We start from the raw sequence: 115,343 nt of genomic DNA on the forward strand, positions 1-115,343 counted from the left end.
TTTTTATACTCATTTGCATTTCGAAGCACTGCCTGCACAACAGCAATGCTCTCACCACGTAAAACTATGTCATCACCGCAAGAACATTGTTGCACACGAATAGAATGGTTTTGTAATGTTGAGGCGGCTTCGGCATTAATTGCACATTCAGTCGCACCTAAAAATATATCGTCAACAATATCTTTTGAACCGTATACAAAAACATCATCTAAATCAAGTAAGCTAACAGACGGAGCAAGCACATGTCCAAGTGAACGACCTGCTTCCTGTAGCATTGTCGTCCTGTCTAAAGGATTCTCATTAATTCTTCTTCGTAAGTTTGCTGCAGATATAAAAGTCTCTAAACAACCACGCTTACCACACGTGCATTGTGGACCATCTGGATCAACAACTACGTGACCGATTTCGCCTGCAGCATGATGACTCCCCAAAACGAGCGAATCATCGATTAACAATGCTGCGCCTACGCCAACAGCGATTTGAACAAAAATGCCAGTTGCTCTGCCAGCTCCACAAAAACGTTCACCGATCAAAGCACTATTCGCATCATTATCTACCGTACAGAACTTACCAAAATGTTGTTGAAACATCTTGCGCAAAGGCACATTCTTCCACCCAAAATTCGCAGTTTCAACTACTACACCATCTTCATCAACAATACCTGGGACAGCAACACCAAAACCAAGTATATGTGAGGCACCATCAAGTAGTGACTCAGCCAAAGCAATTACAGTTTCAGGCGTAATAGCAGTAATTTTATCAAAGGATTTTTCAACTCTAGTTACAATTTCACCGCGTAAATTCATTACAGCAGCTTGCAACAAAAATGGCATTGATAAGTCCAGAACAACCACATTCCAATATTGATCATCTACACTTACTAAAGTTCCTTTTTTACCAGGTCGCGTTGGTTGTTCATATCCATTTTCCATCAGAAAGTGTTTATCTAACATGTCAGACACGACTTCGCACGCAGCAACTCGCGATAATCCAGTTTTCCTACCAATTTGTGCTCTAGACATAGGACATGATGAAAAAATTTGTCCAAAAACCATCATGCGATTATTGATTCGTACATCAGCGGGTTCATGTTTTTTAGTAACTGTCATAGAAGGTGATAGAAAGCAAGACAAGGCATTATCATCAGTTGTTCCAAACATGACACTCCTCAAGTATAGGGCTGTTGCAGCATACTGAAAGTAAGTACTACATCGTACCATCCCACCAATAGGCCAAATCATCAGGAAAAATGTTGTCAGCACATGTACTCACAACAAAATTTCACAATAAACTATATTGTACACTCTCAACCATTGTAGCCAGCTGTAACACATACGCGCTAGGCATAATTACCATAATTATTAACAATAATTTCATCCCAATATACACACAAGTGTTTGTATATTTCTTGGACTTTACAACAAATAAATAATTTGTTAAGATAGTTAACATTGAATGTTCCTACGACATAGATGCCGCCGGCAATCAATACACAACTCGTCAAAGTCGACAAGTAAAGCTTCAAAGAAAGGAAGCGCCATGCATAGTGGAAAGAAAATTATTGGCATCATTGCAGCAGCGAGCGCCGCTCTACTATCGCTTGCTGGATGCGGTAACACCAATAACTCGAGTTCATCAGCGCAAGTTGATACTAAAACACCTGTTAACCTCACTGTGTGGACTGGTAATACAACACCAACAAAAGCAGCAGCAGCAATATTTGAAAAGAAATATCCAAACGTAAAAATTAAAGTAGAAACTGTAACAGACGCTTATCAGGCTCTGGATACAGCCATTCAAGCTGGATCGGGAATTCCAGACGTTATGGAATTTGAGTACTTGACAGTTCCTTATTTCGCAATTCAAAACAAACTTGTAGATTTAAGCACTCTTGGCGCAAATAATGATAAAGGCACATTTGTGAAAGGCGCATGGCAGGACATCAGCTTCAACAATAAGCCATACGCAATTCCAATGGATTACGGTCCAAGCGTTATGTTCTACAATAAGGCAATATTAGAAAAAGCAGGAGTAAGCAAAGTACCAGAAACTTGGGAAGAATATTACCAAGCAGCTAAGAAAGTAAAAGCGCTCGGAGACAAGTACTACATAACAAATGACGCAAGCGATATCTTCACATTGCTATCTCTTGTATGGCAAGCTGGAGGGCATCCATTTAAGGTGAACGGAACCACTGCTCATATTAACGTAAAAGATCCAAAGATGCAGGAAGCTGTATCTTACTATCAGAAGATGATTCAAGAAGGATTGATTGCAACTAATATCAAAACTTGGTCCGATGATTGGAACAGAGCTTTAAACGATGGAACTATTGCCACACAAATCATAGGAGGATGGTTCACCTCTAGCATTAAAGATCGCGCTCCAAAACAAGCTGGAAACTTCCGTGTTGCCCCTATGCCTCAATGGAAAGCGGGCGAACAGTTGAGCGCAGAAAACGGCGGCTCTGGCTTTGCTATTCCAGCGAAAGCAAAGAATCATCAATGGGCTTGGAAATTCTTGCACTTCCTTGCCTACGATAAGGAAGGCGTAAAAGCACGCGTTGATGCTGGAGTATTCCCTCCAAATGTTTCCGTACTTAAGAATAACGAATTCCTCTCTTCTACTGACCCTTACTTCGGAGACCAGAAGTACCGTGAGCCTATTGCCGATTCAGCTCAAAAAGTAGGAGAAGGATGGCAGTACCTTCCGTTCATGGAAAAAGTGCGTGATCTATATGGTGACAATATGGATTATGCAAAAGTAGCCAAAGGCGAATCACTGCAAACTCAGCTAGAAAACTGGGCTAAGCTGTGCATCGACTATGGAAACAAACAGGGCTTCACAGTAAGCAAATAATGTTTACTAATAATAGCAAATAAACTCATTACCATTTAAGGTGCTGTTGGTGCTACAACACCAACAGCACCTAATTTAACTGAAAAGTTTTTACATTGGGGGAAAGCAATGATATTGAACACTTCTAAAAATAAACGAGCGAATTTAACACGGCAACGCAATGGAATTAAACGCGAAGGAGCTGCTGGTTGGATGTTCGTGCTTCCATTTTTGCTTCTCTTTACCTTCGTGTTTATTATTCCACTTGTATACTCGATGTACATTAGTTTCTTTGGACACCAATTAATTGGCGGAACCGTGTTTGTCGGCGCAAAAAACTATCTCGAACTTTTGAGAGATCCACTATTGTGGCAGGGTATTGCACGCGTCCTCATATTTACAGCAATCCAAGTCCCTCTAATGTTAATAATTTCCATTTGTCTAGCGCTTGCTATCGATTCGAAACGTCTATATGGTACAAACTGGTGCAGAATCTCAATATTCATTCCATACGCTGTTCCTGGTGTTATCTCCACATTAATGTGGGGGTTCATCCTTGGAACTAGGTATGGTCTGTTCAAGAATTTTAATGAGATATCTCATACTGATATAAATCCATTTTCTCCTTCATTTATCATGATTTCTATCGGAGTAATGATTAGCTGGGCTGCTATTGGATATAACATGCTCATCTTCTATTCTTCATTAAAGGCTATTTCACCAGATCTTTACGAAGCTGCTGTAATTGACGGCGCAAGCTATCGCCAAATAGATCGTTATATCAAGCTTCCAGAGATTAGAGGCTCACTGGCTATAACTACTATCTTCTCAATAATAGGTAGTGTACAGCTTTTCAACGAGCCGCAAATTTTGTCAAAAATGGTTGGAGGCACTGGCATTACAACCAGTTGGACACCAAACTTATACATTTACAATCTAGCTTTTGGTGACTCTTCACAGGGATATGCTGCTGCAGCAGCATTGATTATGGCAATTATTGTCATTGTCGTTACATTTACGATTCAAATTCGCAATATGCGCAAAAATGTCACCGCTGATTAACCATAGACGAAATATGCAACGAAGCATCCAAAAGGAAGAACAAATGATTAATACAACAAAATCATCAAATAATCAGGCAGCGATGCCTCCACTCACGAGGTTCTACACTGTTGAACATCCAAAGAAGAGTCCAATGATGACATTCTGGGTGTATCTATATCTATTATACGCTCTCGTTCCATTTGTTTGGCTATTCATAAATGCTACAAAAACTAAGGCTGATTTTGCTTCTACATTCGGTCTATCATTTGGATCCTCATTCGCTCTATGGGACAACATAGTAGAGGTATTTACATATAACAATGGCATTTTCGCACGATGGATTCTAAATACGGTCCTATACACAATAATTGGCACTATCATTTCTGTATTGTTTGCAACTATGGGAGGATATGCTCTAGCAAAACTCAATTTTAAAGGCAAACACTTTATTTTGCTAACCATCTTAGGATCTATGGCAATTCCAGGAGTACTCCTTGTAGTTCCACAGTTCTTGATTTTCTCGCAGCTTGGTTTAACAAACACTCCTTGGGCTGTAATAATTCCATCTCTACTAAACCCATTTGGTCTATATTTAATGTGGACATTTTCAGGGCAAAGTGTTCCAACTTCTCTTATAGAAGCAGCACGTATCGATGGTGCTGGAGAAGGACGCATTTTCTTCCAAGTTGCATTACCACTTATGAAACCATCATTGGTAACAGTGTCATTGTTCGCATTTGTTTCTATTTGGTACAATTACTTCCTTCCATTGATAATGCTGAAAGACTCTAAATGGTATCCATTGGCATTAGGTCTTGCACAGTGGAATGCTCAAGGCAATGAAGGTGGCAATATGCCTATTATTCCAAACCTAGTCATTACCGCATCTTTGCTAGTCGTATTCCCACTGATTCTGCTCTTCTTGGCATTGCAACGCTACTGGCAATCAGGCTTAGCAATTGGAGCGACAAAAGGGTAACCAGCTAAATCTGCTTTTATTGCTTCTGACAGTTTTATGCTGTCAGAAGCATAATTAATCTATACGTATTCTTAACTTTTACTAACACGATTTGGAGCATGTAATGGCTAGGCCATCTATTTATAATGACAATACTTGTTGGGATGAGCCAACATATACTTGCATATCTTCCAACTATGCAAAAACTGATTGGATAACAAATCCTCAGGTTTTTGCCGTTAACACTATTTCAGCGCATTCACATCATCATTACACAATAAATGACACCACACCAATACAGTCACTTAATGGAACGTGGGAAGTAAAGCTACTTTCTTCCCGCGTATTCAACCCTGAAAACTTAGATGAGGATATTAAAAATTACGAAGATTCTTCATATCAAACAATCTCAGTTCCATCTCACTTACAGATGAACGGTCTATTAAAACCGCAATACGTTAACGTTCAATACCCTTGGGATGGTCATGAGGACGTTAAAGCACCAAATGTTCCTTCCTTAAATCATGTGGCAATTTATAAGAAACATTTTGTTTTACAAAATAATCTTAAACAGATTTTGAACGAAGAATGTAAAGCTACTATTACCTTCCATGGAGCACAAACAGCTATTTATGTATGGATTAACGGAAAGTTTGTTGGATATAGTGAAGACTCTTTTACGTCGAGTGAATTTGATATTACTCAATTTTTAAAAGATTCTGAAAATAGTATTGTTGTAGCGTGCTACGAATTTTCTAGCGCATCATGGCTAGAGGATCAAGATTATTGGAGACTACACGGAATTTTCCGTTCCGTTGAACTGTGTGCACATCCTTCCACCCATGTATCAAATCTTCATGTTGATGCAGATTATAGCAATGATACAAATACTGGGAAACTCGCATTCAGAGCAAACATAGAAGGAGACAATTTAAAAGATATTACACTGCATACTTACATTACAAATCATAAATACAGCAACGATAAATTCACAAATAATAATGAGATTTTGTGGGACTGCACGCTACCTGCACAAACGATTACTGAACTAAAACAGACTACTATTACTAAAGCACTACCTTGGAGTGCTGAATACCCTGCGCTATATGACTTACATATTGATGTTGTAAGCAAAGAATCAAATATTATTGAACATGTAGTGCAGCCGATTGGTTTTAGACATTTTGATATTGAAAACGGCATAATGAGATTAAACGGAAAACGCATTATTTTCAAAGGCGTAAACCGTCATGAATTTAATTGCGACAGAGGCCGAGCAATAACATATGATGACATGGTTTCCGATGTGATTTTTTGTAAGCAACACAATATAAACGCTGTACGAACTTCTCACTATCCTAATCAAGATGCTTGGTACGATTTATGCGACGAATATGGGCTATATATTATTGACGAGACTAATTTAGAGACACATGGAACGTGGTCAGATGGGCACGGAAACATAACTCCAGAATGCGCTATTCCTGGAAGTAGAGACGAATGGCGTGCCGCGTGCGTAAATCGCGTCGATAACATGATTCAACGCGATTACAATCACCCTTGTGTGCTGATTTGGTCTCTCGGAAACGAATCCTTTGGTGGAGACGTATTTCGTTCTATGTATCATCATGCTCATGCTCTAGATGCACATCGCCCAGTGCATTACGAAGGTCAGACTATGGATAAGTCTTGGCGCGATACTAGCGACATTGAAACACGCATGTATGCTCACGCAGATGAAATAGAAAAATACGTGTCAAACAACCCAGATAAACCTTATATATCTTGCGAATACATGCATGCTATGGGGAATTCATTGGGAAACATGAACGAGTATGTTGCTCTTGAAAAGTATCCGCATTACCAAGGTGGTTTTATTTGGGATTTCATCGATCAGGCAATAAAACAAACCCTACCAGACGGAACCACGCATTTGGCATATGGTGGCGACTTTGATGATCGACCTACCGATTATGAATTCTGTGGCAACGGTCTATTATTCGCAGATAGAAAACCAAGTCCTAAGGCCATTGAGGCTAAACAACAATATGCAAATATAAGACTATATCCAAACGAAAATGGTGTTCGAATAGAAAATCATCAGCTTTTCATGAATACTGAAAATTACGTATTCTTGGCAAAATTACGCGTTGACGGCAAAATTATGTGGTCTCAACCATATACGTGTAATGTGGAACCTGAAAATGATTTTGAAATGCCCATAGAGTGGCCATTAGAACAGTATCAAAGCAGTGGGGAAGAAATTACTTTTGAAGTTTCGTGCACGCTTGCAAAATCTACACGTTGGGCACAAAAAGGATACGAATTATCGTTCGGACAATACACAATATTAACTAAAAATTCAGAATCACAAGCTAAGCAAATATCAAATGCACGATTACATAAAGATGGCACTGTTACTATTGGACGCTGGAACGCAGGAACACGTAACTCTTCGATCGAAACGCTTTTTTCATATTCACAATGCGGGCTTATTTCATACCGTCTTGGCGAACGAGAATTTGTGATTAAACGTCCTTTGATCACTACATTCCGAGCACTAACAGACAATGACCGCGGTTGCAAGCATGGTTTTGAGCGTGCTCAATGGGCTGTAGCAGGTAAATATGCTAAATGCGTAGATCAAACAGCTGAGAAGCTCGACGACAATACGCTACAAATTGTATACAAATATGAACTTGCTAACGCAGACCATACAACAGTGAATTTAACATATGTGTCTAAAACATCAGGAGATTTACACATTGAACTAAATTATGTTCCTTCTGGAAAAGATTTACCTTCCATTCCAGCATTTGGATTGGAATGGATGCTACCAATAGAATACAGCAACCTTGAATTCTACGGTATTGGTCCTGTTGAAACATATGCAGACCGCACCAGTGCGGGACGTTTAGGGATTTGGAAAACAAATGCTTTTGACGATTTTATGCCATATCTTGTTCCACAAGAAACTGGCAATCATGAAAAAGTAAGATGGGCAAACGTAACAGACGATTCTGGGCATGGCATGCGTATTCAGCGGCATAATAGTACTAGCAACTTCTGCGTAAGTTTACTTCCATACAGCAGCACTATGATAGAGGAAGCACAACATATAAGTGATTTAGGTGACTCAAAACATATGTTCTTGCGAATTCTTGCAGCACAAATGGGAGTCGGCGGCGATGATTCGTGGGGCTCGCCTGTGCATCCCGAATATCATTTGCCTGCCAATAAACCATATTCTCTAAATGTGGATTTGCAATTATTCTAACCCTCCCTCCTATAGCCAATACCGCTGATATAGTTACAAAAAAGTTTCTATGTCAGCGGTATTTTATTGCTATTGAAATAAATTTATATCAGAGTTTTCTTTTCTACTACTCGTCTTGTGCAACTAGTGGATAGCATGATTGAAGAGCTACATATTGACGAATACTAGTTATTCTCACAGTTAACGATACTGCACGAATCGCGTCAAAACGTAGAATTTTGCGATATCCTATGGCATGAACATCTGAAACATGATGATTTACTCCACATTCATCAACAACGTGAATTTCAGCTGTTTCAACGTGTTGTCCTTTACTAATATCTTCTTCAATAACTAAGCCATCAATATAAGTAGGTTCAGTAAATACCATACGAAAATCAATCGGCTTAGAAGATGACAATGCTGTACCCTGTTTTCTGTCAACCAAGTACTTTGGATTTCCTTCATATGTATTAGGACTTAAAACTTGTATTGATAATGCTTCATGATCTCGTAATTCGCGCCCATGGAATTTACGAATCTTATCGCCCAATTCTTTTAAAATTTTAACATCAGAATCTGCTAACAAACCATGACGTGTCGGTGGCACATTCAACAAAAGTGTTGAGTTACCCCCTACAGATTTACACCATATATCAAATAATTCATCAGAACTGCGAACATTATTATCCTCATTATCGTGATGGAACCAACCTTTGCGAATAGAGGTATCAACTTCTGCTGGATACCAAGCAAAATCGCCTTCGTAGTGTGCAAGCGCCTTACGAGACCCTAAATCTTCATCAGTAGACGCAAATTTGCGAGAGAACTTACCATCATCTGATTGTTGTGATTTTGAAGAGGTTAATTCAGCACTACGTAATTCTGTAGGTAATACGCTCCACTCATTAGAGCGCGTATGACCAGCTTCATTGCCGCACCAACGCACATCTGGACCGCAAACACTGATAACAGCATCTGGCTGCAGCGCCCGGACTGTATTATAGATTCGTTGCCAGTCATAAGTTTGCGTTTTACCATTCTCACCCTCGCCGCAAGCACCATCAAGCCATACGGAAAAAATAGGACCATAGTGCGTTAGCAATTCAACAAGTTGATTAATATAAAAATCGTTGTAAACTTTGCCAGTGCCATATGATGATTCTGTACGATCCCATGGTGAAAGGTATACGCCAAATTTCATATTATGTCGATAAGCTGATTCACTAACTTCGCGCACAATATCTCCTTTTCCATTTTTATATGGAGAGGACGCAATGGTATGCTTGGTGTACTTTGAAGGCCACAAGCAAAAACCATCATGATGCTTGCAAGTTAGAATCACGCCGGTCATACCTGCCGATTGTAGAGCATCAAGCCACTGGTCAACATCTAAATTATCTGGATTGAATATCTTCGGATCTTCGTGACCAAGCCCCCATTCACGATCTGTCATAGTATTCATTCCAAAATGAATAAAACCATACATTTCCATGCGCTGCCAAGAAATTTGACGTGCTGTAGGCCTTACATTTGCTAAATAATCCTCATTCATGCTGCCACCCTGCTTTAGCGATCAATGCAACTTCACATCGAACAATCAATTGTTTACTATATTAACAAAAAACAAGGATGTGCGCCAGTTAAATCATTATCCGCATATTCAAAAAGCAGTATTCTAAAGTCTTTCAGACATAAAAAATCCCCATGCACAAATAGGCATAAACACTAAATACACATGGGGATACACTAACAGAATAGACTAATTATATACACCTATAATGGCTATTTTTGTCGCACTTTCCTACTATGTCTAACAAGTAAATGAAAAGCAAAAAATGTTAACGAAAGCACCGAGACGCCAGTCACACTACTACCTCCAGCAACCAACATGCCACGAGAGCACTTCTCACGTTTTTGACACAAGCCATTCTTACGAATAGTAGGCTGCTTATTTTCGCTCATTCTCAGTCCACTGACATTCGAATCACTTGAACCATAAGAATTATCCGACTGTCTTGAATCAGTAGAAACACCACCTGAATCATGAACAGACGGACCAGACATAGACTTATTCCGCTTAGCCTTTGACATACCATCATGATTATCACCAGACTCCAACGTCACACTTGGACCATAAGAATTATCCAACTGTCTTGAATCAGTAGAAACACCACCTGAATCAAGAACAGACGAACCATGCTTAGATTTTGGAGTCTTCTTTTGCTCAGTCTTAGAAATCACTTTAATTTCACTAATAGTTGGACTACCCGGATGCCCATTATACATATCAACATTCGGATATACCTCATCTATCTGCACACGCAATTCGCTAGCATATTGAGAATTCTCGAAATTGATATCACTGAGATCTTCCTTTGCAGCATTATCTTTTCCATATATTCTTTTCCATGAGCTCTCACTATACGCTGAACGATCACACTGATTTTTTGTCCATAAGGAGAATTTTTTAATGCGATGGTTCACGTTACCCTCAACAAATTCTTCAATTTGCACAGCATCGAACTTAGCATTGCACCCTAATGTGATATCAAGCGTCACTGGATAATTTGGATTATCTGGAGCTGCCCAACGCGTAGATATGTCACCGTCAGTTAAGGATTTAGCAGCATACTCCGGCTCAGTACGTGATTGACTTGCTATAACATTCTTATCTTTCGCAATGTTCTTTGGTTCTATATCCTCAATTTTTTTACGTTCATAAGCTGCGTTATTTTCCAACCAATACAGCAATCGAGCACGACCTCCGCCAACACGTTCTAGTTTTACATCCTGCTCATCATCACCATCTTTAAGCGGAACTGTCTTAGCTATGTATGTACGCGGATCAACCTGCATGAGTATTGCATTTCTAGAAGGTCTTTTTACAGTAAGCGTGATATCCTGTGCCGTTTCAGCATAAGAACCATTATCATTACGTGTTGATAAATAATATGATGGATAGCGAGTATCACCAGTTAAAGCATTAACTACCAACAATGCCTTTGGTGCATATTTACTTTCACCAAAAATCTTTTTACGAATTTCCTCATTAAGATCTTTTAGTGTTGAGAAATGACCGACAAGCACATCTCCAGGTTTTCCGTTATTAACAGTTCCGACATTCTTTACGGTAATCTTTTGCAACCCAAATTCTGCATTCGCTAGCTTTCCCTCCGTGCTGTCAAAAGCTCCCATACGGAATCCCTGAATATTCGGAGCAGATGCACGATCTGCATATACGCCAGATTTCAATCCTGCATACTCATTATTCATTGCAACCAAGTATTTCCCAAGGCCCTGCACATCTTTGAAAATGCTAGAAAACTCGTAGAAGCTTCGCGTTGGAGCTCCATCTTGGTCAATAATCGAACTGCGATCATAAGCATTATATTCCATACGGAATAGCCCAAACCATTTTTGGCCAGTAGCTAATCCTATCATAGGAACAATCGACTTTTGAGAAGCAGAAACATTAGCATCCCAGTTGTAATCTAAATATTGTCCAAATAGAACTGGCTGACTGCAATCACCTGTCAAACCCTCTAGGGCTGCTTGTCTCTGAGAAGTCCATAGCTTATTCTGCAACATGTTTGCCACAATTTTACTTGGCTTTGGACCTTGACCTGCACCATAATAATATGTATCCCACGAAACAAGATCAGGCTTTGCTGTTTTGACAAAATGACTCATATTGGAATGCGTTTCCCAACCAAGACCAAGAGCTTGATTAGAATGCACTATTGCCCCAGGATACCTATTCTTAGACCAACTGAACCATCGATTAAATTTCTGTACTTCACTTTCGCTATAACCTCCCTCATCACCATATTGAATATCAACAAGACTATTAGCATATGGCTTCATTTCTTCAGTCAAAAAATCTTTAGGTACACTATTTTCACCCATACTATTGCCACCCTTTGGAGCTTTAGCAAGTGACCAAGGCACACCTTTCCCTAATTGCCGCATCAATGGAGCATTAAATAAAGGCTTATCATAGAACATAGGGAACGATCCGCCAGTTAAACGGCGTTCTGCATCGTTATAAACTCCACGCCCATAGCCTTCAGAAGGTACCCAAGTTGGCAATAATACACCGTATTGCAATGCCAATGCTTGTGCACGATTCACACCATATTTATTTTCATTTGCATTAAAACTGGTATATTTAGGTTTTTCATCAGGTACTTTAATTTCTTTTGGATTCTGACCCTCAGGCAACCCCCACACTTCTACTTCTTCCAATCTCATCCCAGTGGCACCTATTCCGTTTTGCTGTGGATCGTGAATTTTGGGCTTGTTAAGCCACACACGTATATCTTGTGTTTTATGATAACCGTTCAAATCCCAATACCATAAGCCATCACTATCACGCGTAAGGCTTGCATTGGTGACAACCGTATTCCAATTGTCACCAGCTTTGACATCAATAGCAACAGAATGCCCTCCTTGCCACCCAGGGGAGCCAGCTGGCATGGTCGGCCAACCATAAGCTTGTATACGTCCTACATAACGAGGGCTATTTAAATGAATTGTAAAACCAGTTGATTTGTTAGACCATTCAGCGCTATCTTTCAAACTCGTAGTATTCCAAGAAGTGGCACGCATACCATCCGTAACAATTAGATTGTCATTATCATTTGCACCATTTATCTTCACAGTTGCATTAATTTTTTCATTGCCACGGAAATCTGTGTCAACCTTTGTCACATTTACAACATATGTACTTGCAGCATTACCAACAACAACTTTTGCAACTATAGCATTAACACCTTTTGTTAACGGAATGCCCGATACTCTTCCATCAGAATCCACCTTGCGGCCATTGATAGTAGCCGTAGCCCCAGTGGGCAACTTAACTCTGGCAGACACAGAGGTTGTATGATAGTATGCAGTAGATTCATAAGTATATTGCGATGGACTGAAAGTAACTGGCTTACCAGGAGCACCAAATGGCAATTGATCAATGAAGAAATCAATAGGCGCAGCTGTTGCATCACCCCGTCCTTGTTTCTTCATATGTTCAACTGGTAAACATGGAACAAGTTTGATGTCTGAAGCCGACATATCTTTTTTGCTACTATCAACTGCTTTAAAACCAACCAACGTCAATATTGGCTTATTGGTAGATTTAAACGAGATAATTTGCGGCTCATTGATACCTTTTAAACCACCAGTTGCAATCAATTCGCCATTATTAAATTTCGTTTGATGAACTTTAGAACGCCAATTAATATCTTTCTTATCAGATGGATTTCCTGGATCTTTATCGAATGCAAAAACACTATAAACACCTGGCGCATTCGAATTACCTTGCACTGATTCATACGATGGCCGCGCAGTATACTGAATTCCACAAACCTCTCTATTAGTATTATTTTTTATAGCGAGAATGTGTGGGAAATTATCGTATCCACCTTGCCATTTTGTTGTCCAAAACGTTTTAGCACTATCCACGCTCCCATCGCTATCAGTAAGCGCAGAAATGGTACCATTTGGCTTTTTCTCACCATTTTTTTCTTCAGAACTTGCCCACAGTATTGAGGGATGGAATGGATCAATTGAATCTTCCTGTGGCACTGAAGCTTGTGCAATCATCGGACTAGCCATACTGATCGACAAAGCAAATATTGCGCCGCCTTGCAACAATCGTCGAAACTTCATGGGATTCCTTTCTTCATTAAGCCAGCCATCCACATCTCTTCATCGAAATGTAAATATGTGTACCTCAAACAAAGATAAAATCGATAAAAACGCACACACATTTGTGCGGTTAATGCACAAATGACTGAATTACATACGGGCTGCCATCGCTGCCAGCCACAGTTATAAATAATCAAGAGCAACAATATGCATCGCATATACGTATTGTTTACACTCATTATAATAACCAGAATTAATTGTATACTAAGTTAACAAAAAACACCATACACTCAAAACCACAAGTTTTATCAATACACAACTAAAAACACTGCAGCGCAAAATAAGAAATTACAAAAATCTTATTTACAACAATGCAGTGTTAAAAAATACTCTAATCAGAATCTCTGGTGGGGTTTATTGGTATAAGGGTTATTTATTCTCCAGCGAAAACCACACCTTTTCGAAGCATAATATTCGCATATTGAGCACGTTCACCAGTAGCAACCACACAATACGCATTCTTCGCTTCATCATAAAATGCAAAACGCTCCAAGGTTCCTATGGTATTAGCGCCGCGCTTATCAAAACCAGAAATAATATCTTCATAGTCTTTCCAAATTGGAGTTTCACAAGAATCCCCTGGAACAACTTCCATAAGAGTAACTGGCTTAGATGTGTACTGGTCAAGAGGCATAAGCTTCAATATCGCTTTTAGCAATTCTGAAGTACCATGACCATCACAACGAACAACAATTGCATCTTTTCCTACCGATTCGGTTGGAAAATTTCCATCTGCCAAAACCAAAACGTCTCCATGTCCCATTTCGCAAAGTACTTTCAATAATTCTGGCGATATAATGGGATCAATGCCCTTTAACATAGAAATCTCCTTTGATTTACACAATAACTATTTCCGTTAGTTGACAATCATTGGCAACTAATAGGTTGAATAATATCACACGATATTAATAAAAAATTCCATAATTATAGCAAAATATTCTTTGCTGATTAAAGAAAAATATGAACTAACGAGTGAATTCAACTAGCCCAAACACTAGCGTCTTGGTCATCTTCATCAATATCGCGAGTCATAGGAGACGAAGTGGAATACGTGTATTCATCATCTACCACACCAGAATCAGCATCCGCATTAATCGCTGCCAAAACACGCTTGTCCATCTTATATTGCGGTAAAACGTTCTTAATATAGCTTGTTACAGCGTCTTGCATAGAAACATCATGCCCAACGCGTTCCGCCATAAACCAACGATGATCTAATACTTCATGGAAGAACTGTGCAGGTTGGATTTGCGATCTAAACTCAGCAGGAATCATGCGTACCGTAGGCTCAAACACCTCACGCATCCAATCAGTAGCAACAATCTCCAACTCTTCGCCCTGGCGCCACGTAGACGTACGATAAGCATCTAAATCATTAAGAAGCCTACGAGCCTGATTCTCCTGAACATCAAGACCAGTCAAACGAAGTAGCTTACGTGAAGCATAACCAGCATCCACAACTCGTGGACGAACCAACACTCTTCGCCCATCCACAGAAGTCTTCATTTCCAACTCGTCAACATAAAAACCAAGCTCATTAAGCCTATTGACTCGTCTTTCAATACGCCACATTTCGTCTGGGCTAAATTTGTCCACATCTGTAAGCGTGCTCCAAAGAGAATGATAACGGTCAACTAGCCTATCTCCAATGCTAATCTCATCAACCTCACCAGGCAAAAGTTGACCAGAACTTAAATCCATTAGTTCGCCAATTATGTTTGTGCGAGCTAAATCAATATCGTATTCACGCTGACCTTCTGTAAGGCTTCCATGCAAATCACCTGTTTCAGCATCAACTAGAAATGCTGTAAAAGCGTCCGCGTCTCTTAAAAATAGAACGTTAGAAAGAGAAACATCTCCCCAATAGAATCCCGAAAGATGCAGACGAACCATAAGCACAGCAAGCGCATCAATCAAACGCTCTGCAGTATCAGGTCTTAAGGTACGAGCAAACAGAGCGCGATATGGAAGAGAGAATTTAAGATGACGAGTTACCAGCATTGCCTCAAGCGGTTCACCGTTCTTATCTTTTCTACCAGCTACAACCGCTATAGGAGTAACGGTTGGAAGCTCCAATTTGCGCAAACGCCTTAAAAGCTCATATTCTCGTTCAGCAACTTGACGAGTAATTTCCTTCATTGCATACACTTCGTCACCTACGTGCACAAAGCGCACAACGTGCCTAGAGATACCGCGCGGCAAGTTTACAAAAAGATTCGTAGGCCATTGAGATAATGGAAGCTCCCACGGAAGCATAAACATTTGAGGATTAGAGCTTGCGGCAGTAATCTTCAAAGCTTGAGGCTCTGCAGAAGATACAGTTTCATCCTGCGCAGATACTGATGTTGCTTGCATAGCACGTGGATCCAATAAAGGAGTATCGTTCCATTCCATAAACTTTAATCTACCCGTTAAGTTCGAACGCCAATAATTGAATAATAAATCGCAATCAAATTATAACTAATCGCATTATAACTAATCGTAAATAATTCAAACGATGCGAAAACGGGGCTCGCGTAGCGAACCCCGCCATACCCTTATACAGAAATCTTGGGCACTTTAGACAAAGCACCCAAGAAAACAGCAATTAGTTCAAACGCAGCTCTGTAGAAGGTGCAAACAGGTGCATCTTGGATGGATCAATCTTGATCTTTACAGTGTCACCGACCTTTGGAAGCGCACGTGGATTCACGCGAATCGTTGTGAGCTTGTTCTGGTCGCTCATCATTGTAGACGCTTCTTCTGGAGAACCATCAGTGATGATGTTTCCGTAAATATAACCGTCAGAGCCAAGATCTTCCACGTTCACAACCTTCAAGGAGAAGGCATTTGGATCATCAGAAGTTGCCAAGCTTGCATCTTCTGGACGGAAGCCGACAATAATCTGACCCTTATCTTCTTCAGTAAGCTTATCAACAGCTTCTGCTGGAAGAGTGATGGAATCTTCGCCAATTTGAGCCTTGCCATCAACAACTGGATGCTGGTTGATGTTCATAGATGGGGAGCCAATGAAGCCTGCAACGAAGACGTTCGCTGGACGATCATAAAGCTCGGTAGGAGCACCAACCTGCTGCAAAACACCAAGCTTGATTACAGCAATACGATCACCCATTGTCAAAGCTTCAGTCTGATCGTGGGTCACGTAAAGGGTAGTGACGCCAAGCTGACGCTGCAATGCTGCAATCTGTGTACGAGTCTGTACACGAAGCTTTGCATCAAGGTTGGAAAGAGGCTCATCCATGAGGAAGACTTTTGGTTCACGAACAATTGCACGACCCATTGCCACGCGCTGACGCTGACCACCAGAAAGTGCCTTAGGCTTACGATCCAAGTACTCAGTCAAATCCAAAACCTCAGCAGCCTTTTCAACACGCTTGCGGATTTCTTCCTTACTTACGCCTGCAATCTTAAGAGCAAATCCCATATTGTCTGCAACAGTCATATGTGGATACAATGCGTAGTTCTGGAACACCATTGCAATATCGCGATCCTTTGGCTGCATTGTAGTAACATCTTGACCACCAATAAGAATGCGACCTTTGTTAACCTCTTCCAAACCAGCTAACATTCTCAATGTAGTTGACTTACCGCAACCAGATGGACCAACGAGTACAAGGAACTCGCCATCCTTAATAGTCATGTTCAAATCATCAACCGATGGCTTGTCATTGCCAGGGTAAATACGGGTGACATGATCAAATACAACTTCTGCCATGATATTTTCCTTTCATCGGCAGGTACGTGCCGAACGATCCGTTGTGAAGGGTGTGCACTCAAGACCCCAAGTCCTACGTCGGCGGCGTCAATCGTCCACATTTACTTACATGGTTCATTGAAGGTTCTCTTCGTTGAGCCATGCTCTAATATATCATGTTTATTTAGTAAAAACAGCAAAATTACAGTATTTTCTAGCATTTCGGCGTGTCGAACAGATAAATCACATATAAACAATGTTTAACAAACACGCATTAATATGCATTAAATATATAAACATTTGTTTATAAAATTTTGTATAAATTTTCCACCAAAACGCATAATTGGCATACTCTCCCATTACCATAATGCATTATGGAAGATGTGAGCATATTTGATTTGCGTTCTGGTCAAAACATTGGCGGATACACGCTAATTGAACGCTTAGGCGGAGGCGCTATGGGGTCTGTCTGGCGCGTTCACGATGATGGTGGCCAACTTTACGCAATGAAAATTCTGCGCGCATCTATGTTAGAAGATCAAAGTGAAGATTTAGATTCATTAGAAAACACTAATCCTCAAGAACAAGCAAGACTTAGACTTAAACGAGAAGCTCTAGCTTTACAAAAAATTCATCACGAAGGCGTGTGCTCAATAGTAGATATGGAGCTTGATGCTTCCATAGCCTTTATAGTTACAGAGCTAATTGATGGGCACAATCTTAAAGAAGATGTCGCTATTAATGGTCCATATGTCGCAGACGATTTAGAACGACTCGCTCATAAGCTAATCGATGCAGTAAAAGCTGTTCATAACGCTGGAATAATACACAGAGACATTAAGCCTACAAACGTTATGATTTCTACAACAGGACCAGTTTTAGTTGATTTTGGTATATCTATGGGTCAGGGCGAATCACATGTAACACGCACTGGTTTAGTTATGGGCACCCCTGGTTTTATTGCTCCAGAAATCATTGAAGGATCAGACTCTGACGAGATTACGGATTGGTGGAGTGTTGCTGCAGTTCTTGCTTTTGCTGCAACAGGAAAGCCTGTTTTTGGAACAAAACCAATAATGGCGGTTTTGGAAAGGGCAGCTTCAGGAAACGCTAATCTTAATGGACTCCCTATAAATACTATGCATGCATTTAGATCTGCATTGAGTCCTAAAAGAAGCGAACGCTGTACTCCCGAACAACTTGAGCAAGCTATTTACCAAGATGCGTTAAATCCCCTGTCTTTACAGGAATCTAACTACCCTTTTGACTATACGGCTGATGGGTTAACCGTACCTAATCAGCTAACACAAACTCGGATTATGTCAGAAAATCCTAGAAAAATGTGGGTTTCTGAAGATACTAAAAGAAGTGATTTTACAACAACTGTTAATACAACACGTTTTAATACAGATTCTGATGACTCTACAAAAATTGTTGATAGACAAAATTTCAATCAACAAGATGTTGATGAGCAGAATAATGTTTATCAAGATGAACAGGAATACGAGAATAAGCAAGAATACGCAAAAAATTCTGAACAGGGTAACATACATCCTAAAATAAGCAAATACATGTTTCGCGGAACATTTTTTTTAATAATATTTGCAATACTTTCCTCATCTATTTCAGTATTCTCTATTATTGACGCACTGTCTGCAAACATTATTCTTATGCTTGTTACAGCCACAATAGGATACAATGTTTGCGCGCAATTACGCAGACAATCCGCAAATGATTCGACCGGTGGAAAAGATTGGCTAATAAGAATCGGGAGTATACCTTGGCATTTTGTACGAGCGTCTATTTACACGATACCTAGATTAGTCACAATGATAATTACAGGTGTTATTGGCGCATACATCTACCCACTTATGATTCATGCAACTCCACAATTAATTAAATTCAAAATATGGTTTATTACCATACATTTTCCAACTTACTCTCCAGAGGTTTTCTCTCAAACATCAATTGGATATCTTATTGGTTTTATAGCAGGATGGATTATTGCTTTTATTTTAGGGAAAACTAAGATCTTCAGAATCGGGGCAGGAGCAATTCTCGGAGCGGGAAAAATCTCAAACGAGCAAGAAATATAGACAGTTGATACCGTCAACTAGACTATTCTGCAGATATTTTTATTCCACGAGAACATCACCAAATTTGCTTGTACAGAAACCTGTGAAGAAAGGAACAACATGCCAAACATTAATCAAAACAGCATGCAGAATCACAATGGTAAGGATCTTAAAGACAAAAAGGCTAAAGAGTTACGCCAGCAAACTATTGTTGGAATCGTTGTTGTGGTTATTTTACTTGGCATGATTGCTGCGATTGGCATTACGGCTCTTAATGCAAACAATATGGAAAATCAAAAGAAAATTGAGCAGGCTCAACAAGCAAGACGCGCTGTTAAAAAACTTACGACTAACCAAAAGCCTAAGTACGCTAACAACGAGGGCGGAATTTTAATCAGCAAAAACGGCTATGGAACAACAGTTGAGAATGCTCCAACCATTGCAGTTTATGCTGATCCACTATGCCCTGGGTGCGGTAATTTTAATCGCGATTCCGATCAAATGCTTATTGCCATGATGAAGGCTGGTCAGATTAACCTTGAGATTCACCCAATGTCATTCTTAGATCGAATTTCTAGCGACCACTATTCAACACGTGTAACTGGCGCAATCGCATACATTTCGTCTAACGACGACAATCCTTTGCATTTGCTTCAATTTATTAACAACATTTTTGCTGAAGATTTCCAGCCAGAAGAAGGCGATGATTATAAACCTGTAAGCAATGAAAAGCTTATTGAACAGGCAGTTAAGGCTGGAGTTAGCAAAGAGGTAGCAAGTAAAGCGTTTGATAGGAATTATCTCGCTTGGCAAGACGCTATTAATTCCGATACTCCAAATCGTAAAGCTTTGTGGAATGTTAGCGGACAAAATAAGGGAGCTATGACAACTCCTACAACTACTATCAACGGGAAACTTCTTGATATGGTTGAAGTTAGCAAGAAGAAGCTTAGTACACCAGATGCAATTCTTAAGTCTATTGGGTTAGACAAATCTAAGGTTGGAGTTGAAGGTGTTATGCCAAAAATAACTGACAAAGATCAGCCAAATCCTATTGACTAGTTCTTGTTGATTAGTGTTTCAGCGCAAACAAGTTGCATTTTGGCATTGGGTGCTGGTACACTAATCAATGTTTTGCGCGCAAGCTAGTTATTGCACGCAGAGACGTGCCTCCTTAGCTCAGATGGCCAGAGCGGCCGCCTTGTAAGCGGCAGGTCGCCGGTTCGATCCCGGCAGGAGGCTCTGTTTTATTCTTCTACTTGTTAAAATACGATCGTTAATAGTGTTAAGTTGAAGGCTTTTGGCAATTTTAGTAAAATTTGCATTAAAGGGTTAGAATTAAAGCAAATACGTTTATAGATTTGTCGTATGATAATTTATAAAAAGTAAGACTTATTCATCATAAAACATAAAATAAAAACTTACAAAAGATTTGCATTGTAGACTTTGCTTGAGTAAGTTCTCGGAAATCTTCCCCCAACTCAGGATTTCCGAGTAAGAGGGTGGAGCGTCCCCCAACCAGCTCCTCCTCTACGGGGGCGGGAACAATCCCCTTCTCTCCCGCCCCCATTTTTATGATAGATTTCATCAACATTTAGAAGCTTTTAGCTCAGTTGCGAGCATTATATATAATTAAAGTTCAGTTTTACTTTGGAAGTGAGGTTGAATGGCACGCAGATGGACGCCTCAGAGGTTTGTTGTAATGAGAAGAATACGCATCCTTGTATGCGTTTTGGCTCTTATTATCTCAAGCACTGGGATTTTTACTCTTTCTGCGCGCAAATCTGTAGCTCTAATTGTCAATGGTAAAACAAGAATTGTCACAACCTATGCGTCTACTGCACAAAGACTTCTGCAGGAACAAAAAATACCCGTTAAAACGCATGATCAAGTTATTAGTACTTCGGGAGAAATTCTTGCAGATCACACAACTGTAACTGTTAGGAGCGCTTACCAAACTTCTGTAACAGTAGATGGCATAACAATACCATTTTGGACTGTTGCAACCAGCGTAGATCAACTAATTGGATTCTTCCAAGCAAATGCAGATCATGCTGCAAAAATCACAGTAAATTTGCAGAATATTTACGACAAACTCACTGGAGGATTGTCTATTAACAAAAAAGGACCTGTAGAGGTTATTTGCGATGGCAAATCTAGGATAGCGCCAGATGGAACACTTCCAGCAAGTTCTATTCTCGATTCTCTAGGAATCGTTTTGGGAAAAGAAGATAGAGTTACCGTAAGCGAAAATGGATCACAAACCGTATTACGCATTCTTCGCGTAACTCATGGAAAAGAATCTAGAAATGTCATCGTTCCTTTTAACACTAGAACGATAAATGATCCAAATTTGCCATCTGGAGTGAGAGTTGTTAGACAATCTGGAATAAATGGCGAGCGAACAGATTTATACAATGTGACTTATGTTGATGGTAAAGCAGAAAGCTCTGTATTAATAAAACAAAACGTGATTACTCCTACAACAGATCAGATTGTTGCTGTAGGTAGCAAACCTAATTATCAAGCCCCTAAGCAGAATAAGCAAAGTAGTAACAACACTAACGGAAAGACTTCACAAAAACCTTCTAGCAATACTAATTTGAATAAAACTAACACTAAACAAGAAATAAAACCACAAGAATCTAAAAAACCTTCTCAAAATAGTCAATCCCAACAAAGTGTGCAAAATTCTCAAAACCATAACAATAGTAATTCACAAAATCAGCATCAATCTAATGCGAATAATCAGCAAAATCCTTCTTCCTCTTCTCAAACACAAGCACCTGCAGCATCACAGCCAGCATCACAAACGCCAGCTCCCGCTCCTGCAGCCCCACCAGCACCTGCTCCACCAGCCAACAATCCCAATGGCATGGTTCACGCCACTCCTGAGCAAGCAAAGCTATATGCTCAAGCTGCATGTGCTCAAATTGGTTGGACTGGTGCAATGTGGGAAGATCTTGTTAATTTGTGGACAAGAGAATCTCACTGGCGTTGGAACGCAGAAAATAAAAGCTCTGGCGCATACGGAATACCACAATCTCTTCCAGCAAACAAAATGGCGAGCGCAGGAGCAAATTGGCACGAAGATGCATCAATACAAATAACGTGGGGAATTAATTACATTAAAAGCAAATACGGGGATCCTAGCGAAGCATGGAAGCATTCAGAAAAGTTTGGATGGTATTAAAGTTTGGATGGTATTAAATTGACACAAAATAATATTAGTGAGCAAGAAGGCTCTCTTCTTGGAGCCGCTGACATTCGTAGGATTGCAGCAGAAGAGGGTATTACTCCTACTAAAAAATTCGGTCAAAATTTCGTTATTGACCCTGGTACGGTTAAGAAAATCGTTACTGCGTCAAAAATTAATTCAAACGATTTTGTTATGGAAGTAGGCCCTGGTCTTGGCTCTCTTACACTTGCGATTCTTCAAGCTGGCGCAAATCTTACGGCTGTAGAAATAGATCCTCCGCTTGCTAAACGTTTGCCGAGTACCGTTAAAGAATTTATGCCTAACGCCTTAGAACGATTTAATGTGATTCTTAAAGACGCGCTCGAATTAAACGCTCAAGACGTTCCCAATTTAGCAAATGCAAAACACTTTACTCTTGTTGCTAATCTTCCTTATAACGTTGCAACCCCTATTATTCTTACACTTCTTGAAAAGTTTAATAATCTTACAAGTTTCCTTGTAATGGTTCAAAAAGAGGTGGCAGATCGCCTCTGCGCTCAACCAGGCACAAAAACATATGGAACTCCAAGTGTAAAGTTGGCTTGGTATGGCGAATCTCAAAAAGCTGGTTTAATTGGTAGAAATGTATTCTGGCCTGCTCCAAATGTTGATTCTGCTCTCGTTTATTTTGAAAGAAATAACGAGATAAGAGAAGATGAACAAGAGCGAGAAAAAGTGTTTAAAATTATTGATGCAGCGTTCCAACAGAGAAGAAAAACACTGCATTCTGCTCTTAAAGGCATTATTTCTAATGAATCGTACGATATTGCCGGAATAGACCCAACTAGGCGTGGAGAGACCCTTACATGCGCAGAATTCTTGGCTCTTTATAAAGCTTCGCAGATATGAATTATTTTTAAAAACACAGTCATACATAGTAAGTAAAATTGCTAGTATTGTTTTGTGTATAAAACATTATGATTTATGCATAATTGCAAGTCTCGTACAATAAGATACGCAACAGAAACATAGTACAGATCGGAAGTTAGCATGACGCAATTTTACGACGAGCGGCTGGCGCGCAGAGAGTTCATGTATCAAAAGAAACGATTTGTACTTACTACTGTTGGAATTTGTGTTGGAGCAGCGTTTCTTCTTGCTGTTCTAGTGCAATGCCATGTATTTGGTATTGCTGCCCCTAAAACTCCAGAAATCGACCCAAATTATGGAGTTCAAGCGCCTTGCCCTACAAAAAATAAAGATGAGAATAAGGCTACTTATATCGATAATCGTGCTGTTCCTATTCGAGTACTAAACGGAACAAAATTCCGTGGATTCGCAAGAGCGGTAGGAGAAGGACTACGAAACCGCGGTTTTAACCTGATTGAAGTTGGAAATAGCGAAAAAAGTGTAAAACGCACAACAATCTACTTTGGTAAGAAATCAATTAATGAAGCTTATACTTTAGCTGCTAACTTTAAAGACGCTATTTTGCGAATGGACGATAGACAAGATAAGCTAATTGACGTGGTTTTAGGCGTAACATTCAACAATCTTAAACCTAAGACTGATGTTCCTGCAGCAGGTGCAACAATAGTTGAAATAAAAGGATGCGCTGATTTTAACTCTATGAAAAATCTTCCAAAATCCGCAAATCATAATCCAGTTCAATAAGTTTTATTCAACAACATGATGTTAAATAAAGCAAAATAAAGTTAGAATAATAAAACTTTACTTATTTAAGCTACTTATTTAAGCTGGAATACCATTTCTTTAATTCCTCAACAGCAATATCGTGATCTACTGGACCGTTATCAAGGCGATAATCCAACATATGCTTATATGCTTTACCAACAATAGGACCAGGTTTCAAATCAAGCAATTGCATAATCTCATTGCCATCTAGGTCTGGACGAATCGCGTTAAAATCTTCCTGCTTTTTAAGCTCTTTAACTCGCTCTTCCATCTCATCCATAGCCTGCTCAAACATCAGCGATTTACGCTTGTTCTGTGTAGTTGCATCCGCGCGGGTTAGACGATTTAATCTCTCATACAAGTGTCCTGAATCCTTAACATATCTGCGTACAGCAGAATCAGTCCAAGGCTCGTCAACATATCCATGGAATCGCAAATGCAGATTCACAAGCTCGCTTACATCATCAATAATATGATGATCAAAATGAAGAGCTTTCATGCGTTTGCGAGTCATTTTAGCTCCAACAACATCATGATGGTGGAAACTTACTTTTCCGCCTTCTTCAAATTTTCTAGTACGAGGTTTGCCAATATCATGCAAAAGAGCAGCAAGTCTCAAAGTCAAATCGGGTCTAGGAACCGCGCCTTCGTTATCTGTTTCTAATGCTATTGCTCGTTCAAGAACCATCATTGTATGCTCAAAAACATCCTTATGCCTGTGATGTTCGTCAATTTCTAAGCGCAATGCAGGAATTTCTGGCAAAACCCTATCTGCAATACCAGACTCGACCATAGCTTCAATACCAGCACGAGGATTAGCAGAAAGCAGCATTTTTGTTATTTCATCGCGGACGCGCTCTGCAGAAACAATATCCAACCTAGAAACCATATCTAAAATAGCTTCTGCAGTATTTGCTTCAATAGTGAAACCAAGTTGAGCAACAAAACGAACAGCACGCATCATTCTTAAAGGATCATCGTCAAAAGATTGACGAGGATCTACTGGAGTACGCAGAATACCTTTTGCTAAATCATTCGCTCCACCGAATGGATCTACAAATTCCAAATCTGGAACACGCAAAGCCATTGCGTTCACAGTAAAATCACGCCTAGAAAGATCACCTTCCAAAGTATCGCCATATTTTACTTCTGGTTTCCTAGAATCTGGCTCATAGTCATCACATCGGTATGTTGTTATCTCGACTTTTACTTCTGTTCCGTCTTTTCTGCGACGCACAGCTCCAAGCGTGCCAAATTTTCGACCCATATCCCAAAAGCCATCGTGCCCCCAACTCCTAAGAATATGCTCAAATTCTTCTGGTTTGGCAGAAGTGCAAAAATCAAGATCGTGCGACGTTCTATGCAACAACATGTCTCGTACAGGACCGCCTACAAGAGCCAGCTCATAATTATGTTTAGCGAATAATCTACCCAACTCCATGGCTTCAGGCCAAACTTCAAAGTTCACAGACACGCTTGGAAACACCCTTTCAACAAAAATCAAACTATATTCCAGCATACCGTTACCCCAATGCACAGCGGATTGAGTAAGGTGGAGTGTATGGTTACCCCAGCAGACTTAAGACGCATGCTCGCCAGAGCCTCGGATAATCATGCCCAAAATACGCCAGATATTCGAGTTACACCACTTGATATCGCTAGAATGAAAAGCAAAATACAGCCTCAACAGGCAGAAGAAGACGAGTCAATTTTCGTTGATATTTCAAGCTTTTCGAGCGATTATCACGTTGAAAATATTCATGTTGATATAACGGAATCTCGCCAACAAATAACATCATTAGAGGCACCTTCTCCAGCTTTAATGCCTCAGAGAAGAGTTAACGACGGTCCTAAAACTTTTGCCTCTTTAGATGCTCAAGACTTACCTATTGTGAGAGAATATTCCGCTGGAGGACTAGTTTTTGACACCCTTGGGCGTGTCGCGATTATAGCTCGTCATTCAAGAAGTGGGCATATGGAATGGTGCTTGCCGAAGGGTCATATAGAAAAAGGCGAAACTCCTCAGCAAACAGCTGTTAGGGAAATTCATGAGGAAACTGGAATTCTTGGAGAAGTAGTGGATTCTATTGCTACTATTGACTACTGGTTTACTGGAACAAGTCAACGTGTGCATAAGCTAGTTCATCATTTTGCTTTGAAATATGTTAGTGGAGAACTATCTGTTCTTGGAGATCCAGACCATGAGGCAGAAGATGCAATTTGGGTGGATTTCAAAGAGCTTAATGATGTTTTAAGCTATCCTAATGAACGCAAGATAGCGTGGATGTACGCTAAAAAGGCAAATAGGCGGTCTAATCGTGATTAATGTGATTGATTTTGCAAACAACCAATTACGGGAGTTACAAAAAGTCACTAATAAAATCGCCCGTAAAATGTTTTATTTTAAAAATCCTATTCAATTTTGTTTTAAATTTAGTATTACTTTAATTCTTGTAGTACTTTTGCTTGCTATTACACCGCTTTATTGTGTTTCAAATACAGCTTTTGCTTACGAATCATCGCAGAATACAAGCCATTTATCTAACGTTAATCAAGCTTCTGTAAAATATTACGAATCTTATAATTCCAAGGATAAGGGTATTTCTTTACAAATAGTTAAATCAACTTCAATTCTTACAGACAAAAGCGGATACCATATAACCATTTTGGTTAAAAATACTGGTTCTCAAGATTTTCCAGATGGAAAAATTCAGGTTGCATTTAACCCTTGGTACACGTTTATGTCTAGGACTGATTTGCAAAAATGGAGTCAAGCCGAGTCCAGAATCCCTACTCCTCAGCTAATTGGCGAAGTTAGCGTTCCAGCTCTTGCTCGTGGCAAATCTTATAACGCGCAAATTGATGTTGACTCAAACAGCCCTAATCTTTCTAACATCCTTTATTGGGGACCAAAGCCTCTTTCTGTAACGTATTCTTCATCGGATTTTAAGCATTATTCTTCTGTAAAATCGTTTGTAACACGAGCAAATATTGGCGTTAAAAACATACAAACACCTCCGATTAATGTCACATTGCTTATTCCTATAGTCGCTAAAGCATCTGACTGGCGTTATGAAATTAACAAGCAGAATATTTCTCCTTCGATGAATATTCCACCTAGCGAATCTAATATTGTTTCTAAAGAGGAATCTAAAGCAGATACTAAAAAAGAAAATTCGGACAAAACTAACACAAAAACGGTTGCTGGCGACTCTTCCCAAGTAAACAAAGATTTAAACCAATTTAAAGACAATAGAAAAATAAGGTTAAGCAAAAAGAGCATAAAGCATATTGCTTCTTTGATATCTCTTGCACAAAAGCATCCTCGATTACAAACGATAGCAGATTTAAATACTCTTAAATCTTCTGGAATTAGCTTCACTCCTTCTGCATTTATGCAAAATAACGGTTTTGACATAAGTAAATATGCTGAAACAAGTAATTCTTCTTACTACCAATCATCTGGGATTGACGCTGAGTCTTGGAGTGAAGAATCGTCAATTCCAAAAGATCATACAGGTAAAGCGCCAAAATTCGAGTCATACGCTTTTCAAACAGGCGGAAAATGGACCTTAAAGGCACTAGAACAGGCTAAAAGCAATGGTTATAAGACCGTTGTGGCAACAAACGGATTTGATGCTTTAGCGCACCGTTTTGCAGTTAAGAATGGCGTGTATGACGTTCAGACTTCTTTTGGAAACGTAAAAGTGCTTTCCTCGCAAGAAACTCTTAGTGATTTGGCAAACGAAAAACCAACAAGTAGTAGGTCAACTGGCGAAAACACTAATGCTGGAAAACTAAACAGGATTATTGCTCAAAGCGCGTTTTATCAGATGGAACAACCGTATTCTTCAAGACACTTGCTTATAACATTCCACCAAGATACGCCATCTTCTTATATCGATTCTGTTATAAGCAATTTGGAAAAATCTCCGTGGATTTCCCTGCTAGATTTAAGATCTTTATCTAACGCAAAATCTTTTTCTAAAGAATATCTTGGGTACAATCCAGTTCCTAAAGATAGTGCGATATCAAACGAATCTATAATCAATAGAAAGTCAATTCTAAATCAACTATCTTCAGATAGAGAAAACATTAAACAGTTCATAAGTGATATTCTTGACCACGGTGAATTAAATAATCATCACGTTAATGAGTCAGATGTTCAATCTCTTGCAAAACAAAACGCAAAACTGAAAATTAACCAGAACAGCAATATTTGGAGTAAGAATCTTCTTAAACTTTTTGATGCTATGGCTCAACGAGAAGTAAATGATAGTAGACCAAATAATGTTGATTCTAAAGGCACTCATAATCTATCCAAAATTTTAATTTCTGGAATACATATTATTCCTCCAAAAGATGTAACGCTTGTAAGCGAAACAGCAACAATGCCGATTACGATCAGCAATACTAATCCATACCCTGTTAGCGTATATCTTACTTCTTACACTAATTCAATGGAGATAGTAACTCCTAGAAAAACTCCAGTTAAGATTGCTGCAAATAGTGAAACACAAATTATTCTGCCACTTAGATCTACAACTTCTAGTAAAGCTAGAGCAATTTTCGGACTAGAAGATAGAAGCCATCGCGCTTTCTACAATCATAAAGAAACAATGATTACAAGCACGCTGCAAATCAGCGATAAAAGCGGTACGATTATTATAATATTTGCCTTCGCGCTTGGAATTTTAGGGCTTTGGAGGCAGTTCCACCGTAAAAAGGATCCAGACGAATGAATTCAGTAGGCCGCAACTCAATCATAATGGCAAGCGGCACGGCAGCTTCAAGAATAACTGGTCAGGTTAGAACTATATTACTTGCTGCAGCCCTTGGTACTACAGGTCTAGCAGCTAATGCATATCAGGCTGGGTCCATGATCCCTCAGCTTATTTACACTCTTGTGTCTGGTGGCATTTTCAATGCTGTTTTAGTCCCACAAATCGTTAAAACTCTGGAAAAACAAGATGCAAAAGATAGGTTAAATAAGCTTATAACCTTTGCGATTATTCTGCTTTTAGGCGTAACCGCTTTAATGGCAATTGCCACACCTGTTTTAACATGGCTCTATGTTGGATCAAACCAATCCATGATTGCTCTTACTAACGCTTTTACGTTATGGTGTATGCCTCAAATATTTTTCTATGGACTTTACACCGTGCTCGGTCAAGTTTTAGCCGCAAAAGGCAAGTTTGCAATGTATGCGTGGAGTTCCGTTGCAGCAAATATCGTCAGTTGCGTGGGCTTCGGCGTTTTTATTGCAATTTTTGGCAGAGCAAGCAGGCAGCCAGTGGGTTTTTGGAACAACACTACTATGCTTCTTACTGCAGGATTTTGGACTTTGGGTGTTGCAGCTCAGGCGCTTGTTTTATTTATTCCTCTTAGAAAAATCGGATTAAAATACAAACCAAGTTTCGGCATTAGCGGCATTGGTTTGCGTTCAATGGGCCCTGTTGCAGCATGGAGTTTTGCAATAGTGGCTGTTAGTCAGCTTTCTACAATGGCAACTACTCACATAACTACAAGCGCTCCTTCTGTAGCAGAAAAAACGTTGGGGTTAAGTCAATTTGATGTTGCTGGAAATGCTACTTTTCAAAACGCATACACAATGTTTATTCTTCCTTATTCGCTTATCGCTGTGTCGGTTGCTACCGCTGTTTTCCCTAAAATTTCTAGATCAATAACAAACCATGATTTATCAACAGTTCGTGCAGATTTAAGCTCTTGTCTTAGAAATGTAAGCATTTTAATGTGCTTCTTTAGTGTTGCTTTTATTGTGATTCCAATGCCTATATCTTTGGCTCTTTTACCTTCAATCAGCATAAAAGAAGCGTATCTTATGGCAAATCCGCTTATGATGCTTTCGCTTGGATTGCCTTTATCTAGCGCGTATTTGATTATTCAACGCACATTCTACGCTTTTGAAGATGGCAAACATCCGTTTATGTTTTGTGCAGCACAATTATTTGTGGAACTTATTATTGTATTTTCTTGCATACAATTCCTTCCGCCAAACTATTGGGTTACCGCTTTAGCTGCAGCCGCATCTTTTAGTTATATTCTCACTTTTCCTTCGCTTGTTAAAATGATTAGATCTCGTTTTAACAACGATTTAGACGATAAGCAGCTTGTTATTACGCATCTAAAGGTGCTTGCAGCTTCTATAGTATCTATTCTTGTTGGAATTTTGTTTAGAGAATTTATTTACAAATGGATTTCTTTAGATTCACCAAACCTCCATGGTGTTAGTCGTTGGTTGCTTGCGATTTTTGTTTGTGCAATTATCACCATTATTTTGGCGATTATTTACATATCTATCTTGTTACTTTTAAGAACGAGTGAACTGGCAGGTCTTATTAATCCAATTCTTAGAAGAATCGGTGTAAAACTGCCATTTTTGTTGAATCTTGAAAACATCAATAAAAGCAAGTTAAATAATAAACAGACTAATCATAGTGAAAATAATAAGAATGCACATACTAGGATTATTAGATCGAAAATAAATCAACACAGTGAGCGATAATTAAATCAAGATAATTAAATGCAGTAACTCAGGGCGTTTCACTAGATTCTACAGTTACAATAATTTGTGGGATTTATTATGTAACGCATTATTATTCATTACTCATGTAGGAAGACGGGGAGTAGATGAAACCTCAGTTGGGAGATATTATACTTGATCGCTACGCTTTAGTATCACCTTTGCGCGAAGAAGCGGGTCTTCAAGCATGGCATGCTAGCGATCGTATACTTGCTCGCGATTGTCAGCTTTTTATAGTACGTGATTCTCGTTTTCTTCCAGAAGTCAACACTATATCTTCTACTCTTGCTCTGTCCAGAATACGCAAATTTACGCCAGTTTTGAAGCTTCATCATATAGATGATGTCGCTATTATTATAACCGAGCTGGATTCTGGAGTAACTTTAAGCGATTATATGAAGCTACATAGTTCAACACTTAGCTATGAAGCAATACGTTCCATAGTTGCAGAAACAGCTAATGCGCTTAGTAAACTGTTAGCAGATGGAATAACACACTATGCTATTTCTACGAATACCGTAAGGCTTACTGATTCTGGAGTAGAACTGGCAGATGCTCCGATAAGCCCTCTTTTAAAAGATGTGACTATTGAAGATGAAAAGCCAAAAAAGTCAGCAGAAGATGGGGAGTCTGCTGTAGAGTCTGCCGACGAAGGTTCAGGTAACGATTTTAACCATCCTAAAGCTCAAAATAAGAGCATAGAAAATATTGCTACGCATCAACTTTCAGCATTGCTATATGCTCTACTAACTAGAACAAATTACACTCAGAATAATTCTGTATTTAATCTTTCTAGGCTTACAGATGGAGTGCCTAGTGAATTTTCTATGATTTGTAGAAGAGGACTTTCTTCTACAGAAGATTCCAATATTATACCTATGGCATCAATAGGAGAGCTATTAGCATTACTTGGATCTTATACTCCTGTTAGAAAACTTTCTGATAAAGATATTATTTTTGATAAAACTACAAGTAAAGCCTCCGTTCAAAATGCGTTATTGCTTCCAGAAGACGATAAAAATCTTCTTGATTTTCCAGAAGGATTAGCCCAAAATGAGGACTTGCTCGAAAATAAATTATCAGAACAGGAGTCCAATAACAGTCTTGACTCTGTTGAGAAACTAGATGATAGTAAACAGGGTAAATCCAATAAAAATGCTGGTTTTACAGGCGGATTGTCTGCAGCAGGAGCTGGTTTAAAAAATGCTGGAAGAACTATAGGAGCATTAAGCGCTCTTCTTAAAAGAAACAATAAGAACGATTTAGATAATAATTCAGATTCTTCTACAGAAACTGACTCTACTGGAACAGATTATGACTTCCATGATATTGCTGCCGCAGAAATGGCTAATATTTTAGCACCTACGGAACTTGATGCAGATGATTCTATATTCCACAACCTATCTTCCACATACACAAGTTTTCCTAGTTATTCAGAAAGCAAGTCTTCTGATGCGTTAAATAATGAAGAAGCAGAAAAATATAACAATATAGAAAACGAATCAGATTCTAAAAACGATTATTCACAAAAAGATAATTTAGCTTCCCCATTAATGCCTAGAAGATTTGATTTTGAAGACCTTCTCACAGATAACACTAAACACACTGAGCTGATGTCTAGACCACAAAGTTTACCTTTGGAAGCAGAATCAACAGGTAGGGTTCCAGTTGTAGATAGTAATGGGCGTTTTATTGCTCCTGGAGAAGAATCTGCACGCGCTTTGCGTGAAGAAGAGTTGGAAAATGGTGACTATGAAGATTATGATGGCGGTTCTTTAAAGTCATCTTATTCTTCAATGCCTCCTAGTTTCCAGCCTCATGAGCGTCAGGAATCTCTGGAGTCCAAAAAGAATTCTGGGCAGAATGGCGTGGATATAGCAGACGCAAAAATTTTTGGCGGTATTTCAACAAAGGTTCTTGCAATCAGTGTTGTTGCAATATTGGTTGTAGTGGTATTCGCATTATCTTTGCATAGTCTTTTTAATTCTCATGATGCTCCTTCTAGTTTTACAAAATCTAACTCGTGGGATTCTCAAAGCGTAGAAAATGTTCCTTTTGGAAGTCAAGGTGTTCTTCCAGAAGATAAAAGTGATTCGTCTAAGAATAAAGCAAAATCTGATTCCAATGCTGTTTCTAAGGCTGATGCAAACGCAAAGAAAGACAAATTAAATAAAGAAAACAAATCAAATAAAAGTAAGCATAAAAAACTTAATAAGAGTAAGAAGGTAAAGCAGGTTCCAAAACCTAAAATGCCTACTAACACTACGCCTTATCCTATAGATGTACAACAATTCTTGGATTACACGGCTAACCAGAGAGGTTATGGCTATTACATGCATTTGGCTCAACCTCAAGAAGCATATCGTTTTGTTGTTTCAATTCGTTCTTCTGGAGGACATGGTTATTTGATTGCGAATTCTAAAAATGATCCTAGTGCTGGAGATAAAGTTGCTGATTTTACCTTTGATGCCAGTGGTGTAACAGATGTAAAGTTCAAAAAACCTATTACGGCACAAGACTTTATTTTGTGGGTTCCAGAGGACTCTATGCCTCAAAACAGCCTATACATTAATTACGTAAAAATTTACTAAATTTTATTAAGATTATTGAGAATATTAGGAATATTTTATGGAAAAACTAAACAAAAAAGTAATAATTATTGGCTCTGGCCCTGCGGGTTATACTGCGGCATTGTATTTAGCACGCGCAGGCTACACTCCTTTGGTCATTGCTGGAGCATTAACTCCTGGTGGACAACTCATGAACACTACAGAGGTTGAAAATTATCCAGGATTTGTAGATGGAATACTTGGACCAGATTTAATGGAAGCTATGCAAAAGCAAGCAGAAAAATTTGGAGCACAAATTATATTAAACGATGTCGTGTCTGTAGATTTTAAGGACGATTTGAAGACAGTTACAACAGACGATGGAGAAACTTATACAGCAAATGCAGTAATCATTTCTACAGGCTCGCAAGTGCGAAAATTGGGGGTTCCTGGAGAGCAAGAATACTCTGGACGAGGTGTTTCTTATTGTGCAACTTGTGATGGATTCTTCTTTAGAGGAAAACCAATCGTTGTAGTTGGCGGAGGCGATTCAGCTTTTGAAGAGGCATTGTTCCTAACTAGATTTGGTTCTTCTGTAACATTGATTCATAGGCGCGATTCATTCCGTGCTTCTAAAATCATGATTGATAGAGCTCGCAAAAATGAGAAGATTAAATTTGTTTTAAACTCTGTTGTTCAATCAATAAATGGTTCCAATGAAGATGCTCAGTCTGTAACTGTAAAAAATGTTGTAACTGGAGAAACTCAAGATATTGAAGCATCTGGTATTTTCGTTGCTATTGGTCATCTACCATCAACCTCATTCTTAAATAACTCTATAGCTCTTAACGAAGATGGAACTATTTCAGTACAGGGTGCATCTACTAAAACATCTATTCCTGGTATTTTTGCTGCAGGAGATGTGGTAGATAGCGTTTATAGGCAAGCAATATCTGCAGCAGGAATGGGCTGCCGCGCTGCTCTTGATGCTCAAGCTTATTTAAATGATTTAAGCGAATAATAAATTATGTTCCACGTGAAACAAAAAGCTTCAATGAATTACTTTAAAAGTAATTCATTGAAGCTTTTCAGTTTGTATTATGTTAATTTATGTTGCTAATCTTTTTTGTTTACTAAAATGTCAAAAATCCTTTGCATTTCTTCTGGAGATGAAAATACAATTTCGATTCTTCCATGGTTTTCTGTGCCCTTAATTGCAACTTTTGTAGAAAATATATTCTCAAGTTGTTTTCTAATAGGAGAATGCGCCCACTTATTATTTCTTTGAACCCTATTTCTCTTAGAAGACTCATCACTATTGTCTACTCTAATAGACACAATCTCTTCAGTACTTCTAACAGATAAGCCTTCTGCAATTATTCGTTTTGCCAATGATTCCATTTCTTCAGATGTAGGCAAAGCAAGAAGTGCGCGAGCATGACCTGCAGAAAGAACACCAGATGCAACATGCTTTTGCACGCTAGCTGGAAGATTTAACAGACGTAAAGTGTTTGCTATTTGCGGACGTGATTTAGACACAGATTTTGAGAGTTGAACCTGTGTTAATCCAAAATCATCAATCATCTGAGCATACGCTGCAGCTTCTTCTAAAGGATTTAAAGCAACTCTGTGCAGATTCTCCAAAAGAGCATCTCTAAGCATATTCTCATCAGAAGTTGTTCTAACAATTGCTGGAACTTTTTTAAGACCAGCTAATTGAGTTGCTCTCCATCTGCGCTCACCCATTATTAATTCATAATGAGCATTATGCGTATCCTCTTGATCTATGTTATTAATTTTTCGCACAACAATAGGCTGCAAAACTCCAACTTCTTTGATTGATGCAGCTAATTCTTGAAGCTCTTCTTCATCAAAAATCGTACGCGGCTGGTGAGCATTTGGAACAATATCAGTTGGATCTAAATATGCTAAATAGCCGCCTTCAACAGGTTTTAATTCTTTATTTTCCGCGTTGTGTTTTTCATCAATTGTTTTATTAAAAATTTTCTTTTCTTCAGTTTTTTGTTTTGAAGACACAAACGTTTTAGACGCAGAATCACCAAAGAAAAAGTCAATTGGTCTAGTTACATCGTCAATTGATGGCATAGAAGATCGCTTTGACGAATGCTTATTTTTATTAGCAATCGGCGGCACTGTTTCACGTGAAACGGTGGTTTTTTGAACATTATTTTGACCTTCATGTGGAGAAATTGCTTTATCAATACTAGGAACTTTAGTTTCACGTGAAACATCGTTAAAAACATCTTTTTGTATTAATGTTTCATGTGAAACATTTTCATTATTTTTTGCCTCAGCATTAACAAGAGCATTTTCCCCAGGTAGTGCAGGAAATAGCGCCCCTAACCCTTTGCCTAAACGAGATTTAGTTGTACTCATTATGCATTACCCTCTCTTTTAGCGTCAATTACAGCTAAAATAGCATCAGACTTATTTGCTATCTCTAACGCAGCTTCCCTATACGACACTGCTCCAGTTCCGTGTGGATCATAAGTTATAACACTTTGATTAAAACTTGGTGCTTCTGGTATTTTGACAGTTCTTGGAATGGTAGTATTTAGAACAATATTTGGATAATGGTTTTTAACTTCTTGAAACACTTCTCTACCAAGAAGAGTTCGCTTATCAAACATCGTTACTAACATTGTTGAAACAACCAGCGTAGGATTGTAATGTTGTTGCACTAATCCAATTGTCCTAATGAGTTGTCCTAATCCTTCTAGTGCATAATATTCAGCTTGAATTGGTATTAGCATTTCATGAGCAGCACACATCGCGTTAATTACCAAAAGACCTAGAGATGGTGGACAATCAATAAACACATAATCGTAGTGCTCATTATTATTGCCAAGAAACTCATTAACAGCATTTTTAAGAAGATTATTTCGATCTTCCATCTGCGCAACTTCTAGTTCTGCTCCACTTAAATCAATAGAAGCAGGAACAACATCAAGTCCTTCAATATCTGGGCAAGTTTTCTTTACTTCAGCAATAGTTTTTCTTCCCTCGATAACATCATAAACAGAGGGATCTGCTGAAGAATGAGGTATATTCATAGCTGTGGAAGCATTACCCTGAGGGTCCATGTCAATCAACAAAACTTTTGAACCACCAATAGCCATAGCTGCAGATAAATTTACAGCCGAACTGGTTTTGCCAACACCACCCTTTTGATTCGCAACAGCAATAAATCGCGTTTCTTTAGGCTTAGGAAAAACTACCCCATCAATGGCATGAAATCGGCTTGATATATTAGCCAATTCACTACCTAAGGAAGATCCAGAATCTCCAAAAATACGCTTAATCGTATCTTCAGCTGACTCCACCATAACTTCATCCACCCCCGACCACCTATGGGAAAATTACCATAATTTAACCAATTTAAACCTTAGTATTTTCAAGTTTCGTTTCTTCTATGGACATAAAACACAGCAAAAAGAGCACAAGTTTCACGTGAAACACGTGCTAAATATAAAGGAAAATGACGAAAGATAGAAAACAAAATAAACTATATTATACGTATTTTATACAAACATTTTTACATAAAAATATTTGTTTCACGTAAAACACTGGAAGATTAAAGTTTCACGTGAAACGAATTATTTTATATGTAATTAATAATATGAATTATGCTTTGTCAACTAATACAACAGTCGTAGATTGAAGACCATTTGCAACAGGAGCATCAACAACCCTAGGATTCACACCCTTCGCTTTTTTGATCATTTTTGCGGCTTTCTCAATTTCAGCCTGGGCAGATTTTCCCTTTAACGCAATCAGTTGACCATGCGTATTTAATAGAGGGATAGTCCACCCTGCTAGTTTTGTCATAGGTGCTACAGCTCTACACGTTACAACGTCAAACGGTGATATATCATGAGATTTTATTTTTTCAATAATTTCATCTGATCTTCCGTGAAAAATAGTGACATTGTCTAATCCCATAAGTTCTACACATTCTTTTAGCCAAAGAACGCGTCTTTCCATAGGTTCAATTAATGTTACATCACAATCAGGCAAACATGCTGCTATAACAATACCAGGGAATCCACCACCACTTCCTACGTCTGCTATAGATTTTTTCTTAGACTTTTTAATAGCTTCCTTAATAAAAGGAACAACAGCTGCAGAATTTAATATATGTCTTTCCCAGAGAATACTCATATCTCTAGGTCCAACTAATCCTCTCAGCAAGCCCTCTTTTTGAAGTTTCACGTGAAACATCTTACATTTATCAAGAGCATCACCTAAAACTTCGCTTAGCAATGGTGAATTTTCTAATTCATCAATTGTCTCTTGAGTATTATCGTTATTATCTTTATTTAAATTTTCTTCCATACTTCCCCGCGCTTATCAAATAAAAAGTAACACAATAAAACATTTTTTGTTTCATTGTGTTACTTTTATAGTGTTTCAACAGCCTCGTGCAATCATGAAAATTGCAAAATCTTAAATCAGTCTTCTATATACTCTTCATCTACGTCAACAGCTATATCATCAAGATCTTCGTCTTCAACTGCACTTACAGGCATATAAACGGTTACATAACGATGTGGTTCTTCTCCATGAGACCTAGAACGCAGACCCTCATCTCGCACAGTGTCATGAATTACTTTACGTTCAAATGAATTCATCGGCTTCAATTCAACTGGATCCCCAGTCTCACGAACCTCATCAACAGCATCCAAAGCAATATCACGCAAATGCTGACGCTTACGCTTAAGGAATCCATCAACATCAACAATTAAATGAGATCTCTCACCAGTTTTTTGTTGAATAGCTAATCGGCTAAGCTGCTGCAATGCGTCAACAACTTCTCCATCCCTGCCAATCAAATGCTTAATATCGGAATCATCATCCGCAACAATCTGAATCATCGGTCTATTGTTACGAACACCCATTTCAATATCGCCCTCATAATCAGCAATATCTAGAAGTCCTTCTAAGTAATCGGCAGCTATATCAGCTTCCTCATTGAGCTGGTCAATGCTTCTAGTTTCGTCTTGCGCCATTTACATACTCCTTAATTGCAATAAATGTCAAGAATCACAATTCTGTTTACAAGTGTAACTGAAGATAAATCCAAAATTACCTACTTGTTTATTCACATATTTTTATCTATTTATTTTTTCGCTTACGCGTAGGCTGCTTACGTTGAAACCCTTCGGCTTCTCTACGCTTAGCTTCTTCGCGAGCTTTTTGAAGCTTTTCTTCTTCAATAGATGGCAATCCTTCACGTTTACGACGTTCGGATTCATTCTTATAATCTCGTTTTTCTTTTTCCTCCGCAGCTGGAGAACCTGGAGTTGGGAAAGCATATACCTGCCAAATAGAGCGAAGCATATTCATAATGTTGTTTACAAGCCAATAAACAAGCATTGCAAATGGAAGAGCGAATGCAGAGAAAACGTAGATTAATGGGAATCCCCACATCATAAGTTTTTGCATCGTATACTGGGGACCCTGCTTCGATTCTGGCGGAAGATTCTTACGAATATTGTTAAATTGCATGTACCACATTGCAGCACACATCAATATAACAAAGATTACAATAACAACTTTTCCGCCCGCTTGAACCGTCATAAACGTGTCGGAAACACCAACGCCAAACACATGAGTTTTAACAAATTGCTGTGCTGTAGCAACATCAAAAGCACCAAGAGCAGTATGCTTGCCTCTAGCAATAAATGGTATAACGGAAAGCGTGTACCAAATACTCATAAACGCTGGACCTTGAATCATCATTGGCAGGCAGCTTCCTGCAGGATTTGCGTTGTTTTCTTGATACAGCTTCATCATTTCTCGCTGCATGGCTTCTTTGCTAGCAGGATCGCTTTTACCCTTATACTTTTGCTGAATTTTCTTCATTTTAGGAGCGATTGCTTGCATATTGCGCATACCTTTAATGCTTTTTATAAAGGCAGGGAATATGCACGCGTGCACAACAAGCACAAGGAAAACGATTGAAAGTACCCAAGAGAATCCAATTTCATTCATCCCAATAAGAACAAATAGCTTGTGGAAAAGTGACATTACTTGAGTCATAAGCCATTCAACTGGCGTAAGGATTTTATAAAACCATCCCCAAATTCCGTTATCAAGTAAGAAATGATCTTGATTAAACATTAGTTATCCTTGTCTTCGTCAGCCAAGGGAGTTAACCGTGGCTCTTCATGCGCTTTAGACCAGGCGCAACGATAAAAAATTGAATATTTTCGTGGTACGTCGTCAATACTGCAGCTAGTCCATGGTCTACAGCGCAACAGACGTAAAACGGCTAGAATACCACCCTTAAACGCCCCATAGCGGCTAACGGCTTCTATAGCGTATCTTGAGCACGTTGGATAATAACGACAGCAAGCAGGTCTTTTGGCAGAAATCACGCGTTGATACCAGCGAATCGCTTTTATAATCAAATTCGCTACAACACTATTTCTACCGCTCATGATTCATCACTGCTCCTGCGAGCTTGCTTTACTATCACTATCTTCGCTAGTTTTTAAGCACATAGTTTGCATGAATTGATTTTGATCTTGAAGATTTTTAGCTATTTTGCCGAAAATCTTTTTGATTTGCTCATTCAACGAATCAAACGAAGATTGTGCAGCAGTAGGTTTTGCACGCAATACTACATCGCAACCATATGGAAGCAACGACTCGTGCTCTTTTGCTATTACCCTAAAACGTCGTTTTACCTTATTTCGAATAACAGCTTTTCCAACTGATTTAGATACAGCAAGACCTAACCTTAAAGCAACATCATTTTTTTGAGGTTGCTTTAAGGTATCACAAAATGCCGCGGGAGTGTTTTCAAAACCCGTGGCAATATCATCTGGACTTACTTTTCTGTCTTCGTTAAGCGCGTCTAATACGGTTACACATACACGCATATCATAATGCGCGACTATATCCCGTGAACACACTTTGCGTCGTTTTTTGAGCACCGCGACAAAATCGCGATGGCTTTTCAGCCTATCCATGCTTTACGACGCGTCCCAGCTCAGGCAGAAAGTGTCTTGCGGCCCTTGGCACGACGACGGTTAATCACTGCGCGACCAGCACGCGTACGCATGCGGACGCGGAAGCCGTGCTTCATGTGACGACGACGGTTGTTAGGCTGGAATGTCCTCTTCATAACTAACGCTCCTGTATTTAGCCATGCAAAAGCATGGCTCCGTATGAGTCAAGCTATACCAAATTACTATCACCCCTCACCAAGAACTAAAATTTTATTAATTATCGTGTTCTAAATAGGACTTTTAGAATAATTCTTATTCTCTAAATAACTTTATAAATCTATTAAAAAACGTAAATAATTCGTCTTAAAATCGTTGGAAAATGTGGATTACTAAGTTTTACATTATCCACAAATTACACACATGTTATTAACATACAAGTATTTTCAACACGCTAGGCTGTGGATAACTTCTTAGGGTCGGAGTAAACATATTCTACTAGCACTCTTTTCACACATAAATGTGTATTAAAAAAATACACTGAGTTGTTAATGCGAAAAGGAAATTACTTTTGATTGGGGGTGTAACATGTCTGAAGCCTTTGAGGATCCTAGTGCTCAAGCCGCCATAGTATGGTCTAATACTCTCGCCGTGTTGCGCCATAATGCACTTCTAAGCAATCGGGATAAAAGTTGGTTTGAGAGTGTAAAACCTGAAGCTATTTTTGGAACAACAATTGTTTTATGCGTTTCTAATATTGAGACTCAGCAAGCTCTGCAAAACGAACTTAGTTCTGCTCTGCTAACTTCTTTGAAAATTTGTACTGGAAAAGACATGTTTCCAGCATTTAAAATTATCCAAAATAGTGAGAAAGAGAATAACAATACTTTACAAAATGTAAGTAATACTTCAAAAACTTCTCAATCGCTAGATAATACTACAAATAATAATTCTGATTCGTCAGATTCTAATGATTCTTCTGATCCTAAAAAAGTTGAATCTTTTTTGGACGATTCTTATGATTCAATTCCTGTACAGAAAGATTTTGATTACGCAACTGGTTTGAAAACCATGCAAAATACAAATCTCAATGTGCAATCTATTAATCAAAAGCAGACAAATATACCTGCATCAGTTAATAGAGATCCAACAACTCATTTGAATACTTATGCCACTTTTGACACGTTTGTTCCTGGCGATTCCAATCGTTTTGCTCGCACAGTAGCATTGGCAGTTGCAGAAGGCTCAGGACGCGATTTTAATCCTTTGTGTATTTACGGTGGATCTGGTCTTGGCAAAACACATTTGCTTAACGCAATTGGAAATTATGCGCTTGTTAAAGATTCTTCCCTTAAAGTTCGATATATTACAAGCGAAGAGTTTACTAATGAATTTATTGAGGCTTTACAAAATACAAGTCAAAATCAAGGTCAGATTGCTAACTTTAATAGAAGATACCGCGAAGTTGACGTTCTACTAATCGATGATATTCAATTTTTAGGTGGTAAAGAAGCAACTCTTGAACAATTTTTCCATACTTTTAACGCTTTATATCAGGCTAATAAAAGAATCGTAATAGCTTCTGATGTTGCTCCTAAAAATCTTAGAGGATTTGAATCTAGACTTATTTCTAGATTTGAATCTGGTTTAACAGTAGATATTAAACCGCCTGATTTAGAAACTCGTATTGCTATTTTACGAATGATGGCTTCTATGAATGGGTCCAATGTTCCTAGTGATGTTTTGGATCTTATTGCGGAACGTTTTACTGAAAATATTCGCGAACTTGAAGGCGCTTTAACTCGTGTTACGGCGGTTGCTTCTCTTAGTAACCAACCAGTTAGTAAGGCTTTAGCTGAGCAAGCTTTACAGGACTTTTTTGCATCCGATATTGAAGTTAGACCAACAGATATTATCGGTCAGGTTGCTCAATATTTCCATATGACTTTTGATGAGATGGTTGGAAGATCAAGAACTAAAAATGTTGCTTTAGCTCGTCAAATTGCAATGTATTTAGCTAGAGAAATGACTAGCATGAGCTTGGTTGATATTGGAGAAGTTTTTGGTGGAAGAGATCATACCACTGTTATGCATGCTTATACCAGAATTAGTGGCGAAATGCAGGAAAAGCAAGAAATTTATAACTATGTTATGGAATTGACTGTTCGTTTGAAACAAAATCCTTCCAAAAAATAGAGTTTTGCACAAGTTTATTCATAATTTGTTTATTAAAGTAAATAAAGTTATCCACATAGTTAGTAACAAATGTGGGCAAAAACTGCGAATAACTGGTGGAAAACGCCGTTTAAAAAGTGAATAAAATGTTTTTAACTACGATAAAAATGTTAATAAGATAAAAACTAGAAAATTATGTGGATAACTTCAGCATTTATGCACATACTTCTCTTTGTGTTGTCAACATTTTTAAATTGTGGATAAAGGCTCTAAATCAGCAGTTCTTTAACTTTATCCACATGTTAACAACCTTTATTACTTTTACTATTTTATTTTTATCTAATATTCATACTTAATTACTTACTCAACTAACTTTCATAAAATATGATTTTTAATTGGCAGCATGATATAGAATAAAACACAGATTTAAACAGAAATGAGGAAAAATGAAAGTTGAAGTTAATTCCGCTTCTTTTGCTGATGCAGTAGCTTGGACAACTAGAGTCATAGATTCTAGACCAGCTAATCCTATTCTTGCAGGACTAAAACTAGAAGCAAAAGATGGAATTCTTCAACTTTCTGCTTTTAACTATCAGCTCTCTAGCAGACATCATGTTGAAGCTGGAATAGATGAGCAGGGTAGTGTACTCGTATTAGGCAAATTGATGGCAGATATAACTAAATCTTTACCATCAGAAAAAACCTATTTATCCTCTAATGAAACTACTCTTACTATTTCTTCTGGAAAATCAACTTTCACACTCCAACTAATGCCTGAAGGAGAATATCCTGATTTACCACAAATTCCTGAAAAACTTGGTCAGGTAGATGCTCCTACTTTTGTTCAGGCAGTAGTACAAGCTTCTGTGGCTGTTTCAAGAGAAGAAGATAGACCTGTTTTGACTGGAATTCATGCTCATTTTGAAGATGATTCTGTTACTTTCACTGCTACAGACAGATATCGTCTTGCAAGATCAACTTTTAAGTGGACACCAGAACATTCTGACATAAATACTTCTACTCTAATCAAAGGAAGCATTCTTAGAGATATTTCTCGATCAATAGATGAACATCAAAATGTTATTGTAAACCTAAATGATAAAGAACCATCTATTCTTGGTTTTGAAAATTCTGGTAGAGTAAGTACTTCTCAACTAATTGATGGAGAATTTCCTTCTGTAGATCGACTTTTTGTTGATGAATATCCTATTCATGCAATTATTAATCGAACAATGCTTATTAATGCTATTAAGCGAGTTGCACTTGTTGCAGAAAAAGATGCTCCTATTTACATGTCTTTCTCTGGGGATGAATTAACTTTAAGTGCTGGAAATGATTCAGAATCTCAAGCAAAAGAACTTATCGATATAGACATGGACGGTCAAGATATTATAGTTGCTTTTAATCCTAATTATTTAATTGAAGGTTTAAGCGCTATAAGCGAGCCATTTGTTCATGCAAAAATCACATCTGCAGTTAAGCCTGTTGAATTTAATGGTCAGCAGGAAGCTGATGGCGATGAGTCTATGAATTACAGATATCTTGTTGTTCCAATGCATCCTTAAAGATAAATAAATGTATGTTTCAAGACTTGTACTAGATCATTTTCGTTCTTGGAGTAGTTGTGTATTAGACTTTTCTCCAAAAATTAATGTTCTATTTGGCTCAAATGGTTTAGGTAAAACTAATATTGTTGAAGCTATAGAAGTTATATCTACTGGAACAAGTCATAGAATATCATCTTTGATGCCACTGATAGAGTGCAATAACAGTTGTGCTACCATACGACTTAATACTAAAAATTTTGATAATAATAATTTAGATGAAACTACATATGAGCTTACGATTAATTCAAAAGGATCTAACAGAGCAAGAATTAATAGTGGAAAATCATTGTATATGAAGGACATAATTGGATTAGTTAAATCCATTTCTTTCACTCCAAGAGATCAAAATTTGATTTTTTCAGATCCTAATATTCGTAGGACTTTTATAGATCAAGCTGGAGCACTATTAATACCAAATTATTTACAAGTTTTACAAGAATATAATCATATTGCAAAACAACGTGCATATCTTCTTAAAAGTCTATCTAATAATAATTTAGCTAGTTCAACAAATGGATATAATCCTATATCTGATTTGGAAATATGGACGGGTAAATTCATTGAATCAGGAATAATTCTTACAAAAAATCGAAAAAAAATAATAAATTTGTTAAATGAAATTTTTCCTAAAATAGTAGATAAACTTTCCCGATCTTCTAATTTTGCTTCGATACAATATAATCCGTCTTTTGAAGAGTTAGAAGTTGAATCAAAAGAAGATTATTTTCCGCAAAAAGCTATAAGCGAGCATTTTCAACGAATTTATGCTGGGGAAGTTGCTAGAGGATACAACCTAATAGGTCCTCATAGAGATGATTTTACAATATTAATAAATAATCATCCTGCAAAAGAATTTGCTTCTAATGGTGAATCATGGACTCTAGCATTAGCTTTAAAAATGGCTTTATTTAAGACTTTAGAAGAAAAAAATAATCAAAAACCAATAGTTATTTTGGATGATGTTTTTTCACAATTAGATGAATCTAGAAGAAAACAAATTTTAGAGTTTGCAAAAGAACAAGAACAAGTTTTTATTACAGTTGCATCCTTAAGTGATATACCAAAAGATGAGAATCTTTCAGAAGAATCATTTATTGATATATCTAAAATAGTAGAAAAAAATAATAATCAAGATGAAAATTTCTTTAATAATAATCTTGACTCTAATCATAAAGATCTACTAAAAGATATTATTAATAATCGAAAAAATAATATCGAGAATAATTCTAATAGTTAAGGGGAAAATAATGAAAATTCCCGTAAATAAATTATTAAAATTAGACACTAGAAAGCTTCCTGAGATTGTTTTTTCTCCTATAGAAAAAAGGGGAGAAAAGAAAACAATAAACGAGCAAAATGCTTATAAATCTTGGGAAAGTTTTGGAAAACCTGGTAGGGATCCACAAAATCTGTATTCGTTGCTAGGTAATTTTGCTAATAAAAAACATTGGAATGAGCCGCTTGCTATAGCAAGAATGCGAGAAGATTGGTGGAAAATAGTTGGTAAAAGTGCATCTTTAAATTGTTATATAGATCAAATAAAAGACGGTATTTTAATAGTTAGAACAAAATCAAACGTTTGGTATACACAACTTAGCTACTGCAAACCTATGCTTGAGAAAAAAATATTTGAATATTCAAAAAATATTAATATTAAAGAAGTCAAAATAGTTGGTCCATCTTTGCAAAAAACAGGCAAAAAATCAATAAATAGTAGGTTTAATATTAAGAATCACTAATAACGGCTCTTAATAAAGAGCGGTCATTATGCATGTGTAGAATGTTATGTAATATAGTTAAATCGCTAGAAACCCCTTTTTTGTGCTTTCTAGCGTGTATCGACCTCGTAAATGCCTCTTGGCATGAGGTAATACGGGAAGGGATCTAAAGTGTTAAACACTGAAGATAATTCAATGGAAAATTCTGTTGAAGAACATAAACTCGATGACGCTCAGCTTGATGATTCACTTTCTCCTGAACATTATGATGCTAGCGATCTTCGCGTTCTCGAAGGATTAGAAGCAGTCCGAATCAGACCAGGTATGTACATTGGTTCAACTGGTCCAAGAGGCTTACACCACCTTGTATACGAGATTGTAGATAATTCGGTTGATGAGGCTTTGGCTGGTTATGCTTCTCACATTGAAGTGACAATATTGCCAGACAATGCAATAAAAGTTGTAGATGATGGTAGAGGCATTCCAGTTGACGAAGTACCAGGAGAAGGCGTTTCTGGTGTTGAAACGGTTATGACTAAGCTTCATGCTGGTGGAAAGTTTGGCGGCGGCGGATACGCCGTTTCTGGTGGTTTGCATGGCGTTGGTATATCCGTTGTTAACGCACTTTCTACACGCGTAGAAATTGAAGTTCGTCGTCAAGGGTTCCATTGGACTCAAACGTATGTAGATCAGCATCCAACAGCACCATTGGAAAAAGGAAAGCCAATGGAAGAAGGTGAATCTACTGGTACATCCGTAACATTCTGGCCAGATGGTGCTATTTTTGAAACAACTACATACGATTTTGAAACTTTGCGATCTAGATTCCAGCAGATGGCTTTCTTAAACAAAGGATTGAAGATTTCTTTAACTGATTTGCGCAAGCCTGATGAAGCAGGGGACGAAGTCACAGGAGAAAATGAATCAACTAGTGAAGAAAAGCATCAAAGCGTTAGCTACAAGTATGATCACGGAATTAAAGATTACGTTGACTACTTGGTTAAATCTCGAAAAGCTGTTCCTGTAGAGCCAGATGTTATTGATTTTGAGGCTGAAGATCTTGAAATTGGTATTTCTGCCGAAATTGCTATGCAATGGACTGTTGCATATTCGGAAGCAGTTCACACTTTTGCTAACACTATTTCAACTACTGAAGGTGGTACTCACGAAGAAGGATTCCGAGCTGCACTTACATCTCTTGTAAATCGTTATGCTCGAGAAAAGAATATCTTAAAAGAAAAAGATACTAATCTTTCTGGTGACGATGTTCGAGAAGGATTAACAGCAGTTGTTTCAGTAAAGCTTACAACTCCACAGTTTGAAGGTCAGACTAAAACCAAGCTTGGCAATTCTGAAGCTAAAACCTTTGTTCAGCGAGTAATGACTGAAAAGCTTGGAGATTGGTTCGACGCTCATCCAAGTGAAGCAAAGAACATTATTCAAAAAGCAATTGAAGCTTCTCGTGCACGTATTGCAGCTAAGAAAGCTCGCGAAAATACGCGTAGAAAGTCAATCTTTGAAACTGCTGGAATGCCAGATAAATTGAAGGATTGCCAGTCTAATAATCCAGAAGAATGCGAGCTGTTTATAGTTGAGGGTGATTCCGCAGGTGGCTCCGCAATTCAAGGACGAGATCCTATTACTCAAGCGATTTTGCCTTTGCGCGGTAAGATTTTGAATACTGAGCGCGCTTCAATTGATCGAATGATGAAGTCGGAAACTATTGAATCCTTAATAACTGCTGTTGGAGGCGGTTATGGTGAAGACTTCGATTTAAGTAAGGTTCGATATCACAAAGTCATTATTATGGCTGATGCTGATGTTGACGGCGCTCATATTGCTACATTGAATTTAACACTGTTCTTCCGCTATATGCGTCCAATGATTACAGCAGGATACGTTTATGTTGCTATGCCGCCTCTTTACCGTTTGAAGTGGAGCAAGGGAGCACATGACTTTGTTTATACCGATGCTGAGCGTGATCGAGTTCTTGCAGAAGGTAAAGCTGCAGGCAGACAACTTCCTAAAGGCGAAGGTATTCAGCGATACAAGGGCTTGGGTGAGATGAGCTATCAGGAGCTGTGGGAAACAACGATGGACCCTGAACACAGAATCTTAAAGCAAATTCATATTGAAGATGCTGCTCGAGCTGATGAGACATTCTCAATGCTTATGGGAGACGAAGTGGAACCTCGTAGGCTCTTTATTCAACGTAATGCTCATGATGCAAGATTTATTGATGCTTAAAAATAGTTAATAAATCAACGTAAAAATAAAGCAAAATAAACTTTAAAATATAAATAAGAAGGAATAGCAGTGGTAGACGAAATAAACGCCGCTAATGATGGTGAATATAGAGATCAGTTGCCTGATGGGTCTATGGAACCACAAAGTCCGCAAGAATCAGATAATACTGATTACGGCTTAATGAAAGGTGCTCGCGTAAAGCACATGGATTTGCAGCAGGAAATGCGCGAATCATATCTTGCTTATGCACTTTCTGTTATTGTTGAGCGCGCTTTACCAGATGTTCGAGATGGCTTAAAACCAGTGCATCGTCGTGTTATTTACGCTATGTATGATGGCGGCTATAGGCCAGATAGAGGGTACAACAAGTGCTCTCGCGTTGTTGGCGACGTTATGGGTAAGTATCATCCTCATGGTGATTCTGCTATCTATGACACTTTGGTTCGTATGGCTCAATCTTGGTCAATGAGATACATGCTTGTTGATGGTCAAGGAAACTTTGGTTCCCCAGGTGATGATCCTGCAGCAGCAATGCGTTATACGGAATGCCGTATGGCGCCTCTTGCTATGGAAATGGTTCGAGATATTGACAAAGATACTGTTGATTTCTTGCCAAACTACGATGGTAAAACTCAAGAACCAACAGTTTTGCCAGCTCGTTTCCCGAATCTTTTAGTTAATGGTTCTGCTGGTATTGCTGTTGGTATGGCAACAAATATTCCGCCTCATAATATGCGTGAGGTTGCAGATGGCGTACATTGGGCTTTGGACCACCCAGATGCTAGCAATTCCGAACTTCTAGAAGCTTTAATTCAGAGAATTAAAGGACCTGATTTCCCTACTGGAGCAACTATCTTAGGTCACAAGGGAATTGAGCAAGCTTACCGTACAGGCCGCGGATTAATTACAATGCGAGCAGTAGTTAATACCGAGGAAATTAAGGGACGTATGTGCTTGGTTGTCACCGAGCTTCCATACCAAGTTAATCCTGATCGCTTAGCTGCTTCTATTAGGGAAGCTGTGCGAGATGGAAAGATTCAAGGCATTGCAGATATGCGCGATGAAACGTCTGGCCGTACTGGTCAGCGTTTAGTGCTTGTTCTTAAGCGAGATGCTGTTCCAAAAGTTGTTTTGAACAACTTGTATAAGCATTCGCAGCTTCAGCAAACTTTCGGCGCTAACATGCTTGCTTTGGTTGATGGTGTGCCGCGCACTTTGAGTTTAGACGCGTTTATTCGTCATTGGGTAAGTCATCAGCTTGAAGTTATTGATAGGCGTACACGCTACTTAAAGCGTGAGGCAGAAGAGCGAGATCATATTTTGCAAGGCTATTTGAAAGCTTTGGATATGATCGATGAAGTTGTGGCTTTAATTAGATCTTCTAAAGATGTTGATTCTGCTCGTACTGGTTTGATGAATTTGCTTGATGTTGATGATGTTCAAGCAGATGCTATTCTTGCAATGCAACTTCGTAGACTTGCAGCTTTGGAACGTCAAAAGATTCTTGACGAGCATGAAGAATTAATGCGCAAGATTGAAGATTACAACGATATTCTTGCAAGCCCAGAGCGCCAGCGCAAAATTGTTGGCGATGAGCTTGATGAAATTGTTGCTAAGTATGGTGATGAGCGTAGAACTAAGATTCTTCCATTCTCGGGAGAAATGAATGTTGAAGATCTTATTGCCGAAGAAAATGTTGTTGTTACAGTAACTCGTGCAGGCTATATTAAGCGCACAAAAGCAGACGAGTATCGTGCTCAGCACCGCGGAGGCAAAGGCATTAAGGGTGCAAAGCTTCGTGAAGATGATGTTGTAGATCACTTCTTCTTAACTTCTACACACAATTGGTTGTTGTTCTTTACTAATCGCGGACGCGTTTATCGCATTAAAGCATATGAGCTTCCAGAAGGATCAAGAGATTCTAAAGGACAGCATGTTGCTAATTTGCTTCAATTTACTCCTGGAGAAACAATTCAAGCAGTGTTATCAATTCCAAATTATGATGTAGCGAAGTATTTGGTTTTGGCAACTCGTTCTGGAAAAGTTAAGAAAACTGCTTTACAAGAATATGATTCTCCACGTCAAGGTGGTTTGATTGCTGTTCGACTAATGACTAATGAAGAAACAGGCGAACCTGCTGATGAGTTGATTGGTGCAGCTTTGTGCAATTCAGAAGATGACATTATTCTTGTTTCTAAGCTTGGAATGAGCTTGAAGTTTAGAGCAGATGATGAGCAACTTCGACCAATGGGCCGCCAAACTGCAGGCGTTCAAGGCATGCGATTTAGAGAAGGCGACGAATTACTTGATATGGATGTTGTATCTGTAGAAACAAGTAAAGATCTTCTCGTTGTTACTAATGAAGGTTTTGCTAAGAGAACCGCTATTGAAGAGTATCGTTTGCAAGGAAGAAACGGATACGGTGTTAAAGCTGTTCAACTTGCAGAAGGTCGCGGTTCTTTGGTTGGTGCCTTGATTGTTGAAGAAACAGATCAAGTAATGGCAATTATGAAGTCTGGTAAGGTAATTCGCTCTGATGTTAACGAAGTTAAGCGTACTGGTAGAACAACTCAAGGCGTGACTTTAGCTAAGCCAGATAAGGGTGACGAAATCATCTCTATAGCTCGTAATGAGGAAAGAGATGATGAAAGTGACAATAAGAATGAAGAAGTAGAAGAAAATACTAGCAGAAGGAACTTAGATGAGTGAGGATTTTGAAACATCCAATAGCAAAGTTAATGGCGAACCTAACACTAATTTTCCAAGAACAATTGGTGGAACAGCTAGTTTTGAATCTAATGGTTATGCCAAGAGAAAAACTAGTCAGCCGCGTGCTAGAAGAATGAGTCTTTCCTTAGTTAGGGTAGATGCGTGGTCTGTTGCAAAAGTTACTTTTCTTCTTAGCGTAGCTGGAGGAATAATTCAAGTAATTGCAGCAGGATTAGTTTGGCTATTTCTAAACATGGTTGGTGTTTTTGATCAAGTAACTCAGATTGTTTCATCAACAGGTTTGAATAGCAACGGTTTTAATCTTGCTGATGTATTCTCTCTTCCAACAATTTTAAGTGCTGTAACAATTCTTTCTGTTGTGGAAATAGTTATTTTAACACTACTTTCTGCAATTGGTGCTTTGCTATATAACGTTGTTGGTTCATTAGTTGGTGGAATCCATCTAACTCTTGGCGATGATTAAAATAAGTGATTTAAAATAAAATAATCAAAAATTCCCCCGTTAATCTTATTTAGACTAGCGGGGGAATTTTTAAATTAAAATCAAAGCATTTTTACTTAGAAACAGAATCCCTAATATCTTCCAATACTTTAATCATTTTTTCTTCACGTTCCTTGCGTTTTTCTTCATCTGTTTTTTCTTTTTCAATATTTAAGAAATTAACACCCATTTCTCTCAATTTATTAATAGGCAAAACTATGAAAAAGTAAACAGCTACAGCAATAATAAGGAAATTTAATACAGATCCAATAACAGCACCAAACGAAATAGTTGCACCATTTATTGTTATTGTTAGAACACCATCTAAATCTGGTTTTCCACAAATTATTGCTATAAGAGGATTAATAATATTTTTAACTATTGAATTAACAACTGCTGTAACAGCACCGCCCATAACAACACCGACTGCCATGTCGATAACGCTGCCACGAGCAATAAATTTTTTAAAACCATTAAACATTGTTTACTTACCTTTATCTTTTTAATATTTTTCTATTAATAAAACTACTGTTTTTAAAGAAATCAAGATTATACATAACTAATATTGGATACATTATTGCAGAAGTTATAACGTCAGTAGGGAAGTGAGCTGCAACAACAAGCCTAGAAAGAGCCACTATTACAACAACAACAATGCTTATTATCAAGCCAAGTTTTAACAATGATTTATTAGATACATAAAGAATCATAAGAATCATAGCGCAAATCGCAACAGCTGCTGCAGTATGACCACTTGGAAAACTTGGATCTGGTGGAAGTTTAACCTTTACTCCAATAAAAGGCCTAGGTCTATGAACTATGAATTTAATTGCAAAAATATAAACCATAGGCAAAAGAGAAATAACAAGTTGAGTAAGAGTTATACGCCAATTTCTTTTAAGAAAGTAAGAAATAATGCATAAAATAAAAAGTATAACTATGCAACATTTTGTAGAAAAAATTATTGCGAGAATCTTTGAAATAGACATTATGAAAGATGGGGAATAATTGTGGAAAAATGCAACTATGCCTGTTTCTAAAGATCTTTCCTCACTCATAACAAGCAGCCCTTTACCAATGCAAGGGATTAAAATGGCAAGAAGTAAAACAATAGAAGACTTTTTATTATTTACTATTTTTTGCCAAAAGTCATAAAACTGATTTTTTTGATTCATAGTTAAAGATTACACTTAGAAATATATATGATAAATATGTATTATGAGTATACGTGTTTATTTATTTAAATGGATGATTTGATGGATGATTTTGTAATATAAAAGAATATTGATTAAAACAAGTATTAATATACGAATGTAATAAGTTGAACACCGTACGAGGTGACGAGTAATATGAGGAAAAGATAGAAAGGGTTTACAATGAGCATGCTTGACCGACTTGAGAAGAGCGTTGAAGGTGCAATGAACGGGGTCTTCGCAAAATTCGGCTCTAAAGACTTGCAGCCTGTTGATCTTTCCAGTGCATTAGAGCGAGAGATTGATAATCAATCTATGCCAATTGATCGCGATCGTACAGTTGCTCCGAATGAATATCATTTTAAACTTAGTACGCCAGATTTTGATCAGCTTGGTAGTGAAGCTTTAGCTAACGAGCTTGCAGATAATCTTACACAATATGCAAAAAGCCAGCATTATGCATTTGTTGGACCTGTTGCAGTTATTTTTGAAGAAGACACAGATCTTGCTAAAGGTAATTTCAATTTGATTTCTGACTCTGTTCCAGGAAATGCTGTTCCTGTAACAACTCAAGAGCAGTCAGAAAATCATCCAATGCTTGAAATTAATGGAAATAGATATTTGTTAACAAAAGATCGCACGATATTAGGCAGAGGATCTGGCTGCGATATTGTTATTGACGATCCTGGTATTTCTCGTCGTCATCTTGGAATAGATATTACGCCTGATGGTGTTATTGCTAGAGATCTTGGTTCTACTAATGGAACTTATGTTGAAGGACATCAAACTCCAGCAGCAACACTTTTAGATGGAAATACTATAACTATCGGACGTACTCGTATTTTCTATTGGGCTTCATCACAGGATCAGGAGTAATAGACGAATACATAAAGAGATACGAGTACGCGCATGATATTAACCGAGTTAACTTTTGCTATACTTAAGTACAGTTTCTTAGTACTTTTGTGGGTATTCGTGTGGTTTGCTGTTCGTTCTCTTCGTAGAGATATTGAGATTTTTAGTCCTAAAAAGTCTCGTTCTTTTAAGACTAAGTATCGTCGTAAGCCAAATAATTCAAGTAGTGAAAATAATCAAAATAATATAGTTTCTAGGAATGAAGAATCTAATAAACTTTCAGAAAATCCTACTTTACTTGTTATTATTGATGGTCCTTTGGCTGGATCATCCTTCCCTCTTGAACCATCTGGTGTAACTCTTGGAAGATCAGCAAACAATACTGTAGTTTTAAATGACGAATTTGTATCGTCTCATCATGCTCGTGTTTATTTTAATCAATCTGTAAAATCTTGGGTACTCGAAGATTTGGGCAGTACTAATGGAACTATGATTGGTCATAATAGAGTTAATGAACCAGTCGTTTTGCAACCACGCACTTCTGTGCGAATTGGCGCAACAATGTTTGAATTGAGGTGATTATATGACACAATTAGATTCAGACATTGATAGTAGAAATTCCGATACTGTATATAATTCTTTAAATAATAAAAACACTAATCGAGATAAAGAAAATAATTTTAATAAAGCTTCATTTATTGATAAAGCGTTGTTTATGTATTCCACGGCTGTTAGTGATGTTGGTACAGTTCGTAGTAATAATCAAGACTCAGCGTTCGCAGGAGAGCGTTTAGCATCTATTTGTGACGGTATGGGTGGCCATGCTGGTGGAGATACGGCGTCCACTATTGCAATAAGATCTTTAGCTCATATTGAGCAGGATTCAAGACCAAATGATGTAAAAGCTGTTTCTTCTATGATGGAAACGTCAATTATGGCAGCTCACGACGCGATTGTTGGAAAAGCTAAGCGTGAAAGACGTCTTGCTGGCATGGGAACGACAGTAACAGCTGTTTCTTTAGTAAACGGATACTGGGTTCTTGCACATTTAGGTGATTCTAGAGCCTACTTGTTGCGAGATAATCATCTTATAAGAATGACTTGTGACCATAGTTATGTTCAACATTTAATTGATACTGGTCATATTACTCCAGAAGAAGCAAGAAATCATCCGCAACGCAATGTTGTTATGCGAGTATTGGGTGATTTTGATATTGATCCACGCCCAGATATGGCAATTCGATTAGCTCATCCTTCAGATCGCTGGTTGCTTTGTTCAGATGGAGTATGTGGAGTATTAGAAGATTCCACTATTCAAGAAGTTATGAGCAGTGTATCTAATCAAGAAGAATGTGCTCAAAAACTTGTTTCAATGGCTCTTAAAGCTGGAAGTACTGATAATGCCACAGCTGTTATTGCAGATGCGACTTTGGCACTAGACGCAGATGCTTTTGATTTACCTCACCAAACACCATTGATTGGCGGTGCTGCAAGTAAGGATTTGGAATCGATAGCAGATATTGTTAATAAGGCAGTATCTTCCACACCAGTGTTGCGAGAAGGTAAAAATTCACCTGCTCAAAGAGCCGCTGCTCTTATACAAGATGGTGAAAAGTCGAGTGAAAAAGATGTTGAAAAAGTTGAAACAACTCGTTTAGTTCAGCCTTCTCACTTAAGAAATGAAGAAGAACTTAGGTCTACAGATACAAATGAGATTCCTATTGTAAAAAAGAAGAATGGAAGAATCTCAACTGATCCTAGAGATCCAGATGTTGCTAGAGCTGTAAAAAGAGAACAAGCTGAAGCACATAAAGCAAATAAGATTAGAAAAAGATGGATGAGAATAGGAGTTGCTTTCGCAATACTTGTAATATGCTCTATTGTTGCTTCTGGGGCATATCTTGTATATTCGTGGACTCAAAAGCAGTATTACATTGGTAAAGGTAACGATAGAGTAGTTATTTACCAAGGTGTTCCTACAAATATTTTTGGTTTAGAACTTTCTCATCAGATTGAAGAAACAGATATTAGAGTAAAAAAACTAGATAAATCTTGGCAAGATCAACTCGATGAAGGAATAAGTTTTAGCAGTCTTAAAGAAGCTAGAGGACACGCAAAATTAATAAGACGTGAAATGCGTGCTAGAGAAATTGAAAAACACAGTAATAAACAAAAAAGCGCTAAATCTAGTTTAGACGATAAAGATGGCAATAATAGTGGAGTTGTAAATTCAGACTCTGATTCAGGGGGTAAAACCTCATGAATATGTTGAGTATTAGAATTAAACAAATTTCTCTACTTCTGTTTTCCATAATTATATCTTCATTAGCATTTTTGCAGATGTTTTTGAGGATTAATGGATATATTCCAGCAGATTATATTGGAATGCTTACTTTTACAACAGCCTTATACTTGGTTCTATGGGGAGTTTTAATAGTAAAAAAACCTTATTGTAGTCAAGTTATATTGCCATGTATGCTTCTGCTTACAACTATCGGCACAGTAATGATTGCTAGGATAGATAAACAGCACAATACAGATATTGCTATGAAACAGCTTATATGGGTTTGTGTTGCTCTTGTTTTGTCAATAATTTTTGTGCTTGTTCTTGAAGATTACAGAATACTTAGACGTTTTTCGTATGTAAGCATGATAATAGGTTTTATATTGTTACTATCTCCAATGCTTCCTATAGTTGGTAAGGAAATTGGCGGAGCAAGAATATGGATTGGTTTTGGTAACCACACTCTTCAACCTGGAGAATTTGCAAAGTTATTCTTAGCATTCTTCTTTGCAGCATATTTGTTTGACCATAGAGACAGGCTTGCTGTTGGCGGAAAAAAGATTTTAGGCGTGCATCTTCCGCGATTTAAAGACATGGGTCCTATTGCACTTGTTTGGGCTGCATCAATGTGCGTTCTTGTTGTACAACATGATTTAGGAACATCTTTAATGTTCTTCGCAATGTTTGTTTCTATGTTGTATGTTGCTACAGGCAGAAAAGGTTGGCTTGCAATTGGATTTATAGCATTCATGATTGGATGCTTTGTAGCTGTTAAATTATTTGCTCACGTGCAGTATAGAGTAGATGCTTGGCTTAATCCGTATGACCCAGTTATTTACAATAGATTCCCAGGTGGTTCTGCTCAGATTGTTACAGGATTATTTGGATTGGCAGCTGGTGGTGTTACAGGAACAGGATTAGGGCAAGGTCACCCATCTTTGACACCTCTTGCTAATTCTGATTTTATTTACGCTTCAGTGGGTGAAGAATTAGGATTGACTGGGTTGTTCATAGTATTAATGCTTTACTTGATTATTATTGCTTCGGGTATGATAACGGCAATGAAAATCAAGGATGGTTTTGGAAAACTCCTTGCATCTGGTTTAGTTTTTACAATGGCTTTCCAAGTTTTTACTGTTGTTGGAGGTATTACTCTTGTAATTCCTTTAACTGGTTTAACAATGCCATATATGGCTGCTGGAGGATCCTCATTAGTGGCAAATTATTTGCTTGCTGCTATTTTGATTGTTATCTCTAATGCTGCAAATAAGCCTGAAACTGCTGTTATGTCTGATACTTTCCAATACGAAGCTTTAGCTGCCTTAAGAGAACGAGAACTTAGGGAGAGAGAAAATAAAGCCTCTGATCTTAAAGAAGATGGAGGTGAAAGTTATGAATAAATGTTTAAAAGAGCTTTTTACTGCAGTAATAATATTATTCGTAATACTTTGTGTTTCTAGTACTTACATAACTTCTATAAAAGCAAACGAGTTAAATTCAGATCCTAGAAATAGACGAGCACTATACCATGAATTTGGGTCTCCTAGAGGAGCAATACTTGCGTCTGATGGAACAGTATTAGCAAAATCTGATCCATCTAAAGATGCTTTTGTTTATCAGCGCTCATATTTCAATGGTGAAGTTTATGCTCCGATTACAGGATATTATTCAATAAGTCAAAGAGCTGATAGAGGAATAGAAGCGTCAAGGAATGAGCTTTTAAGTGGAAAGTCAGATGCTTTATTCCTTCAAAAGTTTAAGTCATTGTTTACTGGAGCAGAAAATAGGGGTGCTTCAATAGAAACATCTATTAACACTAAACTTCAGACTCTTGCATATAATCTACTAAAAAATAAAGAAGGTGCTTTAGTTGCTATAGAGCCAAAAACTGGACGAATACTAGCAATGGTTAGCACTCCAAGTTACAATCCTTCTCTTCTTGCTTCTCACAATGTTTCTTCTGTAAATAGGTCTTACAAGGATCTTATATCTAATATTTATAATCCGATGCTTAATCGTTCCATTTCTGAACTGTATGCACCGGGATCTACTTTAAAAACACTTATTGCTGCTGCAGCGTTAGAATCTGGAAAATATGATTTAAATACTCAGATTCCAGCTGGATCAAGCTACACTCTTCCTGGAACTCGAACGCATTTAACAAATGTTGTTGTTCCTGCAAATGGAGTTAACGGACAAATATCATTTGAAGATGCTTTAGCTTATTCTTCAAATACTGCTTTTGCACAGTTAGGAATATCGTTAGGGTCTGACGCAATAATAAAGCAAGCTAAGAAATTTGGATTCTTTAGCTCATTTACTTTAGATGGATCAGATTCAACTGGTTTCCCTATGAGAGTAGTAACATCATTACTTTCTACTAAACCATCTCAAGATAAATTAGCTCTAGAATCTATAGGTCAAGGAGATGCAAAGATTACTACGCTTCAAAATGCTATGATTGCGTCGGCTATAGCTAATAATGGAACTCTTATGAAACCAACTTTGGTTGATTGCGTAAGATCTAGTGATTTGTCTGTTATATCGCAAACAAGTCCTACTGTTATGAGCCAAGCTATTAGTGCACAGACAGCTGCAAAACTTAATAGTATGATGCAAAGTGTAGTAGTTAAAGAAAATTCAAATCTTTCTCTACCAAATATCCATGTTGCAGCAAAAACTGGAACAGCGCAGATTGGTGTAAAAAATCAGTCTGCAAATGGGTGGGTAATTGGATTTGCCCCAGCAGAAGACCCTAAAATAGCTATAGCAGTAGTAGTTCATAATGCGAACACATATGGAACTTATACTGCAGGACCTATTATGAAGCAGGTGATGAAGGAGGCTCTTAAGCAATGAAACTTGTTGAAGGACAGTTAGTTCATCATCGATATAGGTTAGATAGACGTCTTGCACAAGGCGGTATGGGCGAAGTATGGAAAGGTTTTGACATACAGCTTGGCAGAATTGTAGCAATTAAAGCTCTTAGAACAGACACTAACAATGTTGAAGCTAAATTGCGTAGACTTCGCGCAGAAGCACATAATTCAGCCAATTTAGCGCATCCTAATATTGCGGCATTATTTGATTATTATGAGCATGATGGTATTGGCTTCCTGATTATGGAGTATGTGCCTAGTAAATCTTTAGCAGATTTGTATCATAAAGAAAAAACTGTGGAACCAACTCGTTTGCTTCCTATTCTTATTCAAACAGCTAGAGGTCTTTTTGTAGCTCATTCTCATGGTGTTATACACAGAGACGTTAAACCAGCAAACATTATGGTTTCTGATACTGGAAGTGTAAAAATAACAGATTTTGGTGTTTCTTATTCTAGTGATCAAGAACAAATAACTCAGGATGGAATGGTAGTAGGAACGGCTCAATATATTTCTCCAGAACAAGCTCAAGGAGAACAAGCTACTGCTCAATCTGACATATATTCTCTCGGAGTTGTTGCTTACGAAGGACTTTGTGGACACAGACCATTTACTGGAGCTACGCCTGTAGATATTGCAGCAGCTCATGTTAACGATCCTGTTCCACCTCTTCCAGATAGTGTTGATATCCAATTAAGACAGTTTGTAATGTCAATGCTTTCTAAAAATCCAAAAGACAGACCTAAAGATGCTCTAGTAGTGTCAAAAGTTCTTTCGAAAATAGAAAGAAGACTTTTAGATCAACAAACAGCATTTAATAATAAAAACTCAGTACCTTCTTCCGCTGTTCAGCGTCCTGCTCGTAGCGTGAGAAGTGTTCCAAAAACTCAAGTGAATATTATTAACATTTTAAACAATAACAACCGCAAGGAGCAGCAATGAGTAACACAATGCCTACCTCATTAGCGAATGGACGGTATCAATTAGGTGAATTAATTGGTCGTGGCGGAATGGCCGAGGTGAGAATCGCAGAAGATAAACGTCTTGGTCGTACTGTTGCGGTTAAAATTATGCGTTCTGATCTGGCAAATGATGAGATTTTCTTATCTAGATTCCGCAGAGAGGCACATTCAATTGCTCAGATGAACAATCCTAACATAGTTAATATTTATGATTCTGGAGAAGAATCTGTAGAAGATGACAATGGTGTAGAAGAGCATCTGCCATATCTTGTTATGGAATATGTTAAGGGTAAAACTTTACGCGATATTCTTAAAATGAATGGTGCTTTGAGTCAAAGAGATTCTGAACAAGTTATGCTCGGAGTTCTTAATGCTCTTGAGTATTCGCACAGAATGGGTGTAATTCATAGGGATATTAAGCCTGGAAATATTATGATTTCCGAGCAGGGCATTGTTAAAGTTATGGATTTTGGAATCGCTAGGGCATTGGACGATTCTGCAACAACAATGACACAATCACAGGGTGTGGTTGGAACTGCTCAATACTTGTCTCCTGAACAGGCTCGTGGAGAACAAGTAGATATGAGATCTGACTTATATTCTGCTGGCTGTGTTTTATATGAGATGCTAACTGGTAGACCTCCTTTTACAGGTGATTCAGCTGTTGCAATTGCGTATCAGCATGTGTCTGAGGTTGCAACGCCATTAAGTACGCTTGTTCCTGGTCTTCCTGTTATGTGGGATAAGATTTGTGCCAAAGCAATGGCGAAGGACCGTCAGAATAGGTATGCAACTGCCGCAGAATTTAAAAATGACATATTGGCTTTTATGAATGGTGGTGTTCCTGTTGCTGCAGCATTTAATCCTCTGACGGATTTGGCTAATATGCGTGCTAGAAAGCAGGCTGAGCAGAATGCTGCAACACAAGCAATGAACAATGCTGATACCGCATCAACTCAAAGCTTTGGTGCTATTACAGGTCAATTTGAGCCTTATACTCAAAATACTGGTTATAACACTAGAGCAGCGCAGCTTGCAGCTAATAGAGCAAAAAGAAGCAAGAGAATTGTTATTACTTCCGTTATATCTGCTGTAGTTTGCGCAATTATTGTTGCTGGAATTTTATTTGTTTTGAATCGCAGTAAACTTGCTGGAGAAGTTGTAGTTCCTACATTTACAGAAACAACAACGCAGGATGCCGCTCGCGAAAAGTTGCGAGCTCTTGGTCTTATCCCAGATATTTTGGAAGATGATAAATCTTCTCAACCAGAAGGAACTTTTACAAAACAGCTTCCTAAAGGTGGAGCTAAAGTTTCTTCAGGATCTAGAGTAAGCGTATGGTTCTCTGTAGGTCCACAGTCTACTAAGATTCCAGATGTTACTGGTAAATCGCAAGATGTAGCACGTAAAGCTCTTGAACGTGCTGGATTTAAGATATCTAATGTTCGTGTAGAAGATAGCACGGAAGTTAAGAAGAATCATGTTACTCGTACAGATCCTTCTGCAGATTCGTTTGCAGACAAGGGGTCTATGGTTACCTTATACATTTCTTCTGGTCTTACAAAGATCCCTGATGGTTTAGTTGGACAATCTAAGGATGTTGTAACAAGCGAATTGCAAAATCTTGGTTTTACTGTAAATGTTGTTGAGGAAGAATCTGATACTGCATCTGAAGGAACTGTGACCAAGATGAACCCATCTTCTGGTGCTGCAGTAAAGCCTCATAGCTCTGTAACAGTATATGTTTCTAAAGGAAAGCCTAAAGTTGAAGTTCCTCGTTTGGCTGTTGGCACTGTAACTTTCAAGCAGGCTAAACAAGTATTGGAAGCAAAAGGCTTTAAGGTTGTTGCATCTGATGCATCAGCTAAAGATGATGACATAGTTACTGGAATGTCTGAAAAAGAAGGAGCAAAGATTGACAAAGGTTCAACAATCACTTTGACTGTGAAATCTGCTACTCCTTCATCGGACCTTACAAAGCCAGGTACGGGATTAGATTTGAATAAACCTTCTACTGAAGCCCCATCTACATCTACTACAACAACAGATACAGGTTTGTAAAAAGCAAAGCATAAAGCCAGTAAGTTTAATAAGCTTACTGGCTTTTTATATTAATTAAATGCATATGTTAATTAAGTGCATGCTTAATGTCCACGTGTTTTAGTTAGTTCTTGTACATAAACCAAAAGTAGATTGTTTAATCTTATACAAATTGTTTAATCTTATACAACAAAAATCAGGGTTAAGAAATTATCCTAACCCTGATTTTTGTTATCTATTAATCTTATCTACTTACTTATTATCTACTTACCCTTTAGTAAGGCGTTGCTGTGTATGCAGACATTTCTCTTAAGAATGGTATATTTGCCGAAACAAACGGGTATACCCATTGCATAAGTATCATAATGCATATTAGGTAGATAATTAAGGAGAGAATTAATCTCACTGGAAGAATTCCAGGCTGTAGCCTCATGAGTCCGCCAAAGATGCTGAATTCAGGCTTTGGCTTTAGACCTGCTTTAATCTCGCGTCTTAATGGCCACTGCCATGCAATAGCTCCAGCAGCAAAGATAATCAAATAAACTATCAGCGCGCCAATCATAAGCGGAACAAGCGAATCGAGATGAGAGATCAAAGATTGTTGCTCGTTATTAACAAACTTAACTTTTCCGTTTTCATCTAAAGTAGAAAGCTCTTTTGGAATACCGTCAGAAACTTTAGCCCAATAGTCAAGCTCTCCAAAGCTAACAAAGCGGAACTTAGGTGTAGAGAACTTAGGTTCGCATGTAATAATGGTGATCATGCGTTTCTTTGGCTCTTTACTATGGTTTATTGGATCTGGGTCAAGAACCTCAACCTGTTCTGGTCTAACAATCTTGTGAGTAATGTATTTGTAAACGAACCAATAATCTTTAGTTCGAAGAATAATAGAATCTCCCTTTTGGAACCTATCAACATCCGCAAGAGGCTGACCATAACCATTGCGGTGACCAATAATTGTAATGTTTCCGATTTCTCCAGGCAACTCAGTTTTAGGATAATGACCTAATCCTCGACGATTAAGTATCTCCATATCTACACCTTCAATAACATTACGCTCCCATTGATCACCGAAGCGTGGAATATAGATTCGCGCTAGAAGATCTCCGTGTTTGACGCCCTGTAATTTAGGAGGATTGTCTACTTGAGGAAGAGCAATTTTTGTTTTAGGACCAGCAGCAGGGTTTGTCCAAGAAACAGATTGACGTGTTTCAACTTGTATATGTTCAGCTTGTGCACCCGTCCACCACATCTGCCAGACAATATACAGTGCACAAATAACAGCGAAAGAAATAAGAAGTTCTCCTACAACACCAACTGCTTGCCAGATAATACTGGTTTTGCCGTGTTTAGTTTCGCTACGTTCGTGCATATTGTTAGAACGCTTCATGTTACTCCTTTATTGCCTGTTGGAATGGTGTTGTGGCGAAATATTACTACTAATAAAATCGGCATCTTTTGGAACCGAAGCATATCGTAGCGGCTGTAAAAGTGCAGAAGATTCTGCGAATTTTAGATTACTCTTTTTTTCCACTTTCCATCCCAACCCAAAACCGCTGACATAGTCTTTATATGTTCGAATTGCTGGAGAGTCATCCAGCGCATCTACCATGTCTTCGATTGAGCCAATAGCAGATATTCTATACGGTGGCGAGTACTGATGACCTTGTAGCATAAGCACATTTCCGATACAAACAACAGCAGAATTGAATAGTATGCGTTGGTCTTGGATTGTTATTGCCTCTGCTCCACCTCTCCAAAGGGCATTTACCACCGCTTCTATGTCTTGTTGGTGTATTACGTAGTCATTTATGTTTGCGGAGCTTCCAGACCCGTTTACGGCTGTTTTCCACAGTGGTGAATCGTTTAGTGTAACACTAATTCCAGGTCCCTGTATTGCTGGGAGTATTGTGCTAGCACCAGTGTCGTCGGAAGAATCTGCATCATTTGTATTATTCGTTAAAGTTTTGTTTAGAAGATTTACCTGTGAATCTAGCTCTTTAACATCTTCTCTTAAGCTTTTTGCTCTTTGAGAATTTCTTTCTACCATCTGACCGGTGTCTGATGTAACAAACGCTGTACGATTAATACGCAAGTTAGTAATAAATAAATATCCTGTAAAAGAGATAGCTAATGCCACAGCAATGCTTCCCAACAGCGATTTTTTAGCGCTGTGTTTACCTGTTTGTCTAGCCATAGCATCCAGTCTTCTTATTGCGTTCGAGTGTAACTATTATTATAGCGTGTAGCCGATTGATTGGAGAGTTACTGTTATGGCTGACGAAGAATTAAACACATTGAATGCTGCTTCATCTGCCGATGCTGGCGAAGCAAAAGAATCTTCTAAAGAAGATTTGTATGGCGTGCCTATGGAGCAGGTTGAAGCTGTGCTGAATGCGACTGCGGACAAAGATTCTTTGTCTCCGCAGATACAGCGAATGATGAAGCGTCAAGAAGAAAATACTCGTAGAGTTGAAGAGTCAATTAAAGGAACAAAGGCTAATGCTGGTTGGTTTGTTCCGCTTTTCTGCACGCTTATGATTGTTGGTTTGTTCTGGGCGGTTGTTTACTACCTGAATCCTTCTCTACCAATTCCTGGAATTGGAGCATTTAATCTTTTGATTGCAGCATGCTTGGTTATGGCTGGATTCTTAATGACAATGTGCTGGAGATAAAAAGTTAATAGAACTTTTTAAATCTTGATTAATGGCTGCGTGCATGAGTGCGCAGCCATTAATTTATTTATTGTATATTATCTGTTTATCTGTTACTTGACTTGCTCTAATAATTACGTGCTGGTTTTTACTATCCGTAGTAGCCAGAATTCTAGTTGTACCACCATCTTTTAATTTAAGTTTTTTCTTCAAATCATTAACACTAATTGGAAAATTGTACGTGGCTATATTCGCGTACTCTAAGTCTGAAATAATTTGCTTGATTTCTTTTTTATTCATGCTGCAGACTCCTTCTATTTTCCAAATTTTTCCAGGAAAATCAGAGTTACAATTTTCTGAAATAAAAATGTGGCTGTTGCTTGCGATTTGATAAACACCATATTTTTGTATTAAGAGATTGAAACATCCTGCTTTCATAATAGATGCGTTTGGCTCATAAACATATTTAGCTAAATTTCTCCAATTTTCCATAACATTTGTGACATTATTTGAAATCTCGTAAGATTCTTCAACCTTGTGTAAAGACGAATCATATTTTGCGCAAAAAACAGTAATATTTTCATTGTTAACGCAATGAATCTCAATAATGTTATGTAAATTTGCGTCCAATACTAAAAGTAATTCTTTGCATTCATTGTTGTGAGAAATTATGTGTACCTGACTAACGTTTCCGTTAAAATCACATATAGCTTTTCTCCAATCAAGCATTGGGGATAGTTTTATAATCACAAATTTTGAAGCATCTAGCATCTGTGACTTTAGGTTTATAACATTCGGAGTGCAATCTTCTATAGCGTATGTTCTGGATCCTTTTTGGTCGCGTCTTGCGGGATCAATGTAAATAATGGTAGCTGAATTTACGTTATTTAATACTTCAGAGCTTGTGCAATTTACGCAATGAACATTTTTTAATCCCATTACAATCATATTGTGCTGGCTAATAGCAGATAATTCTTCTTGTTTTTCTGCGCAAATAGATTCACTGAATTCTTTGCTCATTATTGCGCAATCTACGCCAAATCCGCCAGTTAAATCAATTAGTGTAGTGTTAGACTTGTTTAAGTTATTATCTTTTATAAGATTATGAACTATCTGCGCCTTATATTGTGCGGTTGCTTGCGATGAACATTGTTCCATCGAAATGTGAGATGGATATATTACTTGTTTATTCATATACCAATTAGGCAGTTTTGTTTTTGCAATCTGTTTTCCGCTTATTTGATTAACGGCAAATAAAACATTGATTTTGGGATTATTAGATGCTTTTAAAGCAGCATCTTTAGGGTTAGCAGCTTGATTTTCCTTAATAAAATCAAGTGTTTCTTGGCTTTGTGGATCTAGATGTTTTGGATGATTGAATTTAGATTGCATAATTTTATTTCTTATTAAGATTGGAGAAAATCACAATTTATAAAAAATGTGGATAACTTTTATGCACTTGTTAACAGGTTTTAAAAGACTGAGTTATCAACGTTTGTGTACAACATTGTGGATAACATGAGCAGATATTCCCATGTTATACCCAAGTTATCCACTTTTGTGTCCACAATTGTGGAGAACTACATACGTGTAATTTAAAGTTGATTAGCATATACATAACATGCAAATAGATAGGAGCACAATAAGAATCAGTAAAGAATATATAGCAAAACGCTCATTAAAAGATGCTTTTTTAAGAATCGGATTATTAACTCCAAGCAAAGTAGCCAAAATTGTTCCAGTGATAAGACCACCAACATGAGCCTGCCAAGCAATATTTGGAATAATAATAGGCATAGCTAGAGTTAAAGCAATCCATATCAAAGTTCCTCGAGTATTTTCACCGAGTCTCCATTGAGCTACAAGAAGTGCCCCTATAAGCCCCATAATTGCACCTGATGCACCATAAGCCGACAAGAACCAGTTTCCCGTCATTCTGCAGTAAAGTAGGGTTGCAACGCATCCTCCTAGTCCTGAAATGGCATATAGGAAGAAGAACTTCCACCTGCCAAAGAATTTCTCTAATTCTATTCCGAGAGAATATAAGCAGAGCATGTTGAAAAATATGTGGCTAAATCCAGGAGAATGGACAAACATAGATGTAAACCAAGTCCAAATAGATTTTTTAATCAAAAATGGAGAAAATGCTGTATTCTCAATAAGTACTTGATACAAGTTTGGCGAAAAAGTATGAAGAATAATTTCAACAAGCCAAACAAACACACAAATATAAATGAGTGAATATGTAGCGCTTTTGCAATTAATCTTAAAACGCCTAATAATATTTTTTACATCAAAATTGTTCATAAAATAACATTATCTAATCGCATACACAAAGTTTAAATATTTGTAACCAATCTATATGATAAAAAAGATGCGAGTATTGAAAAAAATCACTATGATAGTGAGTACGCGAGTGAAACTCGATATAAATTGTTGACTTGGACGAGCAGGTCAGCTTGACGAAAGGAGCCATCATGGAGAACAGGTCCTCTGGCGGTTGGAAGTTCTTTGCACTGCTCTTTGGAGCACTGCTCGCAGGTATTGCAGCATTGTATGTATACAAGCAGCATAATCCTGATTATGATCCATGGGAGCAGCCATGGGAGAACAGCTCTTCACCAATCGATTTAGGTGCTGAAAAAACAGATAAGGAAGAATCTGAAGTAGCTAAGCCAGTTGAGGCTTAGATAGAATTAAAATTCTTATACTCAGATTTTTAGCTATATAAGGTGTGAAGTTCTGCACTTATAGTGCATAGTTTCACACCTTATTTTTTTTTATTTTGATATTTATTTTTAATTATTTTTATAAATAAAAAAGGCTGTGACCAACAAACGCTAGTCACAGCCTTTTTTATTAAAGCAATTTTTAAAATGCTTTTACATAATTATTCAGCAGTTGGAAGAGCGCCAGTGTGCCAAATGCGATCGAGGTAATCTTCGATAGAGCGATCAGAAGAGAAGTAACCAGAGTTGGCTACGTTCAAAACTGCCATGCGAGCCCACTTCATAGGATCGCGGTAAGTTTCCTCAATTTGAGCTTGAATATCCATGTAAGAGCTAAAGTCAGCCATTGCCATGAAGTAATCGTGAGTAAGCCAATCATTAACGAGTGGCTCATACGCGCTCTTGTCACCATTGGAGAATGTGCCGTCAGCAACCATGTCTACAGCAGTCTTCAATCGAGGATCAGACTCGTAGTACTTGCGGGAGTCGCCGTGATCGTAGCCTTCAGCATAGAGCTTCTCAACCTCGTCAACAGTCATACCAAAGAGGAAGAAGTTCTCAGCGCCAACGCGTTCACGAATCTCAACGTTTGCACCGTCGAGAGTACCAACAGTCAAAGCACCGTTCAAAGCGAACTTCATGTTACCAGTGCCGCTTGCTTCCTTACCGGCCTGAGAAATCTGCTCATCCAAATCGGTGGCAGGAATCAAGTTCATAGCAAGTTCAATGTTGTAGTTCTCTGGGAAGAACACTGCAAGCTTGCCCTTGCATGCTGGATCGTTGTTTACCACGCGAGCAACATTGTTAATGAGCTGAATCGTAAGCTTTGCCATAGCATAGCCTGGAGCGGACTTAGCGCCGAAGAACACGGTGCGTGGAAGCATCTTGTCTACGTCGATTGTGCCATTCTTGATTCCAGCGTATGTGGAGATAACCTGGAGGATCTTCATGGACTGGCGCTTGTACTCGTGCAAACGCTTAACAATGGTGTTAAACATAGTATCTGGGTTGATTTCAAAGCCATACTTGTGCTTTGCAAAATCAACGAAGGCAAGCTTATTCTGCTTCTTAACTTCAGCAAACTTCTTAACGAATGCTGGATCATCAGCCAATGGCTTCAAACCTTCAAGAAGCTCCAAATCACCCTGCCATGCGTCGGTGCCCAAGCCCTCAGTAATAAGGGCAGACATGCGTGGGTTGCTCAAGCGCACGAAGCGACGAGGAGTTACGCCGTTAGTAACGTTCTTGAACTTATCTGGGTAAACGTTGGAGAAGTCCTTCAAAGTGACATCCTTCAACAACTCAGAGTGAAGCTCAGCAACACCGTTAACATAAGAACCACCGTAGGTAGCCAAGTAAGCCATGCGAACTACAGCACCTTCGCCATTTTCGTCGGCGTCGGTAGCGATACGCATGCGCTCAACCTGATCCTCAGCAACGCCTTTACCGCGAAGCTCATTGCGGAACTGCTCGCTAATACCTTGAATAATCTCAAGGTGGCGTGGCAAAAGTTCGCCAATAAGCTTTGCTGACCAAACTTCCAAAGCTTCTGGAAGAAGCGTGTGGCAAGTGTAGTTGAAGGTCTTGGTGGTAATGCCCCAAGCGGTGTTCCAATCGTAGCCGTACTCGTCCATAAGAACGCGCATAAGCTCTGGAATACCGATAACTGGGTGAGTATCGTTCAACTGGAAGTTGATCTTGCTTGGGAAGGTGGTGAGATCCGGCTTATCCTGACCTGGATAGAATACGCGGATAGCATCATGAATAGAAGCAGCTACGAAGAAGTACTGCTGCTCAAGACGCAAAGCCTTGCCTTCTGGAGTGGAATCTTCTGGGTAAAGAATCTTAGAAATGTTTTCTGCTGCAACCTGTGGCTTAACAGCATCCAAGTACTCAGACTTGTTGAAGGTGAGCAAATCAAATTCGTCGTAAGACTTTGCAGTCCACAAGCGAAGAGTGTTTACGCGACCAGAGTTGTAGCCTGGAACCATGTAATCAACTGGAACTGCGCGAACAGACCAAGCTGGTTTCCAAACGCGCTTACCGTTTTCTTCAACAACTTCGCCGCCGAAGTTAACGCGCTGATCTCGACCGTAATCGATATGACCCCATGGCTCTTCGTTGCTAAGCCAGTAATCAGGGGTTTCTACCTGCTTACCATCTTCGTCGAAGCGCTGCTTAAAAATTCCGTAACGATACTGGATGCCGTAGCCAAATGCTGGCACGCCGATAGAGGCGAGCGAATCGATGAAGCAGGCTGCGAGACGACCCAAACCGCCGTTACCTAAACCTGGCTCATACTCAGCATCGATAACAGCTTTTGGATCGAAACCAAGCTTAGTTACAGCCTTGTTGAACTGGTCAGTAAGACCAGCGTTAAGCAAAGCGTTCTCAAGCTGCTTGCCCATCAAGAACTCTGCGCTCAAATAGCCCACAGCCTTGGTGTTGCCGTTAATCATGTCATGCTGGGTCTGCATCCAAGAGTCCATCAAGTGGCGACGGACCGCGGTAGCAGCGGCAACATACACATCAGCCGTAGTGGCCTGTTCTGGCGTGACACCTTGAGTGTACTTCAGATGTTCTTGAAGTTCTTTGGCAAATGTCGCCGCAGTTGTCTTGGCTTTCGGCGCGACGTGTTTAGTCATATTTGACTCCTTGTGCCGTGAATAATATATTTACCTAAAATGTGCGAATAGCAACCCTTGATTATGTTGGTTGTAGCCGCGCCAAATTGCACTTAACAAGACGGTACGCGGCAATGCACACGTTTTCATTGTTGATGATATCACAACCCCAAACACTTATTAAGAATTATTCACAATATGACTTTTATTAAACTTTTATCAGACTTTGATAAAACGCTACCAAAATCACAAACAATAGTCATGTAATTCATGAGATAATTCAAATATGACAGTTATAAGAGAAAAAGATATAAATCGCGCTAAAGAATCATTTAAATTATGGGAAAATAAGGCGAAGGCGTATGTGAAATCTTTGCAAGATAAGGAAAATTTCACATGTATTAACAGCAAAATTCTTGAAGTTAGTAGAGATGATGAAGCAATGGCTGTTAGGTATTCTCTTTATGTTTTGGAATCAATAGCGCCTGGATTTGCTGTAGAGGTAAGAGTAGCGCCCTGGGGAGCTATAAAAATCCTAGAAGGTCCACAATCAGATCCACACAATCTAACGCCGCCTGATGTTATAGAACTAGACCCAGATGTTTGGTTGCGGCTTTCCTGTGGAATAACAAAATGGAATTACGAGCAGCAAATTGGCAATATAAGTGCAATTGGAGAGCGAGATAACCTAAGCAATCTGCTGCCCGAACTCACAAAATCTCTTGCACGAGAATAATTTAATTCAACAATTTAATTCAACAATTACTTGTTTATTATTTTTAAATTACTTCTTATGCATAAAATTCGGCATAGGCATAGGAATATGGTGGTGGACCGTGCCAGAATTGCCGGACGATTTATCTTTATTAGCTGCAGACGCAGCTGCTTCAGCAGCCCACTTAGCGTAATCGTCTAAATCGTCATCGTTGCAAGGAACAGAATCGCACGAGTCTTGCTCTTCATTAGCGTCTTTAGAATCGCTATCATCAGCAAAATCAGACGAATCTTCTTCCTTATCAAGATAATCTTTAGATTCATCATAATTATCAGATTCAAACGGATCGAAGGATCCCTGACCAGGCTCGTGAGTATTAAGCTCCTTAGCAAGCTCGTCATAATCCGTATCGGTCGTCAGGTATTTGAGCTTACGGGCAATTTTCTGTTGCTTTGCCTTCTGTCGTCCGCGGCCCATCTGACCCCCTCTAATTTACCGAAACAATCAATTCATCACACAAGAGCGTACCACTGTGCCGCAACCGAGTATATTGTCTGAGTGGACTTTTACGATAAAAGCCATATTTTTAGGCTTAAAAATCGCAAGAAAAATCGCGTGCGTAAGGAGTTAGAAATGTCAGAAGAAGCACAAGTTACGGCTGCTGGAAATGAAATAAGTGCAAGCTTTGTAGCAGCTCAAAAACGTTCAGACGCAACGCTTGAGAAGCTAAAAGCAAATCCTAGCTCCTTTACTATGCTCACAGGAGATAGACCAACAGGAAGACTTCATTTAGGACACTACTTCGGTTCGATACGTGAGCGTGTCGCAATGCAAAATCTTGGCGTAAACACAAACGTGATTATTGCAGACTATCAGGTGATTACAGATAGAGACACTGTTGAACACGTAGAAGATAATGTACTAAATCTTGTTCTTGATTATATGGCTGCTGGAATTGATCCTAAGAAAACAATGATTTTTACACACTCCGCTGTTCCTGCAGAAAATCAGCTTATGCTGCCATTTTTGTCTTTAGTTACAGAAGCCGAATTGCATAGAAATCCTACTGTTAAAGCAGAAATGGAGGCTTCGGGTCATGCTTTAACAGGACTTTTGCTTACGTACCCAGTGCATCAAGCTTGCGATATTTTGTTCTGCAAAGCAAATGTTGTGCCAATTGGAAAAGATAATTTGCCACACATTGAGATTACGCGTACGATTGCTCGCAGATTTAACGAGCGTTATGCAAAGAAGAATCCTGTTTTCCCAGAGCCAGCTGCGATTCTTTCGGATACGCCAGAAATCCCAGGATTAGACGGACGCAAAATGAGTAAGTCTTACGGAAACTCGATTATGCTGGGCGCAACTGCAGAAGAAACAGCGAAGCTGATTAAGAAAAGCCCAACTGATTCTGAGCGCACAATTACATTCGACCCAGTGGCTCGCCCACAGGTTTCTGCTCTTTTAACTACCGCTGGATTGGTTACTGGCAGAGATCCAAAAGATATTGCGCAAGAAATTGGTGACGCAGGTGCAGGAGCACTAAAAGCGTATGTTATTGAATCTGTAAACAACTTCCTTGCTCCACACCGCGAGCGTCGTGCGGAATTGGCAAAAGATATGGACGCTGTGAGAGATATTTTGCACGATGGAAATGCAAGAGCTGCTGCGATTGCGCAAGAAACACTTGATCAAGTGCGAGAAGCAATGAACATGAAGTATTGATTAACAATGTTGATTAGCAATAATTAAATCTGATTAATTCTTGCTTGATTGCATACAAATAAAACGCCCAGTAGTCGCTGGGCGTTTTTGTTTAGGTTTATACTATTCGTTTTATCTTTTTATTTTCGATATAACTAAATGTCGTATCGCCAGCTTTTATCTGTTATAACTCGCGCAACAGCAAGTCCTAATGGCAAGCAAATAATCACCATAAAAGCGCGGAAAGTCCAATCTAAAGCAGGAAGAGTATTAAACTGTCCAAGATAAAACATTGCACGATACATATAAAGTCCAGGAACCATAATCACAATAGATGGAACAGTAAGACCAATACGCGGATAGCCCAAATATTGAGGCGCCCAACCTCTATGAACTACAGATCGCCAAGCGGAAGCCAAAAGACCAGCAAGCAAAGCGCCAGTAAATGCTGCGATTTCTGCAGCAATACCAAAATCAGCCATAGTTAAGCGCAAAGTATCGGTAATCGCGCCGATTATTCCAGCAACGAAACACATTCTTTGAGGAGAATTAAACAGAACGGAGAATCCCCACACGCCTGCAAACGCTGTAATCATTCTAAGAACAGCATTAAGCCAAGGATTTAAGCCCAGTGGAGTAAAGCCTTGGGGATTAAGTTGAACAAGGCTTGCAACCATCCAGCCAGCAAGAGTACCCATTAGAATAATCGCCATTGTGTAGCAAAGTCGCTGAATGCCAGAAGGAAAATCAATCTTAGCAATATCTAAGCCGCCTGTAATAAGAGGAAAACCTGGAATTACAAACAAAACAGAGCCAATATAAGCTGTATTATGATGCAAAGCAGCAGGATCAAAACATCCAACAAGTCGAAGAGAAGCAATGCAACTCAAAGCGCCAACAGCAACAGCAATAAACGTTACAACAAATTGGTTTAGATGATGCATAAACATGCGTCTTCTAACATAATGACCAATGCCAGCTCCAATAAAAGCACCAAGCATATCGTAAGCGCCGCCGCCGAGCAAAAATGCGAAGGACGCGCACGCCACAGCAGACGCAAGACCTGCAAACCAAGGCTTATAAAGAGGCTTACGATTTTTAATTAAATCGAGACGGTCGTGAACTTGACGAACAGTAAGCGGCGCGGAAGAATCGCAAGCGGGATTTTGATTAGATAAAGCGGCGGAATTGTTTTTAAGATCTAAATTCAAATTATTTTGAGAATTTTGAACATTTTTGACATTTTGAACGTGAGAAAAATGCTCAGCATACGTTCTTTCTGGTTGAAGCGCAAAAATCCCGCGAGGTTTTTCTTTGCGAATCGCCTCTTGAATTGCCATTTTTTCTTCGACTTTTGCAGCGTGCTCCTCCGACTGCTTAGCTGTTTGAACAATCGCATTCTCATTGCTGCTAGCTTGAAGAGTGTCCACCAACTCCTTGGAAACAGCTGCCTTTGAATGATATAAGGAATCATTTCCAAGTTTAACGTTAAACCAATCTGCAAAATGTTCGAGCAACCAGATTCTTTCCGTATTTACGCCCGTAGTAGGAAGGTCAACAACTTCGGTAATGCGCTCATGCTTATCTGTGCAAGTAGCCTCAATGTCTGTTAAATTAACATCTGCGCGCACATTAACACCCATAGGTTCGCCAATCCTATGCATAAGCTCACGGACTCGGTAGCTTCCAGTACCAGCGCCTAAGCCAAGAGCACCAACGCGAATAATAATACTGGATTTTGCGGCAATCCCAGCTTCCGTAACTGGTTTATCCCAATCGCGCTCAACATCTTCCATATCTAGCGGAATCGCGTGCGTTTGGAATCTTCCAGAAGGTTTTCCTACTATATGACCAGTCGGAAGTATTTGTGGAGTATTGCCTATATTACTGTTTGAATTACTATCAGCGTTATTCTCTTCTATGCTCACAATTTTTAGTATACGCAGCGCGTAGCCTATAAGAAATTTATAGAAAAAATCAGTCCTAAGGTCGGTTCACAATTATTTTGGAATCTCGCTGGGAACAAAGGCTGTGGGCTTGCAACTTTTGACCTAAATAACCGCGGAGGAGCCGCGGAAGTCAAATGACCAAGCAACCTTATGACTAGCACAAGGAGGTCTGATGACAACTCAAAATCAACAGGTGACTCCAGCAGACGCAACAATAGTTACGTCTGGACTAGGACGAAAAGGACCTGAAGAGCGCGAACTGCCAGCATCGCTTAAGCAAGACATGGATTTATGCTTACATATTCTGCGCGATGTATTAGGCGAATTTGATGAAAAACTATTAACAGTATTCGACGAAGTGCGATTAAACGCAGTAGACGCAAGCGCAGCACACTTCGCACAAATGGTTGATGCACAAGGAACAGAAGACGACGGACTAAACAAAGCTGTAGAAAAAATCAACGGCATGGATTTGCCAGATATGCAGCTTCTTGCGCGTGCGTTTGCTACATACTTCCACTTAGCAAACCTTTGTGAAGAAAACTACAGGGTCTCCGTGCTGCACCAACGCGAATGCGAAGTAGAAGAATCTAATCCCGTAGACCCAGTTAACGAGCTAACATGCGCATACCACAAGTTGCTCACGGAAATGAGCCCTGCGCAAGCTAAGGAACTGCTAAATAAGCTTGAATTCCATCCAGTTTTCACAGCGCATCCAACCGAAGCAAGACGAAAAGCTGTAGCTGGTAAAATCCGCAGAATATCAAAGCTTCTAAGCAAACACAATAGGCTAGGAGGATCAGACAAGCGCGAAAACTACAGGCGTCTATATAACGAGATAGACGCATTGCTCCGCACATCGCCTATTGCTCTTAAAAAACCAACACCAGTTGAAGAAGCAGACACAATACTCGATATATTCGACGCAACATTATTCAACACAATTCCGTTGGTTTATCGCAGATTTGACGATTGGCTTTTGGGCAAAAAAGCTGGATTAGTGCCACCGCGCTGCCCAGCATTCTTCCACCCAGGAAGCTGGATTGGATCCGATAGAGACGGAAATCCAAACGTTACAGCAAAGGTAAGTAGGCAGGTTGCGAGCAAGTTTAGCAACCACGTTTTGAAAGCGCTGGAAGAACGCACGCGCGAAGTTGGCAAATGCCTGACTATGGAAACACGCACAACGCCTCCAAGCGTTGAGCTGCTGGAACTTTGGAACCGCCAGAGGGAAATGAGCGAGCAGCTCACTGAAAACGCGTCCGACGTATCTAATAGCGAGCCGCATAGAGCCGTTATGCTTGTGATGGCAGACCGACTACACCACACGATTAGCCGCAATACAGACTTGATGTATCATTCTTGCGAAGAGTTCATTGAAGATTTGCGGATAGTGCAACGTTCGCTTGCTGAGGCTGGAGATGCTCGAGCAGCATATGGACCATTGCAGGATTTGATCTGGCAGGCGCAAACCTTTGGATTCCACATGGTGGAGATGGAATTCCGTCAGCATTCGCTCGTGCATTCGCGCGCATTGGAAGATATTCGCGAACACGGTTTGCATGGAGAGCGTGGACCTCTTCAGCCAATGACTCGCGAAGTTCTAGACACATTCCGCGCGCTTGGAGCAATTCAAAAGAGAAATGGAATGCGAGCGGCTCGCCGTTACATTATTTCCTTCGCAAAGTCTGCTCAGCATGTTCGCGATGTATTTGAGCTTAATCGCCTTGCGTTCGCGCATCCACAGGATGCTCCAACAATTGACGTAATACCACTTTTTGAGCAGCTAGAAGATTTGCAGAACTCGGTTAATGTTCTTGAGGAAATCATTAAGATTCCAGAAGTTCAGGCTAGACTGAAGGCTACTGGTCGCAAGATGGAAGTTATGCTCGGCTACTCCGATTCTTCCAAAGACGCAGGTCCTACTTCTGCAACACTTGCATTACATTCTGCTCAAGAACGTATTGCACAGTGGGCTAAAGATCATGACATTGATTTGACACTGTTCCACGGTAGAGGAGGAGCTGTTGGACGAGGCGGTGGTCCTGCAAACCGTGCTGTTCTTGCTCAACCAGTTGGTTCAGTAAATTGCCGATTTAAGCTTACTGAACAAGGTGAGGTTATTTTCGCCCGCTACGGAAACCCAATTCTTGCCATTCGTCACTTGGAATCAGTAGCTGCAGCAACTTTGCTTCAATCTGCTCCAAGCGTTGAGAAAACCAACACGGAAATGACGCACAAGTATGCTGATATGGCTCAAAAGCTTGATGTTGCAGCGCATAATCGTTTTATTGATTTGCTTCAAACAGATGACTTTACGCCTTGGTTCTCAACCGTTACTCCGCTTAGTGAGATTGGTTTGCTCCCAATCGGATCTCGCCCTGCAAAGCGCGGTCTTGGTGCAAAGTCTTTGGACGATTTGCGCACAATTCCATGGGTGTTCTCTTGGGCGCAAGCTCGAATCAACTTGGCAGCGTGGTACGGCTTGGGTACAGCTTGCGAAAAGTTTGGCGACTTGGAAACTTTGCGCAGAGCTTACGAAGAATGGCCGCTGTTTAGTACTTTTATTGACAACATTGAGATGTCTTTGGCTAAAACAGACGAGCGAATTGCTCGCATGTATCTAAGCCTTGGAGATCGAGAAGATTTAAGCGATAAAGTGCTTTCGGAAATGCAACTTACTCGCAAGTGGGTTTTGCAAATTGTTGGAGATAAATGGCCGTTGCAACATCGCCATGTGCTTGGCCAGGCGATTCGCGTGCGCTCGCCTTACGTGGACGCGCTTTCTGTAATTCAGTCACTTGCTTTGCATAAGCTTCGCAATAAGGTGGATAAGGAAGAATTGAGCGAAAGCCAGCAGGCAGAGTTCATCTACCTGATTCTCTGCACTGTTTCCGGTGTTGCTGCAGGCTTGCAAAACACTGGATGATTTTAATAAATTACTGAATCAAGAAGGCTCTCGTATTTGCGAATTGCAATACGGGAGTTTTTTGATAATAGGCTTATATTCTTAAACAAAATTCTTATTTACTACGGAAGATACAATATATTCTAAGTCAAAAATTTTAAACTTTAAGCAACTGAAAATATTGCCAATGCCAGTGTAGGAGATAATAATGCAAGAAGAAGTCAGCGAAGATTTTGCTAATGAAGATTCAGTTTTAGCTACATCGGTATTAAGCGCAATGCTTGCGGGGAATCGCAAATTTGCAGACGGCAATTCAGCGCATGCAGGCGTAAATTCAGAATCGCGCATGAAACTTATTGACGGTCAGCATCCTGGAGCTGTTGTGCTTTCGTGCGCAGATTCGCGAGTTGCTCCAGAATTTATATTCGATGCCGGTTTGGGCGATATTTTTTCTGTTCGCACAGCTGGAGAAGTGTTGGATGATGCCGTAATAGCTTCGCTAGAATACGCTGTAAGTGATTTGGGAGTAAAAGTGTTGGTTGTGCTTGGGCATGAGCATTGCGGCGCCGTAAAGGCTGTTTTGCTGAACGTGCAAAAGCTGGTTTCTGAATACGGCGAAGATAAAACAAGCGAAATAATTGAGTCGAGTGAGTCAATATTGCTGCGTTCTTTAGGGTCTGCTGCGCTCGCAGGTGTTGAGGAAAATTTAGATACAGATGATGTTGAACGTATTCACGTGTCTAATATTTTGTCTGAAATTTGCGAAAAATCACAAATAATTCGCGAAGCTGTTTTCAAAGACGCTTTGATGCTTGTTGGAGCAAGGTATCGAATGAGTGACGGCTTGGTGGAAGTGTTGTCATGCTAAAAACAGAAACCGAAGCAAAAACAACGAGCCAAGTAGAAAAAGCAAGTAAAGCAAGTAAAGCAAAACAAGCAAATTCTGCAAACTATCTTTTTTTGATTGAAGGAGTGCCTTTTGCAGCTCTTATTATTGCCATGGTCCCTGCGTTGCAATTGCGCTACCCTTGGATGCCTGTAAACACTATTATTAGAGGTGTTGCTGGGCTGCTTTTACAAGCTGTTCCTTTTACGCTAATTGGCGTGCTTGTTTCTGCTGCTGTAGAAACGTGGATTACGGCAGATTTTATTGAAAAACACGCTCCAAAATCTATTGCAAATGGGTTTTTAGCTGCAATTCTTGCTGGAGTCTGTGTGCCAGTATGTGATTGTGTTGTTGTTCCAACGTTTTCTCGTCTTGTGGCGAGAAAGCTGCCATTGCCTTGTGCTGTAACGTTTTTGTGCGCTGTGCCGGTGGTAAATCCTGTTTCTATTTGGGCTACTTGGTACGCGTTTGCGGATGTTCCAGCAGTTGCTGTGACTCGAGTGGCTTTGGGTGTTGGTGTGGCTCTTTTAGTGGGAGTTAGTTTTGTGATTTTTCCTGTAAAATCACAAGTTTTAAGGGAAAAATTTTTTACAAAATCATGTGGCTCAACATGTGATTCATGTGATTCTGACAATAATGATGGACTTTTAATAAGTTTTAAAGATCATTTAAAAGTTTATGCTCATCACGTCTATGCGGATTTTATGCGATTAATGCCAATAATATTGTTTGGAACAACTGTAGCTTCGATTATTCGCGTTTGGCTTGGATCAGATCCTGCGTCAAAAATAAACACAACAACAGTTTTTGTGGCGATTCCAGCAATGATGCTAATAGCATACGCAAGCTCCTTATGTTCAAGCTCTGATGCAGTAATTGCGCGCTCTTTGGCTGCTTCTCTTCCAATGAGTTCAGTAATTGTTTTTCTACTTTTTGGGCCAATGTTAGATATTAAAAACACTCTTATGCTTATTGAAGATTTTAAAGGGAAATTTGTGATACGTCTAACAGCAACTATTGCTGTTATTTGCTTACTCGCAGCGCTTCTTGTTCACCTTGCATGGGGTGTGATGCTATGAGTAATGTAAATGTTGTATGCAATGTTGATTGTAATAATGCAGATTGCAAGCAAACTAAGCATAAAATTACTTTTGCTCAGATTTCGCAATCGTTGTGTTTGATTTGCTTTTCAGCCACACTAATGTGGAGCGCATTAAGCGGATGCTACACAATCCTTACCACTCCGCGCGCATTCGTATACCTTATTTTTGCTGCGATTTTGCTTTTTGTTTTGGGGATTTGCTCGCTTTTTGGTATTATTCCAGTTTTTGCAAAAGATTCTAAACGCATTCTTGTTTCCCTAATAATTCCAATGCTCGTGATTTTAATTCCACTTCAAATGTCAAAATCAGCATTAGATCAAGGTTTTACAAAGTCTGCAGGTTTTGACGAGTACGCTTCTGGGCGCGCAATAGCAATCGCGTCTAATCGTAAAAATAATAAAAAAACTTTAAGCGGATTAGATGTAGCTAATAAAAAAATTATTATTTCAGACGATGATTTTGGAAATTGGTATGACGAAATTGACCATAATTTAGAGAAATATCAGGGATATGAAATTGTGGTAAAAGGTTTTATAAGTCGAGAAAACACGCTTTCTAAAAATCAGGTTCGCATATCTAGACAATTCATGTCTTGCTGCATTCTAGATATGTCTCCATTTGGGTTTGTTGCAGATTTTTCTAAAAACTTACGATTTAAAAATCACCAATGGGTGATTGTAAAAGCTAATATTTCATTAGGGAATATTGGTGTTAGTGGATATTCACACAAAGGTGTGGTTCTTAAAGTTGAGTCTATTAAAGAGATAAGTAAAGCCCCATCTGGTTATTTTTATAGAACCTGATTGTGTATATTATTTCGATATTAAGCACAAAGCTTTTTATATATGTTAAATTCAACTAAGATAGCAAGTATGTCGTTGGGTTTTAACATTGCACTCATTGTTGTGTTCCTTTTGTTTGGTTCCATATTTGCAGCAACCGAACTTGCGCTTGTTAATTTGCGATCGTCGCAATTAGACCGCATGGAAACGCAGGATGCTCGTGGGAAAAGAGTTGCAAAAATAGCTCGAGATCCAAACACTTTTCTTTCCACTCTTCAAATCGGAGTTACGCTTTCGGGATTTCTTTCGGCGTCCTTTGGTGAATCTGCAATCGCGCCTCATATTGTGCCAATTGTAAAGTCTTGGGGAGTTCCAGATCATGTTGCTGGACCATTAACGACTATTGTTTTAACGCTTATAATATCGTATTTTTCAATAGTAATTTCTGAACTTGTGCCAAAGAGAATAGCAATGCAGCGCTCTGAGCAAATCGCTCGAGCAGTTGTTCCAGCAGTAGATATATTCTCCAAAATATGCAAGCCGTTAATATGGTTGATTGCTAAGAACACCAACGGTTTTGTGAGACTTCTTGGATTCGATCCAAACGAAAAGGAAAGTGAAGTTTCCGACGAAGAGCTACGTGTTTTAGTTAACTCGAATAAAAAGCTTAGCCAAGATGAGCGAACAATTTTAGACGATGTTTTTGATGCTTCTGAAACGATTGTTGCCGAAGTTATGCGTCCTCGTGCAGACGTTGAGTTTTTGGACGGATCTTTAAGTCTTGAAGAAGCTGCTGCAAAAATTAGAGAATTGCCATATTCTAGATATCCTGTAACAGGCAAAGATTTTGACGATGTTATTGGATTTGTGCATGTACGCGATTTGTTAGATGTTAGAGATCCTAATGCTAAAACAGTTGCAGATGTAACTCGAGAAGGAATAAGTCTTCCTGGAACGTCTAAATTGCTTCCAAGCTTGGAGCTGCTTAGAAAACGCGGAATACATCTTGCTGTTGTTATTGACGAGTATGGCGGAACGGATGGCATCGTGACTCTTGAAGACATGACCGAGGAATTGGTTGGAGATATTAGAGATGAATATGATTTGCCAGACGAGTCGGATTTGAAGCGTGATAGTAAAGCTACTGTGTTTGTAAACGGGGTTGCTACAGTTGACGGTGGAATGACTATAGAAGATTTCGCAGATGTGACTGGAATTGAGCTAGAGGATGGACCTTATGAAACTGTTGCAGGCTATTTCCTTGCTCACACTGGCTCAATGGGCAAGGTTGGAGCTATTTTGCACGATGCGGATGGCTACGATATGACAGTTACGGAGGTTGATGGGCGTAGAATAGCTACGATTGAAGTCAGAAAAACCGAAGTAAATTAAAGATTTGAATAAAATTAAACAAAAATAAACAAAAAATGGAGGATACTAATATGGCTTTAACTCATATTGTTCCAGGTCTTGATGAATCGGCTAGTGAGAAAGCAATCGATATTTTGCAGAATCGCTTAAGCCATGAGCAGGAAGCTGCTTTAGTCTTAAAGCATGCACATTGGAATGTTACGGGTCCAGACTTTATTGCGGTTCATGAAATGCTTGATCCTCAGGTTGCAGAAGTTTTAGCTCAAGCCGATGAAACAGCTGAGCGAATTGCAACGCTTGGTGGATCTCCACTTGGTCGCGCAGACGATGTTGTAGCTTCGCGCACTTGGAAGCGTTTTGCTCTTAGTGGTAGAAAGTCCACCAAAGAGTATTTGCAAGCATTAATTGAGTATTACAACGATATGATTGCAGACGATAGAAACGCTATTGCGCAGCTTGATAATCTTGATATTGTTAGCTCAAACATTATTCAAGACCATGTTCAGCAGCTTGAAAAGTTCCAGTGGTTTATGCGTAGCCATTTAGAATAATTTTGTAGAATAATTTTGCGACACGCTTAGATTTGCTATTTGACATTTTTGTTTCATGTGCTAATCTAACTACTTGTATGTTTTCAACATACAAGTTGGGCCCGTAGCTCAGGTGGTTAGAGCGCATCCCTGATAAGGATGAGGTCGGAGGTTCAAGTCCTCCCGGGCCCACGGAATTGAACATCTTGTTCATTTTCTCCAATGGGGCTATGGCGCAGCTGGTAGCGCATCTGCTTTGCAAGCAGAGGGTCAGGAGTTCGAGTCTCCTTAGCTCCACAAATAGGGTTTCTAGCCAATCGCTAGAAGCCCTTTTTTGTTCATGGGGTACGTATTGTGTTTTGTGCGTGTTCCTTGTGTTTGCGCGCATCTTGTTATATGAGAATGCTTCTCATCAAGGTGTTTTGCTAAACTGAACACCAATAAATGAATATAGATATCTTTACGCCGTGTATTGCGCATGCTTAAGTGGATGCTCAATGGGTTAACAAGGCGTGAAATCGTGTGTTAGCAGCGTTTAGCGCAGTTAGCCTGATCAGCGTAAGGAAAGTGTATGCGTAAACTTTTAGCGTATTGCCGTCGTGCTCCTCAATTAGTAATAGTTTTAGTTTTGTTCCCGTTTATTGCGGCGTTTTATTCTAGCAATCTGACTTTTATACTCGATTTTTGCAAAGTTATAAGCAAGACGTTTACTTTCTTACTTTCGTTAATAAACGTTGATTTTAATGTGCAAATAAGCCTTACAATCGGGCAAAGTATAATAACATGTTTAGTTTTATACACATGTGTTAAGTCGCTTTTAAGTATGATTGATGATTTGGCGCATGGCACACTTGGAATTGACTTGCTTGCGTTTGTTGCATTGCTTGCAACGCTTTGTATAGGCGAATTTTGGGCAAGTTATTTGATTGTTGTAATGGTGTTTACAGGCGAAGCAATCGAAGACTTTGCGCAAGATGCAGCGCAGAAAAATCTATCTCTTTTAGTAAATGCGTCTCCTCAAACCGCGCATTTAATGACACTTCCTGGAATAGTGTATGGTGAATCTTGTGAGCAATGTGCTCTGCTTGATCATAGTCATTTTAGAAAAGTAAGCAATGAATCTTCGATAGGGGCATCGCAAGAACCTCAAGATTTTACTAGTTGTGAATCGTGTAAAAAATGTCACAATAACTCTAAAGAATGCCCAATATTGCAAGATGTAAAGTCTTCTAGCCAATTGCAAAGATACAAAACAGTTCCAGTTGAAGATTTAAAAATCGGCAATGTAATAGTTGTTCTTCCAGGAGAAACAGTTCCTGTAGACGGTGAGCTTTTAAGCGGTTCCGCTGTTCTAGACACAAGCGCAATAAATGGCGAGTCTCTTCCGCGCGAAGTGTTTGCTGGCGCACAAGTGTTGTCTGGATGCGTAAATGGCGGCGTTGTGTTGATTATGCGCGTAACTAAGTTATCGCAAAATTCGCAATATCAAAAAATCATGAAGTTGGTGGAATCTGCAAGAAGTTCCAAGGCTGCTGTAGTTCGATTTGCGGATATGCTTTCCGTTCCTTTTACGGTGATTTCTTTTGTGATTGCAGGCGTTGCTTGGGCTGCATCTGGTCAGGCTTTAAGATTTGCGCAAGTTTTGGTGCTAGCTACTCCTTGCCCACTATTAATCGCTGTTCCAGTGGCGTTTATGGCAGGAACAGGAAGACTTGCAAAACTTGGTATTGTGGTAAAAAGCCAAGATGTTTTAGAGCAGCTAAGCCGAGTAACAGATGTGTTCTTTGACAAAACGGGAACGCTTACTGTTAAACAGCCTCAAGTTGTTAGAGTGGATTTAGCGAATCATCAAAATAGCGAAAATCAGGAAAATCAAGAAAATAGTGGGTTGCAAAATAGGATACTAATGTTTTCTGGTGTTCTGGAAACATACTCACAGCACATTCTTGCAGGAGGAATTGCAAAAGCTGGATCGGATCTTTGGCAAAACACTCATCCATCTGCCGTTCCGCAGCTTCCAAGCGTGAGAGAATATCCTGTTGTGCAGAATGTCAAAGAAACAGCAGGTCAGGGCATACGCGGAGTTGTGGATGGCGTAAACGTTAGAGTTGGGCGAAAAAGCTACGTTTTGCAAGCGTCAGCTGGCAATCCCGAGGATGAGTTGCAAGCAACCGAAGATAAAGCCAAACGTGCAAATGTAGAAAATATATCAAAAATAGAAAGCAATTTTGAAGAGCTTTCTGCCGACGAAATGGCGACATATGTTTCTTTTAATGGCAAACTTGTTGGGCGAATCGTTCTAAAAGACGTGCCTAGAGAAAATGCAAAATCTACGATTCAAAAACTCAGAAAACTTGGTGTTCGTTCAATAAGCATGCTTACTGGAGATGGTCTGCAAGCTGCTCAAACAATAGCAAAAAGCGTTGGTATTGAGCGAGTAAATGCTAATTTGCTGCCACAAGACAAGCTTGAGTGCATAAAACAGCACTATAGTGATTACAAAAGCGAAGAAGATTGCGGCAGATTTGGCAGTTTTGGCATCTTTGGCAGCTTTATGGATAAGAAAAAAGATAAGCGCGTAACAATGATGGTTGGAGATGGCGTAAACGATGCACCAGTTTTGGCTGCAGCAAACATTGGAGTGGCTTTGACTGATGGAACGGATACAGCGGCTTCGGAGTGCGCGCAAGTTGTGATTATGAACAACAACATTTATGCTGTAGCAAACGCAGTTAGTGTAGCCAAACGCACAAAGCGTGTTATGGTTCAGGCTGTTATGTTGGGAATCGGTTTAGCTGTTATAAGCATGATTGCGGCGGCTTTTGGGCTGATTCCTGCAGTTCTTGGAGCTATGATGCAAGAGATGATTGATGTTGTGTCAATTTTATGGGCGCTTACAGCGTTGAAAGGAAAGCGCGCGTAAGAGTAAATGTGCATATGTGCATAAGTCACAAGTTACAAGCACGCATAAGCAAAAATGTATATAAGTGACAATATTCACTTTGGTCTTTTCTTGAATGAGCCAAGGCGCTAGTCTAAGTAGTGGAGCATTTAAGGAAGCGACTTATAAAACAGTTTACAAAAAGAGTTCAAAATGCTTAAGAATGCTCGAAACACGCAAAATGTAATGTTTTAAATAACAACATTGAATAACAAAATTTGAATAACAACATGGGAAAATTTATGGAAACGAATTATGATGCGGATTCGCACGAATTGCGAATCGCAGTTATTGGTGCGGGGCCTGCCGGAATATACTCGTCAGATATTTTTCTTCGTCAGCTTAAAAAATTGGGTGACGAAATGGGATTAGGTACGAGCGCTAGAATCGATTTATTTGAAAAACTACCAGTTCCATTCGGGCTGGTTCGATATGGAGTTGCGCCAGACCATCCGAGCATAAAATTCATTGCAGATGCTTTGGCTAAAACGCTTGATAATCCAAATATTCACTTGTATGCGAATGTTGAATTTGGCAAAGATATTACATTAGACGATTTGTTGCCTCGCTACGATGCAATTCTGTTTGCTACGGGCGCTGTAGAAGATAAGCCGCTTAATATTCCAGGCTCCTCATTGTGCGGCGTTTATGGCGCTGCAAAATTTGTGGAATGGTACGACGGGTATCCTACCAGTGAGCGCGCTTGGCCGCTTGATGCCAGCCAAGTGGCGGTTATTGGCGGTGGAAACGTTGCTATGGATGTTGCGCGCGAGCTTTTGCGAGATGCGGATTATCTTCGCGAGCACACAGATATTTCTGACGACGTTTACGATGGTTTGCTTAAAAACCAGGCTAAAACATTGCACTTGTTTATTCGACGAGGCGTTGCTCAAGCTAAATTCTCTGTGCAAGAATTGCGTGAGATGGAAAAGCTTTCTGGCGTGCAAATAGTTGTAAATGAAAACGATTTTGACTTGGATGACGAAACGATTGATGTTGCTGGAAAAGACAAATTGACCCGTCAAATGGTAGAAGAGCTTTTTGCTATACGCGATTTGAGCGAAGATATGGAAGATAGTGGAAACGTTGATTTTGAAGGCAATCCTGCAAATCGACGATATATTATTCACTTCAATTCTGATCCAGTTGAGATTCTAGGAGAAGATGGGCGAGTGCGTGCTATTCGAGTAGAGCGCACAGTTACAAGCGCGGACGGAAAAATGACTCGTACTGGAGAGTTTGAAGAATACCCTGTTCAAGCGGTTTACCATGCGATTGGATATAAGCCTGCTAAGGTTTCTGGCGTTGCTTACGATGAGAGCAAAACTCTTCTTGCGAATAAAGATGGTCGCATAGTAACTGATCCAGATGGTGATGTTGTGCGTCCACGCTTGTATGCAACTGGCTGGGCTAAGCGAGGACCTGTTGGATTAATTGGTTCTACAAAGTCAGACGCTTTGCAAATAGTTGCAAATATGTTGGAAGATTTAGCTGCAGGCGATGGTGATAATTTCGATGGTGATAATTCTAAATCCAATTCTTTGAGAGGAAGATTTGCTGAAGATAGAGAGCCTAAATCTATCGAAGAGCTTCTCGCTTCCAGAGGTGTGGATGTAGTTGATTTTGATGGTTGGAAAAGAGTTGATGCCTTCGAAGTCGAATCTGGTGTGGCAGAAAATCGCGCTCGCAAAAAGGTTGTATCTAAGCAAATGCTTATAGATATAGCAAATCATCAACAATAGTTTGTTAATTTTTAGTGGTCGCTTACGTCTGCATATTTGCAAAACGTAAGCGACCACTTGTTAACAGATTATAAATCTTAAATACACTAACTAGTAAATACATTAACTAGCATCAATCTTAAACATATTAATTATAAATATACAGTTTTCATTCAGCAAAATTACAGTTCCGATTATTAGAATCGTAAACATGTTCAGCAATATAGGAATGCGATGCAGCAATTATCTGAAAACAGCAGCACTGTTCTCAGTAATCTGGTTGATTCTTGCCTTAATTTGGGCTGCCTGTGGATTGCGCTTGCCTATGCTGATTTGGTTTGTAGTTTTAGGAATAATTCTCAGTGTGTGCGCGTATTGGCTTTCTGGCAAGCTCGCAATTCGCATGGTGAATGCTATAGAAGTCAGTGAAGATGAAGAGCCAGTCTTGTATGGTATTGTTCGCGAGATTTCTGCGAGAATCGAAAGACCGATGCCGCATCTTTACGTTGCTCCAATGGATAGTCCTAATGTTTTTGCAATTGGTCGCAGTGAAAGACATGCTGTTATTTGTTGTACGCGTGGACTCTTAAACATTCTGAATGAGCGTGAGTTGCGTGGTGTTGTAAGTCATGAGCTAATTCATATTTATAATCATGACATTTTGAATTCCACGATTGCTTCAGCTATTGCGACAATTATGACTTATGCCGGCTATGTTCTTACGTATTCCAAGAAGAAGTATGCTTCTGATAGTGAGTTTGCTGTTAGATCAAAATCTTCTAAAAGCCGTTGCCCAGCGTTAAGGATTATTGGTCAAGTTTTAAATGTGATTTTTGTGCCAGTTGGATCATTAATAATTAAGCTTGTGGTTTCTAGAAGCCGCGAATTTGACGCAGATAAAAGCGCTGGAATGCTTACGGGAGATCCTGCAGCTTTGGCTTCTGCCCTAAATAAAATTTCTTACGGTGCAAAAATACATGAGATGAGTAGAGTCGCTGGATTGCAGGCAATGTCTTCGCTGATGATTGTAAATCCATTTGAAGATGATAAGTCAAAATTATTGAAGATGTTTTCTAATCAGTCAGCTATCAAAGAGCGAGTTAACTTCCTGAGACTAATGGCTAAGTCGCAAGAGGATAATGCTGAGTATTCTGGGTATGCTGAAATGTCTCATGAAAATGAAGCTGCTGCAAGATCAGATGAATTTGATAAGTCTGAATCTGTATTCAACATCCGATATGGAAGAAGATTTCCTGGTGGAGTTGTAGCCGTAAGCGGAGCATGATATCCTTATATGGTTTGTTGTCTAGATTGATTAATCGAGTCATTTGAAGGTATTAGTCGCCAGCAACCGAACATGCGGACATAGTTCATCGGTAGAATGGAAGCTTCCCAAGCTTCAGAGGCGGGTTCGATTCCCGTTGTCCGCTCCATGTGGGGAGATCTGATATATCAACGTTCTTTGCCTGTTATTGCACCTTAAAAATAGTCTAAATGTGAAAATAATGTGCGAAATTCTGTAATTTTTTTTTAATATTGACACGAAAATCTTAGTTAAATTAAAATTATATTGAATCCGCTATGGCAGCGGATTTAATGGTAGGAGGTTTTTTATGTTAGATATGTTGTTTGCGCTTGTTGCTGTTGCATCAATGTTAATAGGTTTAGTTTTGTCTGTAATGCTTTGGGTTAAAAGCAGCAAGTCAGTTAAAGAATTGTATAAAAAGGCGTGCTCATATGCAATTATTGATGTTGTATTAGGCGTATTGTCGTATATTTCTTATGCTGCGACTATCAATTCCGTAGATGTTGATGTGCGTGAATTCTACACAAATTATTTCACGGCGCCATTGATTGTTCTTGCTGTTCTTGTTGTAAGTATTGCTGCTATAACCATCTTTAAGAGTAAAAAAATAGCTATGTAAAATAACTAGATTAAACAGTTTATCAAATAATAATAGCCTTCTGAGTTTAATTAAGATTCAGAAGGCTATGTTTGTTATATGTTGTGTTTGGTTTGATTGTGATTTGTTGATTTTGGTATGAATTTTGTGTGTGATATTTAGACAAAAGATGTATAAATCGTATTTTTTGTACATTGGATGTATAAAAAATTGTACATCGGATATACAAAAAATACGTTTTTGTGTATACAAGTTTTATAATCGCGCGCTTGCAACGCAATGCATTTGAGTTATAGGTCAAACAGAATCTGTGGGCAAGTCGGAGATTCGACCACAGTACTGTCAATAATTCAGTCAACTATCTGAGAAAATAACAGTAAAGCCGATTGCGCGTAGCTTTAATTAAAAATGACCATTACTCTAAAATAGACAAATACAAATCAAGTCTTTGATTTAAATATCTTGCAAACATGTTTGCCATAGCAGACACGTTGTGTTTTGCGTGATACTCATCAAAAGCTTCATAATATTTCAAGCGATCAGTAAATTTTATATCTATTGGCGGGTACCCTGCTTTCATCAACTCCAAATTGACCAGCAGTCTTCCTGTTCTTCCATTTCCATCAATAAAAGGATGAATGCTTTCGAATTCTATATGAAAACGAGCAAGTTTAGTAACAATATCTTCATCGCTGTTTTTGTATTTTTTCAATAATTCTTCCATTTTTGAAGCGATTAAATATGGTTGTGCTGGCTTATGTGCAGCTCCCATAATTCGAACGGGAACTCTTCTATAAACGCCTCTATCTTCTCTCTTGTTGGCTAAAACTAAATAATGTATGTCTTTTATAACTTTTTCATTTATCTGCTTATTTTCGCTAACAAGCTGCTTTACGTAATCAAAGGCTTCTTTGTGTCCAATAACTTCTAGGTGCTCTTTTAATGATTTTTGATCAACAGTAAGCCCTCTAAGAACCATGTCTGTTTCGCGCAGTGTTAAAGTATTTCCCTCAATTGCATTTGAGTTATATGTATATTCTATTAGAAATTCTTCATTAAGTCTTTCTAATTCTCCTTCAGTTAGGGGTCTTCTTTTTTTAAGAGTTTCTAATTTAGTTTTTATGATTGGAATTAGCGATTCACTAATTTTATATCTTCCGTCGGTCGGCTTTGATGCGTCATGCGGTATTTTCCAGGATCTTCCTTCCCGATATGCTCCTGGAATTTTCCCTCCGGAGCATAGAATTCTTACTCTTCTATCTGATATGCCCCATTTTTCAGCAGCTTGCTTTACTGTTATATACATAAAATACCCTTAATCATTGTTGCGTTTTATTATATTTTAACGTTTTATCGGAATAACATAAACAGTATCGGAATAACATATTTAATTTATCGGAACAATAGCGATTGATAAAACCATTAACGTGAGTCTGCGTTAAATATTGGGATATCTTTGTTTAGAATGATCCTGCAAGTAAAGAATAACACAGATTTGATTGCTGCAAAACGCTTGTATTGCAATACGCTAGACATGATTTTTTTTGCACACTTTTTGGGCTTCGGACCCTTGATTTCAGTCTGAAGTGTGTGATATTTAGACAAAAGATGTGTAAGTCGTATTTTTTGTACATTGGGTGTATAAAAAATTGTACATTGAATGTACAAAAAATACGTTTTTTGTATATAAGTTCTTATAAGCACGCTGTGGGAATGCGATGCGTTTGAGTGAATATTGCATAAGTTTTATATTGAAGAAAGTTTTTAGTCTGGTCTTATCTGGATGCTGGAATACTAGACAATAGTTCAGCTCGCCTGAGTCTTCTCGGTGTGGGATGATTTTCTTTCTCCACTAGGATGTTCTTGTGCCAGATAAAATCTTTGTGAAATAACCCAGAATAGTTGGATTAATCAATATAAAAAGCGCTGACTTATTTATGCGTTAATACACATTTTGTAAGTCAGCGCTTAGTTTATTGTTAGTAAATTACACGAACCAGTTACCTATTGCTAATTACAAATCACTAATTAACAATTAGCAATAAATTAGAACGTGCGAACATTGTAGAAATTATTAAGCTCTTCCATCCAACGCCCAGTACCAGATATATCTCCTCTAGTTCCTACGGTAAACCCTGGGAAATTGTTCATTCGTGGTTCAAAGTAGCTTCGAGAGCCATGCCCTTCTGCAGAATTGCCAACACTTATAGCTCCTGCAAAATTGCCGACAGAACGAATAACTCTATCGTTGTCTACTTTGTAATGAACAGCATAACCTTCGCGAGTCAGACGATTCCCTGCGTTTGCTGCAGTGCGAAGCCAACGGTTGAAGATATTTCCCCAAATTTGAGGGGCGTTGAAAGTGTAGATCTTCTTAAGCCAAGAATATCCTTTACCGTCTGCGCGAATCAAAGCTCGTTGTGCCAAATATCCTCCAAGAGAATGGCCAGTAATATATAGATTATTTACAGTGTTCTCTCTGCCATAGCGTTCAATAAGCTGTTCAACATCGTAAGCCTGATCTGGATTGTGGCCTACAGCTATTGCAAAATCATCGTCATAATCATTGAATTGAGAAGTTCCACGAATTGCAAGAACTTGAACAGTTCCTTGCTCTAAGAACGGATATGGACTTACGTTTTCAAACAAGACAGCGTCAAAACCACCCCTATTGTGGTAGGTTTCTTTGACTTTCCAGAACGGGGCTATCTCATTGTGCATAAGACGATACTCATTGCGGTTCTTATAAATGTCATGAAGTGGCTTAGTGTAATCAAGAACCTTGTTTATATAACTATCATCGCGATAAGAAAGTTCAGAAAATAGCGTCATATCTCGTGGGCTTATATCCCATCTGCGAGGATTGCTGTCTTGATTATCTGGAATACCATCGCCATCGGTGTCATTCATCATAGGGTGAGAATTGTACCCATAATAAGTTTTACCGTTTTTAGTATAAGTGTAAATTTCTTGTCTATTAGTTAAGCCGTCGCCATCTAAATCAGCATTTGGGTCTAAAGGCTTTTTGTGATACAAAGCCATGTCTAAAGCTCCGGGAAGCTCCAGCTTTATATCTCCATTTGAAATCGCTTTAGCCGTTTTTTCTGTAAGAGGAGTGTGCGCTTCTGTAAGATGCTCGTTTTGAGTGTATGCCATCGCTGGTGTAGTGATACTTAACATGCTTAGCATAAGACACAGGCTTGCAGATAAGCCTATTAGTTTGAAGCTTTTCTTCATGATTCCTCCTACTTTTGTCATTTATTTTGGGAATTAACCCGAATTAACTCGTTTTGGGAATTAATCCTTTGTTTTTTACTATCTTGTTAGCGCGTTTTACGCTTAAAAGCTACAAATAGCAAGTTATGTAAACTGCACCTTCGCTTAATTACAATTACAGTAATGCTTAATTTTCTTCAATAACTCTCTGCAATCAACTTTGACGATATGAGTTCGATTAAGAAAATCCTAGATGCTGCTAAGTGTTCTTATATGCTCAAATCCGCGCTTGATGTGCACAAATCTACGCTTGTATTGGTGTAGCTTCTATGACCATGCTACAGCATTAATCAATTAAATACATCATTAATTAGCATAAAATAAGTGAAAATTGTTGCGTTAATGACATTATGACTTTATGACATTAAGCTGCTTTAGTTTGAAAACAATTTAGTCGCAAGTACAAAGATTTATCAGACGTCTGACGAATTGTAGTGTGATTGGTGTAATCTACGAATCAAAAGACGAATCAAAAGACGAGTCGAAATACAAGTCTAAAGATAAGTCAAAAGATAAATCAGCGACGATTTCAAGGAGGATATCATGCTGAAAGCTAAATTTGTTGTAGGCGCATACGCATCGTTGCCAAAAACTCGCGAAGATCAAGAAAAATACTACGATTTGCTGGGTAAACAAAGCTGGATTGCTGGAACAGAGATCCCGTACCCAGGAGATTTGGCAGATTCACAAAATCGCACGTGGCTAGCGTCGGCAATACCAGCGCATTGGCATGCTAACACCATAACCGCAATACCTGGGACAATGAGGCACATAAACTTTGACCCAGATCCAGAATTTGGACTAGCAAGCCCAAGCGAAGAGGGCAGACATCGTGCGCTCGCATTCTTTAAGGATATTCGCGAAGCCATAGCTGATGTTGCAGATAAACGAGACAGTTGTGATATATCGCACGTGGAAATACACACAGCGCCAACTCGAATAGCACAAGCAGACGCAATGAAAAAGTCGTTGGAAGAACTAGCACAACTAGATTGGTGTGGAGCAAAACTGGTTATAGAACACTGCGACAGATATATCGAAGGACAGAATCCAGAAAAAGGATTCTTATCACTAGAAGAAGAGATTCAAATTGCTAAAAATGCTGGGATTGGAATCACAATCAACTGGGGAAGAAGCGTTGTAGAAGAGCGAAAGGCTCAAGCTGCTATAGAACATGTGCGCGAAGCAAGACGCGCAGGAGTATTACAAGGTTTAATGTTTTCGGGAGCTGGATCAGAAGCAACGCAATACGGATATGAGTGGATTGATGGTCATTTGCCAATGAACCCAGATGAACCAACGTCATTAATGACGTCTAAAGAAATTCAAGAAACTACTCTAGAGGCGCTAAAAGACGATTATGCAATCGACTATTTGGGTGCAAAAGTGTGCGTTCCGCAAGACGCGAGCGTTGAAGAGCGCTTGGGGTACTTATCGCGTATTCATGACGCTGTGAGCGCTGCGCAGGGCGAGTAAATAGGCAAAGTCGCAAACGCAAGAAAGAAAACGGAAACTACTTATGAATGAAACAAAAGATTCTCGCCCTACATATCTTGCTTTTGACATAGGCGGAACAAAAATCGCCTATGGATTGGTGACTTTGCCAGATTCTAATATTCGCCAAGAAAATGCAGATTACGTATCTCCAACAGTGCAAGAGCATGGTTCAATGCCAACAGAAGCTGCAAAAGGTGGAGAAAATATAAAGAATCGCCTAGTGAAAAAAGCGTCGAAAATCATAGAAGAAGCGCAGAAAAATGGCAAAACTATTAGCGGAATTGGAATAGCGGCTGCAGGAGTGCCAAATAGCAAAACTGGCGAAATTGTAGCTGCTACAGACATTCTGCCAGGTTGGCGAGGACAGCGAATTTATGACGCATTTAAGAGCGTAACTGACTTGCCAGTTTATATGATTGGCGATGTTGGTGGACATGGTTTAGGCGAAGCAATTTACGGCGCGGGTCGCGGAAAGTCGATTGTATTTTCTGTTGGAATAGGCACTGGAATTGGTGGTGCGATTATTATAAACGGCAAGCTGTTTACAGGAGCGCACGGAGTTGCTGGGCACGCGGGTCACGTTGTTAGTGACTTGGGAGTAGGTTTTGACTGCTCTTGCGGAGCAAATGCTGGACATATTGAGCCAGTTGCTTCTGGAACAGGTCTTGCGACTCTTTACAATCGAAATCTTCCAGCTGGTACTCAAGAAGCCCAAAATGGTTATGATGTTTGCGTAAGAGCAAATTCTGGTGAGGAATATGCAAAAGAAATTCTTGCTAGAAGCGGTAAGGCTTTGGGTGAGTGCGTAGCTGGAATGGCTAATCTTATAGATCCAGATGTGATTGTGCTTTCTGGGTCTGTTGTAGAAGCTGGTGATATTTGGTGGAATGCTATGCGAAGTGGATTTGAAGATTCTGCTTTGACATTGATTAAGAACACCCCAATTTTAAAGGGTCAACTTGGAGGATCTGCTCCTCTGATTGGCGCTGCTTGGGCTGTTCATTTAAGTTTGAACCATTTTTAATCATTTTAAAAAGGAGGAATCTATATGAATCCTGTAATTAAAAAAATTAAAGGTGGCTTAGTCGTTAGCTGCCAAGCTTATCCTGGAGAGCCGCTAAGACACCCAGAAACAATGGCACAAATGGCAATGGCTGCCGTAGAAGGTGGTGCTGTTGGCATTAGATGCCAAGGATTGTCTGATATTTCCGCGATTAAAGGGCAGGTTGATGTTCCTGTAATTGGAATTTGGAAAGACGGTCATGAGGGAGTTTATATTACGCCAACTTTGCGCCACGCGCGCTGCTGTGCTGCTGCTGGGGCAGATATTATTGCGATTGATGCTACGGATAGACCGCGTCCAGATGGTCTGACTTACGAGCAGACCGTTCGCGCTTTGCATGACGAAGGCATAGTTGTTATGGCTGATTGCGGAAACTTCGACGATGCTAAGCACGCGGCTGATTGCGGAACAGATATTATATCTACCACTTTGGCTGGTACTTCTCCAGGAAGACCAAAGACTGATGGTCCTGATTTTGAACTTTTAGGCCAGATTTTGCAAGCTTTCCCAAACTATCCGATTATTTGCGAAGGTCGTATCCACACTCCTGATCAGTTGCATAAGGTTATGCAAATGGGAGCTTGGGCTGCGGTGGTTGGAACTGCAATTACACACCCAACGTCGATTACGCGCTGGTTTGCGGCAAAGTTGTAGGCTGTGCATTGTAGGCGGATTTATCGCCAGCAACCGTACTTGATAAAGTAAACAATTAAATAAAAGTATTGATTATATGTGTGTTGATTTTGTGCGGTTTTGTGCTAATTTAATGACTTTAAAAATTAAATCAAAATTTTCACAAATTCGACACACTTATAACTTGACATCAGACATCAGACCTCTTATGTTTAAAGTAACGCGAAAATAACGCACGCGCTATAATTTAAAACGTTTTCGCATTCGAGGATGAAATGCGAAGAAAACAACTCAATGGTGAGGAGAAAATATGGCACGAATTAACTCAAAGCTAACCGCGGTAATCGCTGCAGGTGTAGCCGCATTAATGATGCTTTCTGGCTGCGGTGGAGCAAAAACCCACAAGGCAGCAAAAGCAAAGACTGCTGTTAAAGATACAATCACAGCTCAAGTCGCATATGCAAGCCGTGATTTTGCGCCATCCACTACTTCGGGCGCATTGCCAATGGCAGCAAACTGGCATGTGACAGAGCCGCTCTATGCTCTTGATTACAGCAATTTTAAAGTCTTCAACGCTCTTGCAAAAGGTGAGCCAAAGAAGATTTCCGACACCGAATATGAGGTAACAATTCGCGATGCTGCAAAGTTCTCTGATGGAACTGAAGTAACAGCAGGAGACGTAGTATCTTCCTTCAAGCGCACAACTGCAAAAGGCAGCCTCTATATATCTATGCTCGACTTTATTGATTCAGTTGAAGCAAAAGACAATCGTCATGTAATCTTCAAGCTAAAGAAAGCATTCCCACTGTTCAAGCAGCGTCTTGCTTTAATCCAGATTGTTCCAACAGCAAAGTCTGACGCAGATCTTAAGAACATGCCAATCGGCTCTGGTCCATGGAAGTATGTGTCCATTACAGATAACCAAGTAAAGTTTGAGCGCAACGATCTTTATAACGGCAAGTACAAGGCACAGACCAAGAAGATGGTTTGGAACGTAACCGTTGACGATACTGCTCGCGTAACCGCAATGCAAGGCGGAAAGACAGACGTAATGGAAATGGTTCCAGCACAAGCATTCAACACTTTGAAGGCGTCTGGTTCCGAGCTTAAGACCGCACAGGGCTTCACACTTCCATTCGTTATGTTCAACACAAAGCAAAAGCCATTTGATGATAAGCGAGTTCGCCAAGCAGCTCTCTACGCGATTGATGTGAACAAGCTCATCACCAACCAAATGAGCGGTCAGGGCGAGCCAGCAACAAGCTTCTTGCCAAAGAATTACGCAAACTATCATAAGGCAAAGAACGTTTACACCAAGAACATTGCTAAGGCAAAGAGCTTGCTTAAGGAAGCTGGTGTAAGCGGTCCACTAAAGTTCACTCTTTACACCACAGACCACACTTGGATTACTCAGCTCGCTCCGCAGATCAAGAACGATCTTGCTGAGATTGGTATGGATGTAGAAATCAAGTCCATGAAGTCTTCTGCACTTTACCCACAGATTACCGACCGCGACGATGCAAACTACTCCATGGTCCTCGCTCCAGGCGACCCATCTGTATTCGGCAACGACCCAGACTTGTTGATGAGCTGGTGGTATGGCGACAATGCTTGGACCCGTCAGCGCACATTCTGGAAGAACTCCGAAGGATACGCAAAGCTTCACAAGCTCATGGATGCAGCTCTTGAAGCCGCCAAGCCAGCAGATCGTCAGAAGTACTGGAACCAGTGCTTCGATTTGATCAGCGACGAAGTTCCTCTGTACCCACTCTTCCATCGTAAGACTACGACTGCAGTAAAGAAGGGCGCGTTGGCTGAGTGGAATGCAATCGGATCCACTGGCATCAACCTTGTAAAAGCAAAGCTAACAAAGTAGGTGCAAGCTAAAAAATAACAAACTTCATTTTCCCTAACCTCTAACCGCAAAACCGGCCCGGCTGTTTACCTTTCTCGCCTTTGTGCAGATGGGCCGGTTTTGTTATGCCTTAATAACAAATTTCTTCAATGGATGTGTGGATGTCTTATGAGTAATTTTCTTAGACTTTTAGGTAGGCGATTAATCGCACTGCCATTCATGGCATTCGGTGTTACGTTCCTCGTATTCTTCCTTATGTCATTTTCAAAATATGATCCAGCAGTTGCAGCATTAGGTGAAAACTCATCGCCAGCAGCACTTGCCGCATTCCGCCATGAAATGGGTTACGATCGTCCGTGGTGGGAGCAGTTTGGTTCTTACATAGTTGGACTATTCCAAGGAAACATGGGTGTTTACGGTGTAAACAAGGATTCTGTAGCTCAGAGAGTGGCAGATGCCTTCCCAATCACCTTGCAGCTAACCTTCATTGGTTTGTTGATAGCAATAATCTTTGCAGTAATCTTCGGCGTTTTTGCAGCTCTTTACCGCGACACTTGGGTTGACCAAACAGTCCGCGTGCTTTCGATTATTGCAATCGCAACCCCATCCTTCTGGCTCGGCGTTCTTTTGATTTACGTCTTGCAAATCAAGCTTGCATGGCTCCCAGGATCTGGCGATTTTGTGCCGTTCTTTGAAGATCCAGAAGCTTACATCGCTAGAATGGCAATGCCTTGCTTTGCATTAGGTCTTCCAGTAGCAGGTCAGCTTACGCGAATCATACGAACCTCGATGGTAGAAGAATTGGATAAGGATTATGTGCGAACCGCAATCGGCGCAGGTATTCCAAAGAGCGTAGTGGTTGCTAGAAACGTGTTCCGCAACGCTTTGATTACACCAATCACAACTCTTGGTATGAAGATTGGTTACCTTATGGGTGGCGCAATCGTTATTGAGGTGATTTTTGCACTACCAGGAATGGGTACCGCAATGTTCGACGGCATTAATGGCAACCAACCAATGCTTGTTCAAGGTGTTGTTTTGGTTGTTGCAATTGCATTCATCTTCATAAACATTATTGTTGATTTGCTTTACGTGTTAATCAACCCAAGAATTAGGACGGTGTGACATGCTATTCGGAAAGAATCAGGTAGTAGATGCCGCATCTAAGCCAGGCATCAAATTTAACAGATTTAAAAGCATGAGCTTAGGTTCTAAAATATCGCTTATTGTGATTGCAATACTGGCATTCTGCGCAGTATTCGCACGATTCCTGGCTCCATGCGACCCAGTAAAGATTACGCAAAACTATCAGCCGCCAACAGGAGCGTACTGGTTTGGTACCGATAACCTTGGTAGAGACGTGTTCTCGCGCGTTATGTACGGCGCTCGCTACTCGTTGGTAATCGGCTTGTCGTCTGTGCTCTTTGCATTAGTGATGGGCGCAATAATCGGCGCGATCGCAGCTGTAAGCCGCACTTGGATATCTGAGCTTATAATGCGATTGATTGATATAGTAATGTCTATCCCAGGAATCGCATTAGCGGCTGTGTGCCTTGCAATTCTTGGACAATCCATGATTGGTATCATCATTTCCATCGGCGTGCTTTACGTTCCACAAATCGCAAGAATTGTGCGCGCAAACATTATAAGCGAATATGGAAAAGACTACGTTCGTGCAGTAATCGTTTCTGGCGCTCGCGCACCTTGGATTTTACTCAAGCACGTAACGCGTAATATTGCAGCTCCAGTTATGGTGTTCACAACGCTTTCTGTTGCAGACGCAATCGTGTTTGAAGCTTCTCTTAGCTTCATCAACGCTGGTATTCCAGAGCCAACGCCAACATGGGGCAACATTTTGTCTTCTGCTAAAGCAGGCGTTATCTTCGGATACTGGTGGCAGGCATTGTTCCCAGGCTTAGCAATCATGATTACCGTTTTGTGCCTCAACATTCTTTCTGAGGGCATTACGGATGCAATGGTTGCAGCTCCAACCGCTCCAGTGGCTAAGAGTGCTGCAGATGCGGATGCTGCTCGCAAGGAAGACAGGATTCTCACCGACCCAGTGGCAGCTTACAAGGAGCAGCACGACGCTTTGGTTGAGTCCTTGGCAAAGCTTCGCGAAGCCGAGCTAAAGCGCACGGATCGCTTGCAGCCAACGTCTACTGAGCCTCCAGTTATTGAAGTTAAAGACTTGTGCATTCAGTTCCCACGCTACGGCAGTGTAAATGTTGTAGACCACTTGAGCTTCTCTGTTCGTCCAGGCGAAACAATGGGCTTGGTTGGTGAATCTGGTTGCGGTAAGTCAATCACTTCGCTTGCGATTATGGGCTTGCTTGATCCAAAAGCTAAGATTAGTGGACAAATCCTCTTTAATGGCAAGGATCTTGTAAAGCTTAGCCCAAAGGAGCACAATGCTTTGCGCGGACACGAAATCGCAATGGTTTACCAAGACGCGTTGTCTTCCTTAAACCCATCAATGCTGATTAAAGCGCAAATGAAGCAGCTGACTTCTAGAGGTGGTACTCGTAGCGCCGAAGAGTTGCTGGAGCTTGTAGGCTTGGATCCAAAGCGCACGCTTGAATCCTACCCACACGAGCTTTCTGGCGGCCAGCGTCAGCGTGTGTTGATCGCAATGGCACTTACGCGAGATCCAAAGTTGATAATCGCAGATGAGCCAACAACCGCTTTGGACGTTACTGTTCAAAAGCAAGTGATTGACCTTCTTAACGAATTGCGCGAAAAGCTTGGATTCGCAATGGTGTTTGTAAGCCACGATTTGGCTCTCGTTGCAAAGGTTGCGCACTCGATTACCGTAATGTACGCAGGTCAGGTTGTTGAGCAAGGCTCCACCAAGGAAATCCTCACAGATCCGCATCACGAGTACACGCGCGGCTTGCTTGGCTCCGTAACCTCCATTGAGGCTGGCGCTCCAAGATTGCATCAGGTTCCAGGAACTGTTCCAAGCCCATCCGACTTCCCTAAGGGAGATCGATTCGCACCGCGTTCTTCTCATCCAGATCAAGGACTTGATGTGCGCCCAATAATGAAGCGTATTCCAGGAACATGGCACTTCTACGCTGCGCCTCCAGAGCCTGAAACGGATGCACCTTCCGCAATTTTGACCAACTCCGATAAAGGAGATGTGCGATGAACATGAATGTTAATGACGCAAACAAAAATCAAAGCGAAAATGGCGATGTTCCAATCATCGAGTTGCGCGACGCCGAAGTGGTGTTCACTACTCGAGCAGGATCTGGCTTATTCCACAAGAACAAGATTACAGCCGTAAACAAGGTAAATCTTAAGCTTATGCCAGGCAAGACGATTGGTATTGTCGGCGAATCTGGTTGCGGAAAGTCTACTACTGCAAACATTATGTGCGGTCTTCAGCAAGTTACAAGCGGTAAGGTTTTGTTCAAAGGTCAAGACGTTACGCATAGAACTGCAAAAGAACGCATGGATATTGGACGCGTGGTTTCCGTTGTGTTCCAGGATCCAGCAATGGCTTTGAATGCGCGCATGAGTGTGATTGACCAGTTGATTGATCCGCTTGTTGTGCACAAGATTGGAAGCAAAGCCGAGCGCGATGCTAGAGCCAGGGAGCTAATACGAATGGTTGGTTTGCCTCACTCTGTTCTTGGCGCTTTGCCAGGTCAGCTTTCTGGCGGCCAGCGTCAGCGCGTGGCAATCGCTCGTGCGCTTTCGCTTAACCCAGATGCAATAATCGCAGATGAGCCAACTTCCGCTTTGGATGTTTCTGTGCGTGCTCAGATTTTGAATCTTCTTTCCGACTTAAAGAAGAAGCTGAATCTTTCCATGGTGTTTATTAGCCACGATATTCAAACAATTAGATACATATCCGACGAGGTTGTTGTTATGAATCATGGAACGATTGTTGAGCGCGGCGAAACTCACCAGGTGATTAACAATCCGCAAGATGAGTACACAAAGATTTTGATGGGCGCGGCGCCTTCGCTTTTGCATCCAACGGAAGAAGAGTGCAAGTAGCGCAAGTAGTGTGAACAGTGCGAGCAAGCGCTAGTCGTTAGTTGTTGGTCGCTAGCTTAAATGCGCGGGCGGTCTGTTAAGACCTTGCAGTAAATCCATGCAGGCCGCCCATTAATTCCAAAATCTAAAGTCATAAGTCATAAATCAATAAGTCATAAATAATAAAAAATACGAAAGAAGTTTAATCATGGCAGAAAAATTCCACGGCGTTATTCCACCAGTAGTTACGCCATTAACGGCAGACGGCGAAGTAGACGTTGTTAGCTTTGAGCGTTCACTTAACCGAATGATCGAAGCTGGCGTAGACGGCCTGTTTACGCTTGGATCTTCTGGCGAAGTTGCGTTTAGCACAGATAAGCGCCGTCGCGAAATCATTGAAACCGTAATGCGTATTGTTGACGGCCGCGTGCCAGTGTTGGTTGGATGCATCGATACGGAAACAAACCGCGTTATTGAGCACGCAAAAGAAGCCAAGGAGCTTGGAGCGGCTGCAATCGTTGCAACAGCGCCATTCTACGCACTCGGCGGCATGGCAGAAGTCGAGCGCCACTTCCGTCTTATTCACGAAGCCGTTCCAGATTTGCCACTGTTCGCTTACGATATTCCAGTTTGCGTACACACAAAGCTACCAGGCGCTTTGCTTGTAAAGCTTGGTAAAGATGGCGTACTTGCAGGCGTTAAGGATTCTTCCAACGATGACGTGTCGTTCAGGTTCCTTGTAGATGACAACAATAAGGCTGGTCACCCATTGACTTTGCTTACGGGTCAAGAGGTTGTTGTTGACGGCGCATACATGGCTGGCGCAGACGGTTCTGTTCCAGGACTTGCAAACGTTGAGGCAACTGGCTACGTGCGCATGTGGAAGGCTGCTCAGGCTGGCGATTGGGCAACAGTTAAGAAGGAGCAGGATTGGCTTGCTGCTTTGATGCGAATCGTTACTGTTCCTAGCGGAGTGGCAGGCTTCGGCGCAGGAGTTGGAGCATTTAAGACCGCAATGGCGTTGCTTGGCGTGTTTGACACAAATCAGATGCCAGATCCAGTTTGCCCACTTAAGGGAGAAAACGTTGAAGCCGTGGCTCGCGTTCTTAAGGAAGTTGGCTTGACTTTGGCAAAGACCCCAGAAGAAGTAAGCGATTCTACTAAGTGAGTATTTTTATCAAATAATTTAAACAAATAATTTAAGCAAATAATTTAAACAAAATCGTTTATTCATGGTGCATAGTAAATAAATGGTATTGCGGCGTACGCTTAAACGTATGCCGCAATGCTAATATTTGCTTGGAGTATTTGCAGAATCAAAAATCACCAAAGCTTTAAAGGAGAAGCTAAAGATGGCTGAAGTTATTATTGTAAAAGATCAGGATGAGGCAGGCGAGCTATACGCCGAATCTGTTGTAGATTTGATTAGTCGCAAGCCAGATGCAGTACTAGGGTTGGCAACAGGATCAAGCCCATTAAAAGCCTACGAGCATCTTGCAAAGCTTGTAAAAGACAAGAATGTTGACGTAAGTCGCGTACGTGGATTTGCGCTTGACGAATACATTGGATTGCCATTAGAGCACGAACAATCTTACCACAGCACAATCCGCAGAACCGTAACCGATTTAATCGGCCTAAACCCAGATTTAGTGCACGTTCCAGGAGATGTTCTTAATGGAGCACCATTAAGCGAAGGTGATAAGATTGCGCACGCTGGAGCAGGCTACGACGCTGCTATTGCTGCCGCTGGTGGAATTGACGTGCAGATTCTGGGAATTGGCTCCGACGGTCACGTTGGATTCAACGAGCCAGGATCTTCTCTTGCATCTGGTACGCGCGTTAAAACACTAACCGAGCAGACTCGCGTAGACAACCGCAGATTCTTTGACGGTGATATTAACCAAGTTCCAACTCACTGCATAACACAAGGAATTGGAACGATTTTGCGCGCTCGCCATCTCGTGCTTCTTGCGTTTGGTGAAAATAAGGCAGATGCGGTAGCTGCAACAGTAGAAGGTGGAGTAAGCTCGCTATGCCCAGCTTCCGCACTTCAAATGCATCCTCATGCAACAGTGATTATAGATGAGGCTGCTGCAAGCAAACTTAAGCTTGCTGACTACTATCGCTGGGTGTATGCAAATAAGCCATCTTGGCAGGGGATCTGATACACAAGTCTAAAATTTAAGATAATAAATTTAAGATAATAAGATATCAAATAAGCACAAGCATAGGTGAATGAAATGTCAAAAGATGTGTATTTAGATGCCGTAAAGAAGATTGATGATTCACTAAAATCAAACGAAGAGCGCAATTTTGTAGTGCGCAACGTAAGTGTTGTGGATGCTAGAGGAATTGTACCCAAGTCGTGGATTTTGGTTAGTGACGGCGTAATTCTAGAGACTGGCATTTTAGACGAAGACCTTGCTTTAGCTATTAGCACTCGTGGCTTAAGCGCATCTGATTTAAGTGTTGTGGATGGGTGTGGCTGTTTTGCTACGCCAGGGTATATTGATCTGCACGCTCATGGAGCCTGGGAGCATTCGTTTGACGATGGTGCCGAAGGTATTGCTATAGCGCGCGCGTATCACATGCTTCACGGAACAACTAGACAAGTTCTTAGCTTGATTACAAACCCTCTTGACGTAATGCAGCAGAATTTGCGTACTGTTAAGCGTGTTATGCAAACGCGCCCAGATGTGCTTGGGTCGCATTTAGAGGGTCCGTTCTTGGCGTTGTCTCGAAAAGGCGCTCACGACCCTAATTGCCTAGTGGACCCTACTCCCGAGCGCGTTGAAGCGTTGCTTGAGGCGGCAGATGGAACTTTGCGTCAGATTACTTTGGCTCCAGAGCGAGAACACGGTATGGAAGCGGTTAAGCGTTTTGTAGAAGCTGGCGTGATTCCGGCAGTGGGGCATTGCGATGCGGATTATCGAACAGCTCGCGCAGCTTTTAACGCTGGTTCTACGCTTATGACTCACATGTTTAACGCTATGAACGGCATTCATCACCGTAAGCCAGGTCCAATTCCTGCTGCTTTGGAGGATTCACGCGTAACTATTGAGCTTATTAACGATGGTTTCCACGTTGAAAACCCAGTTTTGCGAATGGCTTTTGATGCTGCTCCTAATCGCATTGCGTTTGTAACGGATGCTATGGCTGCAACAGGTTGTGCGGATGGGAATTACAAGCTTGGCGCTCTAGACGTTACTGTTACAGACGGTCACGCAAGGCTTGTTTCTAATGGAGCTATTGCAGGATCTACCCTGATCTTGGAAGTGGCAGTTGAGCGCGCTGTTAAGGAACTTGGCATTGGTTTGTCGGCAGCTATTGCGGCTGCAACTCTTATTCCTGCCCGCGCACTTGGAGTAGATAAGCCGAATGCTATAACTAGCGCTCCTTTGGGCTTAGTTGAAAAGGGGTACGCAGCCGATTTGCTTTTGCTAAATCCAGGAACTTTGGCAGTTGAGCACGTTTGGTGCGACGGTCATAAAATTTCGTAACGTAAAGCGTATCGTTGCGATTAATCGTGATGCTTTAGTACTCAGGCATCACCATTGAAGATGAAAGAACCGCTCTCGTTTAGTTAGGGAGCGGTTCTTTCATTTCATATGCATCAAGTGTGGTGTTCTTTTACTGTGGCAAAGATGTGAGTGTGCTTTTCCTTGCTTACTGTTGTATGAGGGCTGGGTGTTTCTACGTTCGCGCTGTAACGCGCGAACGATACGCTTCATTCGCTGCGAAAAATCTCGAATCTCCACCGCATTTGATGCAGTCAGCGCGAGCGATTTTTCCGCTTTTTGTAGCTCTAAACGGCGTGTCTAACAACAAAAAGCGGAAATAGTTGACGCATTATGCAGCTCGAAATCGTCGATTTGTAAGAGAATGTACGTGCTTTAGTTCTTTTGCAGTCTATTAAGCAAAATAGACTGAATTGGCTCGTAATGGTCGTTTACAGCCTGTCTATATCCATCTGCGTCTCCCGCAATGGCTGTTTTAAGCATAAGCTCGTGCGCTCTAGCGGTTTTTTCAAGCTCGTCCGAAACTTCCAATCCCAATTGTGGCAAAACCGCCATATGCACAAGCCACAAGCATCGCACGAATTGCTCTGCAATCGTATTGTTTACCGCGCGCAAAATACCAGTGTGGAAAGCAATGTCTTGTTCCAAGAACGTTTTTCCAGCATGTGCTTCTTTGGTCATTATTTCAGAAAGCGCCTCCAATTCTGGCTGCTGTGTTCCTTTAAGTGACTCAACCACCTTATCCGCGCATCCAAGGTCTAGGAATTTTCGCATTTCTACAACATCGCTTAAATCTTCAAAATTCTTATTTATTGAGATTAAGGAGCGAAAAGCGAGTGTTTCCACCATTGGGTCAAGCGATAATGAGCCAACAAACATGCCTTTCCCTTGCTTAACTTCCACAATATTAAGCGCTTCCAGCTTGCGAATCGCCTCGCGCACAGATGACCTTGATGCACCAATCAAGTTGCAAAGCATTGGTTCTGTTGGCAGCATATCTTTTGGCTGCAAGCGTTCTCTTAAGATAAGCGACCTGATTGCATCCATTGTTTCATCGCAGCGTTTTCTGGCTGTGATTGGAGCGGAGTTTGAGTTTGAGCTTGCCTGTAAGAAAGATAAACGATCTAGTGTTGTCATCTCGTCGTCTTCATGGCTGCTAAATGTCTCTTCCATGTTGGCTCCTTTCAGTTCGCGTAAGGCTTCCTTCTTCTAAATCTTTCATTTTTTCACTTGTGTTTATTTTATTTTTTATACAATCTAAGTCTGTATTGTTTAAACTTTTTGCATTGCTTTTAAAATCTATTTGTAAATTATCCTGCTTCCAAAGATTGGAATCTATTGCCGTTATATAAATTCCAGTAGTCTCTCTTTCCCACAGTAGTTGCAAAGTTCGTTTATTGCTAGAGCTAAGGCATTGATAAACGTGGTGGAATGGGTTTATGCACACGTTTTTTGCCCATGTTTTTCCGCCGTCGTAGCTAAATCTCACAACTCCGCGACCGCGATAAGGCATCATTTGGCTTGCGTTTGCAAACGCTATACAGTCTGCGTTTTCTGCATTTTCGCTGTTAAAACAGGTTGCGCTCGGCTGGCTGAATATCTCTGGCAAACTTGTGTCAAAAATTAGCTCGCTCCAAGTTTCTCCGCAATCATGACTAATGGCTTTGCCTACACATCCCGAGCGATTTTGATTGCGGAAGAAGGCCAGAATATCGCCATTTTTGCGCTCAACAAACACGGTTTCGGAGCTTGTTGCATCGTCGTCTTGCATTGTTACAGGATCTACGATTTTTCCGTTGATCAATCGCCCTTCGTTAATCATTTTGCCTCGGCTCCATGTTTTGCCGTCGTCGTCCGAAATAAGCGCTCCCGAAGAATAGTGCGATTTGCTTTTGCCGCTGCAATAGAATGGCACGAGTATTCTGCCGTAATGTTTCTCGCTTTGTCTAATAACTATTCCGTTCCCTGGGCATACTCCAGCGAAGCTCATCCATGGCTCCTTAACCATGTGGTCGATTAAGCGTGGCACACTCCATGTTTTGCCGTCGTCGTCCGAGTAGATTTGAGCTATATAACACGTTTTTTCGGCAAATAATGGCTGACTTTCGCTTGCAATTTCTTGCGATTTCCATATGTTCCACGTGGAACTGTCGCAAGTTTGTTTACTGTGCGAGTTATTGCGTAAGTCATTGTGCGAATCGCAATTTTTTATACTTCCGTCTGGGAAAACTAGCCACTTTGTTGCGCATTCTTTTTCGCTAGAATCGCATGGCAATTTTACGGCCGCGCTTCCATCCATTGCCGCCGCGTAGTTGCCACCTAAGCGGTCTATAAGCTTGATTCTTCCGCACGCGTCTACGCCTACAGCGGTTTTGCAATTTGTTAGCCCAATTCCGCTAGGATTAAGGTCTATTAATACGTTAATTCTTTCGCTTTTTCCCGCTGGATCTAAAATGGGGCAGGAGTCGATTGCGCTCGCGCCCAGTTTTCCAAGGTTTTTGCCAGGCATGTTGATTACGGTTTGCAAAGGCTTCCACGTTTTTCCGCCATCTGTGGATCTGCGAATCACAAAGTTTATGTGGTTTGGAGCGTCGTTTGAAACGCTTGTTCGCTGGTCTGCTCCTGCGATTAGCGTTCCCATGCGCGTTTTTACAAGAGACGGTATTCTGTAGCTGCGAGAGCTCGCATATCCCGTATCGAATAATGCGGTTGTTACAAGCGGCTTTACTCTTGATATTCTTTGGATTTGTCCTTCGGTTAGTGCGCTAAAGTAGATTCCGCCTGTTCTAGCTTCGCCCATTAATCGCACTCCGCGCAAGTCTTCGCCTATACTCACTGCGTTTAATTCTGGTATGTTTGCAAACCAGAATTGTCCTATGTTGTGCGACTGGCTGTATCCGTCTACGTAAATGTCGGTTGCTCCGCGATTTGCGCGAATAATCAAGTCGTGCCATTCGCCGTCGTCAACGCTTGCGGCTGCTTCGATTACGCTTTTTACGCACGTTTCGCTGTCGATTAGCGTGATTTTTATGCCTTCTGGTCCTGCGTACACGCTTATTTTTCCGCTAGATTCTAGATTAGTTTTTGTTCCAACAGTTCCAGCAGCAAAAAGCACTCCATGTTGGCCAGGTCCGCGCAATCTAAATTGAATGTGCAAAGTTCCGCTTGAGTTGCAAGATACGCGTTTTATGTCTCTTGCACAAATCGTAGGTCCTGCAAACCATATGTCTGGCTGTGCTTGAGTGGCCGAATTTGCGATTTCTTCTGGATTTGGCAAGTGACTTGAGTAGTAAAAGTCGTAGATTTGCGAAGATTCTGCCTGCGCTGCACACACTTCGGCCGCTTTTCCGCTCACTCTTTGCGGCCCAAGATTCGTTGCGCTCGCAAAGCATTGGTATCCGTCTAAATAGAATCGGCTTCCAAAACTTCCGTACGTTATTGCAAAATCGTGTTCGCGCCCGTCGCATGCGCCTAGCGCATCTTCCATTTGTAGTGCAATTTCTTTCGCACCGTTTGCGTCGGCGCTATCTTCTAAAAGATTTTGTGCACTAAGCAGGGGAGCGTCTTCTTTAATACTTATTTTTATTATTGGAGTTGTGTGCTCTTGTTGTGCAGAAGCTTCCGACTTTTGCGCGGGCTTAATATCTAATAAATCACAATCCGAATTTGCTACAAATTTAAACCCTATTATTCCTTCGTTCTGATTTATTTCCTCGTTTTTATCTTTGCGATTGATTCCCGATTCGTTTTCGCTATATTTTTTGATTTCACTAGATGGTGTAATTTTTATTGTGGCATGGTTGAATCGCGTGTGCTCCGAACCTTTGATATCCGCGATATCTTCAATAAGGCTCGTCGTCTTCGTTGAACGACGTTCCATTTTAGTCCTCCATGACCAGAAAAATTAAAACCACTATGTTTTAACACGTCTGACGTCTTATGACGTTCACTATTCAGTCTATCACACATTTTTAAGCAAACGCGCAACTGTTGTAAGATGATGCTACAAAACAAAAAAGAACGTTGAAAAACCAACGTTCTTAAAGAGTGCGAACGGCGGGACTTGAACCCGCACGAGTATACACTCACTGCCACCTGAAGACAGCGCGTCTACCATTCCGCCACGTTCGCATACAGACCACAAAGCTACCATATTTGCAGCCGTTTAGCAAATATTGACACTTGTGTGTTTATGCAAAACTCGTCAACTTTTCCGCTTTTTGTTGCTCTAATTGCTGTTTTGAGCTACAAAGTGCGTAATCATGTAGTGCGTTTGTATCAAAAAACGTCGAAATTCAGTACAATCGCACTACATGATTACGCAAAGCAAGGTAGAGATTCGAGATTTTTCGCAGCGTATGAAGCGAACCTCAGCATGAAATGGTGATTCGCTGAAGCAGCAAGAAAAATCGAGAATCTCGGTGATTAAGCTATACGCAATTGCTCAAGCATGTAAGAGGGCTGGGTGATTCTTGGTCGAACAGTATAAGAGCGGCAGCCGATACCAAATAATCCAATGATCAACCACTACAAATAAACTTCAACCAAAAAACAAAATCAAAGCCAAAACGGAACAACCGCAACTCTAGACTACACGTAATAGGCGGAGCGTTGTGAGACAAGAATTACCCAGCCCTTGTGCAACGTTAAGTAGGAAATTGCACAACAACAAGTAAGGATTGCGCAACACCAAGCAAATTATCCACGCGAGCCATTCTCATAATAATGGGCTAACGATTCATCTCTGAACTCTTCAAAATATCCGCCGTCAATCGACGCACGAATGTCGTCTAGAAGCTTAACAAAGAATCGCTCGTTGTGAATCGTAGCAAGCGTGTATCCGTTCATCTCTTTAGCGCGCAGCAAATGGCTAACATACATGCGCGAATAATGCGTGCAAGTGTAGCAATCGCATCCAGCTTCAAGCGGTCCCTGATCGTGCTTAAATTCGGCGCGCTTTACGTTGTATCGTCCGTGGCGAGTAAAAATCGCGCCGTTTCGGCCGCATCGCGCAGGGGCAACGCAATCAAACGTATCTCCGCCGTTTTCTACGCAAGCAAAAATGTCGTCAACTGCAGCAATTCCAAGCACGTGGCGAGGGCGATTTTCTGGCATAGCATCGCAGATCCAAGCGCAAGTGTCTCCAATAATGCGCTTTTCAATTGCTCCACCAATTCCGACGCCATCAAAGTCGAGCGAAGCAATCTGCTCTGCCGCGTGCCTACGCAAATCCTCGTAATTCGCTCCCTGAACAACGCCATACAACGCCTGATACGGCTTTCCTAATCGCGCCTCGGTTAATCGCTTGTGTTCGGCAACACAACGCTTAGCCCAGCGGAAAGTGCGCTCAACGGACTCTTCTTGATATCGACGAGTATTCATCAAAGTTGTAAGCTCATCGAAAGCAAACATAATATCCGCGCCAAGCTTGTGTTGAATACCCATCGAGATTTCTGCGCTAAATCGGTGAATTGAGCCGTTTAGAGGGGACTTAAAAGTAACGCCATCCTCGTCAACGAATGCCATACGCTCTTTACCTTCTGCAATAACATCGTCGGACTTCATGCCTGTAACGTCCATTGCAAGAGTTTTCTTAAAACCAGCGCCAAGCGAAAGCACTTGGAATCCGCCAGAATCCGTAAAAGTTGGACCATCCCAGTTCATAAACTTTGCAAGACCGCCAGCTTCGTCTAAAATGTCTTCACCAGGGCGCTCATATAAGTGGAATGCGTTAGAAAGCATGCATTGGCCGCCCAAGTCTTTTATTGACTCTGGCAGCACGGCCTTCATTGCGGCTTGAGTTGCAACAGGCACAAAAGCAGGCGTATGAATATCCCCGTGAGGCGTGCGAATCACGCCTGTACGCCCGTATCTAGCTCCATCTTTTCCCTTGCCGTCCGCCGTATTTTCCAAACGCGTTTTTGTTGTAAACGAGAATTCATTGCGATCTCCAGGCTTACCAGGCTCTGCTCCGCGTGGGTGTTCAATAAGATTAGTCATACCTTTTACTCTATTAGAAGGCATGACGATATGCGCATAAGTTGTGGCATTGTACGCGGAAAAGTCGTCAGCAACCGTTCGTTAAATTTTACGTGTTTATGTATTTTCTATAAAAACCGCTAGCTAATTTTACGGTATTCATACGGTAACTATATGGTATTTATACGGCATTATATGGCTAAATATTCAGGTAATTTTAAGAGCAAAACGTTTAACTCATATTGTAAGAAAATTAAATCTTAGATTTTAACTTACGCTTTATTTGCGTGTAGAAAGATTAAAGCGCGTAAAAATCTCATATTAACTTGTATGAATGCGTGTAATCAGATTAGAGTATGTTGTGTTAAAAGATTTAAGGAGGATTAATGGCTGACGATATTTATGATTCTAAGGCCTATGATTCTAGTGAAGTGCAATCTGAGCAGTCTTCACAAGGACAGTCACAGACGGAGGAGACTAAGCAGACTAGTCAGGGTGAACCTCAGATTTATCGTCCTGCTCCGGAATATGGTGCATATGGTCCTGTTAATACTGGCGACGGAAGTGATGAAAATAATTCTGCAAACTCTTCGGTTGCTGGCGACTCTACTGCTAATGATGGTGAAGAATCGTCAAGAAACACAGTTAACGGAGATTATGCGCGTTCGGATGACAATTTGGATAATCCATTCTTGCCTTATGGTGATCCCTATAGCGGCAATATTAAAAATTCTAGATTTGGGAATCCTTATGATTTGAGTGATGATGCTGCTGATGGCGATGCTGGCGATAATCAGGATGATGCAGTTCATGGCGAAGTACAGGTCGTAAATCAGGGTTCAAATCAGAATCCAAATCAGGGTCCACATGTAGTGTACAAAAAGCGTGGCGCTAGAAAAGAGTCCAGAGAAAACTCAAATATAACAGTGGCGATTGTGTCGTCAATTATTTCTGCAGTGGTATGCGTTGTTGTAATGTCATTCGCTATCACTCAAGGACTAATTTCTATTCCAGGTTCGGGAACGCTTGCAGATGTAGGTACACAATCATCTTCAAAAGGAACAGCAGTAGTAAAAGGTGGTCAATCTCCAGATTGGCGTTCGGTTGCTAAAAACGTTTCTGGCGGAGTTGTGTCTATTCAGGCGCGCAATGACAAGAATATGAGCAAAGGCTCTGGGGCAATAATCGACAAGCAAGGTCATGTTGTTACAAACAATCACGTTATTGCTGGAATGCAACAGCTGCAAGTAACGCTATCTAATGGCCAGATTTACAAGGCAAAGCTTGTTGGAACCGATAAAACTACCGATTTGGCTGTGCTTAAAGTAGACGGTTTACCAAGTAACGTAAAACCAGTTGAGTTTGCTGATTCTGATGCTCTTGCTGTTGGAGAACCTGTGATGGCAATTGGAAATCCTCTTGGTTACGACGATACTGCTACAACAGGCATTGTTTCCGCGCTTAATCGCCCAGTTTCCGTTATGGATGATCAGAGTCGTTCGGAAATCGTAACAAATGCTGTGCAAATTGACGCTGCAATCAATCCTGGTAATTCTGGCGGACCAACTTTTGATGCTGCTGGAAAAGTAATCGGTATTAATTCTTCTATTGCCGCAACTTCTGCTAGAGGCGGCACAGCAGGGTCTATTGGAATTGGATTTGCTATTCCGTCTAATCTTGTTAAGCGCGTAGTAAACGAGATTATTAAGAATGGTTCTGTAAAACACGTTGCTCTTGGAATTATGGTTAAAAGCGTGAACGTAACGCAAAATAACATTACGCGCGGCGGCGCTCAAGTGGCGTCTGTAACTCCTGGCGCTCCTGCAGCAAAAGGTGGAATGCGTGCTGGAGATACAATCGTGGCGTTTAATGGAAAGCCTGTGACAAGCAATTATTCGCTTTTGGGATTTGTGCGTGCTACCGCTTTGGGAGATAAGGCAACAATAACAGTTGTTCGTGGTAACGGAACTGTCAATCTAACAGTCAAGTTTAACCAAGAAGAAGCTGCTGTTAATGGCGCAACTCGTCAAGACCCTCGATCCTTGAGGAAGCGCGGAAGTAAAAAGCCTGATTCTTCCGATAAGAAGAGCCAGAACAACAATGGAGGCGATTCTTCAGATGGAGATGATGATCCTTTGGATCAGCTCCCTCGAGGCGGAGACGACGATTCTGACGATGGTGGCATTTTTGACCCATTCGGTTTCTGGTAAACTGATAGTATGACTTACAAAGATTTTTGCCAACTTGCATCGGAGCGGTTTTCTGCACGCGACTTTTTAAACAAGCCGATTGAGCAAAACGTTTTAGAGTCAATATTGCACACTGCTTCTCTTGCGCCAAGCTGGAGCAACACAAGAGCTTATGCGCTTGCGATTGCGCAAGGTGGCAAAAAAGATTGCATTGTGAAAGCTTATTTAGATAAGTGCAATGCAATGCTTAAAGCCAAAGATAAGAGTTTGAGCGAATCTGAGCGCGCTCAGTTTGCTCAAGAGTCAGCGCCTAATGGCGACGTTCCTGTTGCAAAGCCGTACCCCGACGATTTAAAACAGCGAAGCGCTAAACTCGGTCTAGCGTTATATTCGCATTTAGGAATCGAAAGGCACGATTTTGCAGCCAGGAACGCCCATACGCGCAGAAATTTCGAAGCTTTTGGAGCACCCGTTATTGGCTTTGTTTTAGCTAGACGCGATTTTATGCCATTTGCTGCAATGGATGCAGGTCTTATGCTACAAACGCTGTTTCTTGCTGCTAAAGATTTAGGCGTTGACTCTTGTCCGCTTGGAGTTTTGGCGACCTGGCGAGATCCGCTAGACGCGGAGTTTGACGTTCCAGAAAACATGGAGCTTTTAACTGGATTTGCGCTTGGGTATGCTAGCGATTCGCACACAAACGAGTTTAGAGCAGAGCATCCAAAGATTGAGCTGCTGTAGCGATTGCGAAACAATCGTTTTTGCCTATTTTATGTGTGCTTTGCGCTCGTAAATAGTGGCAGTGCTTTCCCAAACAAGAGCCTTCCAAGACGTTTTAACGTTGGAAACAGCGTGCGCATTGTAATGCGAAATGTTGTAGTTTAAAGCCAAGAAGTAGTACCACGGCTGGCTGGATTCGCTAACAAAAAATTCTGGCTCGCCCTTTGCAGCACAATCCGTCAACTCTTGTGCTTGCTGGATTGCAGTAGGGCTTTCATTCGTTATAAAAGTCTTGTCTTTGTAAGCGCAATCTATAAGATTTTTAGAAAAATAAGGGTTTGCGCCTATTAAAAGCCACGAATATTGGTGAGTGTCGTTTTCTTCGTGAGAAATAACTTTTCCACTTTCGTCAACCTGCTCGTCGTTATGGAGCCAAGATGCTACAAAACGCTTATTTTGCAAGTGATTACTAGATATGTATTGTGCTACAGCTCTAGAAGGCGAATAGTCAAACAGAATGTCGTTTACGCAAGCAAACGCGTTCCAAATTAGGCTTGGTGCAAGGATTATTGATATTAGTAGGTTGATTTTAAAAGCTTTGTTTTTTATAAATCTGAATTTAGTAGGGGCGACTTTAACAAAAATCGCAGGAATATCCTTACTGCTAAGCGGCTCTTTTATGTGACTAATCCAAAGCACACTAAGCAAAAACACAAAGATTAGACCTGCGTGGTGAAGTGTAAAATAGCGAACGGCTACGATTGTAAGAACAAGATAAGGGATTACAAGAACTGTAAGAAGTTTTCTGCGCTTGGTGATTCTAATTGCAAATGCCCAAATCACAAGACTAAAAATCGTGCATATTGTAATCGGCAAAAAGTCAAAAGGCATTCTTCGCATTGAAATATCGCCATAAAAGCTTGTAAACATGCTTTCGGAAGGCATTACGAATATAAAAGCGAAGCATTTTGCAATTGTTGAATTGCCATCAATCGTTGCGCGAGTGGCGAATGCGTTTTTTGCTGGCCATACAAAAGCAAGGTTTGCAATGCCAAAAATGGCGATTAATCCCCAAGATATAAGTCGCGCCAAATTTGATGCGATTGTTGCTTTAATCGCGTGAAGAATGGAGCTAAAATTAAGAGTTTTGCTAATATTCTTGCTAAAAACTCGCCAAATCCAAGCAATTGTAAAGCCTGCAGCAAATGCAATCCCGTACACGCTAAGCAAGCACATAAACATAAGACTAATCGCAAGTTTCCAAGCGCTAGAAGTCTTAGAATCCGCACTATTCCAGTAATGTGCCGCTACTAGCAAGCTTAAGCAAAGCAAAGCGTATGGTCGCGATGTAACACCGTACTGGAAGCAAGCAAAATAAGTAAACGGAATAAGAAAAGTTGCAAGGCTGCTTGCGTGTTTAAAAGGCGACTTAAAAATAAGCCACGCACCCAGTAGGCTTGCGCAAACCAGTTGAATACCCTTAATTCCAAACTCGTATGGAACGCCATTTTTAGCTGCAATCGCAAGTAAAAGATTCCAAAAAGGAGGGTGACCCTCGTAATGCGTTCTAACGCTAATAATGTCTGCAAGCGACGAGTCGCGCGCAATCAGCCAGCTTTGAGCTTCGTCAAACCAAGGTTCGTGGAAACACATTACGATTGCAATAATCGCAATGTATAAAACAAAAGCTAATAATAAAGCCAATGTGCGCGCGTTATGTGAATCTTGTAAATTGCGTGGCTTAAAAATCCGCATTACTGTTAACTCTTAATTCGCAATGCTAATTACTAATTTTGACTCAAAGCGGCAAGCCTACGAGCGTTAGCAACAGCATACAAGCTGATTCCAGCTGCAACGGATGCGTTAAGCGATTCGACAGCGCTAGAAATTGGGATTCCAGCAATAGCATCGCAAGCTTCACGCGTTAGGCGACTCATGCCCTTGCCTTCGCTTCCAAGAACTACAACAAGCGGATCGGTTTCAAAACCAGTTTCGCCAACAAGCTTGTCGCCGCCACCGTCAAGACCAATCGCATACCATCCGCGCTCGCGCAAACCTTGAATCGCCTTGTTTAAATTCACAACGCGAGCAACAGGCAAGTGCGCCGCTGCTCCTGCAGAAACCTTCCAAGCGGCAGCCGTAACAGATGCGCTCCTGCGCTCAGGCAAAATTACACCATTTGCGCCAAAAGCTGCTGCAGAGCGAATAACAGCACCAAGATTTTGCGGATCGGTAACTCCATCTAGTGCTATAAACAATGGGCGCGCGTTAATGCGAGCGGCTGCAGAATCCGCCGCCTCCATAGCGCGAGACTTCTTTTCTGCGCGGTCAACAAGCTCTTGCAGCGAATAATATTGATAAGGCTGCACTTTTAATATAATGCCTTGATGATTGGTGCTGTGAGCAATGCGATCCATTTCCAA

The 115,343-nt window shown here is 40.2% G+C and carries 85 protein-coding genes and 5 tRNA genes (1 of these 90 running past the window's edge); 58 read left to right on the top strand and 32 right to left on the bottom strand.

The window, feature by feature from the left end; genetic code table 11:
- The coding region (locus tag P0106_RS05835; RefSeq protein ID WP_473730556.1) for an ROK family protein at positions 1 to 1,160 on the bottom strand (1,160 nt) is incomplete at its 3' end.
- Between the two features lie 379 nt (positions 1,161 to 1,539).
- On the opposite strand from P0106_RS05835, the gene P0106_RS05840 reads away from it, so the two are divergent.
- The 4 genes from P0106_RS05840 to lacZ all read left to right on the top strand — a co-directional run bounded on the left by P0106_RS05840 (position 1,540) and on the right by lacZ (position 8,117).
- On the top strand, positions 1,540 to 2,859 hold the full coding sequence (locus P0106_RS05840) for an ABC transporter substrate-binding protein (protein ID WP_004114086.1): 1,320 nt from the start codon (positions 1,540 to 1,542) through the stop codon (positions 2,857 to 2,859).
- A gap of 108 nt (positions 2,860 to 2,967) precedes the next feature.
- Positions 2,968 to 3,900: a carbohydrate ABC transporter permease gene (locus tag P0106_RS05845; protein ID WP_004114084.1), complete on the top strand. Its 933-nt coding sequence runs from the start codon at positions 2,968 to 2,970 to the stop codon at positions 3,898 to 3,900.
- 43 nt (positions 3,901 to 3,943) lie between these two features.
- Positions 3,944 to 4,861 (top strand): carbohydrate ABC transporter permease, encoded by a 918-nt coding sequence (locus tag P0106_RS05850; protein WP_004114082.1) that lies wholly within the window; start codon positions 3,944 to 3,946, stop codon positions 4,859 to 4,861.
- Positions 4,862 to 4,964: 103 nt separating this feature from the next.
- Complete coding sequence (lacZ, locus tag P0106_RS05855; protein ID WP_473730557.1) at positions 4,965 to 8,117, top strand: beta-galactosidase, LacZ type; 3,153 nt, start codon at positions 4,965 to 4,967, stop codon at positions 8,115 to 8,117.
- 106 nt (positions 8,118 to 8,223) lie between these two features.
- On the opposite strand, the gene P0106_RS05860 is transcribed toward lacZ, so the two are convergent.
- From P0106_RS05860 to P0106_RS05880, 5 genes are all read right to left on the bottom strand, one after another.
- Positions 8,224 to 9,651 carry an alpha-L-fucosidase gene (locus P0106_RS05860; RefSeq protein ID WP_075038468.1) on the bottom strand — a complete coding sequence of 476 codons (1,428 nt, stop codon included), beginning with the start codon at positions 9,649 to 9,651 and terminating at the stop codon, positions 8,224 to 8,226.
- A 230-nt stretch (positions 9,652 to 9,881) separates the two neighbouring features.
- Positions 9,882 to 13,763 (bottom strand): discoidin domain-containing protein, encoded by a 3,882-nt coding sequence (locus tag P0106_RS05865; protein WP_004137732.1) that lies wholly within the window; start codon positions 13,761 to 13,763, stop codon positions 9,882 to 9,884.
- A 412-nt stretch (positions 13,764 to 14,175) separates the two neighbouring features.
- Positions 14,176 to 14,622 (bottom strand): RbsD/FucU family protein, encoded by a 447-nt coding sequence (locus P0106_RS05870; RefSeq protein ID WP_004114069.1) that lies wholly within the window; start codon positions 14,620 to 14,622, stop codon positions 14,176 to 14,178.
- Positions 14,623 to 14,780: 158 nt separating this feature from the next.
- Positions 14,781 to 16,196, bottom strand: a complete 1,416-nt coding sequence (locus P0106_RS05875; RefSeq protein WP_004114068.1) for a DUF4032 domain-containing protein — start codon at positions 16,194 to 16,196, stop codon at positions 14,781 to 14,783.
- 193 nt (positions 16,197 to 16,389) lie between these two features.
- On the bottom strand, positions 16,390 to 17,517 hold the full coding sequence (locus P0106_RS05880) for an ABC transporter ATP-binding protein (protein WP_004114066.1): 1,128 nt from the start codon (positions 17,515 to 17,517) through the stop codon (positions 16,390 to 16,392).
- Positions 17,518 to 17,870: 353 nt separating this feature from the next.
- On the opposite strand from P0106_RS05880, the gene P0106_RS05885 reads away from it, so the two are divergent.
- The 6 genes from P0106_RS05885 to P0106_RS05910 all read left to right on the top strand — a co-directional run bounded on the left by P0106_RS05885 (position 17,871) and on the right by P0106_RS05910 (position 24,423).
- Positions 17,871 to 19,592, top strand: a complete 1,722-nt coding sequence (locus P0106_RS05885) for a serine/threonine-protein kinase (RefSeq protein WP_004116436.1) — start codon at positions 17,871 to 17,873, stop codon at positions 19,590 to 19,592.
- Between the two features lie 99 nt (positions 19,593 to 19,691).
- A complete protein-coding gene (locus P0106_RS05890) occupies positions 19,692 to 20,633 on the top strand; it encodes a DsbA family protein (protein ID WP_004114060.1) in 942 nt (313 codons plus the stop codon).
- Between the two features lie 106 nt (positions 20,634 to 20,739).
- Positions 20,740 to 20,813, top strand: a tRNA-Thr gene (locus tag P0106_RS05895).
- 424 nt (positions 20,814 to 21,237) lie between these two features.
- Entirely contained in the window at positions 21,238 to 22,764 is a 1,527-nt protein-coding gene (locus P0106_RS05900) for an aggregation-promoting factor C-terminal-like domain-containing protein (protein WP_449270897.1), read from the top strand.
- Between the two features lie 3 nt (positions 22,765 to 22,767).
- The gene (gene rsmA / locus P0106_RS05905) at positions 22,768 to 23,658 is read left to right on the top strand and encodes a 16S rRNA (adenine(1518)-N(6)/adenine(1519)-N(6))-dimethyltransferase RsmA (RefSeq protein ID WP_449270898.1); all 891 of its coding nucleotides are present in this window, start codon (positions 22,768 to 22,770) and stop codon (positions 23,656 to 23,658) included.
- A 141-nt stretch (positions 23,659 to 23,799) separates the two neighbouring features.
- Complete coding sequence (locus P0106_RS05910; protein WP_009993929.1) at positions 23,800 to 24,423, top strand: LytR C-terminal domain-containing protein; 624 nt, start codon at positions 23,800 to 23,802, stop codon at positions 24,421 to 24,423.
- A 70-nt stretch (positions 24,424 to 24,493) separates the two neighbouring features.
- On the opposite strand, the gene P0106_RS05915 is transcribed toward P0106_RS05910, so the two are convergent.
- Positions 24,494 to 25,963, bottom strand: coding sequence for a CCA tRNA nucleotidyltransferase (locus tag P0106_RS05915; RefSeq protein ID WP_004114050.1), 1,470 nt, complete (start codon positions 25,961 to 25,963; stop codon positions 24,494 to 24,496).
- A 42-nt stretch (positions 25,964 to 26,005) separates the two neighbouring features.
- On the opposite strand from P0106_RS05915, the gene P0106_RS05920 reads away from it, so the two are divergent.
- The 5 genes from P0106_RS05920 (at position 26,006) to trxB (ending at position 34,558) form a co-directional block, all read left to right on the top strand.
- Positions 26,006 to 26,770, top strand: coding sequence for an NUDIX domain-containing protein (locus P0106_RS05920; RefSeq protein WP_004114048.1), 765 nt, complete (start codon positions 26,006 to 26,008; stop codon positions 26,768 to 26,770).
- Positions 26,763 to 29,186, top strand: a complete 2,424-nt coding sequence (locus P0106_RS05925; RefSeq protein WP_415691103.1) for a DUF6049 family protein — start codon at positions 26,763 to 26,765, stop codon at positions 29,184 to 29,186. The genes P0106_RS05920 and P0106_RS05925 overlap by 8 nt, the downstream gene beginning before the upstream one ends.
- Positions 29,183 to 30,970, top strand: coding sequence for a murein biosynthesis integral membrane protein MurJ (gene murJ / locus P0106_RS05930; RefSeq protein WP_020760296.1), 1,788 nt, complete (start codon positions 29,183 to 29,185; stop codon positions 30,968 to 30,970). The genes P0106_RS05925 and murJ overlap by 4 nt, the downstream gene beginning before the upstream one ends.
- 125 nt (positions 30,971 to 31,095) lie before the next feature.
- Positions 31,096 to 33,579, top strand: a complete 2,484-nt coding sequence (locus P0106_RS05935; protein WP_004137677.1) for a protein kinase family protein — start codon at positions 31,096 to 31,098, stop codon at positions 33,577 to 33,579.
- A 37-nt stretch (positions 33,580 to 33,616) separates the two neighbouring features.
- Positions 33,617 to 34,558 (top strand): thioredoxin-disulfide reductase, encoded by a 942-nt coding sequence (gene trxB, locus P0106_RS05940; RefSeq protein ID WP_004114045.1) that lies wholly within the window; start codon positions 33,617 to 33,619, stop codon positions 34,556 to 34,558.
- 95 nt (positions 34,559 to 34,653) lie between these two features.
- Here trxB and P0106_RS05945 read toward each other — a convergent pair whose 3' ends face one another.
- The 8 genes from P0106_RS05945 to rpmH all read right to left on the bottom strand — a co-directional run bounded on the left by P0106_RS05945 (position 34,654) and on the right by rpmH (position 40,690).
- A complete protein-coding gene (locus P0106_RS05945) occupies positions 34,654 to 35,934 on the bottom strand; it encodes a ParB/RepB/Spo0J family partition protein (RefSeq protein ID WP_101886667.1) in 1,281 nt (426 codons plus the stop codon).
- Complete coding sequence (locus P0106_RS05950; RefSeq protein ID WP_174160350.1) at positions 35,934 to 36,884, bottom strand: ParA family protein; 951 nt, start codon at positions 36,882 to 36,884, stop codon at positions 35,934 to 35,936. The genes P0106_RS05945 and P0106_RS05950 overlap by 1 nt, the downstream gene beginning before the upstream one ends.
- Before the next feature lie 298 nt (positions 36,885 to 37,182).
- Complete coding sequence (rsmG, locus tag P0106_RS05955) at positions 37,183 to 37,893, bottom strand: 16S rRNA (guanine(527)-N(7))-methyltransferase RsmG (RefSeq protein WP_004114039.1); 711 nt, start codon at positions 37,891 to 37,893, stop codon at positions 37,183 to 37,185.
- Between the two features lie 116 nt (positions 37,894 to 38,009).
- On the bottom strand, positions 38,010 to 38,567 hold the full coding sequence (locus tag P0106_RS05960; protein WP_004114037.1) for a Jag family protein: 558 nt from the start codon (positions 38,565 to 38,567) through the stop codon (positions 38,010 to 38,012).
- 106 nt (positions 38,568 to 38,673) lie between these two features.
- Positions 38,674 to 39,681 (bottom strand): membrane protein insertase YidC, encoded by a 1,008-nt coding sequence (yidC, locus tag P0106_RS05965; protein ID WP_004114035.1) that lies wholly within the window; start codon positions 39,679 to 39,681, stop codon positions 38,674 to 38,676.
- Positions 39,681 to 40,001, bottom strand: a complete 321-nt coding sequence (yidD, locus tag P0106_RS05970) for a membrane protein insertion efficiency factor YidD (RefSeq protein ID WP_016827106.1) — start codon at positions 39,999 to 40,001, stop codon at positions 39,681 to 39,683. Before yidD ends, yidC begins: the two co-directional genes overlap by 1 nt.
- Positions 40,002 to 40,007: 6 nt before the next feature.
- A complete protein-coding gene (gene rnpA, locus P0106_RS05975; protein WP_004120215.1) occupies positions 40,008 to 40,535 on the bottom strand; it encodes a ribonuclease P protein component in 528 nt (175 codons plus the stop codon).
- Between the two features lie 20 nt (positions 40,536 to 40,555).
- On the bottom strand, positions 40,556 to 40,690 hold the full coding sequence (rpmH, locus tag P0106_RS05980) for a 50S ribosomal protein L34 (RefSeq protein WP_004114029.1): 135 nt from the start codon (positions 40,688 to 40,690) through the stop codon (positions 40,556 to 40,558).
- 409 nt (positions 40,691 to 41,099) lie between these two features.
- Here rpmH and dnaA point away from each other — a divergent pair, with 409 nt between their 5' ends.
- The 7 genes from dnaA to P0106_RS06015 all read left to right on the top strand — a co-directional run bounded on the left by dnaA (position 41,100) and on the right by P0106_RS06015 (position 51,451).
- Complete coding sequence (gene dnaA, locus P0106_RS05985; protein ID WP_004114028.1) at positions 41,100 to 42,707, top strand: chromosomal replication initiator protein DnaA; 1,608 nt, start codon at positions 41,100 to 41,102, stop codon at positions 42,705 to 42,707.
- Positions 42,708 to 43,132: 425 nt separating this feature from the next.
- Complete coding sequence (gene dnaN / locus P0106_RS05990; RefSeq protein WP_004114027.1) at positions 43,133 to 44,251, top strand: DNA polymerase III subunit beta; 1,119 nt, start codon at positions 43,133 to 43,135, stop codon at positions 44,249 to 44,251.
- Positions 44,252 to 44,261: 10 nt separating this feature from the next.
- Positions 44,262 to 45,530, top strand: coding sequence for a DNA replication/repair protein RecF (gene recF, locus P0106_RS05995; RefSeq protein ID WP_473730558.1), 1,269 nt, complete (start codon positions 44,262 to 44,264; stop codon positions 45,528 to 45,530).
- Between the two features lie 10 nt (positions 45,531 to 45,540).
- The gene (locus tag P0106_RS06000; protein ID WP_020759664.1) at positions 45,541 to 46,032 is read left to right on the top strand and encodes a DciA family protein; all 492 of its coding nucleotides are present in this window, start codon (positions 45,541 to 45,543) and stop codon (positions 46,030 to 46,032) included.
- Positions 46,033 to 46,182: 150 nt separating this feature from the next.
- Positions 46,183 to 48,258 (top strand): DNA topoisomerase (ATP-hydrolyzing) subunit B, encoded by a 2,076-nt coding sequence (gene gyrB, locus P0106_RS06005; protein WP_004114024.1) that lies wholly within the window; start codon positions 46,183 to 46,185, stop codon positions 48,256 to 48,258.
- Between the two features lie 69 nt (positions 48,259 to 48,327).
- Positions 48,328 to 50,967, top strand: a complete 2,640-nt coding sequence (gene gyrA, locus P0106_RS06010; RefSeq protein ID WP_116773007.1) for a DNA gyrase subunit A — start codon at positions 48,328 to 48,330, stop codon at positions 50,965 to 50,967.
- Positions 50,960 to 51,451, top strand: a complete 492-nt coding sequence (locus P0106_RS06015; RefSeq protein WP_101889964.1) for a DUF3566 domain-containing protein — start codon at positions 50,960 to 50,962, stop codon at positions 51,449 to 51,451. Before gyrA ends, P0106_RS06015 begins: the two co-directional genes overlap by 8 nt.
- Before the next feature lie 91 nt (positions 51,452 to 51,542).
- Here P0106_RS06015 and mscL read toward each other — a convergent pair whose 3' ends face one another.
- Together mscL and P0106_RS06025 are read right to left on the bottom strand one after the other, a co-directional pair.
- Positions 51,543 to 51,950, bottom strand: coding sequence for a large conductance mechanosensitive channel protein MscL (mscL, locus tag P0106_RS06020; RefSeq protein ID WP_004114018.1), 408 nt, complete (start codon positions 51,948 to 51,950; stop codon positions 51,543 to 51,545).
- Between the two features lie 13 nt (positions 51,951 to 51,963).
- Positions 51,964 to 52,644, bottom strand: a complete 681-nt coding sequence (locus P0106_RS06025) for a phosphatase PAP2 family protein (RefSeq protein ID WP_116436968.1) — start codon at positions 52,642 to 52,644, stop codon at positions 51,964 to 51,966.
- A gap of 201 nt (positions 52,645 to 52,845) precedes the next feature.
- Between P0106_RS06025 and P0106_RS06030 the strand changes: the two genes are divergently transcribed.
- Genes P0106_RS06030 through pknB form a run of 7 tightly spaced genes read left to right on the top strand, consistent with a single transcriptional unit; the run spans position 52,846 to position 61,703 of the window.
- On the top strand, positions 52,846 to 53,538 hold the full coding sequence (locus P0106_RS06030) for an FhaA domain-containing protein (RefSeq protein ID WP_004114015.1): 693 nt from the start codon (positions 52,846 to 52,848) through the stop codon (positions 53,536 to 53,538).
- 33 nt (positions 53,539 to 53,571) lie between these two features.
- Entirely contained in the window at positions 53,572 to 54,096 is a 525-nt protein-coding gene (locus tag P0106_RS06035; RefSeq protein WP_009994535.1) for an FHA domain-containing protein FhaB/FipA, read from the top strand.
- A 4-nt stretch (positions 54,097 to 54,100) separates the two neighbouring features.
- Positions 54,101 to 55,780: a PP2C family protein-serine/threonine phosphatase gene (locus P0106_RS06040; RefSeq protein WP_004114012.1), complete on the top strand. Its 1,680-nt coding sequence runs from the start codon at positions 54,101 to 54,103 to the stop codon at positions 55,778 to 55,780.
- The gene (locus P0106_RS06045) at positions 55,777 to 57,201 is read left to right on the top strand and encodes an FtsW/RodA/SpoVE family cell cycle protein (protein ID WP_004573602.1); all 1,425 of its coding nucleotides are present in this window, start codon (positions 55,777 to 55,779) and stop codon (positions 57,199 to 57,201) included. Before P0106_RS06040 ends, P0106_RS06045 begins: the two co-directional genes overlap by 4 nt.
- Positions 57,194 to 58,660: a peptidoglycan D,D-transpeptidase FtsI family protein gene (locus P0106_RS06050; protein ID WP_032833849.1), complete on the top strand. Its 1,467-nt coding sequence runs from the start codon at positions 57,194 to 57,196 to the stop codon at positions 58,658 to 58,660. Before P0106_RS06045 ends, P0106_RS06050 begins: the two co-directional genes overlap by 8 nt.
- Complete coding sequence (locus P0106_RS06055; RefSeq protein WP_004137650.1) at positions 58,657 to 59,622, top strand: serine/threonine-protein kinase; 966 nt, start codon at positions 58,657 to 58,659, stop codon at positions 59,620 to 59,622. Before P0106_RS06050 ends, P0106_RS06055 begins: the two co-directional genes overlap by 4 nt.
- Positions 59,619 to 61,703: a Stk1 family PASTA domain-containing Ser/Thr kinase gene (pknB, locus tag P0106_RS06060; protein ID WP_004114004.1), complete on the top strand. Its 2,085-nt coding sequence runs from the start codon at positions 59,619 to 59,621 to the stop codon at positions 61,701 to 61,703. Before P0106_RS06055 ends, pknB begins: the two co-directional genes overlap by 4 nt.
- 253 nt (positions 61,704 to 61,956) lie before the next feature.
- Here the strand turns inward: pknB and P0106_RS06065 are convergent, their stop codons facing one another.
- Positions 61,957 to 63,072: a class E sortase gene (locus P0106_RS06065; RefSeq protein WP_004114002.1), complete on the bottom strand. Its 1,116-nt coding sequence runs from the start codon at positions 63,070 to 63,072 to the stop codon at positions 61,957 to 61,959.
- A gap of 9 nt (positions 63,073 to 63,081) precedes the next feature.
- Complete coding sequence (locus P0106_RS06070) at positions 63,082 to 63,879, bottom strand: DUF881 domain-containing protein (RefSeq protein ID WP_004113998.1); 798 nt, start codon at positions 63,877 to 63,879, stop codon at positions 63,082 to 63,084.
- A gap of 76 nt (positions 63,880 to 63,955) precedes the next feature.
- Between P0106_RS06070 and crgA the strand changes: the two genes are divergently transcribed.
- The gene (gene crgA, locus P0106_RS06075; protein WP_004113997.1) at positions 63,956 to 64,357 is read left to right on the top strand and encodes a cell division protein CrgA; all 402 of its coding nucleotides are present in this window, start codon (positions 63,956 to 63,958) and stop codon (positions 64,355 to 64,357) included.
- A 63-nt stretch (positions 64,358 to 64,420) separates the two neighbouring features.
- On the opposite strand, the gene P0106_RS06080 is transcribed toward crgA, so the two are convergent.
- Positions 64,421 to 65,728, bottom strand: coding sequence for a THUMP-like domain-containing protein (locus tag P0106_RS06080; protein WP_004116468.1), 1,308 nt, complete (start codon positions 65,726 to 65,728; stop codon positions 64,421 to 64,423).
- Positions 65,729 to 65,941: 213 nt separating this feature from the next.
- Positions 65,942 to 66,643: a rhomboid family intramembrane serine protease gene (locus tag P0106_RS06085; RefSeq protein ID WP_004116470.1), complete on the bottom strand. Its 702-nt coding sequence runs from the start codon at positions 66,641 to 66,643 to the stop codon at positions 65,942 to 65,944.
- Between the two features lie 170 nt (positions 66,644 to 66,813).
- Between P0106_RS06085 and P0106_RS06090 the strand changes: the two genes are divergently transcribed.
- On the top strand, positions 66,814 to 67,026 hold the full coding sequence (locus tag P0106_RS06090) for a hypothetical protein (RefSeq protein WP_004113993.1): 213 nt from the start codon (positions 66,814 to 66,816) through the stop codon (positions 67,024 to 67,026).
- 200 nt (positions 67,027 to 67,226) lie between these two features.
- On the opposite strand, the gene P0106_RS06095 is transcribed toward P0106_RS06090, so the two are convergent.
- On the bottom strand, positions 67,227 to 69,710 hold the full coding sequence (locus P0106_RS06095; RefSeq protein WP_116437977.1) for a glycogen/starch/alpha-glucan phosphorylase: 2,484 nt from the start codon (positions 69,708 to 69,710) through the stop codon (positions 67,227 to 67,229).
- A gap of 265 nt (positions 69,711 to 69,975) precedes the next feature.
- On the opposite strand from P0106_RS06095, the gene P0106_RS06100 reads away from it, so the two are divergent.
- On the top strand, positions 69,976 to 70,425 hold the full coding sequence (locus P0106_RS06100) for a sterol carrier family protein (protein ID WP_004116474.1): 450 nt from the start codon (positions 69,976 to 69,978) through the stop codon (positions 70,423 to 70,425).
- A gap of 48 nt (positions 70,426 to 70,473) precedes the next feature.
- Here P0106_RS06100 and P0106_RS06105 read toward each other — a convergent pair whose 3' ends face one another.
- A complete protein-coding gene (locus P0106_RS06105) occupies positions 70,474 to 70,881 on the bottom strand; it encodes a DUF3073 domain-containing protein (RefSeq protein WP_004113981.1) in 408 nt (135 codons plus the stop codon).
- Positions 70,882 to 71,037: 156 nt separating this feature from the next.
- Here P0106_RS06105 and trpS point away from each other — a divergent pair, with 156 nt between their 5' ends.
- Positions 71,038 to 72,129, top strand: a complete 1,092-nt coding sequence (trpS, locus tag P0106_RS06110) for a tryptophan--tRNA ligase (RefSeq protein ID WP_101891685.1) — start codon at positions 71,038 to 71,040, stop codon at positions 72,127 to 72,129.
- A 134-nt stretch (positions 72,130 to 72,263) separates the two neighbouring features.
- On the opposite strand, the gene P0106_RS06115 is transcribed toward trpS, so the two are convergent.
- Complete coding sequence (locus P0106_RS06115; protein WP_285070302.1) at positions 72,264 to 74,036, bottom strand: threonine/serine exporter family protein; 1,773 nt, start codon at positions 74,034 to 74,036, stop codon at positions 72,264 to 72,266.
- A 193-nt stretch (positions 74,037 to 74,229) separates the two neighbouring features.
- Here P0106_RS06115 and P0106_RS06120 point away from each other — a divergent pair, with 193 nt between their 5' ends.
- From P0106_RS06120 to P0106_RS06180, 13 genes are all read left to right on the top strand, one after another.
- Positions 74,230 to 76,986: a phosphoenolpyruvate carboxylase gene (locus P0106_RS06120; RefSeq protein WP_004113978.1), complete on the top strand. Its 2,757-nt coding sequence runs from the start codon at positions 74,230 to 74,232 to the stop codon at positions 76,984 to 76,986.
- A 187-nt stretch (positions 76,987 to 77,173) separates the two neighbouring features.
- Positions 77,174 to 77,833, top strand: coding sequence for a carbonic anhydrase (locus P0106_RS06125; protein WP_473730559.1), 660 nt, complete (start codon positions 77,174 to 77,176; stop codon positions 77,831 to 77,833).
- Complete coding sequence (locus P0106_RS06130; RefSeq protein WP_473730560.1) at positions 77,827 to 78,930, top strand: permease; 1,104 nt, start codon at positions 77,827 to 77,829, stop codon at positions 78,928 to 78,930. Before P0106_RS06125 ends, P0106_RS06130 begins: the two co-directional genes overlap by 7 nt.
- Complete coding sequence (locus P0106_RS06135; protein WP_014554254.1) at positions 78,927 to 79,757, top strand: TIGR03943 family putative permease subunit; 831 nt, start codon at positions 78,927 to 78,929, stop codon at positions 79,755 to 79,757. Before P0106_RS06130 ends, P0106_RS06135 begins: the two co-directional genes overlap by 4 nt.
- Before the next feature lie 69 nt (positions 79,758 to 79,826).
- Complete coding sequence (locus tag P0106_RS06140; RefSeq protein ID WP_004113973.1) at positions 79,827 to 81,128, top strand: hemolysin family protein; 1,302 nt, start codon at positions 79,827 to 79,829, stop codon at positions 81,126 to 81,128.
- A gap of 50 nt (positions 81,129 to 81,178) precedes the next feature.
- Positions 81,179 to 81,658, top strand: coding sequence for a Dps family protein (locus tag P0106_RS06145; RefSeq protein WP_473730561.1), 480 nt, complete (start codon positions 81,179 to 81,181; stop codon positions 81,656 to 81,658).
- A gap of 97 nt (positions 81,659 to 81,755) precedes the next feature.
- A tRNA-Ile gene (locus tag P0106_RS06150) sits at positions 81,756 to 81,829 on the top strand.
- 32 nt (positions 81,830 to 81,861) lie between these two features.
- Positions 81,862 to 81,934 (top strand) — tRNA-Ala (locus tag P0106_RS06155).
- A 274-nt stretch (positions 81,935 to 82,208) separates the two neighbouring features.
- Positions 82,209 to 84,560, top strand: coding sequence for a heavy metal translocating P-type ATPase (locus tag P0106_RS06160; RefSeq protein WP_473730562.1), 2,352 nt, complete (start codon positions 82,209 to 82,211; stop codon positions 84,558 to 84,560).
- Between the two features lie 260 nt (positions 84,561 to 84,820).
- Positions 84,821 to 86,320 carry an FAD-dependent oxidoreductase gene (locus tag P0106_RS06165; RefSeq protein WP_473730563.1) on the top strand — a complete coding sequence of 500 codons (1,500 nt, stop codon included), beginning with the start codon at positions 84,821 to 84,823 and terminating at the stop codon, positions 86,318 to 86,320.
- 190 nt (positions 86,321 to 86,510) lie between these two features.
- Entirely contained in the window at positions 86,511 to 87,584 is a 1,074-nt protein-coding gene (locus tag P0106_RS06170; protein ID WP_473730564.1) for a M48 family metalloprotease, read from the top strand.
- A gap of 74 nt (positions 87,585 to 87,658) precedes the next feature.
- Positions 87,659 to 87,732 (top strand) — tRNA-Gly (locus P0106_RS06175).
- Positions 87,733 to 87,912: 180 nt separating this feature from the next.
- A complete protein-coding gene (locus tag P0106_RS06180) occupies positions 87,913 to 88,224 on the top strand; it encodes a peptidase A8 (protein WP_473730565.1) in 312 nt (103 codons plus the stop codon).
- A 394-nt stretch (positions 88,225 to 88,618) separates the two neighbouring features.
- Here P0106_RS06180 and P0106_RS06185 read toward each other — a convergent pair whose 3' ends face one another.
- Both P0106_RS06185 and P0106_RS06190 read right to left on the bottom strand, forming a co-directional pair.
- Positions 88,619 to 89,509, bottom strand: a complete 891-nt coding sequence (locus P0106_RS06185) for a Fic family protein (protein ID WP_473730566.1) — start codon at positions 89,507 to 89,509, stop codon at positions 88,619 to 88,621.
- A gap of 740 nt (positions 89,510 to 90,249) precedes the next feature.
- Positions 90,250 to 91,440, bottom strand: a complete 1,191-nt coding sequence (locus P0106_RS06190; RefSeq protein WP_182835791.1) for a lipase family protein — start codon at positions 91,438 to 91,440, stop codon at positions 90,250 to 90,252.
- Positions 91,441 to 92,022: 582 nt separating this feature from the next.
- Between P0106_RS06190 and P0106_RS06195 the strand changes: the two genes are divergently transcribed.
- The 10 genes from P0106_RS06195 to nagA all read left to right on the top strand — a co-directional run bounded on the left by P0106_RS06195 (position 92,023) and on the right by nagA (position 104,014).
- Positions 92,023 to 92,955, top strand: coding sequence for a DUF4862 family protein (locus P0106_RS06195; protein ID WP_473730567.1), 933 nt, complete (start codon positions 92,023 to 92,025; stop codon positions 92,953 to 92,955).
- 43 nt (positions 92,956 to 92,998) lie between these two features.
- Complete coding sequence (locus P0106_RS06200) at positions 92,999 to 94,000, top strand: ROK family protein (RefSeq protein ID WP_473730568.1); 1,002 nt, start codon at positions 92,999 to 93,001, stop codon at positions 93,998 to 94,000.
- Between the two features lie 24 nt (positions 94,001 to 94,024).
- Positions 94,025 to 94,693: an N-acetylmannosamine-6-phosphate 2-epimerase gene (locus tag P0106_RS06205; protein ID WP_473730569.1), complete on the top strand. Its 669-nt coding sequence runs from the start codon at positions 94,025 to 94,027 to the stop codon at positions 94,691 to 94,693.
- Positions 94,694 to 94,982: 289 nt separating this feature from the next.
- Positions 94,983 to 96,548, top strand: coding sequence for an ABC transporter substrate-binding protein (locus tag P0106_RS06210; RefSeq protein ID WP_004123961.1), 1,566 nt, complete (start codon positions 94,983 to 94,985; stop codon positions 96,546 to 96,548).
- Positions 96,549 to 96,746: 198 nt separating this feature from the next.
- The gene (locus P0106_RS06215; protein ID WP_004113928.1) at positions 96,747 to 97,652 is read left to right on the top strand and encodes an ABC transporter permease; all 906 of its coding nucleotides are present in this window, start codon (positions 96,747 to 96,749) and stop codon (positions 97,650 to 97,652) included.
- A gap of 1 nt (position 97,653) precedes the next feature.
- Positions 97,654 to 99,678, top strand: coding sequence for a dipeptide/oligopeptide/nickel ABC transporter permease/ATP-binding protein (locus P0106_RS06220; protein ID WP_473730570.1), 2,025 nt, complete (start codon positions 97,654 to 97,656; stop codon positions 99,676 to 99,678).
- Complete coding sequence (locus P0106_RS06225; RefSeq protein ID WP_473730571.1) at positions 99,675 to 100,535, top strand: ABC transporter ATP-binding protein; 861 nt, start codon at positions 99,675 to 99,677, stop codon at positions 100,533 to 100,535. The genes P0106_RS06220 and P0106_RS06225 overlap by 4 nt, the downstream gene beginning before the upstream one ends.
- A 187-nt stretch (positions 100,536 to 100,722) precedes the next feature.
- Positions 100,723 to 101,682, top strand: coding sequence for a dihydrodipicolinate synthase family protein (locus tag P0106_RS06230; protein WP_004113922.1), 960 nt, complete (start codon positions 100,723 to 100,725; stop codon positions 101,680 to 101,682).
- Positions 101,683 to 101,866: 184 nt separating this feature from the next.
- Positions 101,867 to 102,679, top strand: coding sequence for a glucosamine-6-phosphate deaminase (gene nagB, locus P0106_RS06235; RefSeq protein ID WP_174143106.1), 813 nt, complete (start codon positions 101,867 to 101,869; stop codon positions 102,677 to 102,679).
- 75 nt (positions 102,680 to 102,754) lie between these two features.
- Positions 102,755 to 104,014, top strand: coding sequence for an N-acetylglucosamine-6-phosphate deacetylase (gene nagA, locus P0106_RS06240; RefSeq protein WP_473730572.1), 1,260 nt, complete (start codon positions 102,755 to 102,757; stop codon positions 104,012 to 104,014).
- Positions 104,015 to 104,407: 393 nt separating this feature from the next.
- On the opposite strand, the gene P0106_RS06245 is transcribed toward nagA, so the two are convergent.
- From P0106_RS06245 to tgt, 4 genes are all read right to left on the bottom strand, one after another.
- Positions 104,408 to 105,205 (bottom strand): FadR/GntR family transcriptional regulator, encoded by a 798-nt coding sequence (locus tag P0106_RS06245; protein WP_004116536.1) that lies wholly within the window; start codon positions 105,203 to 105,205, stop codon positions 104,408 to 104,410.
- Entirely contained in the window at positions 105,189 to 107,912 is a 2,724-nt protein-coding gene (locus tag P0106_RS06250) for a sialidase family protein (RefSeq protein ID WP_410309210.1), read from the bottom strand. The genes P0106_RS06245 and P0106_RS06250 overlap by 17 nt, the downstream gene beginning before the upstream one ends.
- 168 nt (positions 107,913 to 108,080) lie before the next feature.
- Positions 108,081 to 108,163 (bottom strand) — tRNA-Leu (locus tag P0106_RS06255).
- A gap of 567 nt (positions 108,164 to 108,730) precedes the next feature.
- On the bottom strand, positions 108,731 to 110,056 hold the full coding sequence (gene tgt, locus P0106_RS06260) for a tRNA guanosine(34) transglycosylase Tgt (protein ID WP_174142988.1): 1,326 nt from the start codon (positions 110,054 to 110,056) through the stop codon (positions 108,731 to 108,733).
- A 341-nt stretch (positions 110,057 to 110,397) separates the two neighbouring features.
- Here tgt and P0106_RS06265 point away from each other — a divergent pair, with 341 nt between their 5' ends.
- Together P0106_RS06265 and P0106_RS06270 are read left to right on the top strand one after the other, a co-directional pair.
- Positions 110,398 to 112,221: a S1C family serine protease gene (locus P0106_RS06265; protein ID WP_048730924.1), complete on the top strand. Its 1,824-nt coding sequence runs from the start codon at positions 110,398 to 110,400 to the stop codon at positions 112,219 to 112,221.
- A gap of 9 nt (positions 112,222 to 112,230) precedes the next feature.
- Complete coding sequence (locus P0106_RS06270; protein WP_009994509.1) at positions 112,231 to 112,941, top strand: nitroreductase family protein; 711 nt, start codon at positions 112,231 to 112,233, stop codon at positions 112,939 to 112,941.
- A 24-nt stretch (positions 112,942 to 112,965) separates the two neighbouring features.
- Here P0106_RS06270 and P0106_RS06275 read toward each other — a convergent pair whose 3' ends face one another.
- On the bottom strand, positions 112,966 to 114,675 hold the full coding sequence (locus P0106_RS06275; RefSeq protein WP_174190971.1) for an ABC transporter ATP-binding protein: 1,710 nt from the start codon (positions 114,673 to 114,675) through the stop codon (positions 112,966 to 112,968).
- Positions 114,676 to 114,707: 32 nt separating this feature from the next.
- A protein-coding gene (rlmB, locus tag P0106_RS06280) for a 23S rRNA (guanosine(2251)-2'-O)-methyltransferase RlmB (protein ID WP_019261477.1) crosses the window boundary here: on the bottom strand, positions 114,708 to 115,343 show its 3' portion. Its footprint extends 360 nt past the window's final position; 636 of the gene's 996 nt are visible here — the last part of the coding sequence; the start codon falls outside the window, past its right edge — the gene reads right to left on this strand; the stop codon is at positions 114,708 to 114,710.

Source organism: Gardnerella sp. c11Ua_71, assembly GCF_055818025.1.

Excerpts from the sequence above, each read along its gene's own strand:
- P0106_RS05875 (WP_004114068.1), bottom strand. The coding sequence starts at position 16,196 with ATGGAATGGAACGATACTCCTTTATTGGATCCACGTGCTATGCAAGCA.
- P0106_RS06215 (WP_004113928.1), top strand. The coding sequence starts at position 96,747 with ATGGCATTCGGTGTTACGTTCCTCGTATTCTTCCTTATGTCATTTTCA.
- P0106_RS06225 (WP_473730571.1), top strand. The coding sequence starts at position 99,675 with ATGAACATGAATGTTAATGACGCAAACAAAAATCAAAGCGAAAATGGC.
- rsmG (WP_004114039.1), bottom strand. The coding sequence starts at position 37,893 with ATGGAAGAAAATTTAAATAAAGATAATAACGATAATACTCAAGAGACA.
- murJ (WP_020760296.1), top strand. The coding sequence starts at position 29,183 with ATGAATTCAGTAGGCCGCAACTCAATCATAATGGCAAGCGGCACGGCA.
- P0106_RS06130 (WP_473730560.1), top strand. The coding sequence starts at position 77,827 with ATGCTAAAAACAGAAACCGAAGCAAAAACAACGAGCCAAGTAGAAAAA.
- P0106_RS06015 (WP_101889964.1), top strand. The coding sequence starts at position 50,960 with ATGAGTGAGGATTTTGAAACATCCAATAGCAAAGTTAATGGCGAACCT.
- lacZ (WP_473730557.1), top strand. The coding sequence starts at position 4,965 with ATGGCTAGGCCATCTATTTATAATGACAATACTTGTTGGGATGAGCCA.
- P0106_RS06030 (WP_004114015.1), top strand. The coding sequence starts at position 52,846 with ATGAGCATGCTTGACCGACTTGAGAAGAGCGTTGAAGGTGCAATGAAC.
- P0106_RS06055 (WP_004137650.1), top strand. The coding sequence starts at position 58,657 with ATGAAACTTGTTGAAGGACAGTTAGTTCATCATCGATATAGGTTAGAT.
- P0106_RS06245 (WP_004116536.1), bottom strand. The coding sequence starts at position 105,205 with ATGGAAGAGACATTTAGCAGCCATGAAGACGACGAGATGACAACACTA.
- P0106_RS05865 (WP_004137732.1), bottom strand. The coding sequence starts at position 13,763 with ATGAAGTTTCGACGATTGTTGCAAGGCGGCGCAATATTTGCTTTGTCG.
- P0106_RS06205 (WP_473730569.1), top strand. The coding sequence starts at position 94,025 with ATGAATCCTGTAATTAAAAAAATTAAAGGTGGCTTAGTCGTTAGCTGC.
- P0106_RS06000 (WP_020759664.1), top strand. The coding sequence starts at position 45,541 with ATGAAAATTCCCGTAAATAAATTATTAAAATTAGACACTAGAAAGCTT.
- P0106_RS06230 (WP_004113922.1), top strand. The coding sequence starts at position 100,723 with ATGGCAGAAAAATTCCACGGCGTTATTCCACCAGTAGTTACGCCATTA.
- P0106_RS06195 (WP_473730567.1), top strand. The coding sequence starts at position 92,023 with ATGCTGAAAGCTAAATTTGTTGTAGGCGCATACGCATCGTTGCCAAAA.
- mscL (WP_004114018.1), bottom strand. The coding sequence starts at position 51,950 with ATGTTTAATGGTTTTAAAAAATTTATTGCTCGTGGCAGCGTTATCGAC.
- P0106_RS06120 (WP_004113978.1), top strand. The coding sequence starts at position 74,230 with ATGACAACTCAAAATCAACAGGTGACTCCAGCAGACGCAACAATAGTT.
- P0106_RS05945 (WP_101886667.1), bottom strand. The coding sequence starts at position 35,934 with ATGAGTACAACTAAATCTCGTTTAGGCAAAGGGTTAGGGGCGCTATTT.
- P0106_RS06220 (WP_473730570.1), top strand. The coding sequence starts at position 97,654 with ATGCTATTCGGAAAGAATCAGGTAGTAGATGCCGCATCTAAGCCAGGC.
- P0106_RS06185 (WP_473730566.1), bottom strand. The coding sequence starts at position 89,509 with ATGTATATAACAGTAAAGCAAGCTGCTGAAAAATGGGGCATATCAGAT.
- P0106_RS06160 (WP_473730562.1), top strand. The coding sequence starts at position 82,209 with ATGCGTAAACTTTTAGCGTATTGCCGTCGTGCTCCTCAATTAGTAATA.
- P0106_RS05950 (WP_174160350.1), bottom strand. The coding sequence starts at position 36,884 with ATGGTGGAGTCAGCTGAAGATACGATTAAGCGTATTTTTGGAGATTCT.
- P0106_RS06200 (WP_473730568.1), top strand. The coding sequence starts at position 92,999 with ATGAATGAAACAAAAGATTCTCGCCCTACATATCTTGCTTTTGACATA.
- P0106_RS06065 (WP_004114002.1), bottom strand. The coding sequence starts at position 63,072 with ATGAAGCGTTCTAACAATATGCACGAACGTAGCGAAACTAAACACGGC.
- trxB (WP_004114045.1), top strand. The coding sequence starts at position 33,617 with ATGGAAAAACTAAACAAAAAAGTAATAATTATTGGCTCTGGCCCTGCG.
- P0106_RS06275 (WP_174190971.1), bottom strand. The coding sequence starts at position 114,675 with ATGCGGATTTTTAAGCCACGCAATTTACAAGATTCACATAACGCGCGC.
- P0106_RS06095 (WP_116437977.1), bottom strand. The coding sequence starts at position 69,710 with ATGACTAAACACGTCGCGCCGAAAGCCAAGACAACTGCGGCGACATTT.
- P0106_RS06105 (WP_004113981.1), bottom strand. The coding sequence starts at position 70,881 with ATGGGCCGCGGACGACAGAAGGCAAAGCAACAGAAAATTGCCCGTAAG.
- P0106_RS05845 (WP_004114084.1), top strand. The coding sequence starts at position 2,968 with ATGATATTGAACACTTCTAAAAATAAACGAGCGAATTTAACACGGCAA.
- P0106_RS05920 (WP_004114048.1), top strand. The coding sequence starts at position 26,006 with ATGGTTACCCCAGCAGACTTAAGACGCATGCTCGCCAGAGCCTCGGAT.
- P0106_RS06080 (WP_004116468.1), bottom strand. The coding sequence starts at position 65,728 with ATGCAATCTAAATTCAATCATCCAAAACATCTAGATCCACAAAGCCAA.
- P0106_RS06050 (WP_032833849.1), top strand. The coding sequence starts at position 57,194 with ATGAATAAATGTTTAAAAGAGCTTTTTACTGCAGTAATAATATTATTC.
- P0106_RS06190 (WP_182835791.1), bottom strand. The coding sequence starts at position 91,440 with ATGAAGAAAAGCTTCAAACTAATAGGCTTATCTGCAAGCCTGTGTCTT.
- dnaN (WP_004114027.1), top strand. The coding sequence starts at position 43,133 with ATGAAAGTTGAAGTTAATTCCGCTTCTTTTGCTGATGCAGTAGCTTGG.
- crgA (WP_004113997.1), top strand. The coding sequence starts at position 63,956 with ATGGCTGACGAAGAATTAAACACATTGAATGCTGCTTCATCTGCCGAT.
- P0106_RS06165 (WP_473730563.1), top strand. The coding sequence starts at position 84,821 with ATGGAAACGAATTATGATGCGGATTCGCACGAATTGCGAATCGCAGTT.
- P0106_RS06180 (WP_473730565.1), top strand. The coding sequence starts at position 87,913 with ATGTTAGATATGTTGTTTGCGCTTGTTGCTGTTGCATCAATGTTAATA.
- yidC (WP_004114035.1), bottom strand. The coding sequence starts at position 39,681 with ATGTTTAATCAAGATCATTTCTTACTTGATAACGGAATTTGGGGATGG.
- recF (WP_473730558.1), top strand. The coding sequence starts at position 44,262 with ATGTATGTTTCAAGACTTGTACTAGATCATTTTCGTTCTTGGAGTAGT.
- nagB (WP_174143106.1), top strand. The coding sequence starts at position 101,867 with ATGGCTGAAGTTATTATTGTAAAAGATCAGGATGAGGCAGGCGAGCTA.
- trpS (WP_101891685.1), top strand. The coding sequence starts at position 71,038 with ATGTCAGAAGAAGCACAAGTTACGGCTGCTGGAAATGAAATAAGTGCA.
- tgt (WP_174142988.1), bottom strand. The coding sequence starts at position 110,056 with ATGCCTTCTAATAGAGTAAAAGGTATGACTAATCTTATTGAACACCCA.
- rnpA (WP_004120215.1), bottom strand. The coding sequence starts at position 40,535 with ATGGATAGGCTGAAAAGCCATCGCGATTTTGTCGCGGTGCTCAAAAAA.
- P0106_RS05915 (WP_004114050.1), bottom strand. The coding sequence starts at position 25,963 with ATGCTGGAATATAGTTTGATTTTTGTTGAAAGGGTGTTTCCAAGCGTG.
- P0106_RS06085 (WP_004116470.1), bottom strand. The coding sequence starts at position 66,643 with ATGAACAATTTTGATGTAAAAAATATTATTAGGCGTTTTAAGATTAAT.
- P0106_RS06125 (WP_473730559.1), top strand. The coding sequence starts at position 77,174 with ATGCAAGAAGAAGTCAGCGAAGATTTTGCTAATGAAGATTCAGTTTTA.
- P0106_RS05880 (WP_004114066.1), bottom strand. The coding sequence starts at position 17,517 with ATGGCAGAAGTTGTATTTGATCATGTCACCCGTATTTACCCTGGCAAT.
- P0106_RS05960 (WP_004114037.1), bottom strand. The coding sequence starts at position 38,567 with ATGGCGCAAGACGAAACTAGAAGCATTGACCAGCTCAATGAGGAAGCT.
- P0106_RS06145 (WP_473730561.1), top strand. The coding sequence starts at position 81,179 with ATGGCTTTAACTCATATTGTTCCAGGTCTTGATGAATCGGCTAGTGAG.
- P0106_RS05850 (WP_004114082.1), top strand. The coding sequence starts at position 3,944 with ATGATTAATACAACAAAATCATCAAATAATCAGGCAGCGATGCCTCCA.
- P0106_RS06250 (WP_410309210.1), bottom strand. The coding sequence starts at position 107,912 with ATGGAACGTCGTTCAACGAAGACGACGAGCCTTATTGAAGATATCGCG.
- P0106_RS05900 (WP_449270897.1), top strand. The coding sequence starts at position 21,238 with ATGGCACGCAGATGGACGCCTCAGAGGTTTGTTGTAATGAGAAGAATA.
- P0106_RS06070 (WP_004113998.1), bottom strand. The coding sequence starts at position 63,879 with ATGGCTAGACAAACAGGTAAACACAGCGCTAAAAAATCGCTGTTGGGA.
- P0106_RS06035 (WP_009994535.1), top strand. The coding sequence starts at position 53,572 with ATGATATTAACCGAGTTAACTTTTGCTATACTTAAGTACAGTTTCTTA.
- dnaA (WP_004114028.1), top strand. The coding sequence starts at position 41,100 with ATGTCTGAAGCCTTTGAGGATCCTAGTGCTCAAGCCGCCATAGTATGG.
- P0106_RS06135 (WP_014554254.1), top strand. The coding sequence starts at position 78,927 with ATGAGTAATGTAAATGTTGTATGCAATGTTGATTGTAATAATGCAGAT.
- nagA (WP_473730572.1), top strand. The coding sequence starts at position 102,755 with ATGTCAAAAGATGTGTATTTAGATGCCGTAAAGAAGATTGATGATTCA.
- P0106_RS06045 (WP_004573602.1), top strand. The coding sequence starts at position 55,777 with ATGAATATGTTGAGTATTAGAATTAAACAAATTTCTCTACTTCTGTTT.
- P0106_RS06100 (WP_004116474.1), top strand. The coding sequence starts at position 69,976 with ATGACAGTTATAAGAGAAAAAGATATAAATCGCGCTAAAGAATCATTT.
- P0106_RS05860 (WP_075038468.1), bottom strand. The coding sequence starts at position 9,651 with ATGAATGAGGATTATTTAGCAAATGTAAGGCCTACAGCACGTCAAATT.
- rpmH (WP_004114029.1), bottom strand. The coding sequence starts at position 40,690 with ATGAAGAGGACATTCCAGCCTAACAACCGTCGTCGTCACATGAAGCAC.
- P0106_RS05935 (WP_004137677.1), top strand. The coding sequence starts at position 31,096 with ATGAAACCTCAGTTGGGAGATATTATACTTGATCGCTACGCTTTAGTA.
- P0106_RS06025 (WP_116436968.1), bottom strand. The coding sequence starts at position 52,644 with ATGAATCAAAAAAATCAGTTTTATGACTTTTGGCAAAAAATAGTAAAT.
- P0106_RS05910 (WP_009993929.1), top strand. The coding sequence starts at position 23,800 with ATGACGCAATTTTACGACGAGCGGCTGGCGCGCAGAGAGTTCATGTAT.
- P0106_RS05890 (WP_004114060.1), top strand. The coding sequence starts at position 19,692 with ATGCCAAACATTAATCAAAACAGCATGCAGAATCACAATGGTAAGGAT.
- P0106_RS06270 (WP_009994509.1), top strand. The coding sequence starts at position 112,231 with ATGACTTACAAAGATTTTTGCCAACTTGCATCGGAGCGGTTTTCTGCA.
- P0106_RS06040 (WP_004114012.1), top strand. The coding sequence starts at position 54,101 with ATGACACAATTAGATTCAGACATTGATAGTAGAAATTCCGATACTGTA.
- P0106_RS05870 (WP_004114069.1), bottom strand. The coding sequence starts at position 14,622 with ATGTTAAAGGGCATTGATCCCATTATATCGCCAGAATTATTGAAAGTA.
- yidD (WP_016827106.1), bottom strand. The coding sequence starts at position 40,001 with ATGAGCGGTAGAAATAGTGTTGTAGCGAATTTGATTATAAAAGCGATT.
- P0106_RS06210 (WP_004123961.1), top strand. The coding sequence starts at position 94,983 with ATGGCACGAATTAACTCAAAGCTAACCGCGGTAATCGCTGCAGGTGTA.
- P0106_RS05885 (WP_004116436.1), top strand. The coding sequence starts at position 17,871 with ATGGAAGATGTGAGCATATTTGATTTGCGTTCTGGTCAAAACATTGGC.
- pknB (WP_004114004.1), top strand. The coding sequence starts at position 59,619 with ATGAGTAACACAATGCCTACCTCATTAGCGAATGGACGGTATCAATTA.
- P0106_RS06140 (WP_004113973.1), top strand. The coding sequence starts at position 79,827 with ATGTCGTTGGGTTTTAACATTGCACTCATTGTTGTGTTCCTTTTGTTT.
- P0106_RS05840 (WP_004114086.1), top strand. The coding sequence starts at position 1,540 with ATGCATAGTGGAAAGAAAATTATTGGCATCATTGCAGCAGCGAGCGCC.
- P0106_RS06170 (WP_473730564.1), top strand. The coding sequence starts at position 86,511 with ATGTTCAGCAATATAGGAATGCGATGCAGCAATTATCTGAAAACAGCA.
- P0106_RS06090 (WP_004113993.1), top strand. The coding sequence starts at position 66,814 with ATGGAGAACAGGTCCTCTGGCGGTTGGAAGTTCTTTGCACTGCTCTTT.
- P0106_RS06265 (WP_048730924.1), top strand. The coding sequence starts at position 110,398 with ATGGCTGACGATATTTATGATTCTAAGGCCTATGATTCTAGTGAAGTG.